The sequence below is a fragment of the Hamadaea flava genome (assembly GCF_024172085.1).
Taxonomy (GTDB): Bacteria; Actinomycetota; Actinomycetes; order Mycobacteriales; family Micromonosporaceae; genus Hamadaea; species Hamadaea flava.
Map to the genome: position 1 here is coordinate 7,192,763 of NZ_JAMZDZ010000001.1, position 114,519 is coordinate 7,307,281.

Consider the following 114,519-nt stretch of genomic DNA (forward strand, 5'->3'; position numbering starts at 1 on the left):
TCCGTCCACGTACTGCGCGACCGCGTACTGGGGGTCCAATGCCGTGACGGTGAACTGCTACAACAACGTCACCGACACGTACGCCGACTCGGACTTCACCGTGGCGTTCACCAGTTGACGAGGTATTAAGCGCTCAGCGAACGCCGCCGGGTGAAGATCGCGCTAGCGTCGAACGGTGACGAACACACCGGAAGGTCTCCCGCGGACGCTGGGCGAGCTGCGCGCCGCCGGCCACCGCTATCGCACCGTCAAGGAGGAGCTCCGGGAGAACCTGCTGGCCCGGATGCGCTCGGGTGAGCAGCGGTTCCCGGGGATCGTCGGCTACGACGACACCGTGCTGCCCGAGGTCGAGCGGGCGCTGCTGGCCGGGCACGACATGGTGCTGCTCGGCGAGCGCGGCCAGGGCAAGACCCGGCTCATCCGTACGCTGATCGAACTGCTCGACGAGTGGACGCCGGTGATCGCCGGCTCCGAGCTGAACGAGCACCCGATGCACCCGATCAGCCCCGGGTCGGTGCGGCTGGCCGAGGAGTTCGGCGACGCGCTGCGCGTGACCTGGCTGCACCGGTCGCAGCGCTACGGCGAGAAGCTGGCCACCCCGGACACCAGCGTCGGCGACCTGATCGGCGACGTCGACCCGATCCGCATCGCCCAGGGGCGTACGCTCGGCGACCCGGAGACCATCCATTTCGGACTCGTGCCGCGTACCAATCGGGGCGTCTTCGCCGTGAACGAACTGCCCGACCTGGCCGAGCGAATCCAGGTGTCGCTGCTGAACGTGCTCGAAGAGCGGGACGTACAGATCCGTGGCTACCAGCTGCGGCTGCCGCTGGACCTGTTCCTGGTGGCCAGCGCGAACCCCGAGGACTACACCAACCGGGGCCGGATCATCACCCCGCTGAAGGACCGCTTCGGCGCCGAGATCCGTACGCACTACCCGATCGACCTGGAGCTGGAGCTGGACCTGATCCGGCAGGAGGCGGCCCTGGTCGCGCCGGTGCCCGAGCACGTGCTGGAGGTGCTGGCGCGGTTCGCCCGCAACGTCCGCGAGTCGCCGTCGGTCGACCAGCGCTCCGGCGTCTCCGCGCGGTTCGCGATCGCCGCGGCCGAGACGGTCGCCGCGTCGGCGCTGCGTCGCGCTGGGCTGCTGGGCGAGGCCGAGCCGGTGGCGCGCATCGGCGACACCGTGTCGGTGACCAGCACGCTGCGTGGCAAGGTCGAGTTCGAGAGCGGTGAGGAGGGTCGCGAGTCTGAGATCCTCGCCCACCTGCTGCGGGCGGCGACCGCCGAGACGTTCCGGGCGCACCTGGCCGGGCTCGACCTGTCCGGGTTCACCGCCCTGGTCGCCGAGGGTGGCGTGATCGAGACCGGTGACCTGGTCGCGGCCGATGATCTGCTGCGGCAGGTCGGCACGGTGCCGGGGCTGGCCAAGGCGCTGGAACGGCTGGGACTGGGCGACGGTCCGTCGCGTAGCGAGGCCGCCGCCGGGGTCGAGTTCGTGCTGGAGGGTCTGCACCTGACGCGGCGGCTGGCCAAGGATCTGACCGACGACGGGCGCGCCCGCTACCGGGGCGCCGAGCGCGGGCGCGGCTGACCATGGCCGACGGCAACAAGGCGGGCGGCAACCGGTTCCGCTACGGCCTGTGGCGCGGCGGCCCCGATCCGCTGGCCCCGCCGTACGACGTGCGGGCGGCGGTCGACGAGGTCGGCGCGGACGTGCTGAGCGGCGGCAGCCTCCGCGAGGCGCTGCGCGACCTGCTGCGGCGCGGTCCGTCCGGGCGTGGCGGGCTCGACGACCTGTCGGCGCGCGCCCGGCGGATGCGTCTGGAGGCGATGCGGCGCGGTTCGCTCGACGGGACGGTGACCCGCTCGCAGGCGCTGCTGGATCAGGCGCTGGCGGCCGAGCGGGACGAGCTGGCCGGGCGCGACGACGACGCGGCCCGGTTCGCTGAGGCCACTTTGGACAGCCTGCCGCGCTCCACCGCGCGGGCCGTCGAGGAGCTGTCCGGTTACGAATGGGCCAGCGAACAGGCCCGGCAGACGTACCAGCAGATCCTCGACGGACTGCGGCAGGAGGTGCTGGAGCAGCGCTTCAGCGGCCTGCGCGACGCGCTGGGCGCCACCGCGAACGATCCGGCGGCGCAGCAGCGGCTGGCCCGGATGATGAGCGACCTCAACGATCTGCTCGGGCGGCACGCCCGGGGTGAGGACACGCAGGACGCGTTCGCCGCGTTCATGCGGGAGCATGGGGAGTTCTTCCCGGAGCAGCCCGGTTCGGTCGAGGAGCTGATCGACGCGCTGGCCCGCCGGGCCGCCGCGGGGGAGCAGCTCATGCGGTCGCTGTCGGCGAGCCAGCGTGCCGAGCTGGAAGGGCTCATGGATCAGGCGCTGGCCGGTTCCGGGCTGGCCGGGCAGATGGCGGAGCTGACGGCCAACCTGCGGGCGCTGCGACCCGACCTGCCGTGGGACCGCCAGTCCCGCGTACGCGGGCAGGAGCCGCTCGGCTACGGCGAGGCGACCGGCGCCCTCGGCGAGATCGCCGACCTCGACGAGCTGATCGAACAGCTGGCCCAGGAGCATCCGGGGGCGACCCTGGACGACGTGGACGTCGAGGCGGTCGAGCGGAACCTGGGCCGCGCCGCCGCCGACGACGTACGCCGCCTGCGGGAGCTGGAGCGGGAACTGCGCCGGCAGGGCTGGGTCACCCGGGGCGCCGACGGGCTCACGTTGAGCCCCAAGGCTTTGCGGCGACTCGGGGGCACCGCGTTGCGCCGCGTGTTCGCCGATCTGGCCGAAGGCCGGCGGGGCCAGCACGACCTGCGGGACGCGGGCGCTGCGGGCGAGGTGACCGGGGCGTCGCGGCTGTGGGCGTACGGGGATGAGCAGCCCTTGGACGTGGTGCGGACGGTGACCCGGGCGGTGACCCGCCGTGGCGCGGGTGTCCCCGTGACCTTGCAGGTGGACGACTTCGAGGTGGCCGAGACCGAGCGGCGGGCGTCGGCGGCGGTGGCGTTGTGCGTCGACCTGTCGTTCTCGATGATGGCCGACGGCCGGTGGGGGCCGATGAAGCAGACCGCGCTGGCGCTGTCACATCTGGTGGCCACGCGGTTCCCGCAGGACGCGCTGCAGATCGTCGGGTTCAGCCGGGTGGCCGGGGTGCTGTCGCAGCAGGAGCTGGCGGCGGTCGAGCCGGACTTCGTCCAGGGCACCAACCTGCAGCACGCGTTGCGGCTGGCGGCGCGGCATCTGCACCGCCATCCGGGGTTCGAGCCGGTGGTCCTGATCATCACCGACGGCGAGCCGACGGCGCACCTGGACACCGACGGCGAGGCGGTGTTCTCGTGGCCGCCGATGCACGAGACGGTGCAGGCGACGGTGGCCGAAGTGGACGGTCTGACCCGCTCGGGCGCCACGCTGAACTTCTTCATGCTGGGCGAGGACCCCGGGCTGCGGCGGTTCGTCGACGCGGTGGCGCGGCGCAACGGCGGGCGGGTCTTCACCCCGGAGGCGGAGGAGCTGGGCCGATACGTAGTCTCGGACTACCTGCGGGCGCGGCGCGGCCGGCGGGGCTGACGGCGGTAGGTATACCTAGATCGCGGTGAGCCGATCTAGGTAGCTCGGCCCGACCAAGATAGGTAATCGCTCCTGATGGCCTATGCCCCTTACTCAGGCAACATATTCCTTGTCGAAAGAAGAAGCAAGACCTGGCACCACGACAAGGAGTCCACAATGTTCACCTCGCCGCAGACAGTCCTCGAACTCGCGAAGCTCCACCACCAGGAACTCGTGGCCGAGGCGCAGCGCAACCGCCTGTCCGCCCGCGTACGCAGAGCCGCTCGCCAGCGCTCCGCTCGCGCGCATAGTCAGACGGTCTGACCCTGAACTGAGCGGGCCGCTCCGGATTCGTCCGGGGCGGCCCGCTTCTGGTATCCCGACCACCACGCCTCGGCGGCTTCGGCCAGCGACGGCGTCGGCGCGGTGACCCGCTGCTGATCGAGCGAGCCGAGCCAGCGGCCGAGCAGGTCGGCGATGGTGCCCCGGTCCTGCGCGGCGACCGCCGGCCGCGTGGCGAAGTAGGCGATCAGCTCCGCGCCGTGCGGGTTGTCCGCGTCGCAGCGGGGGCACAGGCCGACGCTGCGGCCCGCCGACGTGATCCGGGCGGTGAGGCAGAGCCGCTCCCCGCAGAGGTCGCATCGCCCACCCGCTACGCTCACCTGCACCGAGGTCATCTCACTCCCGCCCGCGTCATCCGCAAATGCTGCGGAATGACCTTATCCTTCGGCGGGGCCAGGTCAGCTCAGGGTGTCGACCGACACCTGCCAGAGCCGCTGCGCGGCCTCCGGGTCGAGGGCGTACGCGGCCACGCCGACGCGCGTGCCCGGCTGGTTGGGCTCGGCCTCGGTGCAGTTCTCGAAGTAACGCCCGCCGATCCCGTCGAGCAGCGGCGAGGCCGCGAGCAGCACAGACGTGGCCGCGCCCTGCTCGGTGGTCTTCCACTGCAGCGGGCCGGTCCCGCCGCTGCGGGCCCGCATCGCCATCAGATCTTCCTCGGTGACGTGGCGCTGCAGGTTGGTCCGGATCGCTCCGGGCATCAGCGAGTTGGCGTAGATCCCGTCGTCGGCCCAGCGGCCGGTCAGCTCCAGCGCGAACAGGATGTTGGCCGTCTTGGACTGCCCGTACGCCTGCCACGGGTCGTAGGGGCGTCGCTCGAAGTGGATGTCGTCGAACACGACCGGCGAGTTGAGGTGACCGGCCGAGCTGACCGAGACGACCCGGGCGCCACCGGCGGCGGCCAGTGCCCGGTGCAGTCCGGTGGTCAGCGCGAAGTGGCCGAGGTGGTTCGTGGCGAACTGCAGTTCCCAGCCCTGCGGCGTACGCGTCAGCGGCGAAGCCATCACGCCGGCGTTGTTCACCAGCACGTGCAGCGGCCCTTCCCAGGTGGCGGCGAACCCGGTGGCGGACGCGGGGTCGGCCAGGTCGAGGTGGGCCACGTGGATGTGCTTGTTGCCGGTCGACGCGACGATGTCCTCAGCCGTACGCGCTCCGGCCGCCAGGTCGCGGACGGCGAGGGTGACCTCGGCGCCCGCACCGGCCAGCGCGCGTGCGGTCTCGACGCCGATGCCGGAGGCGCCACCGGTGACGATCGCGCGGCGGCCGCCGAGGTCGACGCCCGCGATGACCTCGGCGGCCGTCGACGTCGCACCGAACGGTGTGGTGATCCTGGTGCTCATGTTCTGCTCCATCCCGCTACACTCGCACTAAGCGGAGGTTCCTCCGTTACGTTGCCGACTCTAACCGGAGGGCCCTCCGGTTGCCAGGGGATCCGATGCGCGCAGACGCCCAGCGCAACCGCGACCGGCTGCTGACCGTGGCCGTCGAGGCGTTCACCGGCCCCGACGGCGGCGATGTGACGCTCGACTCCATCGCCAAGCAGGCCGGCGTCGGCATCGGCACGCTCTACCGGCACTTTCCCACGCGAGAGGCGCTCGTCGAGGCGGCGTACCGCAATGAGCTGGAGAAACTCTGCGAATCCGCGCCCGAGCTGCTGACTGAGCGGCCGCCCGCGGACGCTCTGCGGGACTGGATGGATCACTTCGTCGACTACATGACCACCAAACGGGGCATGGCCGACGCGCTCAAGGCGGTCATCGCGTCCGGCGGCAACCCGTACGAGCACAGCCGGGCGAAGCTGCTGGCGGCGCTGTCCACGCTGCTGACCGTCGGCGGGGCCGACGGCACGCTGCGATCCGACGTCGCCGTCGAGGACGTCTTCGCCGGACTCGGCGGTGTCACCATGATCGCCGGGGAGCCGGCGCAACGAGAGCAGGCCGGACGGCTGCTCGACCTACTGCTGGACGGCCTGCGCTCCCGCTGAGCCCAGCTGTATCCCGCAGGCTTTCCCTGCGGATCACGGTTGTCCAGGCTTCCCGCGCCGCAGATCACCTGCATAACCGTGATCTGCGGCGAACTGCTATGACGACAGCCAGCTGTCCACCTCGGCGAGCAGCTGGGTGCGTACCGGGGTGGGGGCGGCGGAGGCGGCGATCGACTGCCGAGCGAGCAGCGCGAGCGTGGCGTCGTCGAGGCCGAGCTGGCGGGCGATGGCGTACTGGGCGCTCAGGTCGGCGCCGAACAGCAGCGGATCGTCGGTGCCCAGCGCCACCGGCACGCCCGCCTCGATCAGCCGGGCGATCGGCAGCGTCGCCAGGTCGCCCACCCCGAGTGGCGGGTACGACGTCGGACACACCTCCAGCGTCACGCTCCGCTCCGCCAGCAGGGCCAGCGTGGCCGGGTCGGCGGCCGCCGTCAGCCCGTGGCCGATCCGGCTCGCGCCCAGCCGCTCGACGCACTCGCGTACGTGCCAGGCCGCCTCGTAGAACCCCGCATGCGGCACCGCGAGGAGCCCGGCGTCGGCGGCGACCCGGAACGCCTCGGCGAAATCCGCGACCCGGCCTCGACGTTCGTCATTGGACAGTCCGAAGCCCACGACACCGTGCGACTGGTACCGCGCGGCCAGCCGGGCGATCCGGGCGGCGGTCTGCGGCGTCCCGGCCCAGCTCGAGGCCAGCACGATCCCGGCCCGCCCGGCCGTGGCGGCCAGCGCGGTCTCCACGACCACCGCCTCGCCGCCCAGGCGCCGCGCGTACGAGGTGGGATCGATCTGGATCTCCACCCACGCCGCGCCGTCGCGCTCGCTGTCGGTGATCGTCTCGCGGATCACGCGCGAGACGTCCTCAGCGGTACGTACAGCGGAGCGGGCGATGTCGTACCGCTCCTGGAAGGTGTCCCACCCGTGGGTCACGCCGTCCGGAAGCGGGGGCGGCAGCCGCAGCCCGGCCCGTGCGGCCAGCTCGACGAGGGTGGCCGGGCGCATGGCGCCCGTCAGATGCAGATGCAGATTCGCCTTGGGCAGGCGCCGCAGGTCGCGCATGACCGACCCTAAACCGGCAGGCGGTCGCGCAGCCGGGCCTCCGCCGCGACGAGCCGATCGCCGTCGATCGCCAGCCCGGGGTCCAGCAGCGCCTGGAGGAGCAGCCCGTCGAACAACGCCAGCGCCACTCCGCCGGCGTCCTCGCCCAGTGCGTCCGTGCCCAGGCCGAGCACCCGCGCCACGTCGGCCCGGGAGCGGCGGAACCCCTCGGTCAGCAGCCCGCGGACGCGGTCGTCGTGCTGGGACCGGGCCAGCGCACCGACGAACATCCTGGCCAGCCCCTCGTGCCGCCGCCGGGTCGCCGCGATCGCCTCGGCCGTGCGCCGGAACCGGATCGTCGGATCGTGCCCGGCCAGGTCGCCTAGCGCCGCCGCGATCTCGGCCAGCCAGCGGTCGAGCCCTTCGACGACGGCCGCGGTCATCAGGGCGTCCTTGGACCCGAAGTGATAGGTGATCGAGGCCAGGTTGGCTCCGGACTCGGCAGCGATCTCCCGCGCGGTGACCTTGTCCCAGGGCAGCCGTTCCAAGCAGCGCAGGACGCCGTCGATCAGCTCGCCTCGATTGCTGTGCTGTGGCACGGGCACACTCTATCCGTTGCGTGAATTTGTACAAGCGTATAGATTGGAGAGCGTGTTCGCAGCAACCATCGCCGTCACCGCAGCTCTCGCGGCTCTGCTGGCGTACGCGGCGATCCGAAAACTCAGTCACGAGCCGTCCGTCGTCGCGAGCTACGCCCGGGTGGGCGTACCGGAGCGACGGCTCAACCTGCTCGCGGCGATCCTGATCGCCGGGGCCGCCGGTGCGCTGGCCGGACTGGTCTGGGCGCCACTCGGGATCGCCGCCGGGGCCTGCCTTGTCCTCTACTTCGCACTGGCGGTCGGCGCGCACGTGCGCTTCCATGATCTCGCCCACATCGGGCCGCCGATCGTCCTGCTCATGCGGGCCGCAGCCGCCCTGGCGCTGCGACTTCTGACCGGCTGAGGGTTTATCGGCCGGGCGTGCCGGAATATATGGGATCTTCAAAGGTGCCGGTGAAGGGAGTGACGCGGTGCCGTTGTGGATCGCCGCCCTCAGCGCGGCCGTTGCCGCGCTCATCGTCGTGGAGATCATCCATCGGACGATCGTCCGGGCCGGGCGCCGCTCGCCGATCATGGCCGAACTGGCCGACCACGCTCATCGGGCGTTCCAGGTCTTCGCGGTGATCTTCGCCGTCCGAGCCGTCGTCCTCGTCTCCCGCCAGAGTTTCGAGCTCAAACACGGGGTGCTGCACGCGATGGGCATCGCCCTGATCGTCGCCGCCGCGTGGCTCGTCGCGATGGTCCTGCTGGCGCTGGAGGACGCCGCCGAAGCGCGGTACCGCATCGACGTGCCCGACAACCGGGCGGCCCGCCGAATCCGTACGCAGATCGTGGTGGTCCGCCGGGTCACCATCGCCGCGATCGTGCTGCTGGCCGTCGGCGTGGTGCTGATGACCTTCCCCGCGGTACGCACCATCGGGGCCAGCCTGCTCGCCTCGGCCGGCATCATCGGCATCATCGCCGCGCTGGCGGCGCAGAGCGTACTGGGCAACGTGATCGCCGGGCTGCAACTGGCCTTCAGCGAAGCCATCCGGATCGACGACGTGATCGTGGTCGAGAACGAGTGGGCGCGCGTCGAGGAGATCACGCTGAGCCATGTCGTGCTGCAGATCTGGGACGACCGCCGGCTCGTGATGCCCACCTCGTACTTCACCACCAAGCCGTTCCAGAACTGGACGCGTACGCGGTCGGAGATCCTCGGCTCGGTCGAGTTCGACGTCGACTGGGCCGTGCACGTGCAGCCGATCCGCGACGAGCTGCGGCGGCTGCTGGAGACCAGCGATCTCTGGGACGGGCGGGTGTGCGTACTGCAGGTCACCGACGCGATCGAGGGCCGGGTGCGGCTGCGGGCCCTGTGCAGCGCCCGCGACGCCCCGTCGTTGTGGGACCTGCGGTGCCTCGTCCGGGAGCACCTGGTCTCATGGATACGCGATCAGCAGCCGTCGGCCTTCGCGCGTACCAGGACGGAGGCGGCCTGGATCGACGCGCGGCGGGAGTGGGCATGGGTGGCCGCCACCCCGGCGATCGTGCCGACCGTGCCGCCGGAGCCCGCGCCGGAGGAGGACGCGCGGGTCTTCAGCGGCAGCCCGGACGGGGAGGCGCGCGGGCAGGCGTTCGGCGGCCCGGAGGCGCCGCTGCACGACATCGTGTTGCACGAGCAGGCGGCGCTGGACGAGGTGGACGACGATCCGCCGGAAAGCCTCTGAGCCCGGGGGAGGGATTGTCGGTGGCGTGCTGTAGAACTGTCGCGTTCACGGATCATCCGTTCCGCGGGCGTCCACAGTGGCGCGCGCGTTTCGCCTGGGGAGGTCGATGGCGTGCAGCCACCTGTGTCGCCGGTACTGGACTGGGAAGCCCGTAGCACCGCAGTGGTGGTGCCGCCGGCCCGGCCGCGAAAACTCGCGAAGGTGCCCTTCGTGGAGTTGGCCGAGGGTCGATTGCAGGGGGTCGTCTCGTCGGGATCGGACATCGAACGGGTCTACGTCTCGCAGTTCACTGCGGGCGACCACACCTACAGCTGTTCGACGAACAACAACCGGCCGTGCGGCGGCCTCTACGGTGACGACTACACCTGCAAGCACCTCGACTCGCTGATCGACGAGGCCGTCGTGCAGTTCGGCGCCGAGCAGGTGGCCCGCTACCTGCGCATCGACGCCGAGGGTGAGAATCTGCGCGGCCGGGACCTGGTCGGGATGACCTCCTGGAAGCTGGAGCGGTCGCCGGCCGCCGGGGTGTTCGCCCGGTTCCTGCGGCATCTGTCCTACCTGGAGCTTCCGGGTTCGGTCGAGCCGCTGCCGGAGCTGCACTGGTTCCCGGCGACGCAGACGCCGTCGGCGAAGGCGGGGCGCTGATGTTGGTGGAATGGCTGGCGCAGACGCCGACCGGCGTCGCGGAGACCATGGAGACGGTGACCGCCTTCGACGAGGCGCTCACTCACGGCTTCGGCCGGTTGAGCGAGTCGCGGCAGGCGGCGCTGACCGGGCTGGCCGGCGCGTTCGGCGCGACCCCGCTCGGTGAGCGACTGGCCGACGCGGCGGCGAAGGTCGTGGCCGGTTCGCCCGGCGACGAGTATCTCGCGGCGCTGGCGGGTGGCCGGCTGGCGCTGCTCGGAGCGGTGCACGACGCGCTGCACACCGGGCTTGACAGCGCCATCGGCCGGCAGCGGGAGCCGTGGCAGGCGCCGCCGGCGGCGGACGCGGTCGCGGAGAACCTGCTCAGCGGCGTACGCACCTGGCTGGTCGAGCTGGCGGTGGCGGGCTGGCGGGGAGTCACCGAGGATCTCGTCGGCACGGCCGACCCGCTGATCGAAGGACTGCTGGCCGAACCGCGTACGCGTCGCCTCGCGGTGCTGCTCGACGGGTTCGCCGCCGAGCTGCGCGCGTCGAGCCCCATCCTGACGCTGCCGCAGTTGCCGGTGCGTCGCTGGGCCGACCTCTGGTCCCGGGCGATGTTGCTGGCTCAGCCGGGATTCCCGGTGTCGGCGGCCGGTCAGCCGGTCACCGGGCGGTTCTTGCCGCTGGGCGTCGACCTGCACGAGCACCCGACCGCGGTGCAGGCGCAGGTGCACGGTCTGCTGGAGGCCGGTGGCGCGCCCAAGCTGGTGCGGATCTCGGTCAGCGCCGCGAAGGTCGACACGATCAGCGGCGCGGCCGTGTGGCGGCTGCTGCGCGGTTATCCGCAGTTGCTGGCCGCGCTGGCCGAGCAGCGCAGTCTCGACCTGACGGGCATGACCCTGCTCGGCTCGGGCGACCTGCTCTGGGACGAGGCGTGCGCGGCGGCGGGCGAGCCGGCCGATCCGCTCGCGACCGCGCGGGTGCAACTCGCGCAGGCCGTGGCCGCCGCGGTGCCGCCGCTGGACCGGCATCCCGTCCGCCCGGCCGAGCCGGTGTTCCTCGAGGCGCACCAGCTGGCCGCGGACGGTCCGCTGACCGTCGACACCGACCGGATCAGCTCGGCCGGTCCGATCACGGCCGAGATGGCGGCCGGGGCGTCGGCGATGATCGGCCTGCTGCGCTGGGACGCCGGGCGGTGGCTGGTGCAGCCGCTGGCGGTGGCGGCGACGGTGAAGAAGAAGCCGGTCACGGCGTACAGCGGCGACTGGGCGATGGGGCCGTCGGATCCCAAGGAGGCCAAGGCGGAGGCCGCGGCCGGGGACGCGGTTGGCGTACTGCGCGAGCGCGCGGGAAGGCTGCTGCGTAAATGACCGAGTTGGATGCCCGCCGCCAGGTGCTCTACTGGCGGCTGCTGGCCCGTATCTTCGACGGCGGCGAGGAACAGCCCGCGCTGGAGTCGGCGAGCATGGCGACGGTGCAGGCGGCGGGGTTGCCCGCGGCCCTGCTCGACCCGTCGGTCGCGGTCGACACAGTGGTGCAGCGGTTCCCGGAGCTGGCCGCCGAGTTCGACGGCCTCATGGTGCCCCCGGAGGACGAGGCGCCCACCGGCGAAGCCCAGGTACGCCGGGCCGCGCTGGTGTCGAAGGTGCTGCTCAACGTCTTCGCCACCGGGTCGGGCAATGTCTCCGCGACGCAGTTGGCCCAGTGGCAGTCGGACGCGGGCTGGTTCGAGAAGGCGATGGGCTGCGAGCCGGGGCAGCTGCGGTCGCGGCCGGGCGCTGCCGGTGAGCTGGCCGGGGTGCTCGCCGGGGTGGAAGGCGACCTGGTGAAGCGGATGCAGCTGCGGGAGGTGCTGGCCGATCCGAAACTGGCCAAGCAGCTGACTCCGAGCATGTCGCTGATCGAGCAGCTGCTGCGGGACAAGGACAACCTGTCCGGGGTGGCGCTGGCCAACGCCAAGGCGCTCATCCGGCGGTTCGTGGACGAGGTCGCCGAGGTTCTGCGTACGCAGGTACAGCAGACCAGCACCGGGACGCTGGACCGGTCGGTGCCGCCGAAGCGGGTGTACCGCAACCTCGACCTCGAACGCACGATCTGGAAGAACCTGACCAACTGGAACCCGGAGGACGAGCGGCTCTACGTCGACAAGCTGTTCTACCGGCAGACCGCCAAGCGCACCACCCCGGCGCGCCTGATCGTGGTGGTCGACCAGTCCGGGTCCATGGTCGACGCCATGGTCAACTGCACGATCCTGGCGTCGATCTTCGCCGGGCTGCCCAAGGTCGACGTGCACCTGATCGCGTACGACACGCGGGCGCTGGACCTGACCCCGTGGGTGCAGGACCCGTTCGAGGTGTTGCTGCGCACCAACCTCGGCGGCGGCACCGACGGCACGGTCGCTCTGGACCTGGCCCGGCCGAAGGTCGCCGATCCGCGCAACACCGTGCTCGTCTGGATCTCCGACTTCTACGAGTCGCAGGACCAGGCTGTCTTCAACGGCCTGCAGGCCGTGCACCGCTCGGGGGCCAAGCTGATTCCGGTCGGCTCGGTCAACAGCGGCGGCCAGGCCAGCGTCAATCCCTGGTTCCGGCAGAAGCTCAAGGATCAGGGCACCCCGGTGATCTCCGGGCACATCCGCAAACTCGTCACCGAGCTCAAGAACTTCCTCGCTTAGGAGAAAACGCTGATGACTCAAGAACAATCAGTCAACCTGCTGCGCGCTCCCGCCGAGGTGAAGTACGCCGAGGAGCTGGACTACCTGGAGTCGATCGACACCGGTGCCAAGCCCTTCACCTGGCGGCTGAGCCCGCGGATGGTCCGGATGTTCGTGCTGGGTTCGGAGCGGGCCGACGGCATCGACCGGGAGATCCCGCAGAAGTGGTTCGGCGACCGCAGTTTCGTCGAGCGCGCCATCGTCACCCTGGCGTCGGATCGGGGCCTGTTGCTGATCGGCGACCCGGGCACCGGCAAGAGCTGGCTGGCCGAGCTGCTGTCCGCGGCGATCTGCCGCAACTCGACGCTGGTCGTGCAGGGCACCGCCGGCACCACCGAGGACCACATCAAGTACTCGTGGAACGTCGCGATGGTGATCGCGCGGGGCCAGTCGCGTGACTCGCTGATCCCGTCGCCCATCATGGCCGCCATGGAGCAGGGCGTGGTCGGCCGGTTCGAGGAGCTGACCCGGTCGACCAGCGATGTGCAGGACGCGCTGATCTCGATCCTGTCGGAGAAGTACGTGTCGATCCCCGAGCTGGACGACGACAACATCGTCTTCGCCAAGCCCGGCTTCTCCATCATCGCCACCGCCAACAGCCGGGACCGGGGCGTCAACGACCTGTCGTCGGCCCTCAAGCGGCGCTTCAACTTCGTGCGCATCCCGGTGGTGACGAACAAGAAGAGCGAGGCGGAGATCGTCCGCTTCCGCACCGTCGAGCTGCTCAAGCGGCACCAGATCGAGCTGGACGTGCCGCCGACGCTGCTGGACATCCTGCTGCAGAGCTTCGCCGACCTGCGTACCGCGGCGGCCTCGGCGACCAGCGACGACGAGAAGCTGGAGTCGGCGTTGTCGACCGCCGAGCAGATCGGCGTGCTGGAGGACGCCATCCTGCACAGCCAGTTCTTCGGCGACGCCCAGCTGAAGGCGCACACGCTGGCCGGTTCGCTGGTCGGGTCGCTGGCCCGGCGCAGCCCGGAGGATCTGGCCATCCTCAACAAGTACTGGCACGGCGTGGTGGAGCCGCGCAGCAAGGCCGACGGCGGCGAGTGGCCGGAGTTCCTCGCCGGCGGCCGTGAGGCGATCGCCACCCTGTCATGACCGCCTTCGATCCCCTGAGGGACCAGCTGCTGGAGGCGGCGGCGGAGTTCGCGGGCGGCCCGGGCGACCTCGACGGCATCCTGGCCGGCATCGTCACCGACGTCGACCGGGCGTTGCGGGAGCCGCTGGAGATCTTCCCGGTCTGCCATCACTCGCCGGCCTCGGCGCTGGCGATGGCCCGCCGGCTGCGGGAGAAACGACCGCAGGTCGTCTACCTCGAACTGTGCGAGGATCTGCGGCCGCTGCTGGACGAGCTGCGCAACTGCAAGCTGCCGGTCGCGGTGCAGGCGTTCGCCTCCGAGGTGGACGGCTTCCCGCCGGACTGGTCGCCGCTGAGCGTGGTCGCGCCGATCACCGAGGCCTCGGCCGAGTACCAGGCGATCGCGTACGCCCTGGACACGCCGGGGGTCGAACTGGTCTGTGTGGACCGGTCGACCGACCACGTGTTCCAGTGGTCGCCGCGGGCGGAGGAGACGACGACGCAGGACGGCGACGCCGACTCCGAGGACGACGCCGAGGGCAAGGATCTGCACGGCGACGCGGTCGGCGTGGAGATCGGCGACCTGCGGCCCCGGTTCGGCCAGCTGGAGGCGTACCTGCTGCACCACGGCAAGGTGCGGCACTGGTCGGAGTGGTGGGACCAGTACGTCGAGCAGCCGCTCGGTTCGACCGGCGCGGACCATGCGACGTATCGACAGGTCATGGTCCTCATCGGCAGTCTGTTCCGGCGGCTGGCCCCGGGCGACCCGAGCCGGGTCACCGTGGACGAGGACCGCGAACGCTACATGTGGACGCGGATGCGTGAGCACCTCGCTTCGTCCGGAGTGGACCCGTCGCAGGCGCTGTATGTGTGCGGCGCGTTCCACGCGGCCAGTCACGTGCCGGAGTTCGGGCTGACGGGCTCGGACTGGGAGATCAGCCCGCGGTCGGCCACCAAGTGGCTCTACGGGCTCATCCCGTCCAGCCACTCGGCGATCGAGGCCCAGTTCGGGCTCGCCTCGGGCTCGGTCTCGATCGCGGCCGCCACCTGGGCCAAGTCCCTCACGCGGACCGGCGTCAAGCCGTTCCAGCTCCAGGGCCAGACGGGTACGCGCAAACGGGCGGCCGCCAAGACTACGGTGGCACCGCCGGCGGCCGTCGCCGAACCGGTGACGGACAAGCTCACGAAGTTCCTGGCCAGCCCGCCGCGGCTGGACGGCCTGGACGAGGCGGAGCTGCTGGGCTGGTCGGTGGAGATCGTGCGGCTGGCCCGCCGGCACGGCTACCTGGCCAGTACGGCCGACGCGATCGCGGTGTTCGAGACGTCGATCCTGCTGGCCGGGATGCGCAACCGGGCCCGGCCGACGCCGTACGACTTCGCCGACGCCGCGGTGACCTGCATCGAGAAGGAGGCCGTGCCGGGTCGCCGGGACGTCCGGCGGCTCTGCGAGATCATGCTCGGCGGCGACCGGATCGGGCAGGTCGGCTACGACGCGTTGCCGCCGTTGGCCCGCGACGTCTACGACCGGCTCGAACCGCTCAAGGTGAACGTGGAGGCGCGCACCATCCAGCGGGCGCTGCTGGACTTGAAGGCGCAGCCCGAACTGGTGCCGTGTTCGGATCTGCTGTGGGTGCTGCGGCGGCTGATGCCGCCCGACGTCGTCCGCCCGATCATGGGCGAGCGGACGCTGGGCCGGAAGTCCATTCAGGAGAGCTGGGACCTCGCGATCGGGCGCAGCCAGCGGTATCTCATCGAGCTGGGCTACGAGGGGATCACCGTCGAGCAGGTGCTCGAGCAGCGGCTGCGGCGGGAGGTCTGGGCGCCGTCGGCGACGGCGGCCGGCGCCTTGACCGCGGTCGAGGACTCGCTGCTCTACCTGCGCAGCCGCCGGTTCACCGACGAACTCGGCGCGCGGGCGGTCGAACTGCTGGCCGCCGAGCGTACGGTCGACGAGGCTCCGGAGGTGTTGCAGCGCATCCGCCGGCTGCTCGCGTACTACCGGTCGGGGGAGCGCGGCGGGCTGCCCGGCTGGTGCGAGGACTTCGTCAAGACCGGGTACGCCCACTACTGCACGCTGCTGCCGACGGCGTTCGTGGAGGACGAGACCGGCGTACGCCAGGTCGCGGCGATGCTGGGTTTCCTGTTCGGGATGGAGAACCTGGCCCTGTCGCTGGGGTGTGACCGGGCGCAGCTGGAGATCTCGGTCCAGCAGTCGCACCCGGAGGCCCCGGCGAAGGTGGCGCTGCTGTGGGCGGCGCACCATCAGCTGGGTCTGCTGCCGCTGGCGCGGTTGCGGGAGCGGGTCGACGAGCTGCTCGGCAACCCGATGGTGCTGCCCGCGATGCCGCAGTACGTCAGCGGTTTCCTCCAGGCGCTGGTGCCGGTGCCGGGGCTCACCTCGTTCGTCGTCGAGATGTTGTCGAAGGCCTTCGCGCAGCTGCCCGACCCGGTGCTGCTGCCGTGGCTGCCGCAGCTCATCAAGACGCTGAAGGAGCAGGCCCCGGAGTTGGTCCCGGTCCTCGTCCGGGAGGCCGGCCGGACCTTCCCGGGCAGTCTGCCGGAGCTGGACAGCTGGACGCCGCCGTGGTCGCCCGACGCGGCCGCCCCGGCCGCTGCGGCGGGCGTGGTGGTCTCCGGCGGACCGGTCGCGCGGCTGCTGGCCGAGCATCCCGAGCCGACGGACGCGGTCGCCGGCCTGCTGGGCGTCACCGGTTCGTGGGGCGTCCTGGACGCCGGTTCGCCGGTCGCCGACCTGCTCGGCGCGTACGGCGAGACGACGGAGGCGGTGGCCGAACTGCTCAGCGTCTGATCGAGCAGGCCGGACTACGGAACGACGGTCACCGGCCAGCGCCCAGCTCGGACGAGCCGGGCGGCGACCGACCCGATGAACCGATGTCCGGCCTGCTCGGACGCGCCGACCACGACCATGTCGGCGCGCAGTTCGACGGCGGCGTCGCGCAACTCGGCGAAGGCGTCGCCCCGGCGGACCATGAACGTGGTGGAGATGCCGAACTCGGCGGCCCGGTCCCGGATCTGCGTACGCAGTTCCTGGATCTGGTCGTCGAACAACTGCTCCTGCGCCGCGGCGGCGCTGGCGGCCATCGCCGTCCACACCGATGGGGTGGCGACGTAGACCACGACCAGGCGGGATCGCTGTCGGCGGGCCAGGCCACCGGCGTACGCCCCGGCGCGCAGGCCGGTCGACGATCCGTCGACGCCGGCGACGATGACGCGGGGGCCGTCGGTGCCTCGTTCGAAGGGGCCTGGATGCCACGCCGGCCCGTACTCCTCGATCAGCCGCTCGGGCCACCCGTCGCTCACGCCCTCATTATGGCTTCCGGCGTAAGAATCGGCGGCGCACGCACATCTCTGGATGACCTACCGAGAAGGAAACGGAGTCATCATGAGACGAGTGCTGAGCGTTCTCGGCACGATCGCGCTGCTGATCGCCGGGCCGCTGCCGAGCCGGGCGACCGGCGAACCGACGCAGGCCACCATCGACGCGACGGGTACGCGGCTGCCGACCGGGGATCGCGTGACGATGGTCGGCGGCGCGCCCGTCGTCGACCCGGGACCTGGGCGCGACAAGGTCCCGTTCGTGACGCGGGTCGCGGGCGGGCGCGTACGCGTGGCGGCGGCCGACGCGCTGGACTCCCCGGCGACCTTCGCGCTGCCCGGCGCGAAAGCCGCTGTGTCGAAGCCGGCGGCGACGGCGACGGCGACCTATCAGGTCACGTTCATCCACATCGGATTCGACGGGGAGCCGGCAGCGGACTACCAGTCAGCGTTGCTGTCGGAGGACCTCTCCACCTACTACGACGTGACCTCCCGAGGGCCGGCGACGATCGAGGTCCCGGCGGGTGCGTACCTGCTCGACGGGGTCATCACCAACGGCGATCGGACCGCGTTGAAGGCGGCCGAACTGGTGCAGCCGCGCTTCGAGGTCGCCGGGGACACCACGGTGGTGCTCGACGCGCGTACGGCCAAGCGCAGTTCGCTGACCGTGCCCGACGCCGCCGCCGGACTGGTGATGGCCTCGGCGCACTACACCTTCACCAACGCCGCCGGGCTGATGACCGAGGGCGGGTTGTTCACCGGCAGCTGGGACTCGCTGTACACCGCGCAGCTCGGCGACGACGTGGCCGGCTTCGCCTCCTCGATCAGCGGACAGTGGCGAACCGACTCCGGCCACGACGTGTACGCCGTGCGCTACAACCAGGACGGCCACCTGATCTCCGGCTACCAGCGGGCGGTGCAGCCGGCCGAGCTGGCAACGGTCACCACCACCTTCGCCGGCGGCAACGACCCGGCGATGACGGCCGACTGGTACGCCGTCAGCCGCCTGCCCGGCCAGGAGACGCACGCGTCGGCGGTCGCGTACGCCGCACCCGTGCCGGGCACGATCGTGCGGCACTTCAACGGCGACGGGCCGACGCAGTGGCGTACGCGGGTCTACGAGACCTGGGGCGAGTGCTTCGGCTGCACCGTCACGACCGGCGCGTGGACGGCGTACCGGGGCGGGTCGGCGAGCACGGAGACGTTCAACGGCGGGGTCGTCTCGCCGTCGCTGCCCGGCCCGGAGGTCACCTGGCATTCGGGGGTGACCCGGTCCGGCGACACGATCACGGTCGACCTGCCGATGTACGCCGACGGCGCGGGACATCCCGGCGACAGCGGGGAAACCGGCTCCACTGTGCTGTATCGCGACGGTGCCGAGGCCGGGCGGGAAGAGTGGGCCGGATACGGCTCGTTCGCCGTCCCGGCCGCCGACTCGCGCTACCGCCTGGTCGCCCAAAGCACCCGGGGCATCCCGTACGCGTTGTCGACGAACATCACGGCGGCGTGGGAGTTCCGTTCGGCGTACGCCCCCAGCCGGGTCCTGCCCCTGTGGGCGATCCGATTCGCCCCGCGCCTGGACGGGCAGAACACCGCCACGAGCATGGATCTGCTGATGCCGGTGCAGGTGACGCCCGCGCCCGGCGCCCGGGTCGGCGCGCTGCGTGAGGTGACCGTCGAAGTCTCCGTCGACGACGGGCTCAGCTGGCTCCGCGTCCCGTACGCGGCCGGCCTGGCCCTGGTTCGGCACCCCGCCGGGCACGGCTTCATGTCCCTGCGCGGCTCGGTACGAGACAGCGACGGCAACACCGTCACGCTGACGGTGATCCGGGCCTACCGGTACTGAGTGTCGGCGGGCGGGAGCAGAATGAGGCGGTGAGCCTCCGTGATCTTCCGCCCGCCGCCCGGTCGATGGCGGCTGCGGCGAACGCCGCGGTCGAGGCGGCCCGGGTCGCCGACGCCGACGAACTGCGGGCCGCGGCCGCCGACCTAGCCGCGTTCGACCCGTCGACCGCCGGTCCGCTGCTCGGCGACGTGCTGCGGATGCTGCTGGAGGAGTCGCATCCCGACGGGCTCGACGCGGACGACCTGCGCTCGGTGCTGGAGACCACGACGAAGTCCGCGCTCGCCTGGCTGCCCGAGGCCGACCCCGAAGTGCTTCTCGTGATCCTGGCCGGTGCGCTGGGCGTACATCCGGAAGAAGCGGATGGGATCGCGCGGCCGGGAGCGCGCGCCGTGGCCCTGCACGCCCCGGTGATGATCGCGGATCTGCTGGCCGGGACCCGGCGCGGCCTGGATTTCTATCTGGAGGCCGCGTTCCGCGAGATGGCCCGGTCCCAGACGATGGAGGCGCCGTAGCGCGTCAGCCGGGCAATCGCCAGTACTGGTGCTTCTTCTCGTCGCGCACGATCACGCCGAGCCGCAGCAGTTCCTTGCGGTACGTCGCCTTGTCGCCGTCCTCGCTCTTACGGACTGCCTCGGCCCGCGCGGCGAGGACCGCGTCGGCGCCTTCCGGCAGACCTGGCACGCCAGGCACCCACAGCTTGTACGCCTCATGGTGCGGATCGCCGCCGTCGAGCCAGGGAAAGCCGTGCCCAGCGAAGGCGGCCTTCAGCTGCTCGGTCTTGATGTCGGACTTCTCCCGGGCCAGCTCCTGACCCTGCGACCCGAGCAGGACGAGGTCCTTGCCGTCGGCGAAGACGCTCGCCACGTCGCCGCGCGCGATCTCGGTGACCGGTTCGCCGACCCGGGCGAGCGACGCCGACGCGGGCGTGACCGTCACGGTGAGCCACTCGCCGACGGCGGTGAACGCGAACACGACACCGGCGGCGAATCCGATCGCGATCGTGACCAGCGTCGCGGCGGGCTCGCTGAAGCTGTCGATCGTCTTGAACACGCCCTGGAACGGGGCCCAGGGCAACCCGGCGATCCAGCCCGCGGCCAGCCTCGCGAGCCAGCCGACTCCGGCTCCGGCGAGGGGGAGGCCGACGGCCCCCACGAGACGGTCGGCCATCGGCGTGGCCACGACAGTGCGGGTCTCGACCATGCGGACCATGATCTCATCACCGGGCAAATGCCGTCGCGGCCGGTGACCGGATCGGTCCGGTGCGCGGCATGATGGTGCCTGACGCCGCACGGCGTACGCGGGCAGGATCGGGAACATGAAGAAGCGAGCACTCATCGTCATCGACGTTCAGGAGTCGTTCCGGCAGCGGCCGATCTGGGCGGCCTCCTCCAACCCGGAGATCGCCAAGCAGGTCTCCCGGTTGGCCGAAACGTTCCGGGCGAACGGCGAGCAGATCGTCTGGGTCCTGCACGAGGAGCCGGGCTCCGGCACGGTGTTCGATCCCGCGCTCGGGTTCGTGCGGCTGTTCGACGGCCTCGCCCCGGCCGATGGCGAGCCGATCCTGCGCAAGACCTCGCACAACGCGTTCACCACGACGAACCTGCAGCAGCGGCTGGTCGAGGCCGGGATCGGCGAGGTCGTCGTCTGCGGCATCCGCACCGAGCAGTGCGTCGAGACCACCGCGCGCGTCGCCTCCGACCTCGGGTACGCGGTGACCTTCGTGACCGACGCGACCGCCACCAACCCGATCGAGCACCGCGACGCCCCGGGGGGCCGGTCGATCGAGGAGATCCTGGCCGACCCCCGCACGCTCGGCGTCGAAGCGATCCTCGCCCGCACCGAGTACGCGCTGAGCGGCCGGTTCGCCACGATCGCCACCGTCGAGGAGCTGACCGGACCGTGAGCACCGTCGTCTTCCTGCTCGCCCCCGGCGTGCACCTGCTGGACCTGGCCGGACCGGCGCAGACGTTCTCGTCCGCGGCCGACTTCGGCGCGGGCTACCGGCTGGCGTACGTGGGCGAGCGGGAAGACGTCCTCGCCAATCAGGGTCTGCCCCTGCGTGGCGCGACGGAATGGCCGGAGCTGACCGCCGACGACCTCGTGGTGGTGCCCGGCTGGAAGTCGGCATCGGCGCACAATCGGACAAAGTTTACCCCTTCGACCTTGGAGCGGCTGCGCGAACACCACCGTCGAGGTGGGACGGTCGCGTCGGTATGCGCGGGCGCGTTCGCCCTCGGCGAGGCGGGCCTGCTCGACGGCCGCCGCTGCACGACCCACCACGACCTGCAGGACGAACTCGCCCACGTCTACCGCCGGGCCAGCGTCGTGCGCGACGTCCTCTACGTCGTGGACGGCCGAGTCGTCACCTCGGCCGGCATCGCGAGCGGCATCGACCTGGCCCTGCACCTGCTCGCCCAGCGGCACGGCCCGGCCCTGGCCGCGCGGGTCGCCCGCGAGATGGTCGTGTACGCCCGCCGCAACGGCGACGAACGCCAGGAAAGCGCGATGCTGCGCCACCGAGCCCACGTCAACGACGCGGTGCACCGCGTTCAAGACGTCATCGACACCCGGTACGCCGACCGCCTGCCACTGGCCCAGCTGGCCGCCTCCGGCGGAGTCAGCGAGCGTACGCTCACCCGCCTGTTCGATCGGGTGCTGGGCCTGACCCCGTTGCGCTACCAGCAACTGCTGCGCGTCGAACGCGCGGAGCACCTGATCGGGCACGGTGCGACGGTGGAGGCGGCGGCGCGTGCCGTCGGCTTCGAGGACGCTCGGATGCTGCGGCGGCTACGCTCCCGCGCTATCTAGCTCCGCTTCGCTTCCGCCCTCGCGCCGGCGCTCGCGTCGGGCGCTTTTTGGCGCTGGATCAGGGTTCTGGGTCGAATCTTGGGCAATGATTCGGCTTAGAACCCTGATCTGGTTGCTTCCTGAGGGCGCGACGGGCGGTCCGGGCGCTCCGGGCTGGGTTCGGCGCGAGAGAACAGGGCTAGGCCGACGACGGCCACCAGTCCGAGCACGGCCGGGACTCCGAACACCAGCGGCAGCCCGACGGCGTCCGCCCCGAGTCCGCCGGCCACCCCGCCGAGGGCCATGGCCAGCGAGGTCGAGGTCAGGAAGATCGCCGAGGCGGTGGCGACCGCCGTCGGCAGCAGTCGCTGGGCCACGATGATGCCGAGGGCGGCGAAGACGCCCCATACGGCGCCCATGAGGATCTGCCCGGCGAACAGTCCGGCGGCGCTGCCGGTCAACGCGAAGCAGAGGTTGGCGGCCACGCCGAACGCCGCGCCCGCGACCATCAGCCACACCATGCCGGTCCGCCGGGCCACCAGCACCGCAAGTGGCATCAGGACGATCTCGACCAGCGGCTGGATGCCTATGATCGATCCGCTCAGCGTGGCGGAGAAGTGCAGCTGTCCGGTCATGTAGATCGGCAGGTACGCGTACTTGATGGGTTCGCCGACGTAGACCAGCACGTAGAGCGCCGTGAACGCCAGCAACGGCAGCATGGTGCGTACGCCGGGGGCGGGTTGCGCCGCCGGGCGGGTCGCGACGCCGGTGGTCCGGATTCGGCCCAGCGGCAGGATCTGGGCCAGCGTCGCGACCGCCGACGCGGCGAGCATCGTGCGTACGGAGGTGTGGGCGGCCAGGAAGTATCCGGCGACCGGGCCGATCACCCAGCCGGCGGTCAGCGCCATCCGGACGATGGCGATCACCCCGTCGTTGGCGGGGTTCGGATGGGCCACCTGTTCGTCGTGGACGGCGGCGAACACCTGCGACGTCGCCGCCCAGCCGAAGCCGAGCACGACCGCGCTGATCGCGTACGGCATCCAGAGCTGGGTGGAGCAGGCGATGCCGAGCCAGCCGAGGAACCCGAGAACGGCGCAGACACGGAACAGACCCAGTCGCCGGCCGGTGCGGTCGGAGCGTACGCCGACGAGATAGCCGGCGATCGGGGCCGTCAGGCTGGTCAGGTAGAACAGTCCGGCCGCGGCGAGCGATCCGCCGAGATCGTTGACGAGGAACGACGCGATCTGCGGTGCGGCCGCCGACAGCCCGAGGGCGGACACGAAGAGAGCGACGGCGGCGCCGCGGTAGAGCGGGGAGGCGAGCGTCAGACGCAGCGCCGACGGGCGGGCCTCGACCCGCTCCTCCGAAAGCACCACAGGGGGCCTGCCTTTCGACAGCTCAGCAGTTCATCAGGCCGTTCGGCGGTTCAGCGGGTGCGGTGCCGGCCACGCGTCGGGTGCTGTCGCGGCGGACGAGCTTGACGGGGAAGCGCATCCGGAGGCCGCTCGGCGGCACGCCGTCGAGCAACAGGCGGGTGGCGGCCGCGGCCATCTCTTCGACGGGCAGCCCCATCGTGGTCAGGGGCGGGTTGGTGCAGCTCGCGACGATGCTGTCGTCGAACCCGATGACGCTGACGTCGTCGGGCACGCGCCGCCCGCTCGCGGTGATCGCCTGGATCGCCCCGGCGGCCATGAGGTCGCAGGCGACGAAGATGCCGTCGATGTCGGGGTGCCGCTCGAGCAGCCGCTGGGTCGCCCGGTAGCCGCCGTGGCGGTTGAAGTCCTCGTCGGCGCTCAGCTCGGCGAGGCCGAACCGCTCGATCGCCCGCCGATGACCGGTACGCCGTTCGGTCGCGCAGGGATTGAGGATCGGGCCGTGCACGGCGGCGATCCTCCGGCAACCCAGCCGGTGCAGTTCCTCGATCGCGGCGTACGCCCCGCCGATGTTGTCGGCCGCCATCCCCGGAACGACGGAGGAGGTGGGCACCATCGACACGACGCGGCGGCACCGGCGATGGAACCGGGCCGCCAAGTCGGGCGGAACGTCGGCGAGCACCGCACCGAGCGTGGCGTTCGCGGCGATCTCGTCGATGGCGTCGGCGGCTTGCCCGCGGCCGATGGCGTGCAACCGCAGCTGGGTGTTGACGCCGTCGAGCACGGGCACCATGCCGGCGAGGACGCGGCCGAAGTAGGGGTGATTGCCGAGCCAGCCCGCGTCGGGACAGCTGATCGCGACGACGTCGACGGCCCGCGTACGCCCTGAGGCCAATGCCCGTGCGTGCTCGTCGGGCCGGTATCCCAGAGATGCGATCGCAGCCTCGACGCGGGCCCGCAACGGGGCCGCCACCCCGGGCGCGTTGTTGATCACGCGGGATGCGGTCGCCCGGGACACTCCGGCCGCACGCCCCACGTCCTCGATCGTGGGCTTGAACTTGCTCATCGGGTCTGGCCTCTCTGCCATGCGGCTCGGGACGCCGCAGCCAGAACGCTAGACCCGAGAGCGCTCTCAGGAGAAGAGCCGGACCTAGTCGCCGCGCAGCATCGCGATCGCCTTCTCGATGCGCCGCGCCCGGGTCTCCGGCTTCTTCGCGCTCTCGATCGCCAGCACATGCTCCCGCTTATGGCTGTGCGCCAACCCGTCGTACGCCGCCCGAGCAGCGGGATCGGCGTCGAGCGCGCGGGCGAAGTCGTCGGGTTCGACCACGACGCGGGGTTCGGCGTCGAGTTCCAGCGTGACCTCGACCTCCTCGCCCACGGTGACGCCGGCGGCCTGACGGTTGGCGTTGCTCAGGCCGAGCAGGTTGCGTCCGCGCATGATGGCGACCCGGCTCTTCCAGGTATGCCCGTTGACCGTGATGACGACCGGCGGGCGCTTGCCGCCGCCGAGGGCTTCCACCACCTCGGGCGGCACCTCCAGCCCGTGCATCGGCTCCGGCGGCTCGACGTACGTCCGAAACTTCATGACTCAATCCTTCCGGCTTCTCCCGCTGGATCAGGGTTCCCGGTCGAATCTTGACCCAAGATCCGTCCCGGATTCCTGATCCAGCGGGAAAACGCAGCTGGCAAATGCGGGGAGGGTCACTCGCCGTAGGTGGTGACCTTCCAGAGGTAGCCGTCCGGGTCGCTGAAGTAGCCGAAGTATCCGCCCCACTGGGCGGCGGCCGCCTCCTTCACCACGCTGCCGCCGGCGGCGACCGCCTTGGCGATCGTCTCGTCGACCTCGGCCCGGGTGGCCGGGTTGTAGTGGAACGAAGCGCCCCGGAAGCCGGTTCCCTCGGCGGAGACACCGGCGTCCTGGGCCGCCGCGTCCCATTCGTAGAGCGCCAGCTGCGGCGAACCGTCGCCGAGGTTGAGCAGCGCGAAGTGCCGGGTGTCCTTCTCGATCTCGCAGCCCAGCCCTTCGGCGTAGAACTTCTTGGCCCGGTCCAGGTCTCGTACGCCGAGCATCAGGGCGCTCAGGTGCAGGTTCATGGGTTTCTCCTTGTAGTTTTTCGGGATGTCACATCGGCTGGTTCTCGCCGGTCATTCGGTATGACAGGGGAGAGCGGAGGAACGTGACATGGCCGAGCAGGAGTGGCTCAACGAGCAGTTCGCCGAGCATCAGGACCGGCTCCGGGCGGTGGCGTACCGGATGCTGCGCTCGTCGAGCGACGCCGAGGACGCGGTGCAGGAAGCGTGGCTGCGGGTGAGCCGGGCCGACACCGATCAGGTGGAGAACCCGGCCGGCTGGCTGACCACGGTCGTCGCCCGGGTCTGCCTCAACATGCTGGAATCCCGCCGTACGCGACGCGAGGACCCGGCTGGAGCACTGCCGCCTGAGCAGGAGGAGCCTGCGATGCCGACCGGCTCGGCCGGTCCCGAGGACGAGGCGCTGCTGGCGGACTCGGTCGGCGTCGCGCTGCTGGTGGTGCTGGACACGCTGACCCCCGCCGAGCGGCTGGCGTTCGTCATGCACGACGTCTTCGACGTCTCGTTCGCCGAGATCGGCACGATCCTCGACCGGTCCCCGGTCGCGGCACGCCAGCTCGCCAGCCGGGCCCGGCGCCGGGTACAGGGCGCGGCGGCCGCGTCCGACGCCGCCCGATCGCGTAAGCGCGAAGTCATCGCGGCGTTCCTGGCGGCCTCCCGTGCCGGGGACTTCACCGCGCTCGTCGAGCTGCTCGATCCCGACGCGGTTGCCGGTGACGCTCAAGGCGCTCAAGCGGTGGCGGCGATGTTCTCCGGGCGGGCGCAAGCCGCCGTGCTCGCGCTGGTCGACGGCGTACCTGCGGCGGTATGGGCGCATCGTGGCAGGGCCAAGGCGGTCCTGGCGTTCACCTTCGACGCCGACAAGATCACCGGCATCGAGTTCGAGACCGATGAGGACCGGCTGCGCGACCTCGACATCGTCCTGCTCGGCGTCAGCTGACCGCTCGCCCCGCCCCGCTCGCCCCGCCCGCCCCGCTCGCCCCGCGCAGTCGCGGCGCGGCGCGCTCACGCCTCGCGGAAGCAGCCGGATCAGGGATCTAAGCCGAATCTTGGGCCGAGATTCGACCCAGATCCCTGATCCAGCGCGAAAGGGCCGCGAACGCGGGCCGTATCTGCGCCCGTTCCGACGCGTCGGGTCCTCACTAGAGGCTGGCCACCCGCAGGGTCGGTGCGCGCAGACCTTGCTTCTTCCGGGTGATGGCCAGGACCACCAGCAACGCCACGGTCATCGCCACGAGGTAGCCGAGGCGAAACACCGCCGGGTTGTCCGCGTAATGCGCTGTGACGATCGGATTCCACAATCCGATCGGATTGTCGTCACCCGGAAAGGTGAAGAACTGCCACTGCATCCAGTTCCAGCCCAGATGCAGCCCGAGCGGAAGCGCGATGCCGCCGGTGCGCAGCGCGGCTACGCCGAAGACGATCGCGCCGACCAGCGGACCCACCGCGGTCCACACCAATTCGCTGCCGCCGCTTTTCACGGACAGGCTCGACCCGATGCTGAGCACGTGGTAGCCGCCGAAAAGGGCAGCCATGACCACAATCGCCTTGGTTTTGCCGATCCCCTCGGCGAGCCGCCGCAACGCGTAACCTCGAAAGACCAGTTCCTCCACCAACACCGCGAACACGAAGTATGTCGTGCCGGACAGCATCAGTGCCATGGTGAACGGCCGATTCGGCTGCCAATAAAGGACTCCGCCGAGCATGAGCAACCATGCCAGTCCTCCGACGAGCGCGGCGCCCGAGCACAGTCCTATCGCGAGCTGACGCAGCCAGGCCCAGCCCGGCCGCAGTCCCGCAGTCGCCCAGCCACGCCGCTCGAGCCGAAGGCAGAGCGCGGTCACGCCGAGGATCAGAAGGGCACCCACCGTCATCACCGGCCACGGCTGCCCGTCGCGCGACGCCCACGCCGGGGCGAACATCCCGACGAGCATCGCCGCGAGCACCACCGACGCCACGGACAGGACGAGAAACCCCAAAGCCTTCCCCAAGGTCTTCAACAACATCAGGCAACGCAACCACGATCCACGAGGGCCGGGCAACCAGGGGCAACCCTGATCCGCCCCGGAGACAAGGCGCTAAGGCCGAGCGTGTTCGACGAAGGCGGCCAGGCCGTCCAGCATCCGGCCGAGCCCGAACTCGAACAGCTTGTCCAGGTCGAAGTCGAACTCGACGGTCTTGGTGAACTCGAAGAACCGCTTCAGGTGCCCGGCGCTCACGAAGTCGTGGAAGGCCTGTTCCTGGGTCTGCATCCATTCGTCCTCGGTCAGCCCGGTCTCGCGCTGGGCCTCCTGCTCCGGTTCGAAGGCGGTGGCGATGCCGCGGACGAAACTGAACATCGTGATGTGGACGAGCATCCGGGTCAGCATGTCGAGGCCCTCGTCGTCGAACGCGCCGAGGATCCACTCGGTGTGCTGGAGTGCGTTCGGGGCCAGTTGGGGCCGGGTCAGGGACAGGACCGGCGCGAGCCACGGGTGGCGGTGGAACAGCCGCCATTGGAGCCGCGCGGCGAACTCGAGCTGTGCGCGCCAGCCCGCCGGGCGTTCAGGGGGGAAGTTCTCCTCGCCCATGGTGACGTCGATCATGTGGATGATCAGGTCGTCCTTGCTCGGCACGTACCGGTAGAGCGACATCGTCGCCGCGCCGAGTTCGGCCGCGATGCGGCGCATCGAGACCTCGTTCATCCCTTCGGCGTCGGCGATCTCGACCGCCTTGCGGACGATCTTGTCGCGGGTCAGCTCGCCTTCGGCCCGCCGGCCCGACACCCGTGCGGCCGCGCCGCTCGAAGGCCCCGCGGTCGAGCGCGCATCGTTCGCCGGGGCCGCGTCGAGTTCCGCAACGATCGTGCCGATCCCGGGCACGACGGTGACCACGCCGTCCTGCTGGAGCACGGCGAGCACCTTGGTCGCGGTCGCCAGCGCCACACCCCATTCGCGGGTGATCGCGCGCGCGGACGGCACCCGGTGTCCCGGTTGCAGCTCCCCGGTGCTGATGCGATGCCGGATCTGGTCGGCGATGCGCTGGTAGGGCGGGACGCTCACGGCTCCTCCGTCACAGGGTCGGGCTGTACTAGTACACCACTGTCCGCGACCGGACTTTGCGGCGCCGCTTGTCGGTTCCCGGCAGCTCCGCGCGTACCGAGGTGTTCTAGTACAGCGGCGAGCTGAAACAGCTGGTGTTCTAGGCACTTGCGCTGTTCTAGGGGGCGAACGTATGGTGTACGCATCACGATGTACAGCGTACACGAGACACCCTGGGGGAGTCATGAGCAAGACGGTCCTGATCTCCGGCGCGAGCATCGCCGGACCGGCCCTGGCCTTCTGGCTGAAGCGGTACGGCTTCACGCCGACGGTGGTCGAGATCGCGCCGACGTTCCGGCCCGGCGGCCAGGCCGTCGATCTGCGCGGCGCCGGTAAAGAGGTCACCGAGCGGATGGGCATCATGCCCCGCGTCAAGGAACTACGCGTCGACGAGCGCGGCATCGCCGGCGTCAACGCCAAGGGGCAGCGCACGTACGCGATGCCCGCCGACATGTTCGGCGGCGAGGGGATCGTGGCCGAGATCGAGATCATGCGCGGCGATCTGACGCAGGTGCTGGCCGAGGCGACGACCGACGTCGAGTACCTGTTCGGCGACCGCATCGCCGAGATGACCGAGCTGGCCGACGGCGTACAGGTCACCTTCGCCAGCGGAACCGTCCGCCGGTTCGACATGGTCGTCGGTGCGGACGGCGTGCACTCGGGCGTACGCCGGTTGGTCTTCGGGCCGGAGGAGAAGTTCGTGACGCAGCTGGGCGCGTACACGGCGTATTTCACCGTGCCGGACCCGGGCGATCTGGACCACTGGTTCCTGATGTACAACGAGCCCGGCGGCCTGTGCGTGGGCATCCGGCCGGAGCGTGGCGGCACCGCGAAGGCGATGCTGACGTTCCTGTCGCCGCCTTTGCAGTTCGACCGGCGCGACATCCGGGCGCAGCAGGAGATCCTGCGGCGCAAGTTCGGCCGGGCCGCCTGGAAGGTCCCCGCGATCCTGGCCGCGATGCCCGCGGCCGACGACTTCTACTTCGACAACATGTGCCAGGTGCGCGTGGACCAGTGGTGGCAGGGCCGCACGGCGCTGCTCGGCGACGCGGCGTACTGCGCCTCGCCACTAGCCGGGCTGGGCACCAGCCTGTCGCTGGTCGGGGCGTACGTGCTGGCCGGTGAGCTGGCGGCGACGCCGGACGACCACGAGGCGGCGTTCGCCCGCTATCAGCGGGAGATGGCCGCCTACGTCAAGCAGGGCCAGGAACTGCCGCCGGGTGGGGCCAAGGGCATGGCGCCGGCGAACAACTTCATGATCTCGATGCGGAACCTGTCCATGCGCATGGCCAACCACTGGCCGATGAAGAACATGATGACCAAGCTGATGTCCAAGGCGGACGCCATCACGCTCAAGGACTACAGCCGGTCCGTGCTGGTCCCGCCGGCCATGTCCAGGTAGCGACTCGTAGGCGTCAAGAGGATACGACTCTGTCGTATCCTCTTGCGACAATCGGACGCGATGGAGCTTTTCGCGTATGCCGAGCTGGGCGTGGACGGCCATGAGCTGCCTCGCGGCCCGTATGTCGTGATCGACCTGGAGACCACCGGGCTCTTCCCCGTGGAGGACCGGATCGTCGAGATCGCGATGGCCCGGGTGGAGGACGACCGGATCGTCGAGGAATGGGCGACCCTGATCGACCCGGGCCGCGATCCCGGCCCGACCTTCCTGCACCACATCAGCCAGGACATGGTCACCGGCGCGCCCACCTTCCGCGACATCGCCGGGGAGATCCTCGCCCGGCTCGACGGCACGATCGTGGTGGCGCACAACGCCGCGTTCGAGGAGGGTTTCCTCGCCGCCGAGCTGGCCCGACTGCCGATCGAGGTGCCGCCGATCCCGGCGTTCTGCACTCTGCGTATCGCCCGGGAAGTCCTGGCCTCGCCCAACTATCGGCTGGCCACCTGCTGCGAGGTGTGCGGCATCGACCTGCGCGACGCGCATACCGCGCTCGGCGACGTCCGGGCCACCGCCGAACTCCTGCCGCGGCTGGTGGCGGCGGCGCCGACGCTGCGCTATCCGGTGACGCCGACGGCGCTGCCCCGGCTGCGGCGACTCGCCGGTCCGCGTACGCGGGTCACCCGGCTGCGCAAGGGTCAGGACGGCTGGATCCGGTCCATCGTCACCAAGCTGCCGGTCTCGATGTCTGATCACGACCCGATCGGGGCGCAGCCGTACCTCGACTACCTCACCGAGGCGCTGGCCGACGGCCGGCTCACCGGCGACAAGGCCCGACGCCTCGGCCGCCTCGCCGGTAGGGCCGGGTTGGGCGCTGAGCAGGTGCGGGAACTGCACCTTCGCTTCCTAGACGGACTCCGCGACGCGGCGCTCGGCAGTGGGGTACTGACCCAGCCGGAACAACTGCGGCTGACCACGATCGCGAGGCTGCTCGACGTGCCCGACTACTTCGCCGACCTCACTCCGGACCTCCCGGCGCAGCCGACCGGCACCGGCCCTCGCGTGTGGTGCAGCCCGCACGTCCCCCGGCAGACGCGGGTACGCCTGGAGGACGCGGGCTACCAGCTCGCCACGAACCTCACCCGTTCGGTCGCCGCGGCCGTGCTCGCCGACACGGACGTACGCCTCCCGCAAGCCCGGCGCGCAGGCGAACTCGGCGCGCGGCTGGTCCCGCTGAACGATGTGGACACGTTCCTCGACGGCGGGCTGGAGGTCATCCCCGAACGGGACCGGCTGCCCGCCCCGACTGCGCCGCCCGGCTGGTATCCCGACCCCACCGGCCGGCACGTCTATCGATTCTGGGACGGTTCGGCCTGGACCGATCGGGTCAGCCCCGGCGGCACGGCGATCTTCGCCGACCCGCTCCGCTGACCTGACCCGCTGCCCGCCACCCCGGCCGCGACCACGCTGGCGGAGGTAGGCTGGTGGTGACGGGACGGGGGTTTCCGTTGGCCAAAAGATCCACGGCACCGACAGAGTCACGCGGTTTGGCGTCGTGGCGGGTGTTGGTCGCGGTGGTAGCCGTTGTGATCTTGACAGTTGTCACCGGCGTTCTGGCCTTCCGCGAGCAGATCCGGTCGCGGACGCTGGAGAGCGCTGTCCAGGAGGCTGAGCTCCTCAGCTCGGTCGTGATCGACCGTAGCCTGACCCTGACCGACATCACCCACGGAATGCATCCGGTGAACCGCTCGGATTTGAAGGCGGACGTCATCCTCCTGAAGCGTCGCGGTGAGGTGGTCGACCTCAGCATCTGGTCGATGGCGACCAGAAAGCTCGTCTACGCGGACGAAGGCCAGGACGGCATCGTCGCACCGAGTCCCGATGTCTTCGAGCGGGCGCAGGCCGGCAAGCCGTTCATCGGCGAGGCGACCGGCGATCCCAGCCACGGCGAAAACCTGGTCGTCTACCACCCGTACGACGCCAACGGCGACGGCGTCGTGGACGCGGTGGCCGAGGTGGTGCTGCCGAGCACGTCGGTCGAGGAGTCGTTGAGCCGATCGACGTGGCTGCTCTATGGCGGCGGGCTACTCGCCCTCGTTCTCGCGATCGCCGGCATTCTGCAGGTACGCCGCAACCAACTCAGACAAGACCGTGCCGCGGTTCAGGACCCCCTGACCGGTCTGGGCAACCGGATGCTGATGCGCCGAGTGGCGCCGCAGATCCTGGCCGACGCGACCGATGCGGCTCCGGCCGCGCTGCTGCTGATAGACCTCGACAGGTTCAAGGCTGTCAACGACACCTTGGGCCACCATGCCGGCGATGAACTACTCGCCGCGGTGGCCGACGTGATTCAACGGGAGAGCGGGCCTTCCAGCGTCGCGGCCAGGCTCGGTGGGGACGAGTTCGCGGTGCTGTTGCCCCGTGTGGCCGACCGCGCCGCAGCCCGCGCGGTGCCCGACAGGATTCGCGACGCCATCCGCCGGCCCATGACGATCGCCGGCAGCCAGGTGCAAGTCGACGCCAGCATCGGAATGGCGTGGGCGCCCGCCGACGGCACCGCGGCGGAGGACCTCCTGCGCAGCGCCGACATGGCCATGTATCGAGCGAAGCACTCGGGAGCGGGCGTCGCCGAATACACCGAGGTCGCGGTCACCAAGCCGCCGGAACCCGCGGCCACGACCGTGCGGGAGCTGAGCCGGGCGCTGGCCGACCATCAGCTCGAGCTCTATTACCAGCCAGTCCGAGCCGCCGACTCGACGATCTGCTCGGCGGAGGTCTTGGCGCGATGGCGCCATCCCGAATTCGAACTGCTCGAGGCGAGCATGTTCATCCCCGAGGTCGCCCACACCTCGTTGATGTCGACCCTGACCGAGTGGGTGCTGCGAGAGGCCGCTGACAGGCAGGCCCAGTGGCTGGCCCGCGGACTCGACGTCAGGGTTTCGGTGAACCTCGCAGCACGCAGCCTCTACGGCGAGTCCGTCGCTGATCTCGTGCGGCGCCTCATCGAAGATCGCCGACTGCCACCGGCCTCGCTCGAACTTGAGGTGAGCGAAGCGATCATGATGATCGAGCCAGACCGCGCTATCCCGGCGATGCTGCGTCTGCGCGATGCGGGTGCCGGCTTGTGCCTCGACAACTTCGGCGCGGCCTACGGCGCGGTGTCGATCCTGGCCGACGCTCCGGTCCAGACCGTGAAGATCGACCAACGGTTCGGCGGCCAGGTTGTCGAGAGTCGGCTGGCCAGAACCCTGGTGAGCGGGTGGGTGAGGGCCGCGCATGAACGGGGCCTGTGCGTGATCGCCCAGGGTGTCGAGACGCCGGCGACCGGGCGGTGCCTGATCGATCTCGGTTGTGACGGCGTGCAGGGGTACGGCGTGTGCCGGCCGATGCCCGCGCAGGACTTCACCCAGTGGCTGACCTCCGTGACCTCCGCCAGCCAGGATGTCGGCAGAAAGGAGCAAGCCTACGAGGCCGGACACCCGCCGGAAACGTCGATGACAGACGCGTGACGACACACTTCACGAGGACCCACGTCCGCCACCCGGGGAGGCGACATGTATGCAGTCCGACGGCCACGGCCGCTTGCCCGTGCTGTCGTCGCGTTCGCCTTCGTCGCGATCATCGCCCTCACCGGGTGCACGTCCGGTCCCGGCGACTCGGCTCGGCATCGGCCACCGCCCGGCGACGGATCCAGCTGTCCGGGCGGGTACGCCTCGGCCAGGGCGGCGGTGGACCGCGCGAAGGTCCCTTCACAGTCGTGGACTGGTCCGACCACCGGCCCCCGTGCTGCGGTGGGCAAGACCGTCGTGTTCGTCGCGGCGACCATGACCAACCCTGGGATAGCCGGCGTCGCCAAAGGCACCTCGGAAGCCGCGGGCGCCATCGGCTGGAACCTGCAGGTCATCGACGGCGATGGCACGCCAGCCGGTATCAACCTCGCCTTCAGCCAAGCCCTCGGCCTGGATCCCGACGGCATCATCGTCGCCGGGTTCGACACCAAGCTGACGTCTCGCCAAGTGCGACAGGCAAAGGCGGCCGGCATCCCACTGGTCGGCTGGCACGTCGCCGACACGCCTCGTCCAGGCGCGGGATCGGAACTGTTCGCGAACGTCACCACCGACGTCCAGGACGTCGCCAGAATCAGTGCGCAGTGGATCATCGCGGAATCGGGAGGCAGCGCCGGTGTCGTGATCTTCACCGATCTGTCCATCCCGTTCGCCCGGAACAAGTCCCAGCTGATCAAGCGGGCGCTGGAGGACTGCTCTGGAGTCAAGATCCTTTCGACTGAGGACATACCGATCGCCGATTCCAGCAATCAGACGCCGCAGCGAACCGCATCGTTGATCGGTCGCCTGGGCGACGCGTGGACATACTCCGTCGCGATCAACGATCTTTACTTCGCCGACGCCGCGGCGGCACTGCATGATGCCGGGAAGCCGGGTGACGGTGCGCCCCTCAACCTCGGAGCCGGTGACGGCGACCCGATGGCCTTCAACAGCATCCGAACCGGCCACTATCAGGCCGCGACTGTGCCCGAGCCGCTGCTCGAACAGGGGTGGCAGACGATCGACGAACTCAATCGAGCCCTCAGCGGCAAGCCCCGCAGCGGGTACGTCGCGCCAGTGCACCTCACGACCATCGACAACATCGACGGCGCTACCTACTGGGAACCCGCCGACAACTATCGTGAGCACTACATGCAGGTCTGGCGCAGGTAGCGCAGCTCAGCTGAGACCCGTGTGGTGCCCTCGGCTGGACTCGAACCAGCGACCCCCGGGTTCGGAACCCGGTGCTCTCTCCGCTGAGCTACGAAGGCTTGAACCGCACGAAGCGGTGAAATCGGTACGCCTGGCAGGACTCGAACCTGCCACCTCCCGCTTCGTAGGCGGGCGCTCTGTCCTGATGAGCTACAGGCGTGTGTTCAGTTGTGCCAGTACCCGGCGAGGGATTCGAACCCCCAACCTGCGCGTTCTAAGCGCGCCGCCTCTCCCGTTGGGCCAGCCGGGCATCGTGGACAACCGGGGTATCGAACCCCACCCGCGATGTTTGCAAAACATCGCTACGCACCTGCGCGTCGCCCGAGTACGCGCCCGCCCCCCGCGGGCACGCCGTCGCGTACCCACCCCCGTCGGGCGCGTCAGTCCGGAACCTCCGAGTCGAACGGAGTTTCTTTCATGCGGAGAAACCGTCTCCGTCGTTCCGGTTGAATTGCACGATCCACTATGGATCGAAAAGGCATGGAATAAGCGCGGCCACCGAAATGGAGGCCAACTGAGACAACCTCAGGGAGATGCGAAAAAGCCGTCCACCGGAGCCCGGGGACGGCGAAAGCCGAATGTGGCGCGCTTAGCGGCGCCGACCATCCCGGGTGAGCGAGCCCCGTTCGGGGCACGACAGTGCGGCGGCGAGTGAGGCTCGGCGCCGTAGTCGGCTTCGCATGTCGTTCCCCTTTCCGATCGGTGCCGGTGTCTCATCGGTCTCGGTGTCTCATCGGTCGCTGAGCGACTGAGGACAACGATAAGGCGTCCGCGCGCATAGCGCAATGAATTAAAGCGGTATTGTGGTCGCCGTGACGACTCTGGTGACTCTAGCCGACATTCGCGCTGCCGCCGACCGCATCGAGGGGGTCGTCGTGCGTACGCCGCTGCTGCCGGCTCCGGGGGTCGGCCCGGATCTGTGGCTCAAACCCGAGAGCCTGCAACCCACCGGCGCGTTCAAGCTGCGCGGCGCGACCAACGCCGTCCGCTCGCTGGGCGCCGAGGCGCTACCGGCCGGAGTCGTGACTCACTCGTCGGGCAACCACGGCCAGGCTTTGGCGTACGCCGCCCGGGCGGCCGGGATCCCCTGCTGGGTGGTGGTTCCAGAGGGTGCGCCGAAGGTGAAGGTGGCGGCGATCCGGGCGCAGGGCGCCGAGATCGTGCTCGTCCCGCCCGCGCAACGGCTGGCGGCGGCGGAGAAGATCGCGGCCGAGCGTGGTGCCACTCTCGTGCCGCCGTTCGACGACCCGGCGGTCATCGCCGGTCAGGGCACGGTCGGGTTGGAGATCGTCGAGGATCTGCCCGACGTGGATGTGATCCTCGTGCAGGTCGGCGGTGGGGGACTGGTCTCCGGCGTGGCGGCGGCGGTCAAGGCGGTCAGCCCGTCGGCGCGCGTCATCGGGGTGGAGCCGGAGTTGGCGGCCGAGACCGCCGAAGGGCTGCGCGCCGGGACGCTGGTGCCGTGGCCGGTGGAACGGACCTATCGGACCATCGCCGACGGCGTACGCACCAGCCCGTCCGAGCTGACCTTCGCGCACATCCAGACCTATGTGGACGATATCGTCACCGTCACGGAGGAACAGATCCGGGCGGCGGTCGGCGTGCTGGCGTACCAGGCCCGCATCGTCGCCGAGCCCAGCGGCGCGCTCACCGCGGCGGCGTACCTGGCGGGGAAGGCGCCCACCGGGCGTACCGTCGCGATCGTCTCCGGCGGAAACGCGGATCCGGCGCTGTTGCACGACCTTCTACGGCCGTAAGCAGGATAATCAGACCCCGTGAGGTGGACGGCGGGGGCTGTGCGGATCGCGCGTGACGTGCTGCGGCGGATGGCGCAGGTCGAGTTGCTCGACCGGGTCTACGTGATCGCGGCCGGCACGTTCGTCTCGGCGTTGCCGGTGTTGTTGCTGCTCACCGGGGCACTGGGATCCTCGCGGCGCAGCGAGTCGGTGTTCGCGGGCCAGCTGATCGACCGGCTCGGGCTCGGTGGGCCCGCGGCCGACGCGGTGCGCACCTTGCTCCCCGCGAGCCGGTTGCGCCTCTACGTGGTCGGTCTGGGGATCAGCCTCTTCGGGCTCTACTCGCTGACCCGTCGCGTCGCGCGGGCGTACTCGGCGATCTGGCAGATTCCGGACCTCCCGCGGAGCCGCTGGTGGCGCGCGGGGGTCTGGCTGCTCGTGGAACTCGCCGCGATCGTGTCGGTCGCGGTCGCGCGCGACCTTGCGCGTGAGTCGACGCCCGTCGCGCGAGTCGCGCTGTTCGTGCTCGCGCTCATCATCTGGTACGCCGCGGAGCTGGCCGGCCAGCGCTTGATCACCGACGGCCGGGTGCCGTGGCGAGCGCTGCACCTGGCCGCCGGATTGACTGCGGCCGGTCGCCTCGGCGTGGCGATCTGGGCCGCGGTCTATCTCGGCACCTCGATGACCCGGCAGGCCGAGCTGTACGGGCCGATCGGCGTGGTGTTCGCGCTGTTCACCAGCCTGTTCGCGTCGATCGCGGCGACGTTGGTGGCGACCTTGATCGCCGCCACCGTCACCGCGAGATCCACTGACTGATCAGGCTCCTTCGAGGACCGGTTCTGGCGTCCTGGCGACCGGCGTCGCGGACGGGTCCTGCTTGCGGAACAGCTTTCCGGGCCACCACATCCACCGGCAGACGTCGACGGTCAGGGCGGTGACCGGCACCGACCGCACGACCGTCGTGTCGAGCAGGACCGCCGCGTTCCCGCCGACTTGAGCGTCCGCACCGGCGCGGCAGCCACGGCGGGTTCGACCGCTTCACGACCCAGGCCCGCGAATGATCAAGATCAACACTTGTATGCTGGCCTCATGGACGTCTACGGAGCGGTCCTGACACGTCAGTCGATTCGCAAGTTCACCGATCAACCCGTGCCGCGCGAGACGCTGGAGCGGGTGCTGGCGGTGGCCGCCCACGCGCCGTCCGGCAGCAACCTGCAACCGTGGCACATCTACGCGGTATCCGGCGAACCGTTGGCGGACCTGAAGAAGCGGGTCGCCGAGCGGGTGGCGGCGGGGGACACCGGCGACGAACGCGAGTTCGCGATCTATCCACCGCAGCTGCGGCCGGCCTACCTGGAACGCATGGGGGCGCTCGGCGAAGGCCGCTACGGTTCGCTCGGCATCGCCCGCGACGATGTGGCCGCCCGCGCCCGCGTACGCGCGGAGAACTGGAACTGCTTCGGGGCGGGCACCGCGCTGTTCTGCTATCTGGACCGGGACATGCCGCTGCCGCGCTGGTCCGACGCCGGGATCTACCTGCAGACGGTGATGCTGCTGTTGCGGGGCGAAGGGCTGCACAGCTGTACGCAGGAGGCATGGGCGGAATACCACCGCAGCGTCGCGGAGGTCCTCTCGCCGCCGCCCGAGCGGATGCTGTTCTGCGGCATGTCGATCGGGTACGCCGACCCGACGGTCCCGCATCCGCGCATCCGCCGGGCGGAGTTGTCGGAGACCGTGACGTTCCTCGACTGATGCCCTCGGGTCGTACAGGCCGCGTTGGAGGCGCGATTCGCCGAACCGGCCCAGCGTCAGCGCGCCGACTGATCGGCCCAGGCGTTCACGTCGGCGTACGCCGGAAGCCCCGCGTCGACGTCTGCGCCGTCGCGTACGGCGAGTGCGGTGCGCAGGGTGGCCGCGAGTGCGGCGCGGAACAGCAGCGAACCCGCGCTGATCCGGCGTACGCCCAACTCTGCCAGCCCGGCGACGGTCGTGCGGCCGGGCAGGAACAGGATGTTCACCGGGACGTCGACCGCCGCCACCACCGCTGCGACGTCCGCCGGGTCGGCCAGCCCGGGAACGAAGACGCCGTCCGCGCCCGCGTCGGCGTACAGCCGCACCCGCCGCAGGGTCTCGGTGAGGTCGCCGGTCCGCAGCCAGTGGGTGTCGGTCCGGGCGTTGACGAACAGGCCGGGCGCTTCCCGTTTCACCGAGCGGATCATCGCGGCGTGCGGCTCGGCCGGGCCGAATGCGTCCTCGACGTTGACCCCGGCCGCACCTGCTTCGGCAGCGGCGACCGCAGCGGAGACCGAGCCGCCCTCGATGTCCGCGGTGACGTACGCCGCCAGCCCGGCCAGGTTCCGGACCAGCTCCAGCGTGGCCGCCTCGGCGGCGCCGACCCCGTCGGGCAGCCCGGCCGCGGCCGCGACGCCGAGACTGGTCGTGCCGACGGCCGGAAACCCGGCTTCGACCAGGCAGTGAGCGGACGCGACGTCCCAAGCGTTCGGCAGCACGAGCGGGTCGCCCGTGCGATGAAGTTCGGCGAACGTGGTCACGACGATGCTCCTTCCACCAGGGATAAAGCGTGGGTGCGGCCGGGACACGCCCGTGGGCCGGCTCCGAAGGCCAGTTCACCGGAGAGCTGGACCTGCACGGTTTCACCAGCCGCCACGGTGAGGTCGCCGACCGTGGTGCCCGCGAGAGCTTGCCGTTTCGTGAACGGCACCGGCGGCCGGTCGCGCAGGACCTCGTCGAGCGGCGCGTGGCGCGTACGGTCGATCAGGGTCGCCGTCGCCTCGCACGCTTGCACGAGGACGCCGATCCGCGCCGCGGTCGCTTCGTCGGCCACACCGCCGAAGACGGCGACGAGCTGATCCACTGCGGCATCGGCCCGCGCCTCGTCACCTGTCCCCGGCTGGTACGCCTGTGCGACGTCGCGTACCAGCTGAACGATGTCCTCGGTGACACCCATGGCCGCCGCCAGTACCGCCGCTGGATGGCGCATACTGTTGTGCCGCAACACTTCCAGCGGGATCGCGTCGATGACGGCGACCGACAGCGCCCGTCGCCGGGTGTGGTCGTCGCCCGAGCTGAACCGTCCTACGGCCGACCGCAGCCAGGCGATGCCACCCGCGCCGGGCGGCACCGGCGGCACGATGAACCCGGGATCGGTCAGGACGGCGAGCGCGGCGTCGTGCCCGCGAATCTGCTGCATACCTCGACGCTACGGGCTCAACGGTTCGGCCTGGGCCGAAACGTCCTCAGTCGTTTCGCTCGGCGCACTGCATGACCATGCCGTGGGTGAGGATGCTCGGCGCGCTCGGGTCGGGATGGTCGGCGATCCGCAGTTCGGTCACGTCGTCCGGGCCCATCCGCGGCTCCCGCAGTTCGGGGACCGCCGCGACGACGGCGTCCCAGTCGACGGTGATCGCCACGGCGTCGCCCTCGCGTTCCCAGATCGCCTCTCGCTGGTCGGCGGTGGGGGCCAGTGCGCTGCCGTCGGCGAACTGCACCCGGAAGTACGCCGCCAGGTCGAGCCCGCCGCTCAGTGTGCCGTGCTGCACCGTCCACAGTCGCCAGATGAAGTCCGTGGTGACCACTTCGAGCGCCGACCCGATCGCCGCATAGTCCGCCCCTGGTGCGACGCAGCCGATCGACTCGACGAGGATGCGCGCCTGATCGAGGTCCGGAAACGAGAACGCGAGCGAGAGGGTGCGCCAGACCGATGAGCCGGAGCATTCCACGACGTAGAAGCTGGGGTCCTGGGTGGTCTGCGCCGGTGGCGTGGCCGGCGTGTGCTCGTCGGCGGCCAGTCCGGGCAGCTCCAGCGTCTCGCCGGGGAGCAAGTCCCGGCGCAGGTCCGGGACCACGTCGGCGAGGGAGAGCCGCCAGGCGCCGCTGCCGCCGCCGGCCAGCAACAGGTCGCTCACCGGGTCGTACGCCACGCGGCTGCTGGTGTCGAAGAGGACGATCTTGCTCCGGTCGGGCTTCGACAGCGCGCAGCCGGGCGGCAGATCCGTCACGTGCTGGAACCGCCCGTCGCGCCAGACGCCGACGCCCTCGTTGGACACCGACCACAGGCCGCCGTGGCGCGGTGACCAGAACAGCTCGTGTGGCTTCCAGTCGGCGTCCGTGCCGACCTGCGCCCACTCGTCGCCGCGCAGCAGCCACAGTTCGCCGTCGGCGAAGCAGTACAGTCCGCGTGGGTTGGCGCACAGCAGCGACTCGCCCTGGGGCGGACCGTCCTCGGTGTCCAGCGCGTGCCATCGGCCCCGCTGATGCACCAGGGTTTCCTGGTCCCCGCCGCTCCACAGGACGAGCCGTTCGCCGGCCTCGTCCCAGCCGAGCCGATCGTCGTTGAACAGGTAGGTCCGGCTGGCAACGTTCTGCTCAGGTGGGCTCAGCTGGAGCGTCCGCCCGGCGGCGTCGGCCCGGAGGATCGCTCCGTCGCTGTCGAGGAGAAGCAGGCCCTTCGGAGCCGCCGTGGCCAGTTCTACGTCGTCGACGGGGTGCGACGCCGACGACCAGTGGCCGTCGGTCAAGCGAGCCACGTCGCCCGAATCGCGTTTGAACGCCCATAGTGGACCGTCGGACAGTGCGGTGAACTGCCAATCCTTGTCGCCGGTGTCGAACGGGAACTCCGTCGTCGGCGTACCGGCCGGGGTGAACTCCGCGGCGCCGGAGGGGGCGATGTGAGCGGTGTTGTTCCGGTCCAGCAGGAGCCACGTTCCGGTGGTCTGATCGCGGGCCACCGGCGCCGCGCGGGTGAAGGACGGCAGGCTGGGCCCTTCGGCGTCGGGCTGGTCGAACGGGCGCAGGGTCTGCGGCGCCGCACCGCACAACACCTCCACGCGGCGGTCGACCGGATTCCAGACGATGCTGTTGCCCTCGTGCCCGGTGGCGGGTCCGTCGGTCCAGCCCGTGTCGGCGCTCCAGCGGAACATCCGGCCGTCGAAGTCGTCGCTGCCGGCCACGACGACGCCGTGGTCCGGGTCGGCGGCCGCCGTGCGCAGGGCGTACTTCTCCAGGTCCAGGTCGGGAATCGGCCCGGCCACGAAGTCCAGGGTGTCGCCGTCGTCCGGCACGGCGAGCAGGGTTCCGTCGTGGACGAGGAGCAGCATGCGATCGCCCAGCCGGAACGCGGCGAACACCCGCCGGTCGTCGGCCAGCTGCGGCGGGTACGCCAGCGTCCGCTCCCACTGCGGATAGCGCACCGAGCTGATCACCACACCAGTGAGCGCCGCGCGCGCCTCGGGTTCGGGCCGGGAACCGGTCAGCCCGAACAGGAACGTGTCGGCGTGCACCGGGTCGTAGCAGGCGAAGAGGCCGTGTACGCCGTCGCCGTACGAACGATCCGGGAAGATTCCGCCGGCGATGTGCGTGAACCGGTCGCCGGACCAGCGCCACAGATCACGCTGGTGTACGCCGGCGCCCTGGGTGAACAGCAGGATCCCGCGCAGACCCGGATCCTGGGCGAGCGCACGGGTGTGCTGGAAGCCGGCGAGGCCCGCCGGACTGACCGCTGCCCACCGTGTCGCGTCAATTGTCATCCGGGGCCTCCATTGTGTTGCCTCAACCGCGATCGTGCCCATTACACTGCTTCGCGGCCGTTTGGCCGAAAGCGCTACGGCACCATACCTGGGGAGGGGACGCAGTGAGAAAACGTCGGGATAGGACGGTCGACCGGTGAGCCGCGCCCAGGTCCTCGGCCGCAAAGCCGCCGGCCGGCTGGTGGCGGACCCGCCCGCCTGGCTCACCGCGCTGCGACTCGATCCGGCCGTCGAAGCGCTCGGTGTGACGTGGCACGACGACGAGTCGATCACCCGGGAGTCGGCCGAAGCCGACGAACGGCCGTCCGACTGGGGCCTGCACACCCAGGCGACCATGCAGCACATCCGGCTGAACCGGCCGCACCTGGTGCCGGTCGCGCGCGGGCCGCAGTACACCGGGCGCGGCCTGGGGATCGAGAGCGACGCCGTCTGGTACGTCGACGGTCGCGATCCGCGTCAGCTGCTGTTCGCGCCGAGTGCGGCGTACCCGACGTTCCTGCATGTGCCCGGCGGCACGACCGCGGACCAGATGGCCGAGGCGCTGCGCGGGTTCTTCCCGGCGGAGCGGCCGACCCGCGTGACCCTGCCGAAGGTCGCGCGCGGCTTCCTCGGCTACGCCGAGCGGCTGGGTGTTCCGAGCCCGTACACAGGCCAGGTGGAGGGCATCGACGGCCTGACCCTCGACCGATACTTCACGATGAACCTGTACGCCGAGGCCGGCTCCTGGGGCAGCGCCTACTACGACGACCCGTACCCGGAGGAGTTCGGCCGGCCGATCGAGATGATCGGGATCGGCCGCGAGGCGCAGAAGCAGGCGGACGGGGTGCCGTCGATGACCTGGCGCACCGCGCACAGCGGCTCCTACGTGACTTTCGAGGCGCACTATGGCGAGATGCTCGTGGGCGAGGTCCGCTATCGGCCCAGCACGTACCCGGAGGTGGTGGAGGCGCTCAACGCCTACTTCGGCTCGTACTTCCCCACGGACCTGCCGGTCGACGTGATCGGCGCGTTGCTGGGGTTCGACTTCCAGACGATCGACATGCTGGAACGCGAACTCGACGTGGAGACCGACCTGGGCGACAAGCTCGGCCAGCTCCACATCGCGGTGGCCCTGGCCCACGGCGATGTCGACGCGCTCGCCCGGTTGCGGCCCTACTTCCACGACGACAACGGGTCCTACCGGTCGCAGGCCATGAACTTCCTGCTGCCGTACAACTACGAGTGGATGCTGGAGGAACTTGTCCTCACCGAACCGGAGGAACAGCTGACGCGGCAGCTCAACCAGATCCTCGACCGCGGCATCAGCGGCCGGCACCCCGACATCTTCGACGGCGACGGCTACGCCGGCTATGACGACGAAGAAGACGACGAAGGCGAGGACGACGAGTGACGACCGACCGCAGTGACTCGCACTGCTACGTACTGCGGGCCGGCACACCGGCCTCGGTCGTGACGGACCTCGCGGCCGAGCGCGGCTGGGTCCTCGTCAGCGACGAACCGCCCAGCTTCAACCGAGCCGCGATCAAACGGTGGCGCCCGTCCGAGGAAGCCGACGCCGGTCAGGTGGAACTGATCTGCGACCACATGTCGGGCTGCCACACCCTCACCGCGCCCGAACCGGTCCGGGCCTGGATCGCGGAGGCCCTTCCCGTCTGGACGGCCGACGAGCTGTTGGACCAGGCGCGATCGCAGGAGGACCCGCTGGTACGCATGCGCGCTCTCCGGGCGCTCCAGTACTTCCAGATCGCAGCCGCCCTTCGTGCCGCACCGGATTCGCCGCTCGACCCGGACGAGCCGCACCTGCGGCTGATCGCCGACGACGAGCGCTATCTCGACGGGTTCCGCCAGGGACTCGACGACCCGGTTCCCGGCGTACGCCGAGCGGCGGTCGACGGGCTGTGCCGGACGTTCTATCCCGGCGCTCAGCCGATCCTGCGGGCGTACCGCGACCGCCTGGCCGAGCAGGGCGAGCCCAGCGACCAGCTGGAGACGATCGACTGGTACCTGGAGAAGGGACTGCACCGCATCCGCGCCACGTCCGGCGACGACGACGCGTGACGAGTTCCCCGCCCGGTTGCGGCGTCAGCGCAGCCAGCGGCGTACGCGCCAACTCCTCGTCGCCTCCGCCACGCGTACGACGATAGGCCGACGACCCGGAGCGGCGCACGCTCCGGGCCGTCGAGCGGCGGAATCAGACGGAGGCGTGCTCCTCCGCCCGCACCACCTCGGTCGATCCACTGTGGCGGGCGGGCCGCCGGAAGGTGAGCGCCGCGAGCAGCGCCCCGGCCAGGGCCACCGCCGCCGTGACGGTGAACGCGGTGGTGTAGCCGCTGGTCAGCTCGACCGGGTCGGTGCTCTGCCCGGCTCCGTTGGCCACGGCGACGGCGGTCATCGCGGCCAGGCCCAGGGCCGAGCCGACCTGGTACGTCGTGTTGACGATGCCGGAGGCGAGACCGCCCTCGGTCGGGGCGACGCCGCCGATCGCGGTCATCGTGGCCGGGATGAAGGCCAGCGCCATGCCGGCTGCGGCGACCAGCGAACCGGGCAGCACGTCGGCGACGAAGCTGCCGTGCGGATCGGCCAGGGCCAGCAGACCCAGTCCGGCCGCGAGGACCGCCAGCCCGGTGACGACGAGCGGTCGCGCGCCGAACCGGGCGAGCAGGCGGCCGGTGACCCCGATCATGCCGACCATGATGAGCGCGGTCATCGGCAGCAGCGCCGCTCCGCTGGCGAACGAACCGAATCCGAGCACCTGCTGGATGTAGAGGTTCAGGAAGTACCACATCGGAATCCAGGCCGCGCCGAGCAGGGCCATCGACAGGTTGGCCGCCGCCAGTCCGGGCGTACGCCAGATGCGCAGCGGCATCAGCGGTGCGCGTACCAGTCGCTGAAGCAGCAGGAACCCGGCGATCAGCGCGACCGATGCGATCAGCTGGCCCAGGGTCGCGGCCGAGGTCCAGCCGTTGGCCGGTGCGGTGACCAGCGCCGCGACGGCGAGGGCGAGACCCGCGGTGACCGCGAGCGCGCCGGCGAGGTCGGTGCTGCTGCGGCGGCCGGGCACCGCGGGCAGGGTCGCGGGGGTCAGGGCGAGGGTGACCAGGCCGATCGGGACGTAGATGACGAACACCCACGGCCAGGTGAGCCACTCGGTGATGACGCCGCCGAGGAACACCCCGGCGGTGCCGCCGGCGGGGGCGGCCGCGCCATAGAAGGACAGCGCCTTCGGCAGTTCCGTCGGCTGACCGGCGAACAGGACCATGAGCAGCGTCATCGCGGCCGGGGCGAGCAGCGCCGCGCCGACGCCCTGGACCGCGCGGCCGGCGACCTCGACACCGGGAGTTCCGGCCGCCGCGGCCAGGACGGACCCGGCGATCAGGACCAGCCAGCCGGTGGCGAAGACGCGGCGGGCGCCGAACAGGTCCGACAGTCGGCCGCCGAGCAGGAGCAGACCGCCGAACGCGACGGCGTAACCGTTGAACACCCACTGCAGGCCGCTGGGGCTGAAGCCCAGATCCTCCTGCATCCGGGGCAGCGCGACGGCGATGATCGAGGTGTCCATGATGACCATGAACTGGGCGGTGGCGAGGACCGCGAGGGCCCACCAGCGCCGGGGATCGGGATTCATGACAAGCCTTCCGAAGGTTCGAGGTGGTAGCCGGCCGCGCCGACGGCGGCGGCGATCGCTGAGGTGGTGGCGGGACCGGCCACGGTGACGCGCCCGGCGCGCAGGTCGACGCTGACGCCGGTGACTCCGGGCACGCCCTGGAGGGCGTCGGTCACCTTCGTCGCGCAGGACTGGCAGGTCATGCCGGAGACGGCGAAGTCGCGGCCGTCGACGACCGCGGGAGTGGCGGAATCGCTTGTCTGGCAACAGGTGCACATGGCATGTCCCCTCGAAAAGATACCCCCCATGGGTATCCGGTTCGGAGACAGTAACATACCCCCGGGGGGTAGCAAAAGAGGATCTTGGCTCAGCCGAGGTCGACGGCGGCCAGCAGCTCGCGACCCCGGGCGACCAGCTCGGCGAGCCCGGCCTCGTCCGCCGACGCGATCATGCGGTGAACCTGCTCGACCGCTCGCGGCCGCTCACCGAGCCGGTGCCAGGCGTACGCGATGTTGAGCCGGGCGACACCGGCCACCTGGGGACGATCGAGGCGTACGGCGATCGCCAGCCCTCGTTGGAAGTCCTCGATCGCCTCCGGGTACGCGTGCCGCAGCCCCGACAGCAGGCCGGAACTGAGATGCACGGTCATCGCGAGGTGGTCGTCAGCGGCTCGGGCGGCCAAGGCGAGCGCCTGATTCAGCCGTGCCTGGGCGTCGGCGTACTCGGCGACCGGGTCCGCGCCGGTGGCGAGCATGTCCTGGATGTACCCGGCCAACGCCGCCTCGTCCTGCCCCCGGGCCAGCTCCAGCGCTCGCTCCAAGGTCGGGCGGGCGGCGGCGTACTGCCGACGACGACGGCGTACCGCGTCCTCGGCCGACAACAACTGGGCGTCCACGGATGCGTCGTCGAGTTCGATCCCCGAGCGGAGACCGACCTCGCAGACAGTCGTCCAATCCGGACGCTGAGACCGCATCCGCAGATACGGGCGCAGCAGCATGCCCAGTGAACGACTCCACGCCGGATGACCATGCTCCACGGCGACGGCCTTGGCCGCCAGGAGGTTCGCCGCTTCGACGTCGAACCAGGCCATCGCGTCGGCGGCGGACTCGAACGCAGATCCGCCGTCCGGCGTACGCTCGGCTATGCGCTGATGCGCCTCCGTCGTCTTCGTCACATACCAGGCCAGCGCCCGCGTCCGGACATCGGCGTGCTCCGCCGATCGGCTCGCGGCATACTCGCGTACCAGGTCGTGCAGGGTGAACCGGCCCGGTGTCGGTTCCACCACGAGCCAGGCCTCCACCAGCTGCTTGAGCAGTACGCCGACCTCGTCGCCCGTCAGCTCCAGCACGCCGGCGACAACGCCGATCCCGAAGTCGTCGCCCGGCAACGCGGGCAGGGATCGCACGACCGTCTGCTGCGCCGCGGTGAGCCGTTCATAGGACTGGTCGATGACGGCGTGCAGCGTCCGCCGAGGATCGCCGGCCACGGCGAACCGGCCGAGGCGGCTCGGCGCGGCCAACCAGTCCGCGTGCTCGCGGATGGTCTCCTCGGGCCGATCAGCGAGATTCGCCGCCGCGATCCGCAACGCGAGCGGCAGGTGCCCGCACGCTGCCACCAGATCGGCCAGCGCCCTCGGCTCGCGAGCCGCCCGGTCGGCTCCCACCATCCGGGTGACCAGCTCGGCCGACTCCGTGGCGGCCAGCTCGCCCAGCACGATGCGGGACGCGCCGTCCCCGGCGATCAGCCCGCCGAGCCGGTCACGACTGGTGACCAGCACCATCGGACCGGGCCCGCCCGGCAGCAGCGGGCGTACCTGGTCCGCGGTGGCGGCGTTGTCCAACACGATCAGCGCCGCCGAACCAGCGAGCCGGGCCCGGTACAGTGCGGCGGCGGCGTCCACATCGGCCGGGACGTCACCAGCGGGGAAGCCGAGCGCACGCAGCAGGTGGCGCAGCGCCTCGGCGGGCGGCATCGGGTCACGGGGACCATAGCCATGCAGGTCGACGTAGAACCGCCCATCGGGGAACCGGTGCGCGCTGGCGTGCGCCCAGCGTACGGCGAGTGCGGTCTTGCCCACGCCACCCGGGCCGCTGATCACGGCGACCGCCGCGCTCGGCACCGCGTCCAGGTCGGCCAGCGCGGCAGTCCGCCCCGTGAAGTCGGGGATGTCGTGCGGCAGGGTGCTCGCCCCCGGCCCCCGCACCACCGTCGCGGTCACCGGCAGATCCAGCGCCGGGTCGCCGGTGAGCACCGACTGATGCAGCCGGCGCAGCGACGCCGACGGCTCGACGCCCAGTTCCTCGACCAGATTCCGGCGGATCTGCTGATACGCCGCCAGCGCGTCCGCCGGCCGCCCGGCCCGGTACAAGGCCAGCATCAGCCGCCCGGCCAGATCCTCGCGGAACGGATGCGCCTCGGCCAGCGCGGTCAACTCCGGAACCACCTCCCGGTGCCGGCCGCGGTCCAGCTCGATGCCGAACAACAAGTCGTACGCGGAGCGCAGTTGCTCCTCCAGATGCGCTCGCACGATCGCGGCGTACGGCGCGGAGACGCCCGACAGCGGCGTACCCCGCCACAACGCCAACGCGGCCCGCACCTCGTCCGCGGCGTACTGCGTGGCCCCCTGGCCCCGAGCCGCCCGCACTCGGGCCGTGAACTGCGCGAAGTCGAACTCGTCCGGAATGACCGTCAGCTGGTAGCCGCCCTTCACGGAGCGGATCGGGTCGCGACCGGCCGCGCGCAGCGCCCGGCGTACCGCCGAGATCGCGACCTGGATCTGGGTGCGGGCCGTCGCCGGCGGCGCGTCGCCCCACAACGCGTCGACCAACTGATCGGCCGAGATCGACCGGCCGGAGTGGAGCAGCAGGTACGCGAGCACCGCGCGGCGCTGAGCCCGGCCCAGCTCGACCGGAACACCGCCGGACGAAACCTCGACCGGACCGAGCACCGTGAACCACATCGCGCACCCCCGAGCAGCCGGCTAGATCGGAGGTTATCAACCGGTAGCCGCCATGATCCACCCGTCGCGGGCTCGCGTATAGCGGACGTATAAACGGGCTCCCCGACACTTCCTTCTCCCGGCTGCCAAGGGGCGAGCCGGTCTCCAGGAAGGAACGTGGATGCGACAACGCGTGTTCGGCGTACCCGTGCGTGCAATGCGCAGTCCCGGAATGAGGCGACCTCGACGGAGAGGTCGCCTTCCGGTGTTCGGATCAGTCCGTGGATCGTTGGCCGTCATCGTCTCGACCGCGGTCGCGATGTCGATGCTGGGCAGCGCGCCGGTGTTCGCTGCCAAGCCGAAGCAGGCCACCGCCGAGACTGCCGACACGGCCGTCCCAGTGTCGGTGGCAAAAAGCAAGCAGCCGTCCGCGTCGCAGACCGATGGTCCTGGCGTACGCGCCATGGACCGCAAATCGCCGCCCGCCGGTGGTGCGAACGTGGTGGCCGTCGACGGCCGTGCCGCGACGGTCGGGGGGCTCGCGATCGCGGTCTCGCCCGCCTCCAGCGACCCCGAGGACCGGCGAGCCACCGCTGCTGCGGCCGGTGCGCCGTCTTCCGTCCGCGTACACGTGGCTGATCAGCAGCTGAGCGCGAAGCTGCACCTGCGCGGCGTCGCGCTGAGTCTGTCCCGGGCCGATTCCGCCACGGATTCCGGCCGAGTCCGCGTTCGGGTCGATTATTCGCAGTTCGCCAACCTGTATGGCGCGGACTACGGACAACGGCTGCGGCTGGTGCAGCTTCCGTCGTGCGCACTGACCACGCCGGACCTGGCCGAATGCCAGACTCGTACGCCGCTGGCGTCGACGAACGCAGCCGGAGCGGTGTCGGCCGAAGTCACGGTCAGCGGCGACTCGTCCGCCGCCTCCGGCTCGGTGGTGGCCCTGGCCTCCTCCACCTCGTCGGACGGAGCCACGTTCTCGGCGACGACGCTTTCGCCGGCGTACTCGTGGACGGCGGGAACCCCCGGTGGCGGCTTCTCCTGGAACTATCCGCTGAAGGTTCCGGCCGGGCTGGGCGGCCCGACGCCCGACCTCTCGCTGTCGTACGACTCCGGTTCGGTCGACGCACAGACGCTGGCGCAGAACGGGCAGGCGTCCTGGGTTGGCGAAGGGTGGGACCTGCCGGTCAACTTCATCGAGCGCTCCTATCGGTCCTGTGCGCTGGACGGGGTCCTCACCGCCGACCTCTGCTGGTTCTCGTCCTACAACGCCACCCTGGTCTTCCAAGGTCGTTCGTCGATTCTGGTCCGGGACAGCGCCACCGGCGTGTGGCACGCGTCCGACGACTCCGGGCTGAAGGTCGAGAAGCTCGCCGACACCTCGCTGGGCAACGGCGACAACGACGGCGAGTACTGGAAGGTCACCACCCTCGACGGGACGCAGTACTTCTTCGGAAAGCACAAGCGGTACAGCGGCGACACGGCCGTGACCAATTCGGTGCAGACCGAGCCGGTCTTCGGCAACAACTCCGGCGAGCCGTGCTACAACTCGTCCGGGTACGCCGCGTCGTCGTGCCAGCAGGCGTACCGGTGGAACCTGGACTATGTCGTCGACCCGCGCGGCAACTCGATGACCTACTTCTACGCGAAGAAGACCGGGTACGTCGGGACGAACAACAACACGAAGGTGCAGCCGTATGTGATCAACGGGACGCTGGATCACATCGACTACGGCACCCGGGCGGGTTCGGAGGCGTCGGGCAACGCGCCCGCGCAGGTGTGGTTCACCCGCGCGGAGCGTTGCGTCAACACGTGCGCGCAGAACACCTCCGACTATCCCGACACCCCGTGGGACCTGTACTGCTCGTCGTCGACGTCGTGCCCGGACGTGCTGAACCCGGCGTTCTGGACGCAGTACCGGCTGTCGGACGTGCACACCCAGGTGTGGGATGCCGGCCGCAGTGCGTACCGCCGAGTCGATCAGTGGAACCTGACCCACACCTGGCCGACCTCCGGCGACAACATCACCCCGGCGGGCGCCGACACGTCGCCCAATCTCTGGCTTCAGAGCCTGACCCACGTCGGGTACGCCGCCGACGGGACCACGACGATGGCTGAGCCGGCGATCACATTCGGCGGTACGGCGATGTTCAACCGGGTCGACTGGGGCAACGACATCGGCGTCGCGCCGTACACCCATTACCGGATCACGTCGGTCCTCAACGGCACCGGCGGGCAGACCGTCGTCGCGTACGCCCCGACGCAGTGCGTACGGGCGACGAAGCCGCTGTCGGACTCCAACCCGTTGCGCTGCTTCCCGCAGTACTTCAAGCCGCAGATCGCGGATGCCGGCTGGGGCTGGTTCCACAAGTACATCGTCAACTCCGTGACCGAGAAGGACCTGGTCGGCGGCTCGCCGGACATGGTGACGTCGTACGCCTATTCGACCAGCGGCACGACCGACGCCGCCCTGTGGCACCACGACTACGGCGAGACCGCCGACATGAGCTTCACGTCGTGGGCGCTGTGGCGTGGGTACGCGTCGGTCACCGTCACGCGCGGCAGCGGCCCGCAGACTGTGACCCGGTCGACCTACTACCGGGGCATGGACAACGACGCCAAGCACAAGACAACCGCGATCGCGTGGGGTGCCCGCCGATCCGCCGTCACCGCCTCGCTCGACGTGCCGAACACCGTCGGCGGCCTTACGGGCGCCGGTACGAAATGCCTGGACCTGGCCAACGGCGGTACCGCCAACGGCACCAACGTTCAGTTGGGGGACTGCACCGGCGCGGCCAGCCAGGTATGGGACCTGATCGCCGACGGCAACGGCGCTCACTATCTGAAGAACCCGGCCTCCGGTCGCTGCCTGGATCTGAATCAGAATGGAACCGCCAACGGGACCAACGTTCAGCTATGGGACTGCACCAACGGCACCAACCAACTGTGGGAGCACCAGGCTGACGGCTCGTGGAAGAATCCGGTCTCTGGGCGCTGCCTCGACATCGACAACGCGCGTACGGCCAACGGCACGAACGTCCGGCTCTTCGACTGTTCCGGCGGCTGGAACCAGATGTGGCAGCCCCAGGCCAACGGGTCGATGGCCAGCGTGCAAGCGACCCGGTGCGTGGACCTGGCCGGATACGGCACGACGAACGGTGTCCGCGTGCAAACGTGGGACTGCACAGGTGTCGACAACCAGCTGTGGCAGTTGCAGGCGGACGGGACCATCAAGAACCCGTACTCCGGTCGTTGCATCGACGTCAAAGACTCCGCTACCGCGGCCGGCAGCCCGGTCCAATTGTGGGACTGCACCGCGGCCGCCAACCAGATCTGGACGCTGCAGGCGAACGGGACTCTGAAGAATCCGGCTTCCGGACGCTGCCTCGACATCGGCGTCAATCCAGTGCTGACCGCCCCTCTGATCATCGCCGACTGCACCGGGGCCATCGGCCAAACCTGGATCAGCTGGCTCCGGGACGCCGACGGCACCCAGGGTTTCCTCCGTGAAACGGCCCGGCTCGACGGCAGCCAGGTAACCACGTCGACAATCCATACCGCGACGGTCCGGCAGACCGCGCAGCGAGCGTCGGCGGCCACCGGCGGCCAGGACGTCACCGCGTACATGGTCAGCGACGCCGAGGAGCAGACCCGCACCTGGCTGGCGGCCAGTTCGAAGTGGCGGTGGACCGACACTCAGACCACTTACGACGCCTACGGCCTGGCGACCGGGGTCAAGGAATGGGGCGACCCCGCCACAGCGGCGGACGACAAGTGCACGGACACCACCTATGTCGCGCGCGACACCGCCAAGTATTTGATCGACTATGTCGCGATGTCCGTCGTGCACGACTGCGCGGTCCCGCGCGACCGGCGCTACCTGAGTGGGAAGGAATACTGGTACGACAACCAGACAATCTTTGGCGACGTGCCCACCCGGGGCCTGGCCACCACGACCAAGGCATTGACCTACGTGGCCCCGATCAGGTCCTCGGAGACCTGGGAGCAGCAGAGCCGCACCGAGTACGACGCGTACGGTCGCCCAACTGCAAGCTACGACGCACTGGATCGCAAGACGACCACGGCGTACACGCCCGCCACGGGTGGGCCGATCACCGCGGTGGCCGTGACGAACCCCAAGGGCGTCGGGTGGACGACCACCACGACCGTCGAGCCCGGGCACGGCACTGCGCTGACCGTGACCGATGTCAACGGAAAGGTCACCACCGGCGCCTATGACCCGCTCGGCCGCCTGGTGAGGACCTGGCAGCCCGGGCACGCCACGTCCGGCACGCCCGACAACGCTTACCAGTACGTGCTCAGCGGTTCCGCCTCGTCCTACGTGTTGGCGAAGACCCTTGGCCCGGGTGGGCAGCAGATCGTGTCGTACCAGATCCTCGACGGCAACTTGCGCGCTCGCCAGAGCCAGACCCCGACTGCCGACGGCGGCCGGACGATCAGCGACACCACCTACGACAATCGTGGCCTGACGGCCAAGACGTCGACCTTCTATAGCACCGGCGCGCCGGCAGCCACCCTTGCCACGTTCGCCGACACTGCCGTCGGGAACCAGCACCGGTACACATACGACGCGCTCGAACGTCAGCTAACCGACCAGTTGTGGTCCACGAACGTTCTCAAGTGGACAGTCGCCAGCGCCTCCTTCGACGGCGACCGCACCACGGTCGACAACGTCGCCGGGGGCACCGACACCACCAAGATCGTGGACGCCCTCGGGCGCACCGTCGAACTCTGGCAGTACCAGGGTTCCAGCCCGACCGGTGCCCACGACACCACCCGCTACCAGTACGACCAGCTCGCACGTCTGGTCAAGACGATCGGCCCGGACAACGCCCAGTGGACCTACACCTACGACATGCTCGACCGGCGAAAGCAGACGGTTGACCCGGACACCAGCACCTCGATCATCGGGTATGACGCGGCCGGTCAGGTCACCTCGACCACCGACAACCGCGGCCAGGTCCTCGTCTACACCTATGACGAGCTGGGCCGCAAAACCGCCGAGTACGCCGGCAGCCAGTCCGATGCCAACCAGCGGGCCCAGTGGCAGTACGACACGCTGGCCAAGGGGCAGCTCTATTCCTCGAAACGGCTGCCGAGCGGAGTCGGGGGGGCCACCTACACCACCACGACCTACGCGGTGGACGACAACTATCGTCCATTGACGGTCAGCCAGTTCTTCTCCGCAGCCGAAGGCTCCGCAGTCGGGGGGAAGACCTTCACGGTCAACTACACCTACAAGCCGAACGGGAGTCTCGCGACCAGCACCACCGCCAACGTGGCCGGGGCCGCAATCGGCGGGCTGCCCGTAGAGACCCTCACCTACGGCTACAACTCCGTCGGCCAGCCCGTCACCCTGACCGGCGCGCAGACCTACATCGCCGACACCGCCTACACCTACGACGGCCAGATCGGCCAGCAGATCCTGGGCGTACCAGGCAAGCAGGTCCGGCAGACCTACTCCTACGACGCGGCCACCCGGTTCATGACCGCCGCTCAGGTAGACACGGAAAGCCAGAGCACGCCGGGAACCTGGACCGACAAACTCACCGACGAGTACGGCTACGACAGTGCCGGAAACGTCCAATGGACGGCAACCAAGAACGCCGGTACCCGCGACGGAGCCGAGTGCTTCGACTACGACTACCTCCGCCGGCTCACCGACGCATGGACCGAATCCGCCGTCACCTGCAACAGTTCCGCCAAGCAGAAGACCGGAGCGGCACCGGCGTACCGGATGTCCTGGACCTTCGACGCTGCCGGCAACCGCAAGACCGAAACCAACTACAACACCGACGGGAGCATCGGATACCAGTCGACGTACGCCTACGGCGGCACGGGGAAACCACTCCACTCGCTCGCCTCGGTGACGACCACCGGCTCCGGAGCCGGCACCACCACGTACGACTACGACGCCTCAGGCAACACCACGAGCCGGCCCGGAGCGGGCGGCGCCCAGCAAGCCCTGACGTGGGATGAGGAGGGCAAGCTCAGCAAGGTCACGGACAGCACGGACACCGTCATGGTGTACGACGCCGACGGCGAACGGATCGTGCGCCGTGATCCCGGTGGCTACCGCACTCTCTTCCTGCTCGACGGCACCGAACTACGGGTCAACGCGGACGGCGCGATCGCCGCGACCCGCTACTACGGCACGGTCGGCGTACGCACCGCGAACGTCGACGCCTCAGGGAACCTGACCTCTGGTGACACGCTCACCTGGACGTTCAGTGACCACCACGGCACCGGCAACATCGCCGTCGACTCGTCGACCCTGACATGTCAGCGGCGACGCTCACTGCCCTACGGGGCTGCTCGCGGCAGCCAGCCGGCTGGCTTCGGGAGCAAGGGCTTCGTGGGCGGCACCAACGACGCGACCGGACTGGTCGACATCGGCGCTCGCCAGTACGACCCGACGATCGGGCGCTTCATCAGCGTCGACCCGGTCTTCACCGCCGACGATCCGCAGAGCTGGAACGGCTACGCGTACGCCAACGACGCACCGGTCACCTCCAGCGACCCCACCGGCGAAACCGCCAAGGACCCCGGCGACGGAGGTAGCTGCGACAAGAAGTGCCAAGACGACCGCGACGACTACTACGACACCTGCGGCCCGCACGACGAGAAGTGCAAGGACGACGGCGGTTACCAGCAGAAGAAGGAGAAGGAGAGGCAGAAGGAGAAGCAGCGGAAGGAGGACGAGCAGCGCGGAAAGGAGGATCGCGAGAAGCCGAAGCCACGTGAGTGCGGGTTCATTTGCGAGTTGATGGTGGAATCCGCCACCACGATCGGTGAGTACGCCTGCAAGGCAGCTGTCGGTGCGGGCGGCCTGATCGGAGTTGCCGCGTGCGGGTTGGCAGTCGGCGCAGTGTCGGGAATCGTCGAGTATCTGTATCAGCACTACAATCGTGACTTCGACTGGGTCGACTTTGGTATGACGGTTCTGTGGAAGGCGGTCGCCGGGGCATTGGTGGCCACGGGAGCCGGTTTCCTGGCCAAGTACGCCATAGATATCGGGCTGATGTTCGAATCTGTGTCAGCCAAACTGGCCTCTGTTGTCGGGCGTGTTGCGGGTGCCAAGGCAGGTGATCTGGCACTGAGCGCCCTCAAGACCATCGGTGACGGACTCTACTTTGTGCTCCGAACAGTCCGGAACAAGGATTGAGACTCAGAGGATGGGCAAGTGTTGATGCAGGCGCTTCGGGACACTCTCCTGGGCTGTTGCGGCGCCTCGATCGTTATCGCGGCATGGGCGTTGATATTCAAGAGAGAGCCTCGGGAGCGTCGTAATTCATCCACTATGGATAGAGAGACGATGCTGAAGCTGATCGAGAAAGGGCGCCTCCTGGAGGTGATGCAGGCGATTCGGAAGCAGACGGGAGTCCCGCATGACCAAGCTCTGAAGGCGATCAAGGCTGCCAGGGCTGGGGACCGATCGCTCCTCGACGCCTGTTTCGAACCGGATGCGTCCAGACCGGGGGGCACGCGAGACGTCTGAATAACGCGGCGAAAGTTGCTGCCCGCGTCGAGACGCTGTCTTGACGCGGGCAGCCTGCTGTCCGAGTGCCGGCCTCAGCTCGTACGGGCGCGGAGCGCCGCCGCGAATCCCACCTTCCCCTGCGCCTCATGCAGCCCGACCGCCCTGCGTCTTCGCCGTCGACGGCGGATGCCGTTGGCTACCCTCGGTGGGTGATCAAGGTGTTGCTGGTCGAGGACATGCATCTCATCCGGGGTGCGCTGGCGGCGCTGATCGCCCTCGAACCGGATCTGGCGGTCGCCGGTCAGGTGGCGACCGGGGAGGAGGCCGTCTCGCTCGCCCGGGTGGTGCGCCCGGACGTCGCGCTCCTGGACATTCGGCTGCCCGGTCGGTGGGACGGCCTCGACACCGCGGAGCAGTTGCGGGAATGGGTTCCGGAGTGCGCGCTGCTGATGCTGACTTCGGCCGGGCGGCCGGAGACGTTGCGGCGGGCGCTGGAAATAGGTGCACGGGGGTTCATGCTCAAGGATGCCGAGCCGGCGCGGCTGGCCGAGGCGATCCGGCGGGTCGCCGTGGGGGAGACGGTCGTGGATCCGGGGCTGGCCGCCGCCGCGATCGTGCAGCGACCCAATCCGCTGACCGCCCGGGAGGTCGAGGTGCTGCGCCGGGCGGGGGAGGGCGCTGACTTGGCCGACATCGCCGCGGAGTTCTTCCTGAGTAAGGGGACCGTTCGCAATTATCTCGGTGCGATCGTCACGAAACTAGGTGCGCGCAATCGGCTCGACGCGGTCCGGATCGCGGCCGATAACAGCTGGATATAGCACCGTCAGGCGGTACTCTTCGCCGGTCTGTTCGATGTGGAAGGTGCCGCCGGCGGCCGTCACGCGTTCGGTCAGGTTCGCGGTGCCGCTACCAGTCTCGGCGACACTGCCGGAGACGCCGTCGTTGACGATGGTCAAGCCGTCGGGGGTGACTTCGATCCGGCAGCGGGTGGCGGCGCTGTGCCGCAGGACGTTGGTGACGGCTTCGCGCAGGACCACGGCCAGCAGCGGGTCGTCGCGGTCGGCGGTGCGGTCGACGTCGACGTGCGTACCGGCGGCCGTGAGGAGCGTGCGGGCCGTGTCCAGCTCGGCGGCCAGCGACAGGCGTGGGTCGGGGTCTGCCGGAATGGCGCGCAGGGCGGCCAGGGAGTCGCGGGCGACCGACGTGATCGTGGACAGCTCTGTGCGTACACTTTGGACATGCTTGGCCAGTTCGGCCTGGAGCGTGATCGCGGACAGGCCGGACCCGAGCAGATCGTGGACGTCGCGCGAGATGCGTCGGCGCTCACCGGCGGCGGCCAGCGCGGACAGCGCGCGCCGGGCCTCGCGGGCCTGGAGCACGAGGGTGGTCTGCGCGGCGAGGCCGGCGAACATGACGCCGATCGCGACCGTGTTGAAGCTCCAGTACACGTTCTCGGGCAGGTCGTAGCCGCGGGCCGCGAGCACCGCGGCCGTGCCCGCCACCGACACCGCGGCGAGCGGCCACCAGAACCGCCCGGCGGCCAGGAATCCGGCCGCCGCGAAACCCGCGAGCTGCGGGTAGGCGCGCCCGGGATAGACCAGGCCCACGGCCGCGACTGCGCCTAACGCCCATAAAGGCCATATAGTACGCGGAACGGGAATAGTCAGCGCGAGATGAAGTCCCAGCGCGACCGCCAGAAGCACCGACGGCAACGGCCGGCCGCCGAGGTAGATCAGCCCGGTGATCAGGTAGCCGCCGTGGACCGCGAGCAGGATCGGCAGCGCCAGCCGGGGCGGGAGGTCGGGCTCGGGCACTAGCTGGGCCGGGGTAAGCGAGACCGCACGGGCCTGGGCGGTGGCCGACCGGGCGACCTCGGCGATCCCCGCGAGATCACCCTGCGCGGCCAGCGCGATGATCCTCGACAACGCGGTCCCGACTGCGGATTCGAGATGCTGGGCGGCTTGGGCGCGTTCGGCTTCGACGGTACGCGCGGCCAGTTCCGCCCGAGTCGCCTCGACGGCTGCGCGGGTGTCGCCGAGCCGGGTCACCGCGAACAGCACCAGACCCTGACCACCGGCGTTGAGGACGGCCAGCGCGATCCCGAAGGGAACTGCTGGGACCAGCAGCGCGGCCAGGAGGACGGCTGCCGCGTACACGATCCACCGGGCGGCGCCGCGCACGACGAGCAGGGCGGACGCGGCGACCATCCCAGCCGCGCCCGGACCGGCGAAGGGCAGGAGGACGACTTGGGCGGCGAGCGTCCACCGGCTGCGCCAGGGCGTCAGACAGTGCAGCAGTTGCAGAACGACGACCGCCGCGAAGGCGGGGTTCGGCACCGGGCGCAGCGGATCGAGGGCGACACCCGCGAGGACCACCAGAATGATCAACGCGTTACGTCCGGCCTGCCCCACTCGTGCATTCTGCACGCCGGATCGAGGCGCCTGACACTGATGTGAGCGGGATCCCGCCGGGCAGGCTCAGCGTATGAAGATCGCGCTCGCCGCCCTGCTCATGACCCTGACGATCGCGCCAGCCCCGGCCGCCGACCTCGACGCGTCGGTCGCCGCAATGCTCGCCGAGGACCGCATACCGGGGGCCGCGGTCGTCATCGTCGAACGCGGCAAGCCGGCCGTCATCGAGACCTATGGGGACGCCGACGTCACGTCGCACCGCCCGGTCGACGCCACCACACCGTTCCTCACCGGCTCGCTGGCCAAGGTGTTCACGGCCGAAGCCGTGCTGCGGCAGGCCGCGTCCGGCGCGGTCGACCTGACCGCCGACGTGAACCGTTACCTGACCGGGTTCCAGATCGACGACACCTACCCGGGGCGGCCCGTCACGGTGCAGAACCTGCTCACCTACACCGCCGGGTTCGACGAAGACCTCGTCGGCCTGGCGGGCGATCCGGACGACCTGCCGTCGCTGGCCGACAGCGTGGCCGCCCGCCAGCCGGAGCGCGTACGCCCGCCGGGCACGCGGATCGCGTACGACAACTACGCCCTGGCGCTGGCCGGGCGGATCGTGGAGACGACCTCCGGTCAGGCGTACGCCGATTATGTGGCCCAGCATGTGTTCGCCGCCCACGGCATGACCGGCTCCACCGCCGCAGTCCCGCATCCCGCCGAGGTCGCACAGCGTCTCGCGGTGGGCTATCGGCCCGACGGCGACGGCTACGCCGAACAGCGCGGCCAGTACGCCCCCTGGACCCCGTCGGGCACCGGGCCGGCGGTGACCCCGTCGGACATGGCGGCGTACCTGGCGTATCAGCTGTCCGGCGATCCGATCGCCGAGCAGATGCAGCGTCAGCACGTCACCCAGGACGCCCGCATGCCCGGCATGGGGTACGTGCTGGAGGAACGGCCCCGCAACGGGCAGCGGGTGCTGTTCAAGGACGGCGACGTTCCCGGCTACCACAACGCGATGGCGCTGCTGCCGGACCAGGGATTCGGCGTGTACGCCGTCGTCAACGGCGACGGGGTGGACGGGGTCGGCCCGTGGGCCGTCCAGAGACTCGTCAACCAGCTTATCGACCAGCGCTTTCCCGGTTCGGCGGCAGCGACGCAGTCCACTGCCACCGACGTGTCGGGTCTCGCCGGGGTCTACCGGTCGGCCCGGACCAGCCACACCAGCCTGATGAAGGCGGCCGCGTTGTTCGCGGCGCCGACCGTCGCCGCCAACGCCGACGGCACGCTCACCACCACCGGGCTGTCGCCGGACCCCGACCGGGCGACGCAGACGTGGCTGCCGATCGGGCCCGGCCTGTTCCAGGAACGCGACGGGCAGGCGCGCCTCTCGTTCCCCGGCGACGGCGTCCTCGTCTCGTCGGCGTTGCCGTCGGAGGTCTACGAGAAACTGCCCTGGTACGACACGCCGACGGTGAACCTCGCCCTGTTCGGTGTCGGAGCGTTGGCGTTGGTGCTCGCGGCGCTCGGGCTGCCCGTCGCGCTGGCCGTACGCCGTCGCCTCGCCCCATCGCGGTGGACTCGCCTGGCGACGCTGTGCGCCTGGCTCAGCGGTGTGACCACCACGGCATTCCTGACCGGGTTCGTGCTCGTCATGTCGGACCCGAACACGATGGGTGCGTCGCTGGCGCTGAACTCCTGGGATGTGGCGGTGCTGCCGATCCTGGCCCGGATCTCGGCCGGCTTCGCCGCACCGATGCTGCCGTTTGCCGTGGCGGCTTGGCGGTCGCGGTGGTGGGGGCCGGTCGGGCGGATCGCGTACACGGTGCTCGCGGTGGCGGCGGTGGGCTTCTTCGCGGTGGCGCTCCGCTACCACCTGCTCTGACCCATCTCCGCGACGGAAGCCCGCGCTGTGTCGGATTCGGCTCCGGAGAACATCACCAGGGCGAAAGTTCCGCCGGTAGTTCCGTCGCTCAGCGGCCTTCTTACAGCGCCGTCACCGGTTCGGGAGCGCCTGACTCATCGCGGCGACGTCCTGGTACTCGCGCCACTGCACGACCTGGCCGTCGCGTACGCGAAGCACGGTGCAGAGATTCAACGAGCGTTGAGCGAACGTGGCCCGGGGTCAACCTCGGCACCGATAGAGTCGAGCGGTGAGCGAATCCGTGTCCCGCGCTGAGCGGCGGCGGCGTACCGAGGAACGCATCCTGGCCGCCGCCCGGAAGAGCTTCGCCGAGGTCGGCTACGAACGGACCACGATCCGTTCGGTCGCGGGCGCGGCCCGAGTGGACCCGGCTCTGGTCATGCAGTACTTCGGGGCGAAGGAGGAGCTGCTACTCGTCGCGATCATCGTCGGCGTGACGATGACCCGGGGCATGATCGAGCTCGATCACCTGCAAGCGGCCACCCCTGAGCAGATCACCCGGCTGCTTCGGCCCAGCATCGAGGCGCTCGTCGGTGACGGCGCCTGAGCTGGCGCGGCGGCTGCGGGCGATCAGCTGGGACGGCGGCTTCCGGCATACCCGATCCCGCGTCGCGCTGATGTCGGAGTACCTGCGCCGGGCCGCCTGGTGGGCCGGCCACGTCGGCCATCCCGGCGAGTGGCCTTTCTTCGACCTCGCCGGCGCCGTGGATCCCACCGTCCGCGCCGACGTCACGCTGCTCGGCACCGGCATTCCCGGCTGGTACGCCAGACGCATATGCACGTGGGCGCTGCACTTCGCCGAACTGCGCACAGTGGCCGGTGATCGGCTGCCCGGCCTCGACGACCCGTTCGAGCCGCTGATCGTGCTGTTCGAACGCGGCGGCGACTTCACCACCGCCCACGGCCGGATCGAGGTCGACCTCGTCCAGTTCCCGCAGCGACCGTGGACGGCGTACCGGACGGCGGTCCCGGTGGTCGACCTCGACCCGGCCGCCTTGGACCGAATCGACGGGATTACGCCTTAGCCGTCGGCTCGGCGAGTGCCGTACGCGCGTCGTCGGCCTCCGGCATGCCCAGCCCGGTGTAGAGCTCGAGGGCCGTCTCGAAATGGGCCCGCGCGCGGTCTTCGTCGTCCAGCGCGCGGAGGACGTGGCCCATCCCGAGATGGGCCTGGGCCTCCTGGTGGAACCCTCTGATCTGCTCCGCCATGGCCAGCGCCCGCCGATAGAGCGCCAGGGCATCCTCGGGCCGGCCTTGGCGGAGGGCCGCCTCACCCATGCCGTTGAGCGAGCCGGCCTCGGCGGCCGGTACGCCGACCTGATGGAAGAGCTGGACCGCCTGGCGAAACCGTTCGGACGCCGCCGGGGCGTCCCCGAGGCGCAGGAGCAACATCCCCAGTTTGTCCAGCGTGTGCGCTTCCACGATCGGGGTGCTCAGTTCGTGGAGGATGACCAGCGAGGCATCGAAGTGGTCCGCGGCCGCCGCGAGATCTCCGAGTCTGGTCTCGATGACCCCGAGATTGGTCAGCGCGTTCGCCTGGAACCGCCGCGCGTCGAGGTCCCGGAACCGCCTCAGCGCCTCGCGCTGGTGCTCGCCCGCCTCGGCGTACCGGCCGTGTTGTTGCAGGAGGACGGCCAGATTGTTGAACGCGATCGCCTCGCCGAGCGCGTCGTCCGCTTTGGTCGCGACGGCGATCGCCTCGCGTGTCTGTGCCATCGACTCCGCACCGCGGCCGAGGTGACTCAGCGCCACGCCGAGGCCGAGGTACGCCAAAGTCTCGGCGAGTGGGTCGCCGGCTCGGCGAGCGTGGGCGAGCGAACCCTGCTGGCACTCGAGGGCCAGGTCGACCTGACTCATCCGGCTGTAGGCCGCCCCGAGCAGCCGCAATGCGTGCGCCAGCGCGCTCGGGTCGTCGGTCCCCTCCGCCGAGCGCCGGGCCTGGTCGCCGAGCGCGATCGCCTCGGTGAGATGAGTGTCGATCAGATACCGATGCACGATCCGGGCGAGGGCGACCACGTACGAGTACTTGCCGCAGGCGGCGACGTGGGCGGCGACGGCGATCAGGCAGAAGCGTTCGGCGTCGAGCCAGGCACCGGCCGCATCCGGTGTCGTCAGGTCTGGAATCGTTGCGCTGGAAGGGATTCGTGGTGGTCGGTGGGATGCTTCGGCCGGGTGCAGGCAGTCCATCGCGGCCGTCGCAGCCGCCCGATAGAAGTCGAGCAACCGTCCCGTGGCGTTCTCCCGTTCGTCCCGGGTGAGGTGGAGGTTCGCCAGGCTTCCGGCGTACGCGCGCAGCAGATCGTGCAAGCCGTAGCGGTTGGGCGCCGATCGGTGCACCAGGTGCGCCCGGGCGAGGACGGCGAGGTTCTGGCGCGCCTGGTCGATGGGCACACCGGTCAGCGCGGCGACGGCGTACGGGTCGATGTCGGGTCCGGGATGCAGCCCGAGCAGTCGAAACGTTTCGAGCGCAGCCGTGGGCAGGTGATGGATCGACCACGAGAAGACCTCGCGCACTGCGGCGTACGGGTCGCCCCCGGGATCGAGCAGGTCGAGCCGGGATTGCCGATCGGTCAGCTCCGCGTTGAGTTCGGCGAGCGTGCTGTCGGGCCGGGAGACGGCCAGCTCCGCCGCGACCCGCAGGGCCAGCGACAACCGCGCGCACTGCTCGGCGAGCAGGGCGGTGGCTACCGGTTCCTCCTCCGCTCGGCGGCCGATGAGGCGGTTCAGCAGGTCGACCGCTTCGGTGATCGTCAGCAGTCCAAGATCCAGCCGGTACGCCCCGTCCACCGCGACCAGTCCGGCCAGGCTGTCCCGGCTGGTGACCACGACCAGACACGAGCCCGAACCTGGCAGCAGCGACCGGACCTGCCGTACGCCCGCGGCGTTGTCCAGCACGATCAGCATCCGCTTGCCGGCGACCTCGCTGCGGAATCGCGCAGCCCGATCGTCCTCCGCGAGCGGGACGTTGTGGCTGGTCAGACCGAGCGCGGTGAGGAAACGGGCGAGGGCGTCGCCGGTGGCCATCGGCTGCTCGGGGTCATAACCACGCAGATTCACATAGAGCTGGCCATCCGGGAACCTGGCGCGTACGCGGTGCGCCCAGTGCACGGCCAGCGTGGTCTTGCCGACGCCGGCGGTGCCACCGATCACGGCGATCTTCATCGCCTGCTCCGGTACGCCGCCCTCGGGGCTCAGGAACGTGTCGAGCCGGTCCAGTTCGGCCGCTCGTCCGGTAAATCCGGCGACGTCCGCCGGGAGCTGCGCCGGCACAACCGCAGGCACGACCGCCGAGGCGACTTGCGTGCGTTCGCGGGATGTCTCCGGTTCGCCGCGGATCAGCCGCGGGTCCTGGTTGAGGATGCGTTGGTGGAGTTCGCGGAGGACGGGTCCGGGCTCGCTGCCGATGTCGTCGACGAGGCGCTGGCGCAGGGCTCGGTAATGGGCCAGGGCGTCGGCCTGGCGTCCGGCGGCGTAGAGGGCGAGCAGGTGTTGCCCGGCCAGCCGTTCGTCGAGGGGGTGGTCGTTCGACGCCGCGGTGAGGCCGGCCAGCACGATGGCGTGGTCGCCGGTGCGGAGCAGCAGGTCGTTGCGATCGAGGACGGCTGCCCAGCGTTCACGTTCGAGTCCGGCGGCGATCGCGTCCAGCCAGTCGCTGTCGACGTCGTCGAACGGCGTACCGCGCCACAGATCGAGCGCCCCGCGCCAGAGCCCGGCGGCGACGGCGTCATCGGCCGATCGCGCCCCGGCGACGAGTTTGCGGAACCGGTGCAGGTCGACGGTTTCCGGATCGGCGTCGAGCAGGTACCCTCGGCCGCGCCGGGCCAACGCCGGGCCGTCGGCCGCTTCCAGCGCGGTACGCAGCCGCGACAGGTAGGTGTGCAACGTCTGCCGGGACCGCTGCGGCGGCCGCTCACCCCAGACCCGGTCGATGAGCTGCTCCGGCGTCGCCGCTATCCCGGGTTCGACCAGCAGGGTCGCCAGAACCGTACGCTGCCGGGTTGGTCCTAACTCGACAGCTCCGCCGATTCCATAGGCCACCACCGGGCCCAAGACGCCGAACCGCAAGACGTCCCCTTCCCGCCCGGGACTGCGGGCGTTCGCGGTACACCGTAGGCGATGGCCGCTACGCCGGGAGGAGCTTGGCGACGTCGGGGGCGAACACGGTCATCCAATGCGGATGGAGCCGGTAGTAGACGACCTCCTCGTCCCAGTCGAAGGCGTCCGCGCCGTAGAAGTCCTGGAAGTACGCCAGCAACTCCGGCCAGTCGGCGGCCGGTTCACCGTCGGCCGGGTTGAGGATCTCGACCGTGCCATGGGTGAAGACACCCAGGTCCTCGCCGCGCATGTGCGCGACGCTGGCCGCCGGGCGGGCGGCGAGGTGGCGGGCCTTGGCGGCCGTCCGGGCGGTGCCGAAGTGCCACCTGCCGTGCAGGAAATGCCCGTCCGCGCCGCTGATCCGGGGTTCGCCGGTAGCGGTGACGGTGGACAGCGCGAGCGTGCACATGCCGGTCAGGATCTGGGTGAGCTGCGCTGCGGTGATGGTGCGGCCGACGACGATCGAGCGCAGGTGCGCGGTGGATCCCGCGAGCGACCGGTCGAGCAGGGCCTGCAGTTCGTCGAGCTCTTCGGCGGTTTCGCGCATCAAGCCACTGTATCCGCAGCTCACTGGTACGCCGGGTTCACTCCACCGTGGCGTCCACGGTCGCGTACAGGTCGCGGACGGTCTGCGCGACGGCCGGGGAGTCCTTGCTGAGGATCTTGCTGTGGTTGCTCGCGACCTTCGTGCTCACCTGGAGATTCGGGTTGGCGGCGAGGATCGGGTCGAGCACCTTGCGGCCCTCGTCCATCTCGCCGCCGCTGGTCCCGAGACTGTCGCCGCTGGCGAGGACGAACCACACCGGGACGGTCAGGCGTTCGAGCACCGGTTTGCTCCCGGCGGCGATCTCGTTCAGCTCGATGTTGATGTCGGCGTGCTGGTCGGCGCTCATCCGCGCGCCGAGGCCGAACCGGGCGGCGATCGGCAGGAAGAAGCGCATCTTGCGGAACAGCTTGCGGATCTGGGCCCGGCCTTCCTCGCCGGTGATCCCGACGGGGAACGCGTCCACGATCACGGCTCCCACCATGCGGTCCGGGTGGCGGTCGGCCCAATGCCAGGCGAGGATGCCGCCGTAGGACCAGCCGACCAGCAGCGGCCGGTCGACGCCCCGGGCGGTCAGGACTGCGTCCAGGTCCCGGACGGCTCCTTCGAAGGAGTAGTCCGCCGATCGCTTGGACTTGCCGCGGGCGCGTTCGTCGTACGCGATGTGCCGGTAGCCGTCGCCGAGGCCGGCGATGACGCGCCGCCAGTGCGACTGGTCGGCGTACGCGCCGTTGAGGTAGACGATCGGCCGGCCGGGTCCGCCGGTGTCGGTCACGTAGAGGGCGGTGTCGTCGACCGGCACCAAGCCGGTGAAAGTGTTCTGGGACATGGCTTTCCCTTTCCGGCGATCACTAGGGACGGCGGGGGATGTCCGGGAGCGTGCCGTCGGCGCGCAGCTTCTCGCGGTGGGCGCGCCAGTCCGCTTCCAGTTGCGGCAGCCGCGTCACGAGGAAGTCGGCGAAGGCCCGCCACTCCAGCAGCGCCGCTTTGCGTTCGATGGGAGCGTCGGCGAGCAGTGCCAGACCTTCGCGCGCCAGCGCCGCCTGTTCGTGGAACTCGGTCACGTCGAATCCGGTCGACCGGGGAGCGTCCAGATCGAGGCGGACGCGGTCCATCCGCTCGCCCGCGGCTCGCGAGCGATGAATGAGGCCGAGCGTCTCCAGCGTGCTGATCGCGCCGGTGATCGCGCTGCGGCTGGCCAGCAGCGCGTCGGCCAGCTCCGCGATGCTCGGCTCGCTCGGATGCCGGATCACCAGGTAACCGAGCAGCCGGCCGACCATCGGCGCCATGCCGTAGCGGCGGGCGTAGAAGCGGCCGATGTGGTCGGCGAAAGTGATCTCAGCGTCGGTCGCCATACGAACGAAATTACAGTCACATCTGAGATAACACAAATTTGTGTCATCTCAGATGCCTACTGGGGGAAGCGCTCGACGAAGCGGCGCTGCCACGGCGTCTCGACCGCCCTCGGCGAGTAACGCTCGCGGACGAACGCGACGGCTTCCTTCCCGGGTACGCCGTCCAGCACGGCCAGGCAGGCCAAGGCGGTGCCGGTGCGACCGAAGCCGCCACCGCAGGCGATCTCGACGCGCTCGGTGGCGCTGCGGATCCAGGCTTCTCGCAAGGCTTCGCGAGCGTCGTCGCGATCGGCGGGTAGCCAGAAGTCCGGCCAGCGGATCCAGTGCCGGGGCCACGAAGTCGGCGGCGGCTCATGGCCCACCAGGTAGAGCGCGAAATCCGGCGGCGGCCCCGGCGGGAGTGGGCGACGCAGGCCACGGCCGCGGATCAGCCTTCCGGAAGGCAGGCGTAGTACGCCGTCGACGCTGGGCTCCCAGGTGTCGAGCACGCGGGCAGCGTACCGCCCGAAAAATCTGCGTGGCACGCATCTTTGCGGGACGCGCAGTTTTGTGTACGCTAGTCGCATGGGCCTCCGCGAACAGAAGAAGCAGGCGACCAGAGCTGCGCTCAGCTGGGCGGCGATTCAGCTTGCGGTCGAGCGGGGCTTCGACAACGTCCTCGTGGAAGACATCGCTACCGCGGCCGGGGTGTCCCCGCGTACCTTCAACAACTACTTCTCCAGCAAGGCTGAGGCGGTCGCGGCACGGCATCTGGACCGCTCGGTCAAGTTGGCCGACGATCTGCGTGACCGGCCCACCGACGAGCCACTGTGGACATCCATCCGCCAGGCGTTGCTGGCGCAGCTCGAACCGGGCCCGGAGGTCGTCGAGCACCCGGTCGGCGATCGAGACCGATGGGCGGCCGGTGTCACCGCGCTGATGACGACGCCGTCGATGCAGGCCGAGATTCTGCGTGCGGGCTCGCTCGCCGAGGCCGAGATCGCCGCCGCCATCGCCCAGCGCACCGGGACCGTCATCGGCCGTGACCTCTATCCGAGTCTGGTCGCGGCCGTCGTCAACGCCACGAACAACGCGTGTCAGCAGCACTACATCCGTAACGACGCCAAAGTCGACGTCAAACGCGTGATGAGCGAGGCGCTCGACCTGGTCGAGGCGGGCCTGCCCGAGCCCAGCGCCTGATCATCGGCGCCTGACCACTCCATCCCACCACCCGTCGACTGCTCGACGGGCGATCCCTCCTACCCGTGAACGGGAGATTTGTCATGGAAGATGTCATTATCGTGGGCGCCGGGCCCAACGGGCTCATGCTGGCCTGCGAGCTGGCCCTGGCCGGCGTACGCCCGATCGTGGTGGAGAAGCTGACCGAGCAGCGCACCGAACAACGCGCCAACGGCATGGTCGGCCAGATCGTGCGCATGATGGACCGGCGCGGGCTCTTCGAGCGCCTGGCCGGCACCCCCGGACCGCCCCGCCCCGCGCCGCACTTCATGTTCGCCGCGTACCCGATGCCGTTCGGCGAGCTGCCCGACAGTCCGGTCTATGTCCAGCTGGTGCCGCAGGCCAAGGTCGAGCAGGTGCTCGCCGAGCGGGCCACCGAACTGGGCGTGGAGATCCGCCGAGGGTTCGACCTGGTCGGACTGTCGCCATCGGACGACGCGGTCACGGCCCGGTTCGACGGTCCGGCCGGGCCGGTCGAGCTGACCGGGCGCTATCTGGTCGGCGCGGACGGCGGTCACAGCGCGACCCGCAAACTCGCCGGCATCGGCTTCCCCGGGATCACCAACGACCGGACGGTCAGCCGGACCGCGCACGTCGGCGTACCGGCGGAGTTCCGCGACCCGGGCGGCGGGCTGAGGGTGCCGGGCTACGGGGTGATCCCGGCGTTCCTGCACACCCGGACGGAGCACGGCATGGTCTCGTTCGCGGCGTTCCCGGACGGCCGGGTGATGCTCAGCGTCTCCGAGCAGGCCGACGTCGACGAGTCCCGCCCGATGGGCTTCGCCGAGCTGACGGCGGCGTTCCGCCGGGTGGTGGGCGCGGACGCGCCGGTCGAGGAACTGCCCACGCCGGGCATGATGCGCCGCGTCGTCGGCGGCAACACCCGGCTCGCCGAGCGGTACCGGCAGGGGCGGGTGTTCCTGGTCGGCGACGCCGCGCACGTGCACTCCGCGATCGGCGGCAACGGGCTCAACCTCGGTCTGCAGGACTCGATCAACCTGGCCTGGAAACTGGCCGGCGAGCTGCACGGCTGGGCGCCGGCCGGGCTGCTGGACACCTACGAGTCCGAGCGCCGCCCGGCGGCGGCGAAGGTGACCACGCAGACCACCGCGCAGGGCGTACTCGTGAGCCCGGGGCCGGAGATCACCGCGCTGCGTACGGTGTTCGGCGAGCTGTTGCGGGAGCCGGGTGTGCTGCAGCGCATCGCCGACCTCATCTCCGGGGCGGACATCCGGTACGCCGACATGGGCGCCTGGGCGCCGGACCTCACCGTCGACGGCCGCCGCCTGGCCGAGCTGACCCGGCAGGGCCGGCCGCTGCTGCTCGACCTGACCGCCGACGGGCATCTGGCCGCGGCCGCCGGACCGTGGCGCGACCGAGTCGACGTCGTCACCGGGACGAGCGCCGACACCAAGGCGACCGGCCTGCTGCTACGGCCGGACTGCTACGTGGCCTGGGAGTCGAGCGACGCCCAGCCGGATGTCGCGGCGTTGCGGGCCGCGTTGGCCCGATGGTTCGGCCCCGGGGCCTGAGCCGTCCATGATCGGCGGGCTTCGAGGTGCCGTGCGCCCCGAAGCCCGCTGGTCAGAAACCCGTGCCGGCGAATCCGTAACCAAGATCACGAGTTCGCGGATGGGCTAGGGCGGCCGGACAGATCCGCTGAAATGGGGAGTCACTCGTGCCCGACCACACCACCGCGTCCTTCCACTTCCTGCCCGGCGACGGCGAGGAGCTTGACCGAGTGCTGGCCTTGTCGTCGAGTGAGCCGGTGTGGCGGCTGCCCGCCGACCGCTACCGGGCCGAGGCCGCCGAACGCCAATACCGTCCGGAGTGGACCTGGGTGGCCGAGGACGGCGACGGCCGGCTCCTGGCGCGGGCGCTCTGGTGGGGTCAAAGCGACAGCGCCCAGCCACTGGCGCTGGACTGCCTGTCGGTCGTCGACGAAGTCCCGGCCGCCGAGCGCGCGACCCTCGCGGCTGCCTTGCTCAGTGCCGGGCACCAGGCGTTCCGGGACGCCGGGGCAGCGGCCCCACCGCTGTACAACCTCATGCAGCTGCCCGGCGGCTGGCGCGCCGACGACGCGTACGCGAGCGCGGTCGCCTGGCGGCGGGAGGCCGCACAGCTGGCCGGACTGACGGTCGAGGTGCAACGGCTCCAGTTCGAGTGGACGCCGGACGCCGGCCTGCCCGACGCGCCCGAACGACTGGAGTTCCGGCCGGAGCCGGACGACGAGGTGTTCCTGGCCGCGATGCTGCGCGTCGCCGAAGGCACGCTCGACGCGCATACCCTCGAAAGCGAACAGTCTCAGGGCGCGGAATCCACCGCCCGGGAATCGCTGGCCTTCTACCTCGATCGGCCCGGCCTGCGGGAATGGTGGCGGCTCGCGTACACGCCGGACGGCGCGCTGGCCGGGCTGGCCATCCCCTCGGCGACGCCCTACCACCGCAACGTCGGGTACCTGGGCGTCGTCCCGGAACTGCGCGGCCGTGGCTACGTCACGGAGATCCTGGCCGCGATCACCCGGTTCCACGCCGCAGCCGGAGCCGAGCGCGTCACCGCGACGACCGATCTGGCCAACCGCCCGATGGCCGCCGCGTTCGAGCGGGCGGGCTACCGCAACACCGAGGTGCGCCTGATCTTCTCCGCCCCGATCGCCTGAGCCTCCGGCGCGCGCCTGCTGATCAGGAACTCGTTCGAGCCGCCTCGGCGAGGTCGACCAGCTTGCGGGTCGCCGTGACGGCGGCGGCCAGCTCCGGATCCGTCACCGAGGCGGCCATGGCGTGCAACCGCTCGGCCGTCTCGTCGAGCCGCAGGCCCGCGGTCTCGGGGATCTTCGCGGCCAGTTTCGCGGCAGCCGACCGCGCCAGGTACTTGGCCGCGACCGCCACGCGCAACAGCACGGCCGCGTCCCCGGAAGCGCCGGGCGCGGTCGGGTCGCTGTGGGCGGTGATCAACGGAATGAACTCCACCGGGCTGGCCGGCAGCCGCAGGTCGTCGTAGAGCGCCGTCGCGTCCGTGGGGATCGCCGCCGTCTCGATCGGCCAGCGATACCAGTCCAGCCAGAGCACGCCGTCGGTGATCTGAAGGCATACGCCGGCGTAGGAGCCGCCGATCGGAGCCTCGCGCGGGGCGTCGACGGTCGCCAGGACCTGGTCGCCGAAGACGTCGGCGAGGTCGAGGGCGGCAGCGGCGTCGCCGACCGCGATCAGGTCCAGGTCGGACCAGGCGTCGCCGCCGCCCCGGCCCAGTGAGCCGATCAGGAGCAGCGCGCCCAGCCCCGCCAGGCGGGCCGCCTCGACGGTCTTGTCCAGTGCGGTCTGGCGGTCCTGGGTCATCCGCAACAGTCGCTCGGCGAGTTCGGGTGTCGGCATACCCTTATCCTTCCCGGCCGCGATCATCGGAAGTTCCGAGGGCGGCCGATGGCGTGGGTAGGGTGAGGGACAGGTCGCGAGGGAGGGGCTGACGGTGGCGGAGACGACGGTGGCGGAGACGACGGTGGCCGAGGTGCTGGCCGAACTGGCCGCGCTGGAGGATCCCAAGGCTCGCGCGGTCAACGAGAAGCACGGCGACGATCACGGGGTCAACCTCAGCAAGCTGCGCGCGCTGGCGAAGGAGCTGAAGACCCAGCAGGATCTCGCCCGGCAGCTCTGGGCGACCGGGGACACCGCGGCGCGACTGGTGGCGCTGCTGATCTGCCGCCCGAAGGCGTTCGAGCGGACTGAGCTGGACACCATGCTGCGCGAGGCGCGTACGCCGAAAGTGCACGACTGGCTCGTGAACTACGTGGTGAAGAAGAGCCCGTACGCCGAGGAGCTGCGCCAGGCGTGGTTCGCCGACCCGGACCCGGTGGTGGCCAGCGCCGGGTGGGCGTTGACCACCGAACGGGTGGCCAAGCAGCCCGACGGACTCGACCTGCCCGGGCTGCTCGACACGATCGAGACGCAGATGAAGGACGCGCCGGATCGGTTGCAGTGGGCGATGAACCACTGCCTCGCCCAGATCGGGATCGAGCATCCGGCGTACCGGGCGCGGGCGATCGGCATCGGCGAACGCCTGGAAGTGCTCAAGGACTATCCGACCCCGCCGAACTGCACCTCCCCGTACGCGCCGATCTGGATCGCCGAGATGGTGCGCCGCAACGGATAGCGGCGGGCGCGATGCTCGCACCCGCCGCTGCCCGTGCCGCTCAGCCGACCGGAACCGGCTCGGCTGCCTCGGCGGGCTCGACCGCCGGCGGCGTACGCCGGGCCTGCCGGCGTTCCCGGCGACCCTCGACCATGGTGTAGAGGACGGGGATCAGGATCAGCGTCAGGACGGTCGAGGTGACGAGGCCGCCGATGACCACCACCGCCAGCGGCGTGGAGATGAAGCCGCCCTCGCCGGTGATGCCCAACGCCATCGGCAGCAAGGCGAAGATGGTCGCCAGCGCCGTCATCAGGATGGGCCGCAACCGCCGCCGGCCGCCCTCGACGACGGCGTCCGCCACGCTCAGCCCGCGCTCACGGTACTGGTTGACCAGATCCATGAGGACGATCGCGTTGGTGACGACGATGCCGATGAGCATCAGGATGCCGATCAGCGCGGCCACGCCGAGCGGCGTACCGGTGATCAGCAGGAGCGCGAACGCGCCGATGAACGCGAACGGGATGGACACCAGCAGGATCAGCGTCTGGCGGATGCTGCGGAACACCGCCACGAGCACCAGGAACACCAGCGCCACGGCGGCGACCATGGCCAGGATCAGCTGCGAGAACGCCTCGTTCTGGTCAGCGGTGACGCCGCCGATCTCGTAGCTGGCTCCGGCGGGCAGGGTGAGCGTGGCGAGCTTGTCGGTCACCGCCTGGCTGGCCGCCCCGGTGTTATCGCCGACGGGGGTCGCGGAGACGGTGTTGGTGCGCTCGCCGTCGACGTGCGTACGCTGCACCGGCCCGTCCACCTGACGGACGGCGGCCACCTGCTCCAGGCGTACAAGTCCGGAAGAGGTGGGCAGGGTGAGTGCCTTGACCTCGGCCAGGCTGTCCGGTGCGGCCGTGGTGGTCTGCAGGACCACGTCGTGGGCGGCGCCGTCGAGGGTGACCTGGGTGACGGTCGTGCCGCTGACGGCCTGGCGCAGGGCCGACACGATGGTCATGGTGTTCAGCCCGTAGCGGGCCGCGGCCTCGCCGTCTGGCACGATGCTGATCTGCGGCGTGCTTTCGCTCAGGTCGCTCTGCACGTCGGTGACCTGCGATACGCCGGTCAGCGCCTGCTGGACCTGCCGAGTGGCGTCGGTGAGGGTCTGGTCGTCGTCGCCGCGGACCGTCACCGAGATGGCGCTGCTGCCGGTGACGCCGCCGCTCTCGCCGACCTTCAGCTCGCCGGCGTCGGTGATCGTCGCGAGCTTGGCGCGGACGTCGTCGCTGACCGCCGCGCTGTCGGCGTCGTCGGCCAGCACCAGCGTGTAGGAGACGTTGTTGGCCGACTGCGAGCCGAAGAATCCGCCCGTCGAGCCGAGCACCACCTGATACGAGGCGATTCCGTCCACACCGGACAGTGCCTGTTCGACCCGCTGGGCCGCGGAGTCGGTGGTGGCCAGGTCGGTCCCGGCGGGCAGGGACTGCGTGACGCGGATGGAGTCCTGACCGGAGTCGCCGATGAACGTCGTCTTCAGCCCGCCGGCCATCGCGAAAGTGGCGATGAGCAGCACCACGGCACCAGCCAGGACGGTCTTACGATGACCGACGGCCCACTTGATGATCGGCAGGTAGAGGCGGGGAAGCAGACCGTGCCGCTCGTGCTCCTCGACCCGGGCGCGATACACCTCGGCCGGTACGCCGACGGCGTCCTTGGGCGTCTTGAGGAACCAGTACGCCAGCACGGGCACCACGGTCAGCGACACCAGCAGCGAGGCGAGCATCGCGACGGAGACCGTGATGGCGAAGGAGCCGAACAGCTCCCCGACGAATCCGCTGACCAGCGCGATCGGCAGGAACACGGCGACCGTGGTCAGCGTGGAGGAGGTGACGGCGGTGGCGACCTCGCGGACGGCGGTCAGCACCGCCGCGCGCCGGTCCTCGCCGTAGCCGAGGTGGCGTTTGATGTTCTCCAGCACCACGATCGAGTCGTCGACGACCCGGCCGACGGCGATGGTCAGCCCGCCGAGGGTCAGGATGTTCAGCGAGTAGCCCTGCTGCCAGACCGCGATCAGCGCGATGAGCAGCGACAACGGGATGGACACGGCGGTCACGACGGTGGCGCGGGCCGACCGCAGGAACAGCACGATGACCAGGATCGCCATCGCCAAGCCGAGCGCGCCCTCCTCGACGAGGCCGTTGACGGAACTCTTCACGCCCGGACCGGAGTCGGACACGACGACGAGCTTCGCGCCGCCGCCCAGGGCTTCCTGGAGGTCAGGCAGCTGATCGCGTACGGCGTCGGAGATGGCCGGGCTGCTGCCGTTGCGGTCCATCGTGATGGACAGGCCCAGGCTCGGCTTGCCGTCGGTACGCGTGATCGACGTGACCGGTGCGTCGGTCAGCGCCACGGTGGCGACGCTCTTGAGCTGGACAGACTTTGCTTCGGTGGGGTCGGAGCCGCCGGTGCCGGTGCCTCCCGGGCTGGTCGCGGAGGCGGCGCCGGGGGACAGCCAGAGGTTTTGGATCTGCTGCAACGAGGTGATCGGCTGGCCGACGGCGAGGCTGAGGTTGTGGCCGTCGGAGGTGATCTGCCCGGCCGACGAGGTGCCGCCCAGGGAGCCGAGCGCGCTGGTGATGGACTGCGTGGACAGCCCGGCCTTGGCCAGCGCCGCCGTGTTCGGGGTGATCGTGACCACCTGGTCGCGTACGCCGGAGACGGAGACCTCGTTGACGCCGTCGACGGCCCGCAGCTCCGGGACGACCTTGTCCTGCAACGTGGCGGCGAAGGCCCGCTGATCGCCGTCGGAGGTGGCGGCCAGCACCATCGTCGGCATGTCGCCGGTGCTACCCGTGAGCACCTGCGGTTGTACGCCCTGCGGCAGGACGGCGGAGATCTTCGAGACCGCCTGCTCCACGTCGGCGGACGCCTCGTCGATGTCGGTGTCGAAGGAGAACGACACCATGACCTGCACCGAGCCCTGCTGGGAGGTCGACGTGGTGCTCTCTACCCCGTCGAGGCCCTCGACGGCCTTCTCGATCGGGGCGGTGACCTGCTCCTCGACGACTTCCGGCGCGGCGCCGGGATAGGTCGCCACCACGGTCACGGCGGGGAAGGACAGGTCGGGGAGCAGCTGTTGTCTCAGCGAGAGCGTCGCGTACACGCCGAAGGCGACGACGAGCGTGGTGAGCAGCGCCACCAGCTTGCGGTTCGCGAGACTGACCCGGGCCAGGAAAGACACCTGTGACCTCGTTTTCGTTTTCGAACTGGGCGATCTAGGGGCGCACGGGGCGCCATCTCGAGTCTCGGCAACGAAGGGCCTGGTTGACGTCGTCCCGAGGTGGTCGGACGACTACCGCGGATGTGGTACGCGGCGTACCGCGTACGTGGTCGCGGCCCCTACGGGTTCCGGTGGATGCCTGCTCACCACGCATGGCAAGATCGGCCGGATGAAGATCGGGCTGCTGGGGCCGTTCGAGGTACGCGGAGACGACGGAGTCGTCGCCGACGTGCCCGGCGCTCGCCTGCGCGGCCTGCTCACCGCCCTGGCGCTCGACCCCGGCCGGGTGCTGCCGAAAGCGACCCTCGTCGACTGGATCTGGGGCGAGAATCCGCCGGCCGATGCGACGAACGCATTGCACCGCTTGGTTTCCCGGCTGCGGAAGGTGCTGCCGGAGGGTTCGATCGAGGGGCAGAGCGACGGCTACCGGCTGACCGTGGACCCCGACGCCGTCGACGTGGCCCGGTTCGAGCGTCTGCTCGCGGCCGCCCGTCTCGGCTCCGCTCCTTTCGGTTCCAGCGACTCCGCCGGCGGGAACAGCCCCGACGTCGGCCGGAACAGTGCCGACGATCCGCGTCGTGTGCGCCTGCTGCGGGAGGCGGTCGCGCTGTGGCGGGGTGGGGCGTTGCAGGACGTCGATCTACCGGACAGCGCGGCCTTCGAAGCGGCGGTCACCCGGCTGGAACGGTTGCGCCTGACGGCTTTGGAGGACCGGTACGACGCGGAGGTCGAACTCGGTCACGGGGCGGATCTGGTGACCGAGTTGTCCGATTTGGTGGCTGCCCATCCGGTGCGGGAACGGCTGGCCGGAGCCTTGATGCGGGCGCTGGTCGCGTCCGGTCGCGACAGCGAGGCGCTGCTGGCGTACGAGCGGACGCGGGAGGCGCTGGCCGATTCACTCGGCGTGGACCCGTCACCCGAACTGTCGGCGTTGCACGTCTCACTGTTGCGGGGCGAGGTCGGCCGGCAGCCGGAACGGCGCACGAATCTGCGGGCCGAGCTGACCAGTTTCGTCGGCCGGGACGAGGAGGTCGCCGCAGTGCGCGGGCTGGTCGGCGACCACCGGCTCACCACGCTGATCGGGCCGGGCGGTTCGGGCAAGACACGGCTGGCCATGGAGACCGCGCAGACGCTGCTCGGTGACCTGCCCGACGGTGCGTGGGTGGTGGAACTGGCGACCATCGGCCCGGACGGCGACGTGGCGCAGGCGACGGTGGCCGCGCTGGGCCTGCGCGACGCCCTGTTCGGGCAGACGCCAGGCGCGGAAGCCACGGACCGGGCCGTCGCCGCCCTACGGGACCGGGCGATGCTGCTGATCCTGGACAACTGCGAGCACGTCATCGAGCCGGTGGCCGCGTTCGCGCATCGGGTCCTCGGCGAATGCCGGCGTCTGCGGATCCTGGCCACGAGCCGGGAGCCGCTGGGCATCACCGGGGAGTCGCTGTGGCCGGTCACGCCGTTGATCCTGCCCGCGGCGGACGCCGATCCCGGCGAGATCGAATCCGCTCCGGCCGTCCGGCTGCTGCGGGATCGGGCCGGCGCGGTCCGCCAGGATCTCGCGGCCGACCCGGCCCGCTCGGATCCGGCCACGTCGCAGACGATGGCGCGGGTCTGCCGGGCCCTGGACGGGATGCCGCTCGCGATCGAACTCGCGGCGGCCCGGCTGCGCTCGATGTCGCTCGACCAGCTCGCCCATCGGCTCGACGACCGGTTCCGGCTGCTGACCGGTGGCAGCCGGACCGCGCTGCCCCGGCACCGGACGCTGCGGGCGGTCATCGACTGGAGCTGGGGCCTGCTCAGCGACGCCGAACGCGTGGTGCTGCACCGGCTGTCGGTGTTCGCCGGTGGGGCGAGCCTGGAGGCGGCCGAGCAGGTCTGCGTCGCCGACGGGGTCGAGGCGTGGCAGGTGTTCGACCTGTTGACCGCGCTGACCGAGAAGTCGCTGGTGATCGTCGAGGGCGAGCAGGCGCCGCGCTACCGGATGCTGGGCACCATCAAGGAGTACGCCGGCCAGCGGCTGGCCGAGGCGGGGGAGGCGGAAGCGGCCCGGCAGGCGCATCTGGCGTACTTCACCGATCTGGTCGAGGCGGCGGAGCCGCATCTGTACCGCGCCGAGCAGCTGGAATGGCTGGCGGCCCTGGAGGCGGAGCACGACAACATCGGCGCGGCGATGCGGGGCGCGATCGCCGTCGCCGACGCCGCCGGGGCGATGCGGATGGCGGCCGCGGCCGGCTGGTACTGGTGGCTGGGCGGTCACAAGGCCGAGGGGAACGAGCTGATCACGGCGGCGACCGCGCTGCCGGGCGAGGTCGCCGACGCCAGCCGGGCCGTCGTGTACGCACGCGCCGTGCACGCGGGTGTGCACGCCGGCCGGTCGGTGCGGGATCTGGCGACCTGGGGACCGGGCGACCAACGGCAGGCCGACGAGTGGGTACGCAAGGCGTTCGAGATCAGTCAGCGGGTTCCCCGAGACCACCGGGCGCTGCGGTTCGTCGCCGCGCTGGAACGTCTGCTGCACGTGCCGGCCGAGGCGGCGCCCGCGTTCGAGCAACTGCTCGGCGACCCCGATCCGTGGCTGCGGGCGTTGTCGCGACTGCACCTGGGCCGGCTGCGGATCATGCTCGGCGACGACGGCCCGGACGCCGAGGCGTACTTGGAGACCGCGCTGGCCGAGTTCCGGACGCTCGGCGACCGGTGGGGGATCTCGTTCGCCTCGACCGAGCTGGCCAACCGGATCGCGATGCGGGGCGACTTCGCCGCCGCCTGCGCCTACTACGAGCAGGCGATCACCGTTGTGCTGGAGGTCGGCGCCGGCGAGGACGTCGTGCCACTGCGGTCGCGGCAGGCCCAGCTGTACTGGCTGTCGGGTGACACCGAGGCGAGCGCGGCGGCCATGGCCGAGGCGCAGCGGTACGCCCAACGCGTGTCGTGGCCGAACGCGCTCGCGGAGTTGGCGCTGGCCAAGGCGGAACTCGCCCGGTGGAGCGGCGACGCGGAGCAGGCGTACCGGCAGCTGGAGATCGCGACCACGATGCTCGGTGACGACGCGAAACGGGCGTTCGTCGGCTCGGTCGCCCATGACCTGCTCGGATATCTGGCGCCCGAACTCGATTCAGCCCGGGAACATCGGATCGCCGCGTTCCGGACGGCGACCGAGACCGGGCATGCGCCGCTGATCGCGCAGGTGCTTGTCGGAGTGGCGGACCTGGCGCTGCGCGCGGATCAGCCGGAGCAGGCGGCTCGCCTGATCGGGGCGAGCATCGGCGTACGCGGCCTGCCGGACCGGTCGCAGCCGGACGCCACCCGGATCGAGCAGACGGCACGAAACCGCCTCGGCGAAACGATGTTCGCCGAGGCGGTTCGGGAGGGTTCCCGGACGAGCTGGAGCCAGCTCGCCGCGGTCACCCTCGCTTCATAGCCGGTCACGCCAGTCGCGATGACGGTCAGGCGCGCTTGGTGAAGGTCGACCGCGCCCACAGGTAGCCGATGAGGGCGATGACGACACACCAGGCCAGGGCGGGGATGACGTCACCGGCGGCCGGTGCGCCGTTGATCAGCCCGCGCAGGGTCTCGATGATCGGGGTGAAGGGCTGGTACTCGGCGAACTGTCGCAGGCCCGGGCCCATCTTCTCGGCCGGCACGATCGCGCTGCTGAAGAACGGCAGCATGACCAGCGGCACCGCGGCCATGCCGGCCGTCTCCGGGGACTTGGCCGACAGGCCCAGCGCGACGGTGAACCACCCGGCCGCGAAGGCGAGCAGGACGACCAGGCCGACCACGCCGAACCACTGGGCGACGCTCGCGTGGGGGTCGAAGCCCAGCAGGAACGCCACCCCGACCAGCGCCGCGATGGCCACCAGGTTCGTCAGCACGCTGGACACGACGTGGCCGGTCAGCACCGCGCCCCGGGAGACGTCCATGACCTTGAACCGGTTGATGACGCCCTTGGTCATGTCGGCGTTCACCGAGGTCGCGGTGGCGCCGAGGCCGTAGCAGACGGCCAGCAGCATCAGCCCGGGCGTCGCGTAGTCGATATAGTCCACGCCGACGTCGAACGCGTCTCCGAACATGTAGACGAACATCAACATGATGACGATCGGCATGAGGACCGCGTTGAACACCGAGGTCGGGTTCCGGGTGATGTGCTTGGTGTTGCGGCGGAGCATGACCAGCGAGTGGGACTTGGCGCTCATTTGGCGGCCTCCGTGGTGTGGCCCGTCAGGGCGAGGAAAACGTCGTCGAGGTCGGGGGTGTGCACCGAGCACTCTTCGGCGCTGAGGGAGTACTCGTCGAGCCGGTCCAGCAGGGCGCGCAGCGACTTCGTGCCGCCGTCGCTGGGCACGCGCAGGGCCAAGGCTTCCGGGTCCCGGGTCGCGTCGGTGAGGACCCGGGCGGCGGCGTCGAGTTCGGCGGCGGAGGTGAACCGCAGGCGGATGTGCGTACCGGGGATCTGGCGCTTCAGCTCGTCGGGGGTGCCGTTGGCGACCAGGCGCCCGCCGTCGAGCACCGCGACGCGGTCGGCGAGCTGGTCGGCCTCCTCCAGGTACTGGGTGGTGAGGAAGATGGTCACGCCGTCGGCGACCAGGTCGCGGATGATCGCCCACATGGTGTGCCGGCTGCGGGGGTCCAGCCCGGTCGTCGGCTCGTCGAGGAAGATGATCCGGGGGTTGCCGACGAGCGTCATCGCCAGGTCGAGCTTGCGGCGCATGCCGCCGGAGTAGGTCGACGCGGGCTTGGCCGCCGACTCCGTCAGCTCGAACCGCTCCAGCAGCTCGGTGACCACGCGCTTGCCGTCCTTGGCCGGCACGCGGCTCAGGTCCACCATCAGCTGCAGGTTCTCCTGGCCGGTCAGCAGCTCGTCCACCGCCGCGAACTGGCCGGTGACGCCGATCGCCGCGCGTACCGCCTTGGCCTCGGTCGCGATGTCGTGCCCGGCGACGCGGACGGTGCCGCCGTCGGCCTTCATCAACGTCGTCAGCACGTTCACCGTGGTGGTCTTGCCCGCGCCGTTCGGGCCGAGCAACGAGAACACCGATCCGGCCCGGACCTCGAAGTCGATGCCGTCGAGGACGACCTTGTCCTTGTACGCCTTTCGCAGTCCGGAGACCGTGATCGCAGAAGTTGTCATGCGGCCACTATGGGAACCGGCGCTGTCACCCCCCTGTCACGGCTCTGACACGGCCGCTGACACGGTGACTGCGGTGATTTCAGCCGGTGTCGCCGGGCCGCACCAGCCCGGTCTGGTATGCGATGACCACCAGCTGAGCCCGGTCGCGTACGCCGAGTTTCGTCATCGCGCGGTTGACGTGTGTCTTGGCGGTCGACGGCGCCAGGAACAGCCGGGTGGCGATCTCCTCGTTCGACAGCCCCAGCGCCACCAGCGCGAGGACTTCGCGTTCGCGGTCGGTCAGCACGTCCAGCACGGCGGCGTTCGGCTGCGGCCCCGGGTCGGCGCTCGTGAGGAACCGGGCGATGAGCGTCTGCGTGGCTCTGGCCGACAACAGCGCGTCACCGTCGGCGACGGTGCGGATGCCCTCGATCAGCTCGGCCGGGGTGGCGCCCTTGCCGAGGAAGCCGCTGGCCCCGGCGCGCAACGCCAGCAGCACGTACTCGTCCAGCTCGAACGTGGTCAGAATGAGCACGCGTACGCCCGCGAGGTCGTCGTCGGCGGTGATGAGCCGGGTGGCCTGCAGCCCGTCGAGGTCGGGCATGCGGATGTCCATCAGCACGACGTCGGCGCGCGCCGACCGGGCCAGCCGGACGGCGTCGCGGCCGGTGTCGGCTTCCCCGACGACCTCCAGGTCCGGCGCGGTTTCGATGATGCCCCGCAGCCCGGTGCGGATCAGCGCCTGATCGTCGGCGAGCAGTACGCGAATGGTCACGGCACCTCCCCAGGTCGGGCCGGGCTGGGCAGCACGGCGTGCACCTGGAACCGGCCGGTGCCGATCGGTCCGGCGCTGAAGGAACCGCCGACGGCGACGGCGCGTTCGCGCATCCCGGTCAGCCCGTGCCCCACATCGTCTATCGCTGCATCGGCTGAGGTCGTATCGGCTGAGGTCGTATCGGCTGACGTCGGATCGGCGACGGCTGGATTGGCGGCGGCTGGATTGGCGACGGCTGGATTGGCGACGTCGATCACGACCGCGTCCTGCCGATACTCCACGCACAGCGTGGCGACCTGCCCGCTGCCGTGCTTGTGGGCGTTGGTGAGCGCCTCCTGCACGATCCGGTACGCCGCCTGGTCGACCGCGGCGGGCAGCGGCCGCACCGAGCCGAGCTGCCGATGCTCGACCCGCAACCCTGCCGCCGCTACCGAGGCCAGCAGCTCGTCGAGCTGGGCCAGGCCGCGTACGGGTTCGGTGGGCGCGGTGGCGTCGCCGTTCTGGCGCAACACCGCCAGGATCGTGGCCAGCTCATCGAGCACGGTCTGCGCTGCCTGGCGTACGTGGCGCAGCGAGGTCTCGGCCTGCTCGGGCCGGGTGCGCACGCTGTGCTCGGCCAGCCCGGCGTGCACGTTGACGACCGCGATGTGATGGGCGACGACGTCGTGCAGATCCCGCGCGATGCGTACCCGTTCCTCGGCCACTCGGCGGCGGGCCTCCTCGTCGCGGTTCTGCTCGGCCCGGCGCGCCCGTTCCTCGACCGCCGCGACATACGCCCGGCGGCTGCGGGTCGCGTCGCCGACCGCGGTGGCCATGCCGATCCAGGCCGCCACGCCCAGCGACGGCCCCAGCCAGCCTTGGTCGGTGAACGTGCCGATGGTGGCGTACACGACGACGGCGGAGATTCCGCCCGCCAGCCAGGCCGTGCGCCGGTTGGTGTGCGTACCCACGGTGTAGGCGGCGACGACCGTGGTCGCCACGAACGCCGCCGGGTCCTTCGCCGTCGCGACCGTCACGACGGCCGCCGCCGTCGACAGCACCAGCACCGGCAACGGCCAGCGGCGGCGTACCAGGACCAGACCGAAGGCGACCAGCGCGCCGAGCCAGTCCAGCCAGGTCAGCGCGCGGCCCTCGGTCGAGCCGGGCCGTCCGTAAACCACCATCACGAGGGTGGTCGCAGCGACCGTGGCGGCGAGGGCCGCGTCGAGCACGATCGGGGGCACGCGCCACCAAGGCCGCGGGCGAGTGCCCGGTTCGTCCATGAAGATCACTTTACCCGGCTGGTACGCCCACCGGCGTCTACCAGGCGTGGTACCCCCGCGTACCACGACCGTGGTAGCCGCCGCACCAGCCGAGCCTCAGCCGGTGGGCCGCCCGAACCACCGGGCGAGGCGATCGTCGAGCTCCCGCTGATCGTCGCCGACCCAGGCGACGTGGCCGTCGGGGCGGAGCAGGAGGCCCGGAACGTCCAGTTCCGCAGTGGGGTCCGCGAGGTGATCGACGCGGTCCGACCAACCGCGGGCGGTCAGCCGTCCGGTGCGGTCCAGGAGCAGGCCACGGCCGTGACGCAGCAGGTCGTAGAGGCGGCCCTGGCGTACGCCGACGTCGCGCAGGCGGCGGCCGACCAGGTCGAGGCCCTCGCCGAAGTCGTAGCGGATGTCGATCGCGGTGATCTTCTCGATCAGGTAGCGGTTCACCTCGTCGAAATCCATCAGGTCGGTGAGCAGCCGCCGGACTGCCCGCGCGCCCGGTTCGGCGGAGTGCAGCTCCATCTGGGCGCGGGTGTTGTCGAGCACGTCCGCGGCGACCGGCTGCCGTTCGCCCTGATAGGTGTCCAGCAGCTGGTCCGGCGCCCAGCCGTGAACCTGCGCGGCCAGCTTCCAGCCGAGGTTCACAGCATCCTGTACGCCCAGGTTGAGGCCCTGCCCGCCGGTGGGCGGATGGATGTGCGCCGCGTCGCCGGCCAGCAGCACGCGTCCGACGCGATACCGTTCGGCCAGCCGCGTGGCGTCGCCGAAGCGGGACAACCAGCGCGGCGAGTGCACGCCGAAGTCGGTTCCGGCGAGGGTGCGCAACTGTCGCCGGAAGTCTTCCAGCGTGGGCGGTTCAGCGCGGTCGCTGACGGTCGCGGCGGGGATCACGATGCGATGGATGCCTTCGCCGAAGGCCTGGATGCTGAACCGCTTGTCGGTCCGGCGGATGTCGGCTGTCTTGGCGGCGATCTCCTCCGGCGGTACGCCGACCTCCATCTCGCCCATCAGCGTCTCGGTTCGGGCGGGCTCGCCGGGGAAGCCGACGCCGAGCAGTTTGCGGACCGTGCTGCGCCCGCCGTCACAGCCGACGAGATAACGCGTACGCAGCTGCTGCCCGTCGGCCACCTCCACGGTCACGCCATCGTCGTCCTGCTCGAAGCCGGTCAGTGCGCAACCGCGCCGAATCTGCGCGCCGAGGCCGATCGCGTGCTCTTCGAGCAGGCGCACGACGACCGGCTGCGGGATGCCCAGCAGGTACGCGTGCGCGGAGTCCAGGGTGGGCGCGGGCTTGTCGATGGCGGCGAAGAAGCCGGCGGCCGGGCGCCGCCGCCCGTGTTCGAGGAGGCGGTCCAGCAGGCCGCGCATCGCCATCAGCTCAAGGCTGCGCACGTGCAGGCCGACGATGCGGACGTACGAGACGGGTTCGATGTCCTGTTCCAGGACGAGTACCCGCACATCGTGCAGCCGTAGTTCGGCGGCCAGCATCGCGCCGGTCGGCCCGCAGCCGGCGATGATCACGTCGAACTGGGGATTCTGAGAGGGCATGGGTGTTGCCTTTCGGGAGTGCCTTGTCGGCGCGGCGCTCCCGGCGACACCTACCTCAATCGCCCGGCCGTGGCACGAAGGGGGAGCACCCACATCGAAACGTCGTTCATGGGTCTCACCTCCTCGGGCAGTGTCACGGCAGGTGAAAAGTACCGTCCGGAGCGTCGGCCCGTCCAGTGGCCCGCGCCCGTGCGGCTCTCTTGCGACTCAGCATAGCAATCTGGCAGAGAATTATCGATATCTTGCGTTGATGTATCGACAAGGCTACCTTTCTCCCGACACGCCTGCCCGCGTCGCCGATCCCTTGGCCTCCCACCCAAAGGAGCCGCGAGATGTCCCCATCCCTTCGTACGCGCAACCGCAGAGTCGCGGTTCTCTCCGCAGGGGCGCTCGTCGCCGCCTGCCTCGTCGCGCTGTCCGCCGAACCTGCGGCGGCCGCCGCCACCGGCGGGGTCGGCGCGACGCTGCCCTATGTCGAGGTCCAGGCGGAGAACGCCACCACCAACGGGTCCGTGATCGGCCCGAGCACGGCCTACGGCACGCTGCCCGCCGAGGCGTCCTCTCGCAAAGCCGTGACGCTGCAAGGCACCGGCAAGTACGTCGAGTTCACGACGCCGGTCACGACGAACTCGATCGTGTTCCGGTACAGCATCCCCGACACCGGCAACGGGTCGGCCTACACCACCCAGCTGTCGCTGTACGTCAACGGGACCAAGCAGACCAACTTCACCCTGACCAACGCGTACAGCTGGTACTACGGCGGATACCCGTTCACCAACACTCCTGGTAGCAACCCGCATCACTTCTACGACGAGGCGCACCGCCTGTTCACCACGACCTACCCCGCCGGCACCAAGTTCCGCCTGCAGGTCGACTCGGAGGACACCGCCGGTTCGTACACGATCGACTTCGCCGACTTCGAGAACGTCGCCGCCGCGCTGGCCCAGCCGTCCGGGTCCGTCTCGGTGACCAGCCACGGCGCCGACCCGACCGGCGTCAACGATTCGACCGCCGCCTTCAACGCGGCGATCTCGGCGGCCGGCGCCGGCGGCACCGTGTGGATTCCCGAAGGCACCTTCCGAATTCCGGGAAGCACCAGTGGCTGCGGTATGTCGTGCAGTCACTTGATTCTGAACAACGTCACAGTCAAGGGCGCCGGCATGTGGCGCTCGACGATCGTCGGCAACGCGCCCGGCTTCTACGGCGGCTGGGCGCCCAACGGCGGCAGCGGCGTCCACCTCGCGGACTTCGCGATCTTCGGCAACGTCCAGGAGCGCAACGACGGCGACCAGGTCAACGGCATCGGCGGCGCACTGAGCAATTCGACCGCGGACCGGCTGTGGATCGAGCACCTCAAGGTCGGCGCGTGGATGGACGGGCCGATGACCAACCTGGTCCTGTCCGGCATGCGCATCCGCAACGTGACCGCCGACGGCGTCAACTTCCACAACGGCGTCACCAACTCCAAGGTCACCAACAGCGACCTGCGCAACCTCGGGGACGACGGTCTGGCGACCTGGTCGGACACCAACGCCGACGCCAACGACTCGTTCGACCACAACACCGTGCAGTACCCGATCCTGGCCAACGGCATCGCCATCTACGGCGGGCACGACAACTTCGTCACCGACAACCGGGTCATCGACGCCGGCCTGGCCCAGGGCGGCGGCATCCACGTCGCGCAACGGTTCGCCTCGACCCCGCTCGGCCGTACCGACGTGTTGCGCAACACGATCATCCGGTCCGGCAGCCTCGACCCGAACTGGAACTTCGGCGTCGGCGCGTTGTGGTTCGACGCCCGCGACGCGGCGATGTCCGGGTTGACCAACGTGGACAACATCCTGATCCAGCAGAGCCCGTTCGAGGCGATCCAGTTCGTCTCCGGATCGAGCATCACCAACGTGAAGATCAACAACGCGACCATCCAGAACACCGGCACCTGGGTCGTGCAGGAACAGGTCGGCGGCTCGGCCACGATCACGAACAGCACCGCCACCGGCACCCAGGCTCCGGCGGCCGTCTACAACTGCGGAGTCGGGTTCACCCTCACCGACGGCGGCGGCAACTCCGGCATCTTCGGCTCCTCCGCCTGCCAGAACATCACCACCCCGGCGTTCCCGCCGTACCTGCCGGACAACGGGTCGCAGATCTCCGTCAGCCCGACCGCGCTCGGCTACGGCTCGGTGGCGACCGGCTCGTCCAGCGCCCCGCAGACGGTGACCGTCACCAACAGCGGGACGGCAGCCGCCCCGGTCAGCGCGATCACGACCGCCGGCGACTTCAGCCAGACCAACACCTGCGGCTCCTCGATCGCCGCCGGCGGCTCCTGCACCGTCAGCGTCGTGTTCACGCCCACCGCATCCGGTACGCGTACCGGGACGTTGTCGATCACCGCGGCGGGTGTCGCCAACACCGTTCCCCTGTCGGGCACCGGGGTCGCGCCTGGGCCGATTCTCGGCCTCAACCCGACCTCGCTGACCTTCGCCGGAACCATCGTCGGCAGCCCGGCCGCCACCCAGACGGTCACCGTCACCAACACCGGCACCACTACGGCGACCGTCTCCGGCGTCACCGCCTCCGGCGACTACAGCCAGACCAACACCTGCGCGACGCTGGCCGTCAACGCCTCGTGCACGGTGACCGTCGGGTTCACCCCGACTGCCGCCGGTACGCGTACCGGGACGGTGACGTTGTCCAGCAACGCCAACAACAACCCGGCCACCGTCGCGTTGAGCGGATCCGGCATCGGCACGACCACCAACCTCGCCCTGCAGAAGGCGGCCACCGCCGGCAGCCAGGCCAACGGGTCGCTGACCCCGGCGCTGGCGGTCGACGGAGACGCCACCACCTACTGGGAGAGCGCCAACAACGCGTTCCCGCAATGGCTGCAAGTCGACCTCGGCAGCACCTACTCCGTCGGCAAGGTCACGCTGAAGCTGCCGCCCAGCAGCGCCTGGGGCACGCGTACGCAGACCTTGTCCGTCCAGACCAGCACCAACGGCTCCACGTTCACGACCGCCGTAGCGTCGGCCACCTACACCTTCACCTCACCGGCCAACGTCGTCAGCATCACCGTCCCGGCGACCAATGCCCGCTACGTCCGGGTGAACGTCACCGCCAACAGCGGCTGGCCCGCCGGGCAAGTCTCGGAGTTCGAGGTCTACCCGAGCGGCGGCGGCAGCAGCTCGCCGGTGCTCAGCGCCGCCCCGGGCTCGCTCACCTTCGCCAGCCAGGCGCTCGACACGACCAGCACGGCGCAGGCCGTCACGGTCACCAACACCGGCACCGCCCCGGCGACCGTGTCCGGCGTGGCCACCACCGGCGACTACAGCCAGACCAACAACTGCACGTCGCTGGCGGTCGGCGCGTCCTGCACCGTCAACGTCAGCTTCCGGCCGACCGCGTCCGGTACGCGTACCGGCACGCTCACCGTCACCAGCAACGCGAGCAACAGTCCGACGACGGTCTCGCTGACCGGAACCGGAGCAGGTGGCAGCACCGAACTGGCGACCGGCAAGCCGACCAGCGAATCCAGCCACAGCGACGTCTACCCGGCGTCGAACGTGACCGACGGCAACCAGAACACCTACTGGGAGAGCGCCAACAACGCCTTCCCGCAATGGGTTCAGGTCGACCTCGGCTCGGCCCAGAGCGCCGGGCGCATCGTCCTGCAACTGCCCGCGACCTGGGGTGCGCGTACGCAGACCCTGTCGGTCCTGGGCAGCACCGACGGCTCCACGTTCACCACGGTGAAGGCGTCGGCGGCGTACGCGTTCGACCCGGCGAGCAACAACACCGTGACCATCACGTTCACCGCCACCAGCCGGCGCTACTGGCGGCTGAACTTCACCGCCAACACCGGCTGGCCCGCCGGGCAGTGCTCCACGGTCCAGATCTGGACCAGCTGATCCGCACGATCGCCGGCTCCTCTCGGTCGAATCCGATGGGAGCCGGCGAGCCCATTGCATTGACCGAAAGCGATCAGTTGTTCTAGGGTGGGCGACTGGTCCGTCTTGGCTACGGGACATCGCGGTCCCATCCGGGTGATGCCGAGGTCCGACTTCTCGGTTCCGCATCCCTTCACCCGGGAGCCGCCATGCTCGAATCTTCGGTCAAACCGCTCATCGCCGCTCTGGCCAGCGTCGCCGCCGGTGCGGCCGGGGTCGCCGTCGCGATCCTCGGCCCCGTGCCGACCGCGTACGCCGCCGCCGCGTTCACCTCGACCGCCGCCAACGCCAACGGCGGCAACTGCATGGACGTGCCCAACGGCTCGACGGCCAACGGCACCCAGCTCATCCAGTGGAGCTGCAACAACGGCACGAACCAGACGTTCACCTTCACCCCGGTCAGCGGCACCGCCGACCAGTACACGATCGGCACCGCGGCGTCTGGCAAGTGCGTCGACGTCTACGGCGTGTCCACCGCGGACAACGCCACGATCATCCAATGGAGCTGTGGCACCGGCGCGAACCAGAAGTTCCAGCTCGTGCCGATCATCGTCAGCGGCCTGGACAAGACGTTCACCCTCAAAGCCGTGCACTCGGGCAAGTGCGTCGTCCCGACCGGCGGATCGTCGGCGTCCAACACCGGCCTGGTGCAGTCGGCGTGCAGCACCGCGACCTCGCGTGCCTGGCGGCTGGCCGGCTACCCGGGCGGCGGCAGCAGCCCCAGCCCGACCAGCCCCACCCCGACCACCACCAGCGGGCCGCCGCCGACCGGAACCGTGCGCGTGTTCTGGCTCCGGCCCTCCGACGTGACTTACGACCAGCGTTACCCCGACGGGATCGCGGCCGTCATGCGCGAGGCCCAGCGGTACTACCAGCAGGAACTCGGCAAGACGTTCCGGCTCAACACCGTCGTCGTCGAAGTCGTCACCGGGGACCACGTGCGCAGCTGGTACGAGAACACCCCCAACGGCGGCGACAAGTACTGGTGGTCGGTCACCAACATGCAGAACGAACTCGCGCGCAAGTTCAGCCTGAACAACCCCGACAGCCGGTGGCTGTGCGTCGGCGAGATCAGCGCCGAGGGCGACGGCGCGGGCGGCGGGGCCAGCCCCGGCTGGGTGGTGCTCAGCGGCCACGACGCCGACGGCGCGGCCGGGGTCAGCGGGGAGTCGATGAACCGTTGGTACGGCGGCATGGTCCACGAACTCGGCCATGCCTTCGGGCTGCCGGACTCGTCGTCCACCGACGGCACCCCGATGTCCGCGTCCTTCTACAGCTACCCGAACACCCACTTCAGCCAGGACCAGAAGAACAAGATCCTCGCTGGCCCCTACGGTTCGTTCCTCTACTGACACCAACGTATACGCGGTCCCGCCGTCGTCAGGCGGGACCGCGTCTGGTCAGCCGAACGTGGTCAGCCGACGCTGGGGATGGCGGTGCTGGGGTCGACGCCCTTGCCGTAGAGGCTCACCACGAATCCGGCGGCCTCCTCCAGCTGCCGGGCATGGTCCAGCCCGCCGACCGCGACCGGCGTCCCACCGAGGTCGGTGACCAGCCGCCCGACGACGTCCAGCGCGGCTTCGTCGTCGCCGCACATCGCGACGACCCGGGGCCGCTCCTGCGAGGTCAGCCACATCTGGCCGGCGTACAGGTGCAGGGCTTTGACGACGGATGCCCCGGTCGCCTGCGCGGCGATCGTCTCCGCCGCCGAACCGGTCGCCAGCCGATGCGCGCCGGTGCCGAAGTCGACGGGGTTCGTGCAGTCGAGCACCGGCACGCCCCGCAATGCGCCGCGCGAGCCGCCCGCCAGCTCGATCATGTCCGGTACGCCGTCCCACGACACGGCGACGACGACCGCGTCCGCTCCCGCCGCCGCGTCACTCGGCGCCGCGGCGTACGCCCCGAGCCGCCCGGCCAGCTCAGCGGCCTTGTCCGCCGAGCGTCCCGCGATCGTGACGGTATGCCCAGCGCCGATCCAGGCCTGTGCCACCGCTGCCGCCATGTTTCCCGTTCCCAGGATGGAGATCTTCATGTCGTCGACGCTAGGCAGCCGGTTCCTACCGATCGGTGGGAACCAGCCTGGCAGGATCGAGGCATGGGGCGCGACGACTGCTACGACTTCGTCTCCGACTGCCGGATCCGGCTCGTCACCGATCTGCTGTCGCACAGCTGGGATCCGGTCGTGCTCGTCGCGCTGCGGATCGGCCCGCAGCGTCGCAGCGCGCTGATCACCGCGATCGGCGATGTCAGCGACAAGGCGCTCACCGAATCGTTGCGGCGGCTGGCCGCGCGCGGGCTGGTGACGCGTACCAGTGAGTCGACCGTGCGCAAGGTCGAATATGCCCTCACCGCCGTGGGCGAGTCGCTGGTACATGGACCGCTCGCGACCCTCGGGCAGTGGGCGCTGGACCACGGCGACGAGCTGATGGCGCCCGCCGCCGTGTAGCCGCTGTCAGGCGGCCATCCGCAGCGCGGTGTCCAGGAGTCGGTTGGCGAAGCCGGTCTCGTTGTCGTACCAGCCGTAGATCTTGGCCTGGGTGCCGCCGACGACCTTGGTGAGGCTGGCGTCGAAGACGCACGAGGCCGGGCTGCCGACGATGTCGCTGGAGACGATCGGCTCCTCGGTGTACTCCAGGATGCCGCGGAGCGGGCCGTCGGCGGCCGCCCGGAACGCGGCGTTGATCTCGTCCGGCGTCGTCTCGCGGCCGAGTTCGGCGGTCAGATCGGTGAGCGAGCCGACGGGCACCGGCACGCGGATCGAGTAACCGTCCAGCTTGCCGCTCAGTCGCGGCAGGACCAGGCCGATCGCCTTCGCGGCGCCCGTCGTGGTCGGGATCAGGTTCAGCGCCGCCGCGCGCGCTCGCCGCGGGTCGCGATGCGGTCCGTCCTGCAGATTCTGATCCTGCGTGTACGCGTGAATGGTGGTCATGGCGCCGCGTTCGATGCCGAAGGAGTCGTCGAGGATCTTCGCCATCGGGGCGAGACAGTTCGTGGTGCAGGACGCGTTCGAGACGATCGTGTGGCGCTCGGGATCGTACAGATCGTCGTTGATGCCGATCGCGAGAGTCAGATCCTCGTTCTTGGCGGGTGCGGAGATCAGCACCCGCTTCGCGCCCGCGTCGAGGTGCGCGCGAGCCTGGTGCGCGTCGGTGAACCGGCCGGTCGACTCGACGACGAGGTCCACCCCCAGCTCCTGCCAGGGCAGCCGGGCGGGATCCCGTTCGGCCAGCACGGCGATCTTCGTGCCGTCCACTTCGATCGTGTCGTCGCCGCCGGTGACGACAGTGGGCAAGGTGCCGGCGGTCGAGTCGTACTTCAGCAGGTGCGCGAGCGTCCGCGCATCGGTCAGGTCGTTGACGGCGACGATCTCGACGTCCTCCCGGCGGCGCAGTTGGGCCCGGAGCAGGGCGCGGCCGATGCGGCCGAAACCGTTGACACCCACACGCACGGTCATGGTGAAACAACCCTCATCGTGTAACCGGTTTGTAGGGTTACATGATGGGCGGTGCGATGAAACCAGTCAAGGTGGTTACGAAGCTGGCTACCATGGCGTCGTGGAGTTCAACTTCTTCGGCGGAGACCTCGCCCTCGACCTGACCGGCACGCTCGGCCGGCGGTACGGCGGCACCCCCGTGGAGTTCCTCCACACCCCGGCCGACCTGCATCGGTGGCTCACCGCCGTCGGCATCGCCGACCCCTCGGCCGCCGTGGACGATCAAGATCTCGCCGACGCCAGGGAACTGCGGGAAGCCACATATCGCCTCGCGTACGCCGCGATGACGGCGTACTCCAGCCATCGGACTGTGGCCGACGACACCGCCGCCAACGCCTCGGACCGCGCTGTCACGGCTGACGGCCTGGCCGTGTTCGACCCGGCCGACCGGGCCATCGTCAACCAGGCGGCCGAGGTCACGCCCCCGCTCGTCCGCATCGACGACACCGGCGCGCTGATCCGCACCGGCAGCGTGCAGCAGTCCCTGTCACTGGTCGCCCGAGCGGCGATCGCCCTCGTCACCGGCCCGTCGGCGGCTCAGCTGCACGAATGCGAAGGGCCCGCCTGCACCCGGATGTTCCTCGACAACTCCGCCCGCGGAACCCGGCGGTGGTGCGACATGAGCCGCTGCGGCAACCGGGCCAAGGTCGCGAAGTTCCGCGCCCGTCAGACCACATAGGACGGGCTGCTACGGGTTCGGGCTCTGCATCGTGTCGTTGCACTCGGCCATGGTGGCGGACGCGAACACCACCCGCGCGACCCCGGCCTTAGCCTCCAGGTCCGCGGTGTGAGCGGACAAGAATCTCCCAGCCGGCGATGACCGTCAGCTGAGCTGCTCGGCCAGGCCGATGATGGTGCCCTCCGGCCCGCGCAGGTAGCACAGCAGGTAGGAGTCCTCGAACCGGGAGATCTCGCCGACGAGTTCGCCGCCGTGCTTACGCAGCCGGGCGACGGTGTCCTCGATGTCGTCGACCGCGAACATCACGCGATGCAGGCCGACCGTGTTCGGCGGCAGGATCGCCGGCTCGGTGACGATCGCGTCCGGCGAGTGATACCGCGCCAGTTCCAGCCGCCCATGGCCGTCGGGCGTACGCATCATCGCGATCTCGCTGCGCATCCCGTCGAGTCCGACGACGTTCGCCGCCCAGACCCCTTCGATCTGCGCGCGGCCTTCCAACTCCAGGCCCAGCTCGGTGTAGAACGCGATGGCCGAGTCGAGATCGGTCACCACGATGCCGACGTTGTCCATTCGCCGAATCGTCATGAGCCCGAGCATATCGGTCGCGCCGGACATCCACCGGAATCCAAAGCAGGGCTGGTCATGGGGGAGCGGCCGGGCGTGACAGGATCCGCGGCATGGCTGATCGGAAGCATGGGCACGCGCCACCACCCACCGAGTCGACGCTGCGCGGGCTCGACTGGTACGGCGAGGACCTCACCGGCCAGACCCATACGCGGGTGGCGTTCATCGAGGTCGATCTGACCGAGGCCGTCGGGCAGAACGTGACGTTCACCGAGTGCACGTTTCGCGGCGTGAAGTTCAACGCCTCGGTCCACACCGACGCCGCGTTCATCAACTGCACGTTCACGCAGTGCGGGTTCTTCGACGCCGGCTTCACCGGCTGCAAGCTGGTCGGGAGCATGTTCGACGGGTGCGCGTACGACCTGATGACGGTGACCGGGGGCGACTGGTCGTTCGTCGGGCTGCCCGGCGCCGACCTGCGGCGGACGAAGTTCGCGGGCGTGCGGATGCGGGAGGCGGACCTGACCGGGGCGCGGCTGGACGGTGGCAGCTTCCGCCGGGTGGACCTGTCCGGCGCGTGGCTGGCCAAGTCGAGCATGATCGGCAGCGACCTGCGGGGGAGTGACCTGACCGCGCTCGATCCGCTGACCGTCCAGCTCGCCGGGGCGATCATCGACGTGGATCAGGCCTGCGTCGTCGCGGCCCGCCTCGGACTGGACGTACGCGCCGAATAGCCCATCGTCGGTCGTGGATCGTGGCACATTTTCGTGACCTTGACCCCCTGGAAGGTGTCGTACCTTCGTTCTAACGTTGATCCCATGGGCGGGCTGTTGGCGCAGGTCGAGGCGGATGTCGCCGAGCTGGTCGCCGGTCCCCTGTGGACGCTTTCGGACGCCGAGATCACCGACGAGGTCCGCCGGGTTCATGCGGCGATCCAGCGGTTGTCGGGCCGGCTGCTGACGTTGATCGGCGCGGCGGACGGCCGCGAGATCCCGTACACCGCGGGTGCGACCGGCACGGCGAACTGGCTGACCTTTCTGCTGGCCATCCGCCATCGCGATGCCGTCGCATGGACCAAACTGGCCAAGCTCCTGCCCGAGACGCCCGTCGTCGAGGAGGCGCTCGCTGATGGGCGGGTCAATGTCGAGCAGGCGCGGGTGATTGCCAAGACCGTGCACGACCTGCCATCCGCGGTGGGCGAGGTGGGCAAGGCGAAAGCCGACCAGGCGCTGACCAAGCTCGCCGTCGAGGATCGGCTGCGCCCGGAGACCTTGGAGAACCATCGGTCACAGATCCTCGAGTTGGTTGCGCCGGAGATCGCCGAAGAACGCCTCCGCAAAGACCTGGAACGTGCCGAACGCTCGGCCTACGACCGGCGTGACTTCACCCTCATTCCCTATGGGGAGGGCGAATACCGGGTGCGTGGTGTCCTCGATTCCGAAATGGCGGCGATCGTGCGGACCGCGTTGGATCCGCTGTCCGGGCCGCGCAGGCCCGCACCAACCGCCGCAGTTGGGCTCGATGATGCTCCGGACGCAGCAGGTGGCTTCAACGCGCCAGGCAGCGCGGGCGCGAACGCAACCGGCGGCTTCACCATGGCGGGCTGCGCGGGCGCGGGCTGCGCGGGCGCGGGCTGCGCGGGCGCGTGTGCGGATGCGGGCGGCGCGGGCGCGGGAGGTGGTGCTGATGCATCAGACGGCGGCCGCATTGCGGCTCGGGTGCTGCCCGGTGAGCCGGATCTGCGCTCGGCCGGAGCCCGCCGCGCCGATGCGCTGGTCGAGGTGTGCCAGCGGATCATGAACGCCGGCGAGCTGCCCGATAACGGCGGCGAGAAACCACACCTGACGATCACGCTGCCCTGGGACGCCCTCCAAGCCAAGGTCGGCGCAGGCTTGCTCGACACCGGCGACCTGCTCACACCAGAGACCGTGCGACGGCTCGCGTGCGACGCGATGATCATCCCCGCCGTGCTCGGCGGCGACGGCCAAGTCCTCGACGTCGGCCGCGCCCGACGGCTGATCGACGGCCCGCTCCGTCGCGCACTCGTGCTGCGGGACAAGGGATGCGCGTTCCCCGGCTGCGACCGGCCACCCCAGTGGTGCCACGGCCACCACATCAGATCATGGGCAGACGGCGGCGACACCTGCCTCGCCAACTCCGTCCTGCTCTGCGCGTTCCACCATCGTGAGATCCACCACGGGCATTGGGAAGTCCGCATGAGACCAGACGGATTCCCTGAATTCACCCCGCCGGCCTTCGTCGATCCGCTACGAAGACCTGTGCGAAATACGCTGCACGGACACTAGCTTTCCAAGAAGGACAGCAGACTCCGGGCTCGGCGGGCCTCGGTGCCGAGCCGCCCGTCGAGACGGCCAAGCTCACGGAGCGGAGTTCGTTCTGTGGTGGGCTCGGCTGCTCGGATGCGGTCGAGCCGGAACCCCCGGCCGCCGTCACGCGTACGGCACCAGCCGATCAGGTACCAGTGTCCGGCGGCGGCGAGCAGGCTGTGCGGCTCGACCTCGCGGTCGGTTTCTGCTCCGGTGCTGTCGACGTAGGTCAGGCGCAGCAAGGTGCGGTTGGCCACGGCGGTTTCGACTGCGCTGACCACGTCGGCGGGCGTACGGCTCGGCAGGACGATGACCCGGCTGGTCAGTTCGCGTACGCGGGACGCCGCCGGCGCGGTGAGGGCGGCGGCAAGTTTGCGCATCGCGTCCGCTCCGGCGGCGACGAACGGGGTGGTCTCCTCAGCCCCGGCCAGGGCGACGGCGATCGCCACCGCCTCCTCAGGGGTGAGGTTGATCGGGGGCAGCGTCGCGGACGGGTCGATCCACCAGTCGCCGGCTCGACCGGCCTGGGCGCGTACGGGCAGACCGGCTTGCATCAGGGACTGCAGGTCGCGCTGGATCGTGCGGTGCGAGACCTCGAACCGGTTCGCCAGCCAGGGCACGGTGCGGGCGCGTGGAGCGGCCGCACGCAGCTCGTCGACGAGCGCGTACAGCCGTTCCGTGCGATTCACTTGATCGACTGTACTGCGGTGCGGACGAACTCGTCCTGAGCGGCCAGTTCCCGCCGGGCGACCGTCGTGGGCTGGAGGGTGAAGCCGTGCCAGGCCTCCGCGATCACCTCCAGCTCCGTGCGGTTTCCAGCCGCGGCCCAGCGGGCGGCCATGAACAAGGTGTCGTCGAGGACCGGATCGTTGGTGCCGACGCTGAACCGGGCCGGTGGCAGATCGGTCAGGTCGGCGTAGAGCGGGGAGATGTCCGGGGCGCGCAGCTGCTCGGGGTCGAGGCCAGGGAAGGACTTCTCGTGGAACCAGTGCAGCGTCGGTGTATTGATCAGCAGATTACGGTCGCCGAACCGGCGGGCGCTCGGCGTCATCGACAGGTCGTAGCCGCCGAACGAGAGCATGGCGCCCCGGAAAGCACCGGTGATCGCGTGTCGCTGCTTCAGGCGTACAAGTGTGACGACGGAAAGCCGGGCCCCCGTGGACTCGCCGCCGATCGTGAGCCGGTCGGTGCCGAACTCGTCGCGGGCATGGGTGACCAGCCAGCGGGCGACGCGTTCGCAGTCGTCCGCGGCGGCCGGGTGGGGATGTTCGGGTGCGAGCCGATAGTCGACGCTGACCACTGCGACCTGCGCGGACTGTGCGAGCTGCCAAAGCCGGACGTCCTGGCCGTCGGCTGAGCCGATCACCGTGCCGCCGCCGTGCAGATGCAAGAACACGCCGCGAACCGTGGGCGGCTTGAACACCCGCACCGGTACGCCGTCCATAGTGGCCGGACGCCCGTCGGGCAGCAGGGTGAGTGGCGGAAAGCCGCCGCCACCGTGGCGGCGAAAATCGCGGGCCGCGATCGGATCGTTCTCGACGGGCAGTGGGACGAGCTGGTCGAGCATCTTCTCGGTCTGGTCGTTGACCGCGCGGGTCTCGGCGAGGTCGTCAACGCCGGTGAGTGGAAGCGTGAAGGCTGTCATGACCACACCTTCCGTGGTGATCGCGACAGCCCTCTGTCACCGTTGTGTCGTGGGCTGCGTCACAGCCGTCAGTGGTTCGGCATGGCCGAGCTGATGTCGGCCAAGGCGGAGTGCGGATCCCGTTCGAGCGCCATGTCGCCGAGCGAGACGACGCCCACGAGCCGGCCGCCCTCGGTCACCGGCACCCGGCGGACCTTCCGGCCGCGCATCAGTTCCACGACGCGCTGGGCGCTGTCGTCGGGTTTGACCGTCACCAGCTCCTGGCTGCAGATCTCGCCGACCGTCGTGGTCAGGTCCCGGCCCTCGGCGATCGCGCGGACGATGATGTCCCGATCGGTCACGATGCCGATCGCCCGTTCGCCGTCGGTCACGATGACGTCGCCGATGTCGTAGTCGCGCATCATCGTCGCCGCGCCGATCAGCGTCTCGCGCATGCCGATGGTCACCGGCTCCCGGGTCATCACCTCATGAACCTTCTGTCCGTTCATGCTGGATTCCTTCCTCGTCTCGGGGTGCGACTCGGGTACCCGGGTCTGGCAGACCTACTCCTCGCCGGTCTACTCGGGCTCGTCGCCGGTTTGATCGTGCGCGGCGGTGACGGGTTTGGACTGCGGAGAGCCGTGTTGACGGAGCACGATCGACAGCAGAACCAGTGCGCCGACGGAGAAGAACTCGCTCTGCCAGTTCTGCATCGACTGGAACCAGAAGTCGGCCGTCCGCGCGAACTGCCATACGCCGATCGCCGGGGCGCCGGTCTGGAGCTTCTGCTCCTCGTTGTACGCGGCCGTGCCGGCGATCAGATGCCCGACGAAGCTCAGCACGAAGAATGCGAGCAGCACGAGGGCGAGGCTGTTGCGGTACACCAGATGCCGCCAGCCGCGCCGGTGGGACCAGCTCGGCGAGTCCTCCGTGGCGTTGGCCGGGTCGTCGCCGGGACGGTCCTTGCCGTCGAGCGACTTGGACTCCGGCGACCCCCGCTGGACCAGGTACGCCGTCAGCAAGACATAGGCGCCCATCTGCAGGAACTCCGACTCCCAGTTCTCCAGCAAGGCTTCGCCGAAGTGCCCCGAACCCAGATAGCTCCGGAAGGAGTCGGCGGCGACGCCGGCCTGGACGAGTTCCTCGTTGCGTACGTGCCAGCCCGCGATGGCCTGCCCGGTCACGAAGACGGCGAACGCGCCCAGCATGACGATCGACAGGCTGTGCGAGAACAGCCAGCGGCGTACCACGGCCTGCGGCTACCCGGCGTGTGATGATCGCAAACTCGCCGTCTCGCGGCTTGTCGGCCCCAGCCGACTGGGCTAGGACGCCTGGCGGACGGGCATGTCGGCCAGCCAGACGGCGGCCAGTTCGCTGAGCGGGAGGTCGAGGGCCTGGCTGAGGCAGACCACGGTGCCGAAGGCCGGGGCGGGCAGGCGGCCCGCCTCGATCTTGCGCAGCGTCTCGGGGGAGATGCCGGCCGCCAGCGCCACCTCGACCAGGCTGCGGTCGGCCCGCGCGGCGCGGAGGCAGACTCCGAGGCGCTGGCCCGCGGCGATCTGTTCGGCGGTCAGTGGGTGGCGAACCATGGCAGCAGGATATCCCTTTCGGAGCGCGCCGACCTTGCGTGGTATAAAAATACCGTACCGGTAGAGGGAGGCAGTCGTGATCGAGTTCAAGTCCGCCGAGGAGATCGGCCGCATGGCGGTGGCCGGTCAGTTCGTCGGCGAGTTGCTCGCCGAGCTGAGCGAGATCGCCGCAGTGGGCATGAACCTGATGGACATCGAACACCATGCCCGCCGCCGGATCTCCGAGCGCGGCGCGGTGTCCTGCTACTGGGACTATTCGCCGTCGTTCGGGCGGGGACCGTTCCGCAACGTGCTGTGCCTGTCGGTCAACGACGCGGTGCTGCACGGCCTGCCACACGACTACGTGCTGCGTGACGGCGACCTGCTCAGCATCGACATGGCCGTCGGCATCGACGGCTGGGTCGCCGACTCCGCGGTCTCCGTGATCGTCGGCGTACCTGATCCGGCTGATCTGAAGCTGATCGAGGCCACCGAGGTCGCGCTGGCGGCCGGGATCGCCGCCGCCCAGCCCGGCGGCCGCCTCGGCGACATCTCGGCCGCGATCGCCGACGTCGGGCACTCCTACGGTTACGAGGTCAACGCCGAGTTCGGCGGGCACGGCATCGGCCGCACGATGCACGAGGCCCCGCACGTGCCCAACATCGGCCGCGCCCGCCGCGGCATGCGGCTCGACCCCGGTCTCACCATCGCCATCGAACCCTGGTTCTGCCGCACCACCGACAAGATCAAGTATGACAAGGACGGCTGGACGATCCGCTCCGCCGACGGCTCGCGTACGGCGCATTCCGAGCACACCGTCGCGGTCACGCCGGCCGGGCCTCAAGTGCTGACGCGCCGACCGGCTCGGAAAGAGCCGGCCGGCACCGATTCCGCCGCCGGCTCCTGAGCTGACGGCTCCTGAGCTGACGGCTCCTGAGTGAGACGGCTCCTGAGCGAGACGGCTCCTGAGCGAGACGGCTCCTGAGCGAGACGGCTCCTGAGCGAGACGGCTCCTGAGCGAGACGGCTACTGGGCGGTGTAACCGCCGTCGGTCAGGTAGTAGGACCCGGTGGTGTTCGACGCCCGGTCGGAGGCCAGGAACGCGACGACCTCGGCGACCTCCTCCGAGGTGCCCAGACGCTTGATCGGGTGGAGCCCGGCGACGGCCATCGCGATCTCGTCGGTCAGCAGCGGGGTCTGGATGAAGCCCGGTCCCACGCTGTTGACCCGGATGCCCCGCTCGGCGTACTCCAGGGCGGTGGCCTTCGACATGCCGACGACGCCGTGCTTGGCCGACACGTACGCCACGGACTGGGCGAAGCCGACCGAGCCGAGAATGGAGGCGACGTTGACGATCGAGCCGCCGCCGGCCGTGAGCATCGCCGGGATCTCGGATCTCATGCAATAGAAGACGCCGGTCAGGTTGACGCCGATCACGGCGGCCCAGCCGTCGGCTGGATACTCGCCGGTCAGCGCCTGCGGGCCGCCGATGCCCGCGTTGTTGACGGCGACGTCGAGCCGGCCGAACGCCTCGACCGCCTTGGCGACCATCGCCTCACACGACGACAGATCGCTCACGTCGGCCTGATGGGCGAGGGCGGCCGCGCCGATGCCCTCCGCCACCTTGGTGGCCGCCGGCAGGTCGCGGTCGGCCACCAGCACCTTGGCGCCGCGCTGGGCGAGCAGCACCGCACAGGCCTCGCCGATGCCGGAACCGCCACCGGTCACGACTGCAACTTTGCCCGCAAAGTCCGGTTCTGTCATAGGGCCGATGCTGCCATCGGACATGGGCGCGGCGAGCGTACATTCCCACATCCGCACAGATCAGCGGCCCTGCTCACGCCCCGCGCTGGTACTTCACCTCGCCGCCGACGACGGTCGACAGCACCTGCGTACGGAGGACGGCGGCCGGCGAGTCGGCGTAGGGGTCGACGTCGACGGCGATGAAGTCGGCCAGCTGCCCGGGCGCGAGCCGCCCCTTGCGGTCCTCCTCGCCGGCCGCGTACGCCGCGCCGTAGGTGTGCGCCCGAATCGCCTCGGCCATGGTGATGCGCTGCTCGGGCTGCCAGCCGCCGATCGGGCTCCCGTCGGGCCGGGTCCGGGTCACCGCCGCGTACAGAGCGGCGAACGGGTTCGGGTCCTCGACCGGGGCGTCCGAGCCGAAGGCGAGGACCGCGCCCGCGTCGAGCAGGCCGCGCCAGGCGTACGAGGCGAGGTCATGCCCGGACAGCAGCGAGTCCACCAGGTCCATGTCGCTGGTGCAGTGGACCGGCTGCATCGACGCCATCACGCCGAGCCGCGCCATGCGCGCCACGTCGCCCGGCTGCAGGTGCTGCGCGTGCTCGATCCGGTGGCGCAGCCCCGGCGTCGGCCCGATCTGCTCGTACGCGTCCAGCACGAGATGGTTCGCCTGGTCGCCGATGGCGTGGGTGGCCACCGCGATGCCCGCCTCGGCCGCCGTGCGGAACAGTCGCACCAGCTCGTCGTAAGGCTGGACGGCGATGCCCTGGTCGCCGCCGGTCATCGGCCGGCTCGTGTGACAGGTGTGCGAGCCGAGCGCGCCGTCGCTGAAGACCTTCAGCGGGCCGATGCGGTACCAGTCGTCGCCTTGGCCGGTCCGGCGTCCTTCGGCGAGCGCTTTGTCGAAGTGCGGCAGCCGGGTCGCCTTGTGAACCCGCAGCTTCAGGTCCCCGGCCGCCTTCAACTCCAGGTACGCCTGATGGCAGTCCTCGCCGTCGATGTCGTGGACGCTGGTGAGGCCGAGCGCGAGCAGGTTCTGTTGGCCGATACGCAGGAGCCGGCCGAGGTCGGTGGCCGCCATGAACGGGTTCAGTGGATGCATGGCGGTTTCGCGGAGGATCCCGGTCGGTTCACCGGAGGCGTCCTTGACGATGTGCCCGCCGATCGGGTCCGGGGTCGACGCGTCGATCCCGGCCAGCCGCAGCGCGGCCGAGTTCGCCCAGCACGTGTGGCCGTCGACGGTCGGCAGTGCCACCGGGTTGTCCGGGCACACCGAGTCCAGTGCGTACCGGTCGGGCTGCCCGGGCGGGTCCCACACGTTGCTGTTCCAGCGTCCGCCCAGCAGCCACTCACCCGGGCGCAGCCCGGCCGCGCGCTCGGCGATCTTCGCCAGGGCCTCGGCGAGCGACCGCGTCCCGGCCAGGTCGACCGTGGTGAGACCGTGGGCGTACTGGGCGGTGTGGATGTGCGCGTCGTTGAGGCCGGGGATCACCGCCGCCCCGTCCAGGTCGACCAGTTCCGCGGCGGGACCGGCGGCGGCGCGTACGTCGGCTTCGGAGCCGACCGCCAGGATCAGCCCGTCCTCGACCGCGATCGCCTGGGCGGCCGGCCGGTCGTCGCCGGTGTGCATGGCGGCATTGCGAAAGACCCGGATGCTCATGCGACGACACCGTACGCTTTTCGCCGCGATGTGATCACCCCGCCGTCGGCCGGTCGGCCGTTCAGCGATCGCGCCAGATCCGAGCGCCGACGGCGACCGCGCCGAGCCAGGCCAGGGCGAGCAGCCAGCCGCCGATGACGTCGCTCGGATAGTGCACGCCGAGGTACACCCGGGACAGCCCGACGAGGACGGCGGCGATGATCGCCACGGCCCAGGCGGCGACGCGGACCGAGACACGTTTGGTCAGCAGGCAGAGCAGCCAGGCGAGCAGGCAGAAGCCGACCAGCGACCCGGTGGTGTGCCCGGACGGGAAGGAGTAGCCGACGACGGTGACGGCCTGGTCGGGCGGGCTGGGCCGGGGCCGGGCGACCAGCACTTTGATCAGGTTCGTGAGCAGGTGTACGCCACCGAGCCCGACCAGCGTCAGCACGATCGGATACCAGGACCGCAGTCGCCACGCCACCGCGATCGCGGCCAGCGACACCAGTGGGACGAGCACCTTCGCGTCGCCCAGGGTGGTGATCGCGATCTCCACGGTGGTCAGCGTGGGCGTACGGTGGGCGGCCAGCCAGGCCACGGTCGGGCGGTCGATGACGGTCAGGTCGTCGGCGTCGCCGACCGCGTCCAGCACTTCGACGAACAGTCCGGCCAGGGCCAGCACCGCGAAGACCCCGGCGACGAGCGCCAGGGCCTCCGCGGACGCCCAACGGGTCACGCGTTTCCACCAGATCACGGATATCCAGGCCACCACCGCCAAGGATCACATGCGTATCCATGATCTGCCGCTAAAAGCGGCCGCAAAAAGCGGCCGAACGGCGCGAGTGCGGGGCGTCAGGTGGCGGCGAGGGCTTCGGTGGGGGAGAGCCGGGCCGCCCGCCAGGCCGGGTAGATCCCGGCGCACACCCCGATGATCAGGGTGGCGGCCAGTCCACCAGCCGAGGCCCACGGCGGCACGACCGCCGGCCAGTCCTGATAGGACGCGTACGCCGTGGTCACACCGATGCCGAGCACCGCACCGCCGGTGCCGCCGAGTCCCGACAGCAGCAGCGATTCGGCCAGGAACTGCAGCCGGATGTGCCGCCGCGTCGCGCCGAGGGACCGCCGCAACCCGATCTCTGCCCGCCGTTCGAGGACCGAGATGACCATCGTGTTGGCCACACCGACGCCGCCGACCAGCAACGCCACCGCGCCGAGTCCCAGCAGCAGCGCGGTCAGCGTCGCGTCGGCGGCCTGCTTGGCGGTCAACGCGTCCGACGGCCGTGACACCTGCACCTCATTCGGGTGCTCCGGGTTCGCCGTCCGCGCCAGCACTCCCTTGACGGCGATCACCGACTCGTCCCGCGTACGCGTGTAGATCGTCACCGGGAAGCCGTCGAACCGCAGCTGGGCCACGGCGACCGGCCAGCCGACCAGCGCTCCGTAGTCCAGTTCGGGGGTGAGCGGCACGGGGTGCAGGATGCCTACGACGGTGAACCACTGCCCGCCCAACCAGACCTTCAGGTCGGGCGTGGCCCGGGTGACGCTGAGCCGCTGGGCGGCGGCCGCGCCGAGTACCACGGCCGGGAACTTCTCGATGGCCGGGTTGAGCCACGCGCCGCTGGCGAGCGAGCCGCCGACGGTGTCGAGCAGGTCGTTGCGAGCGGCGAACACGGTGAGGTTCCCGGTCTCGCCTTGTCCCACCTTGTCGCTGCGGAACACGTGCACGTCGGGCAGCCGGGCGGTGGCGCTGGCCGACTCGACCGGGCCGATGCGGCGGACCATGTCGACCGCCTCGGCCGGCAGGTGAGACGCGTCGCCGTGGATCGTCTGGCCGGGTTCGACCCGCAGCAGGTTGGTGCCCAGCGCGGCGAGCTGCCGGTCGAGTCCGGCCCGGCTGGAGCTGGCGATGCCGACCACGCACACCATGGCGGCGATGCCGATCGCGATGCCCAGCGCGGACAGGAAGACCCGCAGCGGGCGGGTGCGCAATCCGGCCGCGCCGACGCGCAGCACGTCGCGGGGCAGTAGACGCGATGGAGCGGTCATGACAGCACCTGCCCGTCGCGTACCTTGATCTGCCGGTCGAGCCCGGCGGCCACGTCCTTGTCATGGGTGATCACCACGACCGTGGTGCCGTCCGCGTTCAGCTCCCGCAGCAGTCGCATCACCTCCGCGCCCGCCGCCGAGTCCAGGTTGCCGGTCGGCTCGTCGGCCAGCAGCACCTCCGGCCAGCCGACCACGGCCCGCGCGATCGCGACCCGTTGCCGTTCGCCGCCGGACAGCTGATGCGGCTGATGCTCCAGCCGATGCGCCAGGCCCACGCGATCCAGCGCCTCAGCGGACCGCCGCCGTCGTTCGCGCTGCCCGACCCCGGCATACAGCAGACCGTCGGCCACGTTCTCCACAGCTGGTACGCCCGACGCAAGGTGGAACTGCTGGAACACGAAGCCGATGACGCGACCTCGCAATGCCGACAGGTCGGTGTCGGACAGCCGGGCGACGTCGGCGCCCTTGATGCGTACGGTGCCGGTGCTTGGCGTGTCCAGCGCGCCGAGCAGGTGCAGCAGAGTGGACTTGCCCGAGCCCGACGGGCCGACCACCGACACCAGCTCCCCGGCGTCGATGGTCAGGGTCACGTCGCGCAACGCCGTCACGCCACCGGGATAGGTCTTGCCGACCTGGTCGAGGACGATCACGACGGCACCCCCACCTGGGTCTGCTCCGAAAAGCCGTCGCCGGTGATCTCCACCCGTCCGTCGGCGAACATGCCCAGCTGCACTTTCACATAGTGGCTGCCGGCCACGTCGACGACCTGGACGCCGTAACCGCCCTCGGCCAGGGCGACCAGCGCGGCGACCGGCACGGTGAGCACGTTCTCCGCCTTGGCCGAGGTGATCGAGACGACGACCGGCGCCTCGTCGAGCCCGCCGAGCTTCGATTGATCGGCGACGGTGACGGTCAGCGCGATCGTCGCCGGGTGGTTGGCGTCCTCCCCCGGGGTGGCGACCGTGCCGACCGTGGCCAGTACGCCGTCGACTTGCTGCCCGCCGGGCAGCGTGATCTTCGCCGGGTTGCCGGCCTTGACGAGGTTCTGCAGGGCGACGTCGAGCGCGACGCTGACCACCCGTGTCGTTCCGTTGTAGGACAGGACCGGGCCGTTGGCGTGGTCGCCGGGATGGGCTTGCACGGCCGCGATCCGGATCGCGCCCGGTGCGACGACGACCGTCGCCGGGTCGAGCACGCCGGTCTGGCTCAGCCCCAGCGCCTTCTGCCACTTCTTCACCGCGGACGCCGTCGCTGCCGTGTAGCGGTTGTCCACAGTGATCCCGGAGTAGCCGAGCGCGGCGAGGTTGCGTTCGATCTCCTTCACGTCCGCGCCGGTGTCGCCCACGTGCAGCGGCCGGTACAGCGGCAGCGTGCCGTAGAACAGCACGACCGGCAGGTTGTCCGCGCGGTAGACGGCCCGGCCCCGGCTGATGGTCGTGCCCGGCGTTGGCAACCAGGTAAGCACCGCCCCCGTGGCGGTGCTGACCGGCGTCGCGGTGCCGTAACCCAGCGTTCCATTGACCTCTTCGGACTGCACCAGGGTCGTCCGGGTGACGGGGGTGGTCGCCTGCTGAGGCGTGTTCCCTTTCGGTGTCTCGGTTCCACCGCCGATGCCCAGTGCGGCAGCGGCCACGGCGGCGGTGGCCAGCGCGGCCGATCCGGTCACCAGGCCGGTACGCAACGGCCGCTTCACTTCTTCTTCCCGTCGTCGACGGGCAGCAGGTGCTTGCAGGCGTCCTCGGCCGCCCGGAACTGCGGGTCGGCGTTGAGCTGCGTACGGTTGAGCTGTCCCAGCCGGCCGTTGATCTTCATGTTGCCGTCGGGCAGCGGATCGGTCATCTCGACACCGTGTTCACGCATGCAGACCGCGAACGCGCGCAGCTTCTCCATCTCCTCCGGAGACGGGGGCTGGCCGAGGATGCTTTCGCCAAGGAAGCTCTGGCAGGCGTTCGCGGCCGCCTCGAATTGCTCGCGGGTCACATTGTCCGGCTTGTTCAACTGCCATTGCTGGCCCGCCACCGGATCGGGGATGTTGACGTGGTGCTCGCGCATGCATCTGGCGAACCCCGCCCGGTCCGGCTCGAACGAGGCGGTCGGGGTCGGCGACGCCGTGCCCTGCACGGTCGCGATGCCGTCGCCGTCGCTGCTCTTGCACGCGGCCAGGGCGAGTGTGGCGAGCGCCGCCGCTGCGGCGATGAGGAGGATTCGTCTCATGCATCGGTGTCTACGCGTACGCCGATGACACGGGCGCTACCGGCGATGTCGGGCGGATGTCATCTCGCCCGGCGCACAATTGCCCGCATGCGGGTGCTGGTCGCCGAGGATCACCTGACGTTGGCCGTCCGCGTCGCCGAAGGGCTTCGCGACGCCGGGATGGCCGTCGACCTGGTCCATGACGGGGCGAGCGCGCTGGCCGAGGCGGGGCTCACGGCGTATGACGTGATCATCCTGGACCGCGACCTGCCCGCGGTGCACGGCGATCAGGTGTGCCGCACGCTCGCGGGCGGCCCCGCGCGGATCCTGATGCTGACCGCGGCGGCCGAGGTGGACGATCGGGTCGACGGCCTGGAGTTGGGCGCGGACGACTACCTGGGCAAGCCGTTCGCGTTCCACGAACTGGTGGCGCGGGTACGCGCGCTGGCCCGCCGCGCGCCGTCGGCCCCGCCGCTGGTGCGCCGCGCGGATCTGGTGGTGGATCGGGCGCGGCATCGCGCCAGCCGGGGGACGCGCGCGCTGTCGTTGACCCGCAAGGAGTTCGGCGTCCTGGAGATGCTGGCGGCGGCCGACGGGGGAGTGGTCAGCGCCGAGGATCTGCTGGAGCACGTGTGGGACGCGCACGCCGATCCGTTCAGCAACATCGTGTCGGTGACGATGACCCGATTACGCCGCAAGCTGGGCGATCCGCCGCTGATCGAGACCGTCGTCGGACGGGGGTATCGGCTGTGAACCGGCTGTCGATCCGGGTACGCCTGACCCTGCTGTACTCGGCGGTGTTCTTCGTCTTCGGCGCGATCGTCGTGGGCGTCAGTTACGCGCTGGTCGCGAGCCTGTCGGCCGTCGCACCGCCGTCGTCGACCGCCCCGGCCGGGAAGGCGGCCGAGGGCCAGGACGTCTACTTCATGGAGCATCCCGAGGCGTTCATCGACTACTGCCGGCAGATCCTCGACACCACGACGGACGAGAACCTGCGGCACAAGTGCGAGTCGGCGTTCCAGGAAGGCGTGCGGGCGGGAGCCGTGACGCAGCGCGACGCCACTCTGGCGCATCTCCTGCAGTACTCGGTGATCACGCTGGTGGTGGTGACGTTGCTCGCGGCGCTGGCCGGGTGGCTCGTCGCCGGGCGATGCTGCGGCCGGTGCATCAGATCACGGCGGCGGCGCAGGCGGCGTCGGAGCACAACCTGTCGGCCCGGGTCGGGTTGGCCGGGCCGCACGACGAACTGCGGGAGCTGGCCGACACGTTCGACGCGATGCTGGCCCGGCTGGAGGCGTCCTTCGTCAGTCAGCGGCGGTTCATCGCCAACGCCTCGCACGAACTGCGTACGCCGCTGGCGGTGATGGGCGCGTCCGTCGACGTCGTGCTGGCCAAACCGGCGCCGACGGCCGACGAGCTGCTGGCGATGGGGCGGGACGTGCGTACGGGGGTGGATCAGGCCGAGGCGGTCGTCGGTGCGCTGCTCACGCTGGCCCGCAACGATCACGGCCTGACCGTACGCGATCAGGTGGATCTCGCCACGGCGACCGAGGACGCCCTCGACGGCGTCGGCTGCGGCGACCGCGCCGTGCACGCCGACTTCGAACCGGCCGTCACCACCGGCGATCCGGTGCTGCTGGAACGGCTCGCGGCGAACCTGATCGACAACGCCGTGCGCTACAACGTGCCCGGCGGTCAGGTGTGGATCAGCACCCGGGTCGACGACGACCGGGCGGTGCTGGAGGTGGCCAACACCGGTGCGGTCGTGCAGCCGGAGCGGGCCGATGATCTGTTCAAGCCGTTCCAGCGGCTGCACGACGGCACCGCCCGGGACGGGCTCGGCCTGGGGCTGGCGATCGTCGCCTCGATCGCGTCCGTCCACGGTGGAACGGTCACGGCGGTGCCCCGGGCTGATGGCGGGCTGCTGGTCACGGTGTCGCTGCCGGCTCACTTGTGACTGCGGCGCTCCATGATCATGGCGCGTCCCGATCGCGGCGCTCCATGATCATGGTCAGTTCTGTATCGCCATGGCGACGGGGAATTGACCATGATCATGGACTGGAAGCCGTACCACGACGGTCAGTCCGCCGCCGTCGTTCGGAGTCGCCGTGATCGCCCCGCGATGCGCCCGCACGATGGACCGCACGATCGCCAGCCCGAGTCCGGTCGAGCGGACGGCCGCCGGTCGGGTCGCCGGTTGCGCCGGTAGGCGCTGGAACGGTTCGAACAGCCGGTCGACGTCGGCCGCCGGGACGATCGCGCCGCTGTTGCTCACCGTGAGCGACACTTCGGCCTCATCGTGAGTGCTGGTGACTGCCACCCAGCCGCCGTCGTGGTTATGGCGTACGGCGTTGTAGATCAGGTTCGCCACGAGCCGGTCCAGCAACGGCGGGTCGCCGACGACCGGTGCCGGCCGCAGATCGCTGGTGATTGTGAGCGCGGCCTGTTCGGCTTCGTCGTCGGCGTCGGCGAGCGCGGTGGCCGCCGCGACGGCCAGGTCGTGCGGTTCGGCGGCGAGCACGCCGCTGTCGCTGCGGGCCAGGGCGAGCAGCCCGTCGAGGAGTCGTTCGGCGCGCCCGGCCGCCGACAGCACTCGCCGGGCCGACGCCTCCCATTCGGCGGGCGTGCTGTCGCGTCGCGCCAGCTGAACCTCGGCCCCGGTACGCACGATGGCCAGCGGCGTACGCAGCTCGTGCGCGGCGTCGGCGACGAACCGCCGCTGGCTGGTGAACGACGCTTCCAGCCGGGTCACCATCTCGTCGAAGGTGTCGGCCAGTTCCTTCAGCTCGTCGCGCGGCCCGGTCAGGGCGATGCGTTCGTGCAGCCGGTCCTGCGAGATGCGCCGGGTGGCCGCGGTGAGCGTACGCAGTGGGCGCAGCATCCGGCCGGCGACCAGCCAGCAGATGCCCAGCCCGAGCAGCCCGGCGACGGCCAGCGCGATCGCCGACGGACCGGCCGCGCTGCGTAGGGCGCCAGCACGCAGTTCCGTCACGAGCGCCTGTTGCACCGCCAACGCCTGCGCCTTCCGCGCGTCCTTGTCGGCCAGGTCGTCGCTGAAATCGTTCTGTGGCGCCGAAGTCGGCTTCGGCTGTGATTGTTCCTGGCTCGGGCCGCTGATCTGCGCGTACAAGCTGTTGTAAAGCAGGGCGTCGTTGATGGCCAGGACCGTGGCGCAGGTGCCCAGCAGCAGGACGGCGAAGGCGAGGGTGAGCCGCAGGCGGATGGTGGGCTTCACAGCCGGTATCCCGCGCCGACGACGGTCTCGATCAGCGGCGGGTCGCCGAGCTTGCGGCGCAGCCGGGCCACGGTGACCCGCACGGTGGCCGTGAACGGGTCGGCGTGCTCGTCCCAGGCCCGTTCCAGGAGATCCTCGGAGCTGACCACGGCGCCGTCGGCGCTCATCAGGATCTCCAGCACGGCCAGCTCCTTGGTGGTCAGCGGTAGGACCCGGCCGTCGCGGGTGACGATCCGGCGGGCGGTGTCGAAGGTGAGCCCGGCCCGGTGCAATGTGCGTGGCGCGTTTGCCGACCGCCGCGCCAGCGCCCGCAGCCGCAACACCAGTTCGTCGAAGACGAACGGTTTGGGCAGGTAGTCGTCCGCGCCCAGGCGCAGCCCGGCGACCCGGTCGGCGGCCTCGCCGGACGCGGTGAGCATCAGGATGCGGGCCTCGGCCTCGCCGGCGGCCAGCGCGGTGCACACCTGATCGCCGTGGACCCCGGGCAGGTCACGGTCCAGGACGATCACGTCGTAGCGGTTGGCGGCGGCCTTGTGCAACCCGTCCAGCCCGTCCCCGGCCAGGTCGACGGCCATGCCGTGATCGCGCAGGCCCTCCGCGATCTGCTCGGCGAGCAGCTGCTCGTCCTCGATCAGCAGTACGCGCACCGGACCCTCCCTCCTCGCCAGTCTTGCCGCCGACCGGTTACACCAGCGTTACAGCCGCTGTGACCGTGGTGTTGCCGCCGTCTTGCTCCACTGAGCCGCGAATTGCTCGCCTTGCCTTACCGAGCTGCGAACGGCTCGACTTCGAGGAGGACGGATGCGTACGAGGATATGGGGGATCGTGCTGGTCCCGCTGCTGCTCGCAGCGGCGGGCTGCACCGATGACGGGCGACCGTCGGTGGCCAGCGCGGGCACGGCCACGGCCACCCCGGCTCCGTCGAGCACGCTGAGCCACTACGACCAGCTGATCGCGTACACGACGTGCATGCGTCAGCACGGCGTGCCGATGGACGACCCGATCGGCACCGGCGACGACGCCGACGAGGGTCACGTCCAGCCGGGCTTCGACAAGGGGAAGGCGGACGCGGCCCTCGCGGCCTGCCAGAGCCTGCGGCCGCCACGGGTCGGCCCGGACGTAGACTTGAAGACCGAACTGAGCCGCCGCTACGCGCGCTGCATGCGCGAACACGGCGTCGAGCAGTATCCGGACCCCGACGCGCAGGGGCAGACCCGGGTGTCGCAGCAGGTCGGCGAGGACCCCGACTACCCGGCGGCGAAGAACGTGTGCGATCAGCTCACCGACCAGTGGTACGCGTCGGCGGCGGCGACGTTGCGGCCCAGCTCGTGAACCGCCGTACGCGTACCGCGGTGGCGACCGGGGCGATCGCGCTCGTCGCCGGGGCTGCGACCGCCGCCGCCGTCGGCATCGGCGATTCCGGGCCGGCCGAGCGCACGGCCGGCGACCTGCCTCCGCAGACGGCACAGGTGACCCGGCAGACGTTGCAGGACAGCGTCGAGGTCATCGGCGACCTGGGGTACGGCGTCGCCGACACGGCGCCCGGCTGGATCGGCGGGGTGGTCACGCGGGTGCCGGCCACCGGTGCGGTGATCAGCCGCGGTCAGGCCGTCTACCGGGTCGACGATCGGCCCGTCGTGCTGCTGTACGGGACGGTCGCGGCGTACCGGGCGGTGGGGCCGGGGACGGTGGGCAAGGATGTGCGGCAACTGGAGACCAACCTGAAGGCCCTGGGGTATCAGGGATTCGACGTCGACGACCGCTATTCGGCGAGCACCGCGGCGGCGGTACGCCGGTGGCAGCGGGCACTCGGCTTGACCCAGACCGGCCGGGTCGAGCTGGGGCAGGTGCTGTACGCGGCCGGTCCGATCCGGATCGACACGGTCACGGCCGGGGTGAACCAGCCGACGGGCGGCGGACAGCCGGTGCTCACCTACACCGGGATCGGCCGGACGATCACCGTACGCCTGGAGGTGACCGAGCAGCGGCTGGCGCGGGTCGGCGTACCGGTGAGCGTGCGGATGCCGGACGGCACCCAGACGCCCGGCCGCGTCGACCGGGTGGCCACCGTGGTCGACCAGCCGACGACCGGCGACGCCGCCCCGACGACGATGATCGAAGTCGTCGTCTCGCTGCGCGACGCGAGCGCCGCCCGAGGGGTCGAGGCCGCTGTCGTCACGGTCGGCTTCACCGCCGCGGAACACGCGAACGTGCTCACCGTCCCGATCGCCGCCCTGGTGGCGCTGGCTGAGGGCGGCTACGGCGTCGAGGTCGTCGACGGCTCGGCCACCCGGTACCTGCCGGTGCGACCCGGCCTGTTCGCCCACGGCCGGGTCGAGGTCACCGGGGATGGGCTGACCGCCGGGATGACCGTCGGGATGCCCGGATGATCGCGCTCACCGAGGTGACCAAGCAGTACGCGGGCGGCGTACGCGCGCTCGACGGGGCGAGCCTGACGATCGAGGCGGGCGAGTTCGTGGCCATCGTCGGGCCGTCCGGCTCCGGCAAGTCCACATTGCTGCATCTGGCCGGGACGCTCGACCGGCCCAGCGCCGGTCGTGTGGTGATCGACGGGCACGACGTCGCCCGGCTGTCCGACCGCCAGCTGTCGGCGTTGCGGGCCAGCCGCATCGGCTTCGTGTTCCAGCAGTTCCACCTCGCGGCGGGCGTTCCGGCGGTCGACAACGTGGCCGACGGCCTCCTGTACGCCGGGGTGCCCGCCCGGTCGCGGCGGGCGCGGGCGCGTACCGCGTTGGAACGGGTCGGCTTGGGACATCGGCTGGACCACGAGCCGCATGCCCTGTCCGGTGGCGAACGGCAGCGGGTGGCGATCGCCCGTGCCGTCGTCGGCGAGCCCGCGCTGCTGCTGGCCGACGAACCCACCGGCAACCTCGACTCAGCCTCCGGCGCAGCGGTGATGGCGCTGCTGCGCAGCCTGCACGCCGACGGGACGACGGTCGTGGTGATCACCCACGATCGCGATGTCGCCGCCGCCACCGACCGACGCGTACGCGTCCACGACGGGCGGGTGATCGCATGAACACGCTCGCCCCGAGCCGGTTGGCGCCCGCCGACGTCGTTCGGGTCGGCGCGGCCGGACTGCGTACGCGTCCGGTCCGGGCCTGGCTGTCGGCGCTGGGCATCGCGATCGGCATCGCCGCGATGGTCGCCGTGGTCGGCATCTCCTCCTCGTCGCGCGAACAGGTGAACCGGGAGCTTGCGGCGCTGGGCACCAACCTGCTGACCGTCTCCACCGGACGGACCGCGACCGGCCAGGACGCCGCGCTGCCGGCCGAGGCCGAGGCGATGATCGGCCGGATCGGCCCGGTGACCGGAGTCTCCGCGATCGGGCGCGTGCCCGGCCTGCGGGTCTACCGCTCCGACAAGATCCCGACGGTGGAGACCAACGCGCTCAGCGTGCTGGCCGCCCGGACCAGCCTGCCGGGCACCGTGAGCGCCACCGTCCGCCGGGGCGCCTGGCTCAACGACGCCACCGGCCGTTACCCGGCTGCGGTGCTGGGCGCGTCGGCGGCGACCCGGCTCGGCATCGGCCGGCCCAGCCCGGCGGTGGAGATCCTCGTCGGCGGCATCCGATTCACCGTGATCGGAGTGCTGTCGCCGGTGCGGCTGGCTCCCGAACTCGACACCGCCGTCCTGATCGGCTGGGACCAGGCGGCGACCGCGTTCCACTTCGACGGGCGGGCCACCACCGTGTACGCACGAGTAGACGACCGCGACATCGAGGCCGTGCACGGCGTGCTGGCCCCGACGGCCAACCCGCGTGCGCCTGGCAACGTCACCGTCTCCCGCCCGTCGGAAATCCTCGCCGCACGCCGAGCCACCGACTCGGCGCTCAACGGGCTGCTGCTCGGGCTCGGCGCGGTGGCCCTGCTGGTCGGCGGAGTGGGCGTGGCCAACACCATGGTCATCTCGGTGCTCGAACGACGGGCCGAGATCGGGCTCCGCCGCGCGCTAGGTGCGACCCGGGGCCAGATCCGGCTGCAATTCCTCGCCGAATCACTGCTACTGTCCGCGCTCGGCGGGATCGGCGGGGTCGCTCTCGGCGTCGCGGTCACCACGGCGTACGCGGCGTACCAGCACTGGCCGTCGGTCGTCCCAGCCTGGGCGAGCGGCGGCGGTCTGGCCGCCACGGTCGTGATCGGCGGCTTGGCCGGCCTGTACCCGGCGATCCGGGCCGCGCGGCTGTCGCCCACCGAGGCACTCGCCGCCCCATAAGCACTGACCCTCCGCAGGTCGCTTTCGCGCTGGTCGGCTGACGCTCCGCAGGTCACTTTCGCGCTGGATCAGGGTTCTGGGTCGGATCTTGCACCAAGATTCGACAGAGAACCCTGATCCGGCGCGAACCGCGCTCCGTGGGGGCCGACGCTTGTCAGCCTCCTTCGACCCACCACCAGCCGTTGCCGAGGTACCGATCCGGCCAGCCGACACCGCCCGCTGCTGTCCCGATGATGGTGTCTTTGTCAGGGGGTTCGTTCAGGTGGACCAGGCCTCCGCCGGCCTCGCCCCGCCAGTTCTCCCACATGGGCAGGTACAGCGCATCCGTATTCGAACCCGTCTGATGGTGTGCGTGGCCGTCGATGGACAGGTACCTGATCTGCCACGGCAAGGCCGTATTTGTGGGCAGAGTGCCCGCCTGGTGGGCGCTGGCCAGTCTGCTCAGACTGTCCTGATGCAGCCAGAGCTGGCTCTTGAGATAGATGTCCAGCCAATTGGCGTGCCAGACGGCGACAGCGGCCACGATCGCCAGGATCCCCGTGACCGCTGCTCTGGCATAGGCGTTGCGCCCGATGAGCGCCGCCATCGCGAGGACGGTGGTGACAACGGCCAAGAACCAGAACCCAGCGAGAGCCAGCCAGCCGAGCAACCCCAATACGCCGAAGATCGGGAGTGTCAGGTAGTAGAACGCTGCCAATGCGGCCCAGCCCCCGAGCGCGGCGAGGAGCCATCTGCCGGGTCGCCGAGCAGGTTGGCCTGCGGAATCTGTCACCACTGCATTCTGGCCCAACGTGCCCGTTGGTAAACGAAGGAATCGGTCGCCCGTTACCTGCTCGGCGAGCTGAACTTGATCATGTGCCCGTGGCCTGCGTTTCGGGCCTGCTCCTGATGATCAAGTTCAGGCGGTGGTGCGGCTCAGGCCAAGGGTGGCGATGAGGTCTTCGTGCAGTTCGAACCAGACTCGGTGGCAGGAGTCGACATCGGTGCGGTCGACCCAGCCGCCGTCGCCTGCCACGGCTCGCTGTCGGGCGTTGGCGAAGCGCGCGTCGTAGCCGCGTAACCGCGTCAGGACGTCGCCGAGCCGCCGGGCGAGCGGGCCGAGGGCGAGGTCGATGGCGGCCAGCTCCGCATGCACGGCGGCGTCCCACGCGGGATCGTCGTGGTCGTTGGCGGCGAGGGGATCGGTGTCGGTCGGCCGTAGCTGCCAATGCGTACAGGCCCGTTGTAGCCGGGTGTTCAGCGGCAGGAACTGCTGGTAGACCTCGCCGACCTCGGATGCGCCGCCGACTTGGTCGAGTTCGGCGGCCAGCCGGCGCTCGTTCTCCGGCCGGCCGCGGTCGGTCAGCGACCAGCCGCCTAGACCGGCGAACTCGGTGCGCGTCACCCAGCCGTACGCTTCGGCGTCGCCGAGCAGCTCCTGCGTGAGCGCTTCGTCGAGGGCGTACCGGGCGGCGATCGCTGGGGCGTCGGCGTAGCCGAGGATGCGTACGGCGTGCAGGACCAGCAGATCGGGTGCCGAGTCGTGGCTCACGACTCGGCGTCCTGCCGGGCGGCCAGTCGGTGGAAGTGCTGCTGGCACGCCTGTGGGGAGTTGAACCCCATCGCCTCGGCGATCTGCGCCCACGTCAGTCCCGCGCTGCGGGCAGCGAACAGCAAGCCGCTCTCCAGCGCGTCGACTTCGGCTCGGGCGGCGGGTAGCAGGGTGAGTGCGCTCAGCACGGCGTCGGTGTCGAGGTCGGCCGATCGGTACAGGGCGAAGTGGGCCAGGTCGACGGCCGAGGGCGGCACGGGGGCGCGCCGCCAGGGCCGGTCGGCGAGTTGGTCGGCGCCCAGGCGCACCAGCCGCATGGTCGCCTCCCGCTCGTCGCGGGCTTGGGCCTGATCGGCCTGACTCGTACGCGCGGCGTCCTGCTTGCGGGGCATGACGCCGATCCTGCAGAATCAACAAGTTGTTGTCAACATTATGTTGAAGGTGTCCCGATGA

General features: G+C 70.4%; 102 protein-coding genes and 3 tRNA genes (2 of these 105 only partly in view). 50 read left to right on the forward strand and 55 right to left on the reverse strand.

Annotated elements, in window-relative coordinates; translation table 11 throughout:
• From HDA40_RS33795 to HDA40_RS33810, 4 genes are all read left to right on the forward strand, one after another.
• On the forward strand, positions 1 to 118 hold the 3' portion of the coding sequence (locus HDA40_RS33795; RefSeq protein WP_253761843.1) for a hypothetical protein. It extends 944 nt beyond the left edge of the window; 118 of the gene's 1,062 nt are visible here — the last part of the coding sequence; its start codon lies off the left edge, out of view; the stop codon is at positions 116 to 118.
• A 57-nt stretch (positions 119 to 175) separates the two neighbouring features.
• Positions 176 to 1,594, forward strand: coding sequence for a magnesium chelatase ATPase subunit I (locus HDA40_RS33800; RefSeq protein ID WP_253761844.1), 1,419 nt, complete (start codon positions 176 to 178; stop codon positions 1,592 to 1,594).
• 2 nt (positions 1,595 to 1,596) lie between these two features.
• Positions 1,597 to 3,573: a vWA domain-containing protein gene (locus HDA40_RS33805; RefSeq protein WP_253761845.1), complete on the forward strand. Its 1,977-nt coding sequence runs from the start codon at positions 1,597 to 1,599 to the stop codon at positions 3,571 to 3,573.
• A gap of 156 nt (positions 3,574 to 3,729) precedes the next feature.
• On the forward strand, positions 3,730 to 3,876 hold the full coding sequence (locus tag HDA40_RS33810; RefSeq protein ID WP_253761846.1) for a hypothetical protein: 147 nt from the start codon (positions 3,730 to 3,732) through the stop codon (positions 3,874 to 3,876).
• Here the strand turns inward: HDA40_RS33810 and HDA40_RS33815 are convergent.
• Together HDA40_RS33815 and HDA40_RS33820 are read right to left on the reverse strand one after the other, a co-directional pair.
• Positions 3,864 to 4,220, reverse strand: a complete 357-nt coding sequence (locus HDA40_RS33815; RefSeq protein ID WP_253761847.1) for a DUF6300 family protein — start codon at positions 4,218 to 4,220, stop codon at positions 3,864 to 3,866. The two genes, HDA40_RS33810 and HDA40_RS33815, sit on opposite strands and share 13 nt — an antisense overlap.
• Positions 4,221 to 4,292: 72 nt before the next feature.
• Complete coding sequence (locus tag HDA40_RS33820) at positions 4,293 to 5,231, reverse strand: SDR family NAD(P)-dependent oxidoreductase (RefSeq protein ID WP_253761848.1); 939 nt, start codon at positions 5,229 to 5,231, stop codon at positions 4,293 to 4,295.
• A gap of 95 nt (positions 5,232 to 5,326) precedes the next feature.
• Between HDA40_RS33820 and HDA40_RS33825 the strand changes: the two genes are divergently transcribed.
• Positions 5,327 to 5,875 carry a TetR/AcrR family transcriptional regulator gene (locus tag HDA40_RS33825; protein WP_253761849.1) on the forward strand — a complete coding sequence of 183 codons (549 nt, stop codon included), beginning with the start codon at positions 5,327 to 5,329 and terminating at the stop codon, positions 5,873 to 5,875.
• Positions 5,876 to 5,971: 96 nt separating this feature from the next.
• On the opposite strand, the gene add is transcribed toward HDA40_RS33825, so the two are convergent.
• Positions 5,972 to 6,931 (reverse strand): adenosine deaminase, encoded by a 960-nt coding sequence (gene add, locus HDA40_RS33830; RefSeq protein ID WP_253761850.1) that lies wholly within the window; start codon positions 6,929 to 6,931, stop codon positions 5,972 to 5,974.
• An 8-nt stretch (positions 6,932 to 6,939) separates the two neighbouring features.
• Positions 6,940 to 7,482 carry a TetR/AcrR family transcriptional regulator gene (locus HDA40_RS33835; RefSeq protein WP_275979677.1) on the reverse strand — a complete coding sequence of 181 codons (543 nt, stop codon included), beginning with the start codon at positions 7,480 to 7,482 and terminating at the stop codon, positions 6,940 to 6,942.
• A 79-nt stretch (positions 7,483 to 7,561) separates the two neighbouring features.
• Between HDA40_RS33835 and HDA40_RS33840 the strand changes: the two genes are divergently transcribed.
• The 7 genes from HDA40_RS33840 (at position 7,562) to HDA40_RS33870 (ending at position 16,445) form a co-directional block, all read left to right on the forward strand.
• The gene (locus tag HDA40_RS33840) at positions 7,562 to 7,912 is read left to right on the forward strand and encodes a DoxX family protein (RefSeq protein ID WP_253761852.1); all 351 of its coding nucleotides are present in this window, start codon (positions 7,562 to 7,564) and stop codon (positions 7,910 to 7,912) included.
• 67 nt (positions 7,913 to 7,979) lie between these two features.
• Positions 7,980 to 9,215, forward strand: a complete 1,236-nt coding sequence (locus HDA40_RS33845; RefSeq protein ID WP_253761853.1) for a mechanosensitive ion channel family protein — start codon at positions 7,980 to 7,982, stop codon at positions 9,213 to 9,215.
• A gap of 111 nt (positions 9,216 to 9,326) precedes the next feature.
• On the forward strand, positions 9,327 to 9,860 hold the full coding sequence (locus HDA40_RS33850) for a hypothetical protein (protein ID WP_253761854.1): 534 nt from the start codon (positions 9,327 to 9,329) through the stop codon (positions 9,858 to 9,860).
• A complete protein-coding gene (locus tag HDA40_RS33855; RefSeq protein ID WP_253761855.1) occupies positions 9,860 to 11,212 on the forward strand; it encodes a hypothetical protein in 1,353 nt (450 codons plus the stop codon). Before HDA40_RS33850 ends, HDA40_RS33855 begins: the two co-directional genes overlap by 1 nt.
• Positions 11,209 to 12,516: a VWA domain-containing protein gene (locus HDA40_RS33860; protein ID WP_253761856.1), complete on the forward strand. Its 1,308-nt coding sequence runs from the start codon at positions 11,209 to 11,211 to the stop codon at positions 12,514 to 12,516. Before HDA40_RS33855 ends, HDA40_RS33860 begins: the two co-directional genes overlap by 4 nt.
• A gap of 12 nt (positions 12,517 to 12,528) precedes the next feature.
• The gene (locus HDA40_RS33865) at positions 12,529 to 13,656 is read left to right on the forward strand and encodes an ATP-binding protein (protein ID WP_253761857.1); all 1,128 of its coding nucleotides are present in this window, start codon (positions 12,529 to 12,531) and stop codon (positions 13,654 to 13,656) included.
• Positions 13,653 to 16,445, forward strand: coding sequence for a DUF5682 family protein (locus HDA40_RS33870; protein ID WP_253761858.1), 2,793 nt, complete (start codon positions 13,653 to 13,655; stop codon positions 16,443 to 16,445). The genes HDA40_RS33865 and HDA40_RS33870 overlap by 4 nt, the downstream gene beginning before the upstream one ends.
• 14 nt (positions 16,446 to 16,459) lie before the next feature.
• On the opposite strand, the gene HDA40_RS33875 is transcribed toward HDA40_RS33870, so the two are convergent.
• Positions 16,460 to 16,957, reverse strand: coding sequence for a universal stress protein (locus tag HDA40_RS33875; RefSeq protein WP_253761859.1), 498 nt, complete (start codon positions 16,955 to 16,957; stop codon positions 16,460 to 16,462).
• An 82-nt stretch (positions 16,958 to 17,039) separates the two neighbouring features.
• Here HDA40_RS33875 and HDA40_RS33880 point away from each other — a divergent pair, with 82 nt between their 5' ends.
• The gene (locus HDA40_RS33880; RefSeq protein WP_253761860.1) at positions 17,040 to 18,818 is read left to right on the forward strand and encodes a hypothetical protein; all 1,779 of its coding nucleotides are present in this window, start codon (positions 17,040 to 17,042) and stop codon (positions 18,816 to 18,818) included.
• A gap of 29 nt (positions 18,819 to 18,847) precedes the next feature.
• Positions 18,848 to 19,330 carry a hypothetical protein gene (locus tag HDA40_RS33885; RefSeq protein WP_253761861.1) on the forward strand — a complete coding sequence of 161 codons (483 nt, stop codon included), beginning with the start codon at positions 18,848 to 18,850 and terminating at the stop codon, positions 19,328 to 19,330.
• Between the two features lie 4 nt (positions 19,331 to 19,334).
• Here HDA40_RS33885 and HDA40_RS33890 read toward each other — a convergent pair whose 3' ends face one another.
• Entirely contained in the window at positions 19,335 to 20,018 is a 684-nt protein-coding gene (locus HDA40_RS33890) for a YqeB family protein (protein ID WP_253761862.1), read from the reverse strand.
• A gap of 115 nt (positions 20,019 to 20,133) precedes the next feature.
• Here HDA40_RS33890 and HDA40_RS33895 point away from each other — a divergent pair, with 115 nt between their 5' ends.
• The gene (locus HDA40_RS33895; protein WP_253761863.1) at positions 20,134 to 20,721 is read left to right on the forward strand and encodes a cysteine hydrolase family protein; all 588 of its coding nucleotides are present in this window, start codon (positions 20,134 to 20,136) and stop codon (positions 20,719 to 20,721) included.
• Positions 20,718 to 21,626, forward strand: a complete 909-nt coding sequence (locus tag HDA40_RS33900) for a GlxA family transcriptional regulator (RefSeq protein ID WP_253761864.1) — start codon at positions 20,718 to 20,720, stop codon at positions 21,624 to 21,626. The genes HDA40_RS33895 and HDA40_RS33900 overlap by 4 nt, the downstream gene beginning before the upstream one ends.
• A 95-nt stretch (positions 21,627 to 21,721) precedes the next feature.
• On the opposite strand, the gene HDA40_RS33905 is transcribed toward HDA40_RS33900, so the two are convergent.
• The 4 genes from HDA40_RS33905 to HDA40_RS33920 form a co-directional block, all read right to left on the reverse strand.
• Complete coding sequence (locus tag HDA40_RS33905; RefSeq protein WP_253761865.1) at positions 21,722 to 22,981, reverse strand: MFS transporter; 1,260 nt, start codon at positions 22,979 to 22,981, stop codon at positions 21,722 to 21,724.
• Between the two features lie 22 nt (positions 22,982 to 23,003).
• Entirely contained in the window at positions 23,004 to 24,044 is a 1,041-nt protein-coding gene (locus HDA40_RS33910; protein WP_253761866.1) for a LacI family DNA-binding transcriptional regulator, read from the reverse strand.
• 84 nt (positions 24,045 to 24,128) lie between these two features.
• Positions 24,129 to 24,566 carry a YdeI/OmpD-associated family protein gene (locus tag HDA40_RS33915; RefSeq protein WP_253761867.1) on the reverse strand — a complete coding sequence of 146 codons (438 nt, stop codon included), beginning with the start codon at positions 24,564 to 24,566 and terminating at the stop codon, positions 24,129 to 24,131.
• Between the two features lie 116 nt (positions 24,567 to 24,682).
• On the reverse strand, positions 24,683 to 25,075 hold the full coding sequence (locus HDA40_RS33920) for a VOC family protein (protein WP_253761868.1): 393 nt from the start codon (positions 25,073 to 25,075) through the stop codon (positions 24,683 to 24,685).
• 88 nt (positions 25,076 to 25,163) lie between these two features.
• Between HDA40_RS33920 and HDA40_RS33925 the strand changes: the two genes are divergently transcribed.
• Entirely contained in the window at positions 25,164 to 26,012 is an 849-nt protein-coding gene (locus tag HDA40_RS33925) for a sigma-70 family RNA polymerase sigma factor (protein WP_253761869.1), read from the forward strand.
• Positions 26,013 to 26,214: 202 nt separating this feature from the next.
• On the opposite strand, the gene HDA40_RS33930 is transcribed toward HDA40_RS33925, so the two are convergent.
• Positions 26,215 to 27,078: a CPBP family intramembrane glutamic endopeptidase gene (locus tag HDA40_RS33930; RefSeq protein ID WP_253761870.1), complete on the reverse strand. Its 864-nt coding sequence runs from the start codon at positions 27,076 to 27,078 to the stop codon at positions 26,215 to 26,217.
• Positions 27,079 to 27,150: 72 nt separating this feature from the next.
• Entirely contained in the window at positions 27,151 to 28,113 is a 963-nt protein-coding gene (locus tag HDA40_RS33935) for a TetR/AcrR family transcriptional regulator C-terminal domain-containing protein (protein ID WP_253761871.1), read from the reverse strand.
• A 223-nt stretch (positions 28,114 to 28,336) separates the two neighbouring features.
• Here HDA40_RS33935 and HDA40_RS33940 point away from each other — a divergent pair, with 223 nt between their 5' ends.
• The 4 genes from HDA40_RS33940 (at position 28,337) to HDA40_RS33955 (ending at position 34,269) form a co-directional block, all read left to right on the forward strand.
• Positions 28,337 to 29,554, forward strand: coding sequence for an FAD-dependent monooxygenase (locus tag HDA40_RS33940; protein WP_253761872.1), 1,218 nt, complete (start codon positions 28,337 to 28,339; stop codon positions 29,552 to 29,554).
• Between the two features lie 60 nt (positions 29,555 to 29,614).
• Positions 29,615 to 30,982, forward strand: a complete 1,368-nt coding sequence (locus HDA40_RS33945; RefSeq protein ID WP_253761873.1) for an exonuclease domain-containing protein — start codon at positions 29,615 to 29,617, stop codon at positions 30,980 to 30,982.
• 131 nt (positions 30,983 to 31,113) lie between these two features.
• Positions 31,114 to 33,060, forward strand: a complete 1,947-nt coding sequence (locus HDA40_RS33950) for a putative bifunctional diguanylate cyclase/phosphodiesterase (protein WP_253761874.1) — start codon at positions 31,114 to 31,116, stop codon at positions 33,058 to 33,060.
• Between the two features lie 282 nt (positions 33,061 to 33,342).
• Entirely contained in the window at positions 33,343 to 34,269 is a 927-nt protein-coding gene (locus HDA40_RS33955) for a substrate-binding domain-containing protein (protein WP_253761875.1), read from the forward strand.
• A gap of 22 nt (positions 34,270 to 34,291) precedes the next feature.
• Here HDA40_RS33955 and HDA40_RS33960 read toward each other — a convergent pair.
• The 3 genes from HDA40_RS33960 to HDA40_RS33970 all read right to left on the reverse strand — a co-directional run bounded on the left by HDA40_RS33960 (position 34,292) and on the right by HDA40_RS33970 (position 34,558).
• Positions 34,292 to 34,367, reverse strand: a tRNA-Arg gene (locus HDA40_RS33960).
• A 27-nt stretch (positions 34,368 to 34,394) separates the two neighbouring features.
• Positions 34,395 to 34,468: transfer RNA gene (locus HDA40_RS33965), tRNA-Arg, on the reverse strand.
• Between the two features lie 17 nt (positions 34,469 to 34,485).
• Positions 34,486 to 34,558, reverse strand: a tRNA-Leu gene (locus tag HDA40_RS33970).
• A 571-nt stretch (positions 34,559 to 35,129) separates the two neighbouring features.
• Between HDA40_RS33970 and HDA40_RS33975 the strand changes: the two genes are divergently transcribed.
• A complete protein-coding gene (locus tag HDA40_RS33975; protein ID WP_275979685.1) occupies positions 35,130 to 36,065 on the forward strand; it encodes a threonine ammonia-lyase in 936 nt (311 codons plus the stop codon).
• 39 nt (positions 36,066 to 36,104) lie between these two features.
• Entirely contained in the window at positions 36,105 to 36,860 is a 756-nt protein-coding gene (locus HDA40_RS33980; protein WP_253761877.1) for a YhjD/YihY/BrkB family envelope integrity protein, read from the forward strand.
• On the opposite strand, the gene HDA40_RS33985 is transcribed toward HDA40_RS33980, so the two are convergent.
• Positions 36,861 to 36,998, reverse strand: a complete 138-nt coding sequence (locus HDA40_RS33985; protein WP_253761878.1) for a hypothetical protein — start codon at positions 36,996 to 36,998, stop codon at positions 36,861 to 36,863.
• A 135-nt stretch (positions 36,999 to 37,133) separates the two neighbouring features.
• On the opposite strand from HDA40_RS33985, the gene HDA40_RS33990 reads away from it, so the two are divergent.
• On the forward strand, positions 37,134 to 37,796 hold the full coding sequence (locus HDA40_RS33990; protein WP_253761879.1) for a nitroreductase: 663 nt from the start codon (positions 37,134 to 37,136) through the stop codon (positions 37,794 to 37,796).
• A 56-nt stretch (positions 37,797 to 37,852) separates the two neighbouring features.
• Here HDA40_RS33990 and HDA40_RS33995 read toward each other — a convergent pair whose 3' ends face one another.
• The 3 genes from HDA40_RS33995 to HDA40_RS34005 are packed head-to-tail and all read right to left on the reverse strand — an operon-like array spanning position 37,853 to position 41,590.
• Positions 37,853 to 38,596, reverse strand: a complete 744-nt coding sequence (locus HDA40_RS33995; RefSeq protein ID WP_253761880.1) for an isocitrate lyase/phosphoenolpyruvate mutase family protein — start codon at positions 38,594 to 38,596, stop codon at positions 37,853 to 37,855.
• Positions 38,593 to 39,255, reverse strand: a complete 663-nt coding sequence (locus tag HDA40_RS34000) for a cytochrome P450 family protein (RefSeq protein ID WP_253761881.1) — start codon at positions 39,253 to 39,255, stop codon at positions 38,593 to 38,595. Before HDA40_RS34000 ends, HDA40_RS33995 begins: the two co-directional genes overlap by 4 nt.
• 46 nt (positions 39,256 to 39,301) lie before the next feature.
• A complete protein-coding gene (locus HDA40_RS34005; RefSeq protein ID WP_253761882.1) occupies positions 39,302 to 41,590 on the reverse strand; it encodes a hypothetical protein in 2,289 nt (762 codons plus the stop codon).
• A 136-nt stretch (positions 41,591 to 41,726) separates the two neighbouring features.
• Between HDA40_RS34005 and HDA40_RS34010 the strand changes: the two genes are divergently transcribed.
• Positions 41,727 to 42,980, forward strand: a complete 1,254-nt coding sequence (locus tag HDA40_RS34010; RefSeq protein ID WP_253761883.1) for a hypothetical protein — start codon at positions 41,727 to 41,729, stop codon at positions 42,978 to 42,980.
• Positions 42,977 to 43,648, forward strand: a complete 672-nt coding sequence (locus HDA40_RS34015; protein ID WP_253761884.1) for a HEAT repeat domain-containing protein — start codon at positions 42,977 to 42,979, stop codon at positions 43,646 to 43,648. The genes HDA40_RS34010 and HDA40_RS34015 overlap by 4 nt, the downstream gene beginning before the upstream one ends.
• Before the next feature lie 133 nt (positions 43,649 to 43,781).
• Here HDA40_RS34015 and HDA40_RS34020 read toward each other — a convergent pair whose 3' ends face one another.
• The 3 genes from HDA40_RS34020 to HDA40_RS34030 all read right to left on the reverse strand — a co-directional run bounded on the left by HDA40_RS34020 (position 43,782) and on the right by HDA40_RS34030 (position 48,153).
• Entirely contained in the window at positions 43,782 to 45,215 is a 1,434-nt protein-coding gene (locus HDA40_RS34020; protein ID WP_253761885.1) for an MFS transporter, read from the reverse strand.
• Positions 45,212 to 45,472 (reverse strand): heavy-metal-associated domain-containing protein, encoded by a 261-nt coding sequence (locus tag HDA40_RS34025; protein WP_253761886.1) that lies wholly within the window; start codon positions 45,470 to 45,472, stop codon positions 45,212 to 45,214. Before HDA40_RS34025 ends, HDA40_RS34020 begins: the two co-directional genes overlap by 4 nt.
• Before the next feature lie 89 nt (positions 45,473 to 45,561).
• On the reverse strand, positions 45,562 to 48,153 hold the full coding sequence (locus HDA40_RS34030) for an AfsR/SARP family transcriptional regulator (RefSeq protein WP_253761887.1): 2,592 nt from the start codon (positions 48,151 to 48,153) through the stop codon (positions 45,562 to 45,564).
• Positions 48,154 to 48,421: 268 nt separating this feature from the next.
• Here HDA40_RS34030 and HDA40_RS34035 point away from each other — a divergent pair, with 268 nt between their 5' ends.
• Together HDA40_RS34035 and HDA40_RS34040 are read left to right on the forward strand one after the other, a co-directional pair.
• On the forward strand, positions 48,422 to 55,318 hold the full coding sequence (locus tag HDA40_RS34035) for a ricin-type beta-trefoil lectin domain protein (protein ID WP_253761888.1): 6,897 nt from the start codon (positions 48,422 to 48,424) through the stop codon (positions 55,316 to 55,318).
• 524 nt (positions 55,319 to 55,842) lie between these two features.
• Positions 55,843 to 56,451, forward strand: coding sequence for a response regulator transcription factor (locus tag HDA40_RS34040; RefSeq protein ID WP_253761889.1), 609 nt, complete (start codon positions 55,843 to 55,845; stop codon positions 56,449 to 56,451).
• Here HDA40_RS34040 and HDA40_RS42325 read toward each other — a convergent pair.
• Positions 56,392 to 58,044, reverse strand: a complete 1,653-nt coding sequence (locus HDA40_RS42325) for a sensor histidine kinase (RefSeq protein WP_253761890.1) — start codon at positions 58,042 to 58,044, stop codon at positions 56,392 to 56,394. The two genes, HDA40_RS34040 and HDA40_RS42325, sit on opposite strands and share 60 nt — an antisense overlap.
• Before the next feature lie 73 nt (positions 58,045 to 58,117).
• On the opposite strand from HDA40_RS42325, the gene HDA40_RS34050 reads away from it, so the two are divergent.
• From HDA40_RS34050 to HDA40_RS34065, 3 genes are all read left to right on the forward strand, one after another.
• On the forward strand, positions 58,118 to 59,920 hold the full coding sequence (locus tag HDA40_RS34050) for a serine hydrolase domain-containing protein (RefSeq protein WP_253761891.1): 1,803 nt from the start codon (positions 58,118 to 58,120) through the stop codon (positions 59,918 to 59,920).
• A gap of 268 nt (positions 59,921 to 60,188) precedes the next feature.
• Positions 60,189 to 60,506, forward strand: a complete 318-nt coding sequence (locus HDA40_RS34060) for a helix-turn-helix domain-containing protein (protein ID WP_253761893.1) — start codon at positions 60,189 to 60,191, stop codon at positions 60,504 to 60,506.
• Positions 60,493 to 60,984, forward strand: a complete 492-nt coding sequence (locus HDA40_RS34065; RefSeq protein WP_253761894.1) for a hypothetical protein — start codon at positions 60,493 to 60,495, stop codon at positions 60,982 to 60,984. The genes HDA40_RS34060 and HDA40_RS34065 overlap by 14 nt, the downstream gene beginning before the upstream one ends.
• Here the strand turns inward: HDA40_RS34065 and HDA40_RS34070 are convergent.
• From HDA40_RS34070 to HDA40_RS34090, 5 genes are read right to left on the reverse strand one after another with little or no spacing between them, the layout of a single operon-like run.
• A complete protein-coding gene (locus HDA40_RS34070; RefSeq protein WP_253761895.1) occupies positions 60,974 to 64,024 on the reverse strand; it encodes an AfsR/SARP family transcriptional regulator in 3,051 nt (1,016 codons plus the stop codon). The genes HDA40_RS34065 and HDA40_RS34070 overlap by 11 nt on opposite strands.
• Positions 64,025 to 64,082: 58 nt before the next feature.
• Positions 64,083 to 64,601, reverse strand: a complete 519-nt coding sequence (locus HDA40_RS34075) for a pyridoxamine 5'-phosphate oxidase family protein (RefSeq protein WP_253761896.1) — start codon at positions 64,599 to 64,601, stop codon at positions 64,083 to 64,085.
• Positions 64,602 to 64,638: 37 nt separating this feature from the next.
• Positions 64,639 to 65,427 carry an alpha/beta fold hydrolase gene (locus HDA40_RS34080; protein WP_253761897.1) on the reverse strand — a complete coding sequence of 263 codons (789 nt, stop codon included), beginning with the start codon at positions 65,425 to 65,427 and terminating at the stop codon, positions 64,639 to 64,641.
• Between the two features lie 22 nt (positions 65,428 to 65,449).
• The gene (locus HDA40_RS34085; protein WP_253761898.1) at positions 65,450 to 65,953 is read right to left on the reverse strand and encodes a GbsR/MarR family transcriptional regulator; all 504 of its coding nucleotides are present in this window, start codon (positions 65,951 to 65,953) and stop codon (positions 65,450 to 65,452) included.
• 56 nt (positions 65,954 to 66,009) lie between these two features.
• Positions 66,010 to 66,441 (reverse strand): protein-tyrosine phosphatase family protein, encoded by a 432-nt coding sequence (locus HDA40_RS34090; RefSeq protein WP_253761899.1) that lies wholly within the window; start codon positions 66,439 to 66,441, stop codon positions 66,010 to 66,012.
• Positions 66,442 to 66,517: 76 nt separating this feature from the next.
• Here HDA40_RS34090 and HDA40_RS34095 point away from each other — a divergent pair, with 76 nt between their 5' ends.
• From HDA40_RS34095 to HDA40_RS34105, 3 genes are all read left to right on the forward strand, one after another.
• Positions 66,518 to 67,132, forward strand: coding sequence for an acyl-CoA-like ligand-binding transcription factor (locus HDA40_RS34095; RefSeq protein ID WP_253761900.1), 615 nt, complete (start codon positions 66,518 to 66,520; stop codon positions 67,130 to 67,132).
• 83 nt (positions 67,133 to 67,215) lie between these two features.
• On the forward strand, positions 67,216 to 68,703 hold the full coding sequence (locus HDA40_RS34100; protein ID WP_253761901.1) for an FAD-dependent monooxygenase: 1,488 nt from the start codon (positions 67,216 to 67,218) through the stop codon (positions 68,701 to 68,703).
• A gap of 146 nt (positions 68,704 to 68,849) precedes the next feature.
• The gene (locus tag HDA40_RS34105) at positions 68,850 to 69,830 is read left to right on the forward strand and encodes a GNAT family N-acetyltransferase (RefSeq protein ID WP_253761902.1); all 981 of its coding nucleotides are present in this window, start codon (positions 68,850 to 68,852) and stop codon (positions 69,828 to 69,830) included.
• A gap of 22 nt (positions 69,831 to 69,852) precedes the next feature.
• On the opposite strand, the gene HDA40_RS34110 is transcribed toward HDA40_RS34105, so the two are convergent.
• Positions 69,853 to 70,542, reverse strand: coding sequence for a hypothetical protein (locus tag HDA40_RS34110; RefSeq protein ID WP_253761903.1), 690 nt, complete (start codon positions 70,540 to 70,542; stop codon positions 69,853 to 69,855).
• Positions 70,543 to 70,651: 109 nt separating this feature from the next.
• Here HDA40_RS34110 and HDA40_RS34115 point away from each other — a divergent pair, with 109 nt between their 5' ends.
• Entirely contained in the window at positions 70,652 to 71,317 is a 666-nt protein-coding gene (locus HDA40_RS34115) for a DNA alkylation repair protein (RefSeq protein WP_372503204.1), read from the forward strand.
• A 40-nt stretch (positions 71,318 to 71,357) separates the two neighbouring features.
• On the opposite strand, the gene HDA40_RS34120 is transcribed toward HDA40_RS34115, so the two are convergent.
• The gene (locus HDA40_RS34120) at positions 71,358 to 74,525 is read right to left on the reverse strand and encodes an efflux RND transporter permease subunit (RefSeq protein ID WP_253761905.1); all 3,168 of its coding nucleotides are present in this window, start codon (positions 74,523 to 74,525) and stop codon (positions 71,358 to 71,360) included.
• Between the two features lie 208 nt (positions 74,526 to 74,733).
• Here HDA40_RS34120 and HDA40_RS34125 point away from each other — a divergent pair, with 208 nt between their 5' ends.
• On the forward strand, positions 74,734 to 77,982 hold the full coding sequence (locus tag HDA40_RS34125; RefSeq protein ID WP_253761906.1) for an AfsR/SARP family transcriptional regulator: 3,249 nt from the start codon (positions 74,734 to 74,736) through the stop codon (positions 77,980 to 77,982).
• A 25-nt stretch (positions 77,983 to 78,007) separates the two neighbouring features.
• On the opposite strand, the gene HDA40_RS34130 is transcribed toward HDA40_RS34125, so the two are convergent.
• The 5 genes from HDA40_RS34130 to rox form a co-directional block, all read right to left on the reverse strand.
• Positions 78,008 to 78,757 (reverse strand): ABC transporter permease, encoded by a 750-nt coding sequence (locus HDA40_RS34130; protein ID WP_253761907.1) that lies wholly within the window; start codon positions 78,755 to 78,757, stop codon positions 78,008 to 78,010.
• The gene (locus HDA40_RS34135; protein WP_253761908.1) at positions 78,754 to 79,692 is read right to left on the reverse strand and encodes an ATP-binding cassette domain-containing protein; all 939 of its coding nucleotides are present in this window, start codon (positions 79,690 to 79,692) and stop codon (positions 78,754 to 78,756) included. Before HDA40_RS34135 ends, HDA40_RS34130 begins: the two co-directional genes overlap by 4 nt.
• Before the next feature lie 79 nt (positions 79,693 to 79,771).
• Positions 79,772 to 80,446, reverse strand: a complete 675-nt coding sequence (locus HDA40_RS34140; RefSeq protein ID WP_253761909.1) for a response regulator transcription factor — start codon at positions 80,444 to 80,446, stop codon at positions 79,772 to 79,774.
• Positions 80,443 to 81,708: a sensor histidine kinase gene (locus HDA40_RS34145; RefSeq protein WP_253761910.1), complete on the reverse strand. Its 1,266-nt coding sequence runs from the start codon at positions 81,706 to 81,708 to the stop codon at positions 80,443 to 80,445. The genes HDA40_RS34140 and HDA40_RS34145 overlap by 4 nt, the downstream gene beginning before the upstream one ends.
• Positions 81,709 to 81,804: 96 nt before the next feature.
• Positions 81,805 to 83,244 (reverse strand): rifampin monooxygenase, encoded by a 1,440-nt coding sequence (gene rox / locus HDA40_RS34150; protein WP_253761911.1) that lies wholly within the window; start codon positions 83,242 to 83,244, stop codon positions 81,805 to 81,807.
• Between the two features lie 332 nt (positions 83,245 to 83,576).
• On the opposite strand from rox, the gene HDA40_RS34155 reads away from it, so the two are divergent.
• Together HDA40_RS34155 and HDA40_RS34160 are read left to right on the forward strand one after the other, a co-directional pair.
• Complete coding sequence (locus HDA40_RS34155) at positions 83,577 to 87,152, forward strand: choice-of-anchor D domain-containing protein (protein ID WP_253761912.1); 3,576 nt, start codon at positions 83,577 to 83,579, stop codon at positions 87,150 to 87,152.
• Positions 87,153 to 87,340: 188 nt separating this feature from the next.
• Entirely contained in the window at positions 87,341 to 88,543 is a 1,203-nt protein-coding gene (locus HDA40_RS34160; protein ID WP_253761913.1) for an RICIN domain-containing protein, read from the forward strand.
• Positions 88,544 to 88,605: 62 nt separating this feature from the next.
• On the opposite strand, the gene HDA40_RS34165 is transcribed toward HDA40_RS34160, so the two are convergent.
• Positions 88,606 to 89,358: an NADPH-dependent F420 reductase gene (locus tag HDA40_RS34165; RefSeq protein WP_308197798.1), complete on the reverse strand. Its 753-nt coding sequence runs from the start codon at positions 89,356 to 89,358 to the stop codon at positions 88,606 to 88,608.
• Here HDA40_RS34165 and HDA40_RS34170 point away from each other — a divergent pair.
• Positions 89,287 to 89,637: a winged helix-turn-helix transcriptional regulator gene (locus HDA40_RS34170; protein WP_253761915.1), complete on the forward strand. Its 351-nt coding sequence runs from the start codon at positions 89,287 to 89,289 to the stop codon at positions 89,635 to 89,637. The genes HDA40_RS34165 and HDA40_RS34170 overlap by 72 nt on opposite strands.
• Before the next feature lie 6 nt (positions 89,638 to 89,643).
• On the opposite strand, the gene gap is transcribed toward HDA40_RS34170, so the two are convergent.
• Positions 89,644 to 90,645 (reverse strand): type I glyceraldehyde-3-phosphate dehydrogenase, encoded by a 1,002-nt coding sequence (gene gap / locus HDA40_RS34175; protein WP_253761916.1) that lies wholly within the window; start codon positions 90,643 to 90,645, stop codon positions 89,644 to 89,646.
• Between the two features lie 100 nt (positions 90,646 to 90,745).
• Between gap and HDA40_RS34180 the strand changes: the two genes are divergently transcribed.
• Positions 90,746 to 91,363, forward strand: a complete 618-nt coding sequence (locus tag HDA40_RS34180) for a CGNR zinc finger domain-containing protein (RefSeq protein ID WP_253761917.1) — start codon at positions 90,746 to 90,748, stop codon at positions 91,361 to 91,363.
• A gap of 144 nt (positions 91,364 to 91,507) precedes the next feature.
• Here HDA40_RS34180 and HDA40_RS34185 read toward each other — a convergent pair whose 3' ends face one another.
• On the reverse strand, positions 91,508 to 91,948 hold the full coding sequence (locus HDA40_RS34185) for a VOC family protein (protein WP_253761918.1): 441 nt from the start codon (positions 91,946 to 91,948) through the stop codon (positions 91,508 to 91,510).
• A gap of 92 nt (positions 91,949 to 92,040) precedes the next feature.
• On the opposite strand from HDA40_RS34185, the gene HDA40_RS34190 reads away from it, so the two are divergent.
• Together HDA40_RS34190 and HDA40_RS34195 are read left to right on the forward strand one after the other, a co-directional pair.
• The gene (locus HDA40_RS34190) at positions 92,041 to 92,661 is read left to right on the forward strand and encodes a pentapeptide repeat-containing protein (protein WP_253761919.1); all 621 of its coding nucleotides are present in this window, start codon (positions 92,041 to 92,043) and stop codon (positions 92,659 to 92,661) included.
• A 39-nt stretch (positions 92,662 to 92,700) separates the two neighbouring features.
• The gene (locus tag HDA40_RS34195; RefSeq protein ID WP_253761920.1) at positions 92,701 to 94,233 is read left to right on the forward strand and encodes an HNH endonuclease signature motif containing protein; all 1,533 of its coding nucleotides are present in this window, start codon (positions 92,701 to 92,703) and stop codon (positions 94,231 to 94,233) included.
• Here HDA40_RS34195 and HDA40_RS34200 read toward each other — a convergent pair.
• The 5 genes from HDA40_RS34200 to HDA40_RS34220 all read right to left on the reverse strand — a co-directional run bounded on the left by HDA40_RS34200 (position 94,230) and on the right by HDA40_RS34220 (position 97,467).
• A complete protein-coding gene (locus HDA40_RS34200; RefSeq protein ID WP_253761921.1) occupies positions 94,230 to 94,943 on the reverse strand; it encodes a helix-turn-helix transcriptional regulator in 714 nt (237 codons plus the stop codon). The two genes, HDA40_RS34195 and HDA40_RS34200, sit on opposite strands and share 4 nt — an antisense overlap.
• Positions 94,940 to 95,899, reverse strand: a complete 960-nt coding sequence (locus HDA40_RS34205; protein WP_253761922.1) for an alpha/beta hydrolase — start codon at positions 95,897 to 95,899, stop codon at positions 94,940 to 94,942. The genes HDA40_RS34200 and HDA40_RS34205 overlap by 4 nt, the downstream gene beginning before the upstream one ends.
• A gap of 68 nt (positions 95,900 to 95,967) precedes the next feature.
• Positions 95,968 to 96,387, reverse strand: coding sequence for a CBS domain-containing protein (locus tag HDA40_RS34210; RefSeq protein WP_253761923.1), 420 nt, complete (start codon positions 96,385 to 96,387; stop codon positions 95,968 to 95,970).
• Positions 96,388 to 96,456: 69 nt separating this feature from the next.
• Positions 96,457 to 97,128, reverse strand: coding sequence for a DUF6766 family protein (locus tag HDA40_RS34215; protein WP_253761924.1), 672 nt, complete (start codon positions 97,126 to 97,128; stop codon positions 96,457 to 96,459).
• Positions 97,129 to 97,200: 72 nt separating this feature from the next.
• Positions 97,201 to 97,467 carry a helix-turn-helix domain-containing protein gene (locus HDA40_RS34220; protein WP_253761925.1) on the reverse strand — a complete coding sequence of 89 codons (267 nt, stop codon included), beginning with the start codon at positions 97,465 to 97,467 and terminating at the stop codon, positions 97,201 to 97,203.
• A gap of 76 nt (positions 97,468 to 97,543) precedes the next feature.
• Here HDA40_RS34220 and map point away from each other — a divergent pair, with 76 nt between their 5' ends.
• On the forward strand, positions 97,544 to 98,353 hold the full coding sequence (gene map / locus HDA40_RS34225; protein ID WP_253761926.1) for a type I methionyl aminopeptidase: 810 nt from the start codon (positions 97,544 to 97,546) through the stop codon (positions 98,351 to 98,353).
• Positions 98,354 to 98,472: 119 nt separating this feature from the next.
• On the opposite strand, the gene HDA40_RS34230 is transcribed toward map, so the two are convergent.
• From HDA40_RS34230 to HDA40_RS34260, 7 genes are all read right to left on the reverse strand, one after another.
• Positions 98,473 to 99,210 (reverse strand): SDR family NAD(P)-dependent oxidoreductase, encoded by a 738-nt coding sequence (locus HDA40_RS34230; RefSeq protein WP_253761927.1) that lies wholly within the window; start codon positions 99,208 to 99,210, stop codon positions 98,473 to 98,475.
• A gap of 73 nt (positions 99,211 to 99,283) precedes the next feature.
• Positions 99,284 to 100,846 carry an amidohydrolase gene (locus HDA40_RS34235; protein ID WP_253761928.1) on the reverse strand — a complete coding sequence of 521 codons (1,563 nt, stop codon included), beginning with the start codon at positions 100,844 to 100,846 and terminating at the stop codon, positions 99,284 to 99,286.
• 61 nt (positions 100,847 to 100,907) lie between these two features.
• Entirely contained in the window at positions 100,908 to 101,561 is a 654-nt protein-coding gene (locus tag HDA40_RS34240; RefSeq protein ID WP_253761929.1) for a phosphatase PAP2 family protein, read from the reverse strand.
• 116 nt (positions 101,562 to 101,677) lie between these two features.
• Positions 101,678 to 102,871 carry an ABC transporter permease gene (locus HDA40_RS34245; protein WP_253761930.1) on the reverse strand — a complete coding sequence of 398 codons (1,194 nt, stop codon included), beginning with the start codon at positions 102,869 to 102,871 and terminating at the stop codon, positions 101,678 to 101,680.
• Positions 102,868 to 103,521, reverse strand: coding sequence for an ABC transporter ATP-binding protein (locus HDA40_RS34250; RefSeq protein ID WP_253761931.1), 654 nt, complete (start codon positions 103,519 to 103,521; stop codon positions 102,868 to 102,870). The genes HDA40_RS34245 and HDA40_RS34250 overlap by 4 nt, the downstream gene beginning before the upstream one ends.
• Positions 103,518 to 104,564, reverse strand: coding sequence for a peptidoglycan-binding protein (locus tag HDA40_RS34255; RefSeq protein WP_253761932.1), 1,047 nt, complete (start codon positions 104,562 to 104,564; stop codon positions 103,518 to 103,520). Before HDA40_RS34255 ends, HDA40_RS34250 begins: the two co-directional genes overlap by 4 nt.
• The gene (locus HDA40_RS34260; protein ID WP_253761933.1) at positions 104,561 to 105,085 is read right to left on the reverse strand and encodes a hypothetical protein; all 525 of its coding nucleotides are present in this window, start codon (positions 105,083 to 105,085) and stop codon (positions 104,561 to 104,563) included. Before HDA40_RS34260 ends, HDA40_RS34255 begins: the two co-directional genes overlap by 4 nt.
• A gap of 87 nt (positions 105,086 to 105,172) precedes the next feature.
• Between HDA40_RS34260 and HDA40_RS34265 the strand changes: the two genes are divergently transcribed.
• Together HDA40_RS34265 and HDA40_RS34270 are read left to right on the forward strand one after the other, a co-directional pair.
• Positions 105,173 to 105,817, forward strand: coding sequence for a response regulator transcription factor (locus HDA40_RS34265; RefSeq protein WP_253761934.1), 645 nt, complete (start codon positions 105,173 to 105,175; stop codon positions 105,815 to 105,817).
• 409 nt (positions 105,818 to 106,226) lie between these two features.
• Entirely contained in the window at positions 106,227 to 107,021 is a 795-nt protein-coding gene (locus tag HDA40_RS34270) for a HAMP domain-containing sensor histidine kinase (RefSeq protein WP_253761935.1), read from the forward strand.
• 54 nt (positions 107,022 to 107,075) lie between these two features.
• On the opposite strand, the gene HDA40_RS34275 is transcribed toward HDA40_RS34270, so the two are convergent.
• Entirely contained in the window at positions 107,076 to 108,299 is a 1,224-nt protein-coding gene (locus HDA40_RS34275) for a sensor histidine kinase (protein WP_253761936.1), read from the reverse strand.
• Positions 108,296 to 108,946 (reverse strand): response regulator transcription factor, encoded by a 651-nt coding sequence (locus tag HDA40_RS34280; protein WP_253761937.1) that lies wholly within the window; start codon positions 108,944 to 108,946, stop codon positions 108,296 to 108,298. Before HDA40_RS34280 ends, HDA40_RS34275 begins: the two co-directional genes overlap by 4 nt.
• Positions 108,947 to 109,100: 154 nt before the next feature.
• Here HDA40_RS34280 and HDA40_RS34285 point away from each other — a divergent pair, with 154 nt between their 5' ends.
• From HDA40_RS34285 to HDA40_RS34300, 4 genes are read left to right on the forward strand one after another with little or no spacing between them, the layout of a single operon-like run.
• Complete coding sequence (locus HDA40_RS34285) at positions 109,101 to 109,631, forward strand: hypothetical protein (RefSeq protein ID WP_253761938.1); 531 nt, start codon at positions 109,101 to 109,103, stop codon at positions 109,629 to 109,631.
• Positions 109,568 to 110,689, forward strand: coding sequence for a peptidoglycan-binding protein (locus HDA40_RS34290; protein WP_253761939.1), 1,122 nt, complete (start codon positions 109,568 to 109,570; stop codon positions 110,687 to 110,689). The genes HDA40_RS34285 and HDA40_RS34290 overlap by 64 nt, the downstream gene beginning before the upstream one ends.
• Positions 110,686 to 111,339 (forward strand): ABC transporter ATP-binding protein, encoded by a 654-nt coding sequence (locus HDA40_RS34295; RefSeq protein ID WP_253761940.1) that lies wholly within the window; start codon positions 110,686 to 110,688, stop codon positions 111,337 to 111,339. The genes HDA40_RS34290 and HDA40_RS34295 overlap by 4 nt, the downstream gene beginning before the upstream one ends.
• The gene (locus HDA40_RS34300) at positions 111,336 to 112,535 is read left to right on the forward strand and encodes an ABC transporter permease (RefSeq protein WP_253761941.1); all 1,200 of its coding nucleotides are present in this window, start codon (positions 111,336 to 111,338) and stop codon (positions 112,533 to 112,535) included. Before HDA40_RS34295 ends, HDA40_RS34300 begins: the two co-directional genes overlap by 4 nt.
• 154 nt (positions 112,536 to 112,689) lie before the next feature.
• On the opposite strand, the gene HDA40_RS34305 is transcribed toward HDA40_RS34300, so the two are convergent.
• From HDA40_RS34305 to HDA40_RS34315, 3 genes are all read right to left on the reverse strand, one after another.
• A complete protein-coding gene (locus HDA40_RS34305; RefSeq protein WP_253761942.1) occupies positions 112,690 to 113,232 on the reverse strand; it encodes a hypothetical protein in 543 nt (180 codons plus the stop codon).
• Between the two features lie 201 nt (positions 113,233 to 113,433).
• The gene (locus HDA40_RS34310) at positions 113,434 to 114,066 is read right to left on the reverse strand and encodes a transcriptional regulator (RefSeq protein WP_253761943.1); all 633 of its coding nucleotides are present in this window, start codon (positions 114,064 to 114,066) and stop codon (positions 113,434 to 113,436) included.
• Positions 114,063 to 114,458, reverse strand: a complete 396-nt coding sequence (locus HDA40_RS34315; protein WP_253761944.1) for a DNA-binding protein — start codon at positions 114,456 to 114,458, stop codon at positions 114,063 to 114,065. Before HDA40_RS34315 ends, HDA40_RS34310 begins: the two co-directional genes overlap by 4 nt.
• Positions 114,459 to 114,515: 57 nt before the next feature.
• On the opposite strand from HDA40_RS34315, the gene HDA40_RS34320 reads away from it, so the two are divergent.
• Positions 114,516 to 114,519, forward strand: the start of a protein-coding gene (locus HDA40_RS34320) for a PEP/pyruvate-binding domain-containing protein (RefSeq protein ID WP_253761945.1). Its footprint extends 1,157 nt past the window's final position; 4 of the gene's 1,161 nt are visible here — the first part of the coding sequence; the start codon lies at positions 114,516 to 114,518; the stop codon falls past the right edge of the window.

Excerpts from the sequence above, each read along its gene's own strand:
- HDA40_RS34155 (WP_253761912.1), top strand. The coding sequence starts at position 83,577 with ATGTCCCCATCCCTTCGTACGCGCAACCGCAGAGTCGCGGTTCTCTCC.
- HDA40_RS34220 (WP_253761925.1), bottom strand. The coding sequence starts at position 97,467 with ATGGTTCGCCACCCACTGACCGCCGAACAGATCGCCGCGGGCCAGCGC.
- HDA40_RS34135 (WP_253761908.1), bottom strand. The coding sequence starts at position 79,692 with ATGACAACTTCTGCGATCACGGTCTCCGGACTGCGAAAGGCGTACAAG.
- HDA40_RS33990 (WP_253761879.1), top strand. The coding sequence starts at position 37,134 with ATGGACGTCTACGGAGCGGTCCTGACACGTCAGTCGATTCGCAAGTTC.
- HDA40_RS33940 (WP_253761872.1), top strand. The coding sequence starts at position 28,337 with ATGAGCAAGACGGTCCTGATCTCCGGCGCGAGCATCGCCGGACCGGCC.
- HDA40_RS33925 (WP_253761869.1), top strand. The coding sequence starts at position 25,164 with ATGGCCGAGCAGGAGTGGCTCAACGAGCAGTTCGCCGAGCATCAGGAC.
- HDA40_RS33920 (WP_253761868.1), bottom strand. The coding sequence starts at position 25,075 with ATGAACCTGCACCTGAGCGCCCTGATGCTCGGCGTACGAGACCTGGAC.
- gap (WP_253761916.1), bottom strand. The coding sequence starts at position 90,645 with ATGACCGTGCGTGTGGGTGTCAACGGTTTCGGCCGCATCGGCCGCGCC.
- HDA40_RS34025 (WP_253761886.1), bottom strand. The coding sequence starts at position 45,472 with ATGTGCACCTGTTGCCAGACAAGCGATTCCGCCACTCCCGCGGTCGTC.
- add (WP_253761850.1), bottom strand. The coding sequence starts at position 6,931 with ATGCGCGACCTGCGGCGCCTGCCCAAGGCGAATCTGCATCTGCATCTG.
- HDA40_RS34130 (WP_253761907.1), bottom strand. The coding sequence starts at position 78,757 with ATGAGCGCCAAGTCCCACTCGCTGGTCATGCTCCGCCGCAACACCAAG.
- HDA40_RS34100 (WP_253761901.1), top strand. The coding sequence starts at position 67,216 with ATGGAAGATGTCATTATCGTGGGCGCCGGGCCCAACGGGCTCATGCTG.
- HDA40_RS34245 (WP_253761930.1), bottom strand. The coding sequence starts at position 102,871 with ATGACCGCTCCATCGCGTCTACTGCCCCGCGACGTGCTGCGCGTCGGC.
- HDA40_RS33820 (WP_253761848.1), bottom strand. The coding sequence starts at position 5,231 with ATGAGCACCAGGATCACCACACCGTTCGGTGCGACGTCGACGGCCGCC.
- HDA40_RS33825 (WP_253761849.1), top strand. The coding sequence starts at position 5,327 with ATGCGCGCAGACGCCCAGCGCAACCGCGACCGGCTGCTGACCGTGGCC.
- HDA40_RS34085 (WP_253761898.1), bottom strand. The coding sequence starts at position 65,953 with ATGGCGACCGACGCTGAGATCACTTTCGCCGACCACATCGGCCGCTTC.
- HDA40_RS33805 (WP_253761845.1), top strand. The coding sequence starts at position 1,597 with ATGGCCGACGGCAACAAGGCGGGCGGCAACCGGTTCCGCTACGGCCTG.
- HDA40_RS33930 (WP_253761870.1), bottom strand. The coding sequence starts at position 27,078 with ATGTTGTTGAAGACCTTGGGGAAGGCTTTGGGGTTTCTCGTCCTGTCC.
- HDA40_RS34230 (WP_253761927.1), bottom strand. The coding sequence starts at position 99,210 with ATGACAGAACCGGACTTTGCGGGCAAAGTTGCAGTCGTGACCGGTGGC.
- HDA40_RS34285 (WP_253761938.1), top strand. The coding sequence starts at position 109,101 with ATGCGTACGAGGATATGGGGGATCGTGCTGGTCCCGCTGCTGCTCGCA.
- HDA40_RS33860 (WP_253761856.1), top strand. The coding sequence starts at position 11,209 with ATGACCGAGTTGGATGCCCGCCGCCAGGTGCTCTACTGGCGGCTGCTG.
- HDA40_RS34315 (WP_253761944.1), bottom strand. The coding sequence starts at position 114,458 with ATGCCCCGCAAGCAGGACGCCGCGCGTACGAGTCAGGCCGATCAGGCC.
- HDA40_RS34185 (WP_253761918.1), bottom strand. The coding sequence starts at position 91,948 with ATGACGATTCGGCGAATGGACAACGTCGGCATCGTGGTGACCGATCTC.
- HDA40_RS34210 (WP_253761923.1), bottom strand. The coding sequence starts at position 96,387 with ATGAACGGACAGAAGGTTCATGAGGTGATGACCCGGGAGCCGGTGACC.
- HDA40_RS33870 (WP_253761858.1), top strand. The coding sequence starts at position 13,653 with ATGACCGCCTTCGATCCCCTGAGGGACCAGCTGCTGGAGGCGGCGGCG.
- HDA40_RS34170 (WP_253761915.1), top strand. The coding sequence starts at position 89,287 with ATGGGGCGCGACGACTGCTACGACTTCGTCTCCGACTGCCGGATCCGG.
- HDA40_RS33865 (WP_253761857.1), top strand. The coding sequence starts at position 12,529 with ATGACTCAAGAACAATCAGTCAACCTGCTGCGCGCTCCCGCCGAGGTG.
- HDA40_RS34190 (WP_253761919.1), top strand. The coding sequence starts at position 92,041 with ATGGCTGATCGGAAGCATGGGCACGCGCCACCACCCACCGAGTCGACG.
- HDA40_RS34160 (WP_253761913.1), top strand. The coding sequence starts at position 87,341 with ATGCTCGAATCTTCGGTCAAACCGCTCATCGCCGCTCTGGCCAGCGTC.
- HDA40_RS34030 (WP_253761887.1), bottom strand. The coding sequence starts at position 48,153 with ATGTGGTTCACGGTGCTCGGTCCGGTCGAGGTTTCGTCCGGCGGTGTT.
- HDA40_RS33945 (WP_253761873.1), top strand. The coding sequence starts at position 29,615 with ATGGAGCTTTTCGCGTATGCCGAGCTGGGCGTGGACGGCCATGAGCTG.
- HDA40_RS34205 (WP_253761922.1), bottom strand. The coding sequence starts at position 95,899 with ATGACAGCCTTCACGCTTCCACTCACCGGCGTTGACGACCTCGCCGAG.
- HDA40_RS34110 (WP_253761903.1), bottom strand. The coding sequence starts at position 70,542 with ATGCCGACACCCGAACTCGCCGAGCGACTGTTGCGGATGACCCAGGAC.
- HDA40_RS34145 (WP_253761910.1), bottom strand. The coding sequence starts at position 81,708 with ATGGACGAACCGGGCACTCGCCCGCGGCCTTGGTGGCGCGTGCCCCCG.
- HDA40_RS34260 (WP_253761933.1), bottom strand. The coding sequence starts at position 105,085 with ATGAGACGAATCCTCCTCATCGCCGCAGCGGCGGCGCTCGCCACACTC.
- HDA40_RS34020 (WP_253761885.1), bottom strand. The coding sequence starts at position 45,215 with ATGAATCCCGATCCCCGGCGCTGGTGGGCCCTCGCGGTCCTCGCCACC.
- HDA40_RS33910 (WP_253761866.1), bottom strand. The coding sequence starts at position 24,044 with ATGAGCAAGTTCAAGCCCACGATCGAGGACGTGGGGCGTGCGGCCGGA.
- HDA40_RS33855 (WP_253761855.1), top strand. The coding sequence starts at position 9,860 with ATGTTGGTGGAATGGCTGGCGCAGACGCCGACCGGCGTCGCGGAGACC.
- HDA40_RS34125 (WP_253761906.1), top strand. The coding sequence starts at position 74,734 with ATGAAGATCGGGCTGCTGGGGCCGTTCGAGGTACGCGGAGACGACGGA.
- HDA40_RS34300 (WP_253761941.1), top strand. The coding sequence starts at position 111,336 with ATGAACACGCTCGCCCCGAGCCGGTTGGCGCCCGCCGACGTCGTTCGG.
- HDA40_RS34005 (WP_253761882.1), bottom strand. The coding sequence starts at position 41,590 with ATGACAATTGACGCGACACGGTGGGCAGCGGTCAGTCCGGCGGGCCTC.
- HDA40_RS33915 (WP_253761867.1), bottom strand. The coding sequence starts at position 24,566 with ATGAAGTTTCGGACGTACGTCGAGCCGCCGGAGCCGATGCACGGGCTG.
- HDA40_RS34075 (WP_253761896.1), bottom strand. The coding sequence starts at position 64,601 with ATGCGCGAAACCGCCGAAGAGCTCGACGAACTGCAGGCCCTGCTCGAC.
- HDA40_RS33810 (WP_253761846.1), top strand. The coding sequence starts at position 3,730 with ATGTTCACCTCGCCGCAGACAGTCCTCGAACTCGCGAAGCTCCACCAC.
- HDA40_RS34050 (WP_253761891.1), top strand. The coding sequence starts at position 58,118 with ATGAAGATCGCGCTCGCCGCCCTGCTCATGACCCTGACGATCGCGCCA.
- HDA40_RS34265 (WP_253761934.1), top strand. The coding sequence starts at position 105,173 with ATGCGGGTGCTGGTCGCCGAGGATCACCTGACGTTGGCCGTCCGCGTC.
- HDA40_RS34295 (WP_253761940.1), top strand. The coding sequence starts at position 110,686 with ATGATCGCGCTCACCGAGGTGACCAAGCAGTACGCGGGCGGCGTACGC.
- HDA40_RS33890 (WP_253761862.1), bottom strand. The coding sequence starts at position 20,018 with ATGGTCGAGACCCGCACTGTCGTGGCCACGCCGATGGCCGACCGTCTC.
- HDA40_RS34080 (WP_253761897.1), bottom strand. The coding sequence starts at position 65,427 with ATGTCCCAGAACACTTTCACCGGCTTGGTGCCGGTCGACGACACCGCC.
- HDA40_RS34095 (WP_253761900.1), top strand. The coding sequence starts at position 66,518 with ATGGGCCTCCGCGAACAGAAGAAGCAGGCGACCAGAGCTGCGCTCAGC.
- HDA40_RS33880 (WP_253761860.1), top strand. The coding sequence starts at position 17,040 with ATGAGACGAGTGCTGAGCGTTCTCGGCACGATCGCGCTGCTGATCGCC.
- HDA40_RS33895 (WP_253761863.1), top strand. The coding sequence starts at position 20,134 with ATGAAGAAGCGAGCACTCATCGTCATCGACGTTCAGGAGTCGTTCCGG.
- HDA40_RS34000 (WP_253761881.1), bottom strand. The coding sequence starts at position 39,255 with ATGCAGCAGATTCGCGGGCACGACGCCGCGCTCGCCGTCCTGACCGAT.
- HDA40_RS34235 (WP_253761928.1), bottom strand. The coding sequence starts at position 100,846 with ATGAGCATCCGGGTCTTTCGCAATGCCGCCATGCACACCGGCGACGAC.
- rox (WP_253761911.1), bottom strand. The coding sequence starts at position 83,244 with ATGCCCTCTCAGAATCCCCAGTTCGACGTGATCATCGCCGGCTGCGGG.